Genomic DNA, 115,343 nt, shown 5'->3' with positions numbered 1-115,343 from the left:
TGGTTGCAACAATAGAAGAAATTGCAATAGGAAACAATGGTCAAGCCCAAACAATCAGTGAGGTAAACACTACTTTATTAGAGGTTGTCGAACTGATGGAAAATATAACGAGAGATGCTTCTATAGGTGCTGACAAAGCGGCAGCTTCCATTGATTCCATTGTAGAGGGGCAGAACACGGTAGAATTGCAGGGGAATAAAATGGATGAAAACATTTCGGTATCAGCAGAAGCAACATCATCCATCAATGAATTGAGCATGATGATTGGTCAAGTCGGAAACTTTGTAGCCGTCATTACAAATATTGCAGAGCAAACAAACCTGCTGGCGCTAAATGCAGCAATTGAAGCGGCGAGAGCAGGAGAAGCAGGTAGAGGGTTTGGGGTAGTAGCCGATGAAATTAGAAAATTAGCGGAGGAATCATCCAGAGCTGCAAAGGAAATCACTGGCATCATTCATGACACGACAGAAAAAACGAATCAAGCAGTTTCACATATCAACAAAGCGCATAATCTAATTGACGAACAAAAGGATGCTTTAAAGATAACAGAGGAAGCATTCCATAAAATTAAACATACGTATGACGGAATTGTGCACAACTTTAAACAGACTGCAGCTCACATGAATGCAATTAACGGAAAATCACGGATAATTTCCGAGCAAATTCAGCAAATGACAGAAACGGCAGAGGATTTCGCGGCAAATACGGAGGAAATATCTGCTTCAGGCCAAGAACAGCTTGCATCAACAGAAAACATTGCAGCTTCCTCTAAAGAATTGCAAGTACTGGCAGAGGAATTGGATACAGAAGTGAATAAGTTTAAAGTAAAGAGAGAAAACCAATAGTAGGAGAAGAGCGGCTTAACAGCTGTTCTTTTTTTCTTCTAAAGCGGTTATTTACAAAAAATAACCATTAGTAAAAAAGTTACTTCCATCATGTATTTCCAATCAGCAAAATGATTATGATAGTTTGCCATATGCCTGATCAATTATATCTGGGAATTAAATGTAAAATTCCTTTTGTTATCAAGCATTATATTACCAAGAATGAGCAAATGCTTATTTGGGAAAAATACTTCGCGAAGCGAAGTTATTGTAATTGACATGAAATTCTAACAGGATTATTATTGTTATGATAAATAACTAAGGTAATAAAAAGTAACTCGTTAACCATTTATGGTTTTAGATATGGAGGTTTAAGTAATGGAATCAATGACATTTGTGTTATTTGGTGCGACAGGAGATCTTGCGAAAAGAAAAATATATCCTGCTCTTTATAATTTATATTTAGATAAAAAAATGCCGCAGGCCATCTCCGTTTTTGGATTAGGAAGAAAAGAGTTTACAGACGCTACTTTCCAAGAGCATGTGAGAAAATCAATTGAAACTTTTTCGAGAAGAAAAGCGGAGAATGACGAGCAATTGGAGGCATTTATTGCAAGCTTCCGTTACAGCATTCTAGATGCAACAAAAATAGAGGATTACGAAACCCTTTTGAAAAAGGTGGAAAAGCGGGAAGCTGAATTGAACATACCTCAAAATCGCATGTTCTATCTGTCAGTTGGTCCAGAGTTTTTTGATCTCATTGCCTTAAATCTGAAGGAAAGCGGTTTGGGTACAACAGCAGGTTGGAAAAAGCTGCTTATTGAGAAGCCATTTGGTCATGATTTAGCTTCAGCCAGAGAGCTTAACGAGAGACTGAGCAAAGCATTTACAGAGGAAGAAATTTACCGCATTGACCATTACTTAGGAAAACCAATGGTCCAAAATCTAGAAGCATTAGAGTTTGCCAATCCTGTATTGCAAGCATTATGGAATAATAAGCATATTGCAAATGTGCAAATTACAGCAAGCGAAATGGTCGGAGTAGAAGAAAGAGCCGGCTATTATGATCATGTTGGCGCACTTCGTGATATGGTCCAAAACCATCTGCTGCAAATGCTGATGATGACTGCTATGCAAACACCTGAAAAAGTAGGTCAGGACCAAATACGTGAACAAAAACGAAAAGTAATGGAAGCACTTCGTCCAGTTAACGGGCAAGATATTCACGAAAATATTATTAGAGGACAATACAGCAGTGGCGAAGTAAACGGTCAAGCTTCAGTTGGGTATCGTGATGAGCCAAATATTAAAGAAAATTCAAGCACAGACACATTTATAGCAGCAAGAATTTGGATTGACAATGATTTATGGGAAGGTGTCCCATTCTATATTAGAACAGGGAAAAAGATGAAAGAAAAATCTACTCGGATTGTCATCGAATTCAAAGATACACTGAAAGAAATTTATGAAGAGAAAAAGGAGCAGATTGTGCCTAATCTCTTAATAATAGAAATCAGTCCGAATGAAAACATTAAATTGCTGTTAAACAGTAAAAGCCCATTTGAAAATGGAAAAATAGAACAAGTGGAAATTGATCTTACACATGCCCAAAAGGATGTTCCAGAAGCATATGAGCGTTTAATATTCGATGCTTTCAAAGGTGATTCTACGTTCTTTGCTCATTGGAATGAAGTGGAATTGTCTTGGGAATGGGTGCAACCAGTGTTAGATGCATTTGAACAAGGCGATGCTCCATTGCATTTCTACCCAGCAGGCTCTAACGGACCTGAAGCGTCAGATGAGCTGCTTGCAGCAAATGGGTTCAAGTGGTGGCTTGATAGTAAACCGGCAGCAAAAGAAAGCTTAGTTTCCATCGGATAACACATATCAGCAGTGATTTGGAACATGCTATAAACAGCGTCATAATAAAATTGTTCGTTTAGTTTCCATTATTTCCAAAAGGAATATGGATAAAAATAAATGTTTTTTCTCAGTTAATCAGGAGGGGTTTAAGTATGAAAGTTGGTTTAATTGGTTTAGGAAAAATGGGTTTAAATTTAGGAAAGAATCTATTGGATAATAAACATCAAGTGTCAGCATTTGATTTAAATCCTGCTGCTGTTTCAGAAATGAAGGAATATGGAGCAGATGGAACTACAAGCTTAACAGAGCTTGTGCAATCATTGGAAACACCAAGAGTACTTTGGATTATGGTGCCTCATAATGTCGTAGATTCTGTTATTGGCGAGATGGCACCATTACTTGCTAAGGGCGATATTGTAATTGAAGCAGGTAATTCCCATTATAAAGAATCAATCCGCAGATATAATGAGCTGCAGGAATTCGGTGTTCACTTTATGGATGTTGGAACGTCTGGAGGAATGGCTGGTGCACGAAATGGTGCATGCTATATGATTGGCGGTGACCAGGCTGCATGGGATGTTGTAGAACCAATTTTCCGTGATACAGCTGTTGAAAATGGCTACTTTTATGCAGGTGCAGCAGGCAGCGGTCACTTCTTGAAAATGGTTCATAACGGAATAGAGTATGGTATGATGGCGGCAATCGGTGAAGGATTTGAGGTTCTCGAGAAAAGTGAATTCGATTACGATTATGAAAAGGTCGCAAAAGTATGGAACAATGGCTCTGTTATCCGTTCATGGCTGATGGAGCTAACAGAGAATGCCTTCTCTAAAGATGCTAATTTAGATGAAATTAAAGGAATTATGCATTCATCAGGTGAAGGGAAATGGACAGTGGAAACAGCTCTGGACTTGCAGGCTGCAACACCAGTTATCGCCATGAGTTTATTGATGCGCTATCGCTCTCTTGAAAATGATACATTTACAGGCAAAGTTGTAGCGGCACTCCGCAATGAGTTCGGCGGTCATGCTGTTGAAAAGAAATAAAGTGTAAGGAATTTACCCTCAAGCGCATGCTTGAGGGTTTTTTCTTTTTATAGAGACTTAACAAAGCAGGTTTTAAGTATATCTCAGTAATTGGGTTTATAATAATAAAAGCAAATAAAGTAGGAGTGGGGGAACAGGGAAGATTGAAATTAAGTGTATTGGATCAATCCGTTATTAGCAGTGGTTCGACAGCTTATACTGCTTTAAAAAATACAGCCGCATTGGCACAAATAACAGAACAATTAGGGTATGAAAGATTTTGGGTTGCAGAACATCATAATGCAAACGGAATTGCAGGAACGTCTCCAGAGGTGTTGATATCACATATCGCAGCAAAGACGAAGCATATTAAGGTTGGCTCCGGCGGGGTGCTTTTACCACAATACAGTCCTTATAAAGTAGCGGAAAATTTTAAAGTGCTAGAAGCTTTATATCCTAATCGTATTGATTTAGGGATTGGCAGGTCTCCTGGAGGATCACCTGAAACAAGGCTTGCCTTGACAGATGGTCTTCGGAAAAGCTTAAACGAATTCCCTCGGCAGGTGCAGGATTTACAAAAATATATTATCGGTAATGACAAAGGGAAAAATGCTGTAACAGCATATCCTGTCCACGAAAGCTTGCCTGAAATATGGATGCTCGGCGTGTCACATAGAGGCGCGAGACTTGCCGCAGAGCTAGGCATTGCGTTCACTTTTGGCCATTTTATTGCACCGCTAAATGGGAAAAGGGCGATGGACTATTATTATAAGCATTTTCAGCCCTCTGTTTATCCGAACAAGCCGAAAGCCAATATCTGCATCTTTGTAATATGTGCGGAAACAACTGAAAAGGCTGAGTTTTTGGCTACAAGCCTTGATTTATGGCTGTTAGCCCTCGGAAAAGGAGAAGCAAATGCAGAAATAATAAGCCCTGATCAGGCCAGCCGCAAAGTGCTGTCACAAGAAGATAAAAAAGCTATTAAAGAAAACAGACGGAGAATGGTTATTGGCACAAAGGAGTTAATCAGGGAAGAGCTTTCGCGGCTTAGCAAGCTTTATGGCACAGATGAATTTATGGTTTTAACGAATGTTTATGATTTTGAAGATAAGGTAAGATCATATAAGCTATTGGCGGAAATAGATTTTTAATGAAGAAAGAAAAACCTGAAAGAAAATATTTTTCAGGTTTTTCTTTTATTGGAGACAAAAAAGTTGACATTATTTTCAAGCATGTTATAATAATCTCGAATTAAAGATATGTTGATTTGAGATATTTAGTAGTATGTTAAATAATTATTGTCGTTAATCCTATTTAAGATAACGAAAAAACACTTGGAGGGAATAAAAAAATGAGTACTTTTTTTGAAGCAATTAAAAACCGCCGTTCACACTATGCAATCAGCAAAGAACAAGTAGTATCTGATGAAAAAATTCAAGAAATTATTAACGAGGCAGTGCTTCACACTCCATCTTCATTCAATTCTCAGAGCACAAGAGTTGTTGTCCTTCTAAATGACAAGCATGATAAAGTATGGGATATCACTGCAGCAGAATTGAAAAAGATTGTTCCAGCAGAAAACTTTGCATCAACAGAAGAAAAGCTTAACAGCTTTAAAGCTGGATATGGAACAGTATTATTCTTTGAAGACCAAGAGGTTGTAGAAGGATTGCAAAAAGCATTTGAATTGTATGCAGATAACTTCCCAGTTTGGGCAAACCAAACAAATGCTATGCACCAATTAGTAATTTGGACTGCTCTTGAAGAAGTAGGCTTCGGTGCATCATTACAGCATTACAATCCATTAATTGACGAGGCAGTTGCAGCTGAATGGGACATTCCATCAACATGGAAGCTAATTGCTCAAATGCCATTCGGTAAACCAACAGCACAACCTGGAGAAAAAGAATTTAAACCATTAGAAGATCGTGTGAGATTCTACAAATAAGAAAAGAAGAAGTGGCTGTGACATAAGTATGTGAACCAGCGTAAAGACCGAACTACTTAATCAACGATCAACTATTGATTAAATAGTTCGGTTTTTTGTTTTTAGTTTAAATACAAAAAATTAGAATCTTTAGTGGAATGGAGCGGAGGCCACTCGACTACTAAGGGAAATAGAGGAAAGGATGAGACCCCGCAGGCGAAGACGAGGAGGCTCCATTCCTCCCCGCGGAAAGCGAGTGGGTGCAGCGCAATGAAACGAACTAACTTTAACTCAACATTCTATTTAGACACATCCTTCATTTTTTAAATTTAATTGTAATTCTATTATTCGTGTTTAGAAAGCTTATTTTTTGTTTTGTCCCAGCCTCTTTTTAGTCCCAAGTAGAAATTGGGTGATGGATAAAAAATGAAGTCCAATCCTCGTCAGATTTACAGTAAATGGTACCGCCAATCTTATCGATAATTTGCTTGCACACAAATAAGCCAATGCCTGTCCCAAGCTCTTTTGTCGTATAAAAAGGTTCAAAGATTGTTTTTGTGTTTTCTTCCTCAATCATTGGCCCGTTATTGGAAATAACAAAGACTATTTCGTCTGTGCTTTTTCTAGAGCTTATCTTTAAATCTCTGCCATTAGGCATTTGCTTTAAAGCATCAATAGAATTCATAATCAGATTCAAGAGAACCTGTTTTAATTCATCCTTAAACGTATAGAGGAAAAGAGGCTTCTCTGTTTCAATAGTAAGGTTAATTTTATTATCGACTGTGCTTGCATAGCAAAGCTGCTTGAGATTTTCAAAAAGCAAATCAATCGCGACGTTTTCTTTGCCCTTTTTTACGATCTCTGTTTTAGAAGTATGAAGAAACTGGGTAATCCTGAAATTCAATTCGTTTAGTTCATGCTGAATAATGTCCAAGTATTTCAAATCAGGATACTCATCACGCAAGATTTTATTAAATCCGATTATAGCGGTTAATGGATTTCTGAATTCATGCACAAAACTGGAGGAGATTTGTCCGAGTACTGCCAGTTTGTCCATATGGTTGTCATTGATATACTGTGTTTTCGTATGCAATTCCCGATTCTTTAATTGCGTGTATCTTTTAACGGCATGATAACAGAAAGTATCAAAAAGGGTGTTCAGACTGTTAACAAAAGATTCTAGTTCCTGTGCGGGAAGATTTGCTTGAAAACAATATTTAATGAGGATGCTTCTGCCTGCATTCACATTGTAGATGAAATCGCCGATATTTATATCGGCCTCAAGCCGCTCTTTCCCGACTTTATAAGCGAACTCCTGTAGCTCTGTATTGGAATATTCGCCTTCTAGCACCTTTATAAGAAGACCATACATGGTCACTGCATTTTTTTTGATTTCCTCCTTATGTGGATCGTTAGATTCGATGACGGATATATCGATCCATTCATCGATGAATGAAGACTGGTGTTCCTTCAGAAATAACATAAGTTTATTTTGTTGGTCGTTTATAAGCAAAACAAACCCTCACTTTGCATTTTTTTTCAGTTATGATTGATATGTATGTAACTTATTCGACAAAGTGATTTAAAAACCTTTTTGAATTCATCTTTTGAAATTTTAATTATTGGCAGTTTTAAATGCGAGTTTTTCTGGAATAGTAAAGACACATGCTTTTTTATAGGAATATTGATGCATAATATTCTTGCAATAGAAAACGTTATCATCTATAATAGGTTTAGTAAGGATTGTTACTGTTCGGCAGGCAAAACCTGAATCAACTAAACTTATGGAGCAAAAATGTTCTATCTATGAGTTTATTTGGTTCGGGTTTTTTTATGATAAAAATTCGAAGGAAAAGTGATTAGGATGAAAATTATAAAAGTGTTTAATAATAATGTCGCTTTGACTAAAGACCTTAATTCCATAGAGATGGTAGTGATGGGCAAGGGGCTCGCATTCCAGAAAAAGGTCGGAGACGAAATTGACGAAGAGAAGGTCCAAAAGATGTTTGTATCTCCTTCGGAAAACTTCGCGGCCAAGCTTTCCGAGCTATTGAATGAGATTCCGTATGAGATTATGTCACTGTCAAAGGATATTATTGAGCTTGCAGAGAAGGAATTGCGCACAGAGCTGAATGATTCCCTATATTTATCTCTATCGGACCATATTCACTTTGCCATTACGAGAATAAAAAATGATATACCAATCAAAAATGCACTGATGTGGGAAGTAAAGAAGTTCTATAAGGCTGAATATCAGGTTGCCCGCCTTGCTTTAGGTTTGATTAAGGAAAGAACAGGTGTTGAACTTCCAGAAGATGAGGTTGCATCGATTGCTCTGCATATTTTCAATGCTAGACAAGATCATACTGGCATGGAAGAAACAGTAACAATGACAAATATCGTTAAAGATGTGACGAATATTGTTAAGTATCATTATGGCATTGACTTTAATGAAGAATCAGTCAATTACAGCCGGTTTATCACACATCTGCGTTATTTTGCTTATCGTATGCTTCGCGGTGAAATAAATGATGATCAAAACGATGCTCTTTATAACCAGGTGAAGAGACAATATGGCGAAGCTTATAAATGTACAATAAAGGTTGCCGACTACTTGGAAAAGGAATATTCCATGAAGATGACGAAGGATGAGCTTGCCTACTTTATGATTCATATCCACCGCGTTTCAATAAGAGAGAAACGGATGAAATAACCCAGCAAAAAACCACTGTTTAAGAAACAGTGGTTTTTTTGTCAGCCTTGTTGATTTAATTTTGAATCGGTAATTTTTTCCTTTGTCATACTCAAGATGAACACGAAGGACAGCAGAAGTGGAATGAAGGTCCACAGGAATGTTGTGCTGATGGAATCTGACAGCACGTCGGTAATTTGTTTCAGAATATCTGCAGGGATATGAGCCCGTGCTTCTGGTGACAGGATGCTTCCGCTTTCCGCTCCGCCTTCTGGCATCGTTGCTGGAAGATTATCTGTAAAGCTGTTTCGTTGGATTACTCCAAACACTGTTATTCCCAATGTCATTCCAAGGGAACGAAGGAAGTTACTTGTTGAACTGGCAATTCCTCGCTGCTGTGGCAATGCTTTTTGCAGAGATGCCATCCCCAGAACAGAGAAGGAAGGCCCAACACCAAGCCCAATCACCATCATATAAATCGTGATAGACCATCTTGGTGTGCTTGCATCAAGTGTGCTTAACAGGAAGGTTCCGATTGCCATAATAATTCCGGAAGTCATCATTATAGACTTATAGCTGAATTTATTTGCAAATGCTCCTCCAAGTGCTGCTGCAACACTTGATGTAACCATCATCGGCAGCAAAAGCAATCCTGAATTGGTAGCAGTCCCGCCGGTCACTCCTTGGATATAAAGCGGAATGTAAATAGTTGACACCATGAACACACCGCCGTAAAACATCCCCGTCAAGACGCTTGTTGTGTAAAGTCGCTCTTTGAACAAGTTAAATGGCAGAATAGGGTCTTTTGCCCGTTTTTCCACAAGCAGAAAAACGATGAAGCAAACAACAGACAGAATAAATAAGGAAATAATCTGCCATGACTGCCACGGATAAGTTTCTCCTCCTAATTCTAATCCAAACATTAACGAAATAGAAAAACCTAACAAAAATACAAACCCAAACCAATCAATGATTTGTTTTGTATGTGTTTTTGATTCTTTATAAAAAATAACAATTAATGCTAGTGCGATAATTCCAATTGGAATATTAATAAAGAAAATCCAACGCCAATCAAATTGTTCTGTAATGAAAGATCCTAATAATGGACCTGCAATACTCGATAAACCGAAGACAGCACCGAAAATACCACTCATTTTCCCGCGGACTTCACGAGGGACTACATCCCAGATGATTGTGAATGCAATTGGCATTAAGGCGCTTCCGCCAATACCTTGAATAGCTCTGAAAATACAAAGCTGTATCATTGTATTTGCCATACCGCAAAGAATAGAACCAGCTAAAAATAGTAAAATTCCAAAAACAAAAAATTTCTTTCTGCCATACATATCCGATAATTTACCGAATATCGGCATACCTGCCATCTCTGCCACTAAATACGCGGAAGTAACCCAAACATATTTATCCATACCGCCTAAGTCGCCGATAATGGAGCCCATGCTTGTTGCTACAATTGTGTTGTCTAGAGATGCAACAAATATCCCAAGCATTAAGGCAATCATAACAGGAACTAATCTTGTCTGTTTAGAAGACATACATTATAACCCTCATTTCTTAATTTAACAGTGTTAAATAACCAATATGCAGTTTAACACGGTTAAATACGTTAGTAAAGAATTATAGCCACAAATAATATACAATATAAGTGTAAAGAGGTGACTTCATGCAGAAGAAAAATGTCAGCAAAGAAGCAATAATAAATGCGGCGCTTGAAATACTCCGCGAACAAGGTTTAGCACATGTGACGATGAGAAACGTAGCAGCAAGGCTGAAAATAAAAGCTCCTGCTTTGTATTGGTATATAAAAAACAAACAGGAATTATTGGAGCTGCTCGGAGAATACATAGCATGCCAATTTACATTCCCGAAAGAATGTAGCAGCTGGGAGGAAGAAGTAGAGTTATTTTCCCTTGAGCTGAGGAGAGTATTACTGTCAGTCCCTGATGGAGCTGAAATTATGATGGTTACACTACCTGTTACAAAACAAAGATTACTGTTAATTAACAGGACATTTGCGATTTTTCATCGGTCAGGCTTACGAGAAGACAAAATATTTCAGGCAGTTAACTTTATCAATACTTATGTGACTTCCTATGTATTAGACGAACAAAAGCAGCAAAGAATGCTTGAAGAAATTGGCTTTGAAGCAGTACAAGACAAATTCTCCGAAGCAATTGCAGCCCTTTCTAAAGCAGAAGCCCCTTATATATACCACCATTTCCTTTCACCAAATGAAGGACTAAAATCAAGTAATGACTTCCTTTCCGGCTTAAAGGTAATTATAAAAGGACTGCAGCAGCTACATTAAGACAGAAAAAGATGCCAATAAAGCATCTTTTTTTTGTATCATTTTCAAAGATTGAAAATGACTTTATTTTATAATTTAAATGTATAGACAAATAAGAACAAATGATTATAATAATAAATGTAAGCGGTTTTTGAAAACGATTTAATAAAATTTAACATATAAAAAGGTAAAGGAGCATGAATGATATGAAAAAGATATTACTAGCTTGCAGTGCAGGAATGTCTACTAGTTTACTAGTTACCAAGATGGAAGAGCATGCAAAAACAATCGGCGTAGAAGCAAAAATATGGGCTGTCGGCCAGGATAAGGCTAAGCAAGATATGGCAGAAGCAGACGTTGTTCTAATTGGTCCGCAAATGAGCTTTTTGAAGGGAGAACTTCAAAAGGCGGCAGATCAATACGGAATTAAAGTGGATGTTATCGATATGATGGCATATGGTTTGGCGGATGGTCAAAAAGCCTATGAACAAGCAGTTGCTTTGATGGGTGATAAATAATGGAAAAGATTGATGTTAATACATTAACAGCAGAACAAATCAACTTTATGCTTATTCTTCACAGTGGCAATGCGAGAAGCAAAATCATCGAGGCGCTTCGGGAGTATCGTGCAGGTAAACCGGAGGTGGCAGATGAACTGCTTGTACAAGCAGAGGCAGATTTAAGTGTTGCCCATGAGATCCATTTTAAATTGGTTCAGCAAGAGGCATCAGGCAACAAGGTGGAATTCGCACTTCTTCTTATGCATGCAGAAGACCATTTAATGTCAACGCTTTCCATGAAGGAGCTTGTGAAAGAGCTGCTTGAAATCTTTAAAGAAAAAAACCTATAAAATAGCTGTATATCCAAAAGGGGGAGAATCCTGTGTTTGAAAAATTAAGCCAATTTTTGGTGCCAATAGCAGGGAAACTGAACAACAACCGTTATTTGACTGTCCTGCGTGACGCCTTTATGCTGTCATTTCCATTAACGATTTTCGGCTCTATCTTTGTCGTACTGACAAATCTGCCATTCCTAAAGAAATTTATGAGTGCAGAGTCAATTGCATCATTCCAATCATTGTTTGGGATAGCCAACTCGGCAACAATGGGCATCATGTCTATCTTTGTTGTATTCGGTATCGGTTATTATCTGTCTAAAAGCTATAATGTGGAGGCTGTCTTTGGCGGTGCAATCGCACTTGTTTCTTTCTTATTACTAACGCCATTTGTTGTTCAGCCAGAGACAGGTGAAGCTATCTCAGGTGTCATTCCTGTCGATCGTCTTGGGGCAAAAGGGATGTTCCTTGGCATGATCACTGCCTTTATCGCAGGGGAAATTTACCGCACGATTGTCCAAAAGAATATCACGATCAAAATGCCGCCAGGAGTTCCGCCGGCAGTAGCAAAATCATTCGCAGCATTAATTCCAGCTGTGCTTACATTGACATTCTTCCTGCTTGTGAACGTTCTTGTAACAGCAGCATTTGATACAAACTTGCATGATGTCATTTATAAAGCAATTCAAGCACCATTAGTAGGCTTGGGCAGTGGCATCATTCCAACACTTATTGCAGTATTCTTTATCCAAATTCTTTGGTTCTTTGGTCTTCATGGTCAAATTATCATCAACTCTGTTATGGACCCGATTTGGAATACACTGCAAGTAGAAAACTTAACAGCATATACGAGCGGACAAGAAATACCACATATTATCTCAAAACCGTTCATGGAGATATATACTGTCGGCATGGGTGGAACAGGTATGACACTTGCTGTCGTGTTCGCAATCCTGCTGTTCATGAAGAGTAAGCAAATGAAGCAAGTAGCGAAGCTTGGCCTTGGCCCTGGTATCTTTAACGTCAATGAGCCAATCATCTTTGGTTTACCGATTGTTATGAACCCATTAATTATTGTACCTTGGATTATTTCACCAATGATTGTAACGCTAGTAACGTATTTCGCCATGTCAACAGGAATTGTACCACCTCCTACTGGTGTTACCGTTCCATGGACAGTACCATTCTTCATCAACGGTATTATGGCTACTAACTCCTTCGCTGGAGGATTAATGCAGCTTGTGAATATGGCAATCGTATTTGCAATCTGGTTCCCATTCCTGAAAGTTATTGACCGTGTCAATGTGAAGAAGGAAGAAGAGGAAATGAAAAAAGCATCTTAATAAAAGCAGCTAAATAATACATGAATGGAAGGGAGGAAGCAGAGTATTGGCTTTAGCGTCAGCAAAAGCTCAATATGCCTGCTTTTTCCTATAACAAAGGAATTCATCTTAGAGTATGTCTTTGAAAGGGGAAAGAAAAAATGTCAGTAAATAATGAAGTGAAATATAATTTTCCAGATAATTTTTGGTGGGGATCTGCCGCATCAGCAACTCAAACGGAAGGTGCAGCAAATGTTGATGGAAAAGGACAAAATATTTGGGATTACTGGTATGAACAGCAGCCAGAGCGCTTTTTTGATGGAGTTGGTCCACAAGATACATCGCAATTTTATGTGAAATATAAAGAAGATATTAAGCTGATGAAGGAAATTGGTCATAACTCCTTCCGCATGTCTATTTCGTGGTCAAGACTGTTTCCTGAGGGCAAAGGAGAGATTAACCCGAAGGCAGTGGAATTCTACAATAATGTTATTAATGAATTCATTGAAAATGGAGTAGAGCCATTTGTTGGTCTTTTCCACTTCGATATGCCGATGGAGCTTCAGAAAATCGGTGGATGGGCCAACAGGGAAGTCGTTGATGCGTATGTAAATTATACAAGCATATGCTTTGAGCTGTTTGGTGACCGTGTGAAGAAATGGTTTACACATAATGAACCAATCGTACCAGTGGAAGGCGGCTATCTGTACGATTTCCATTATCCGAATGAGGTTGATTTCAAGAAGGCTGTCCAAGTCGGATACCATACAATCCTTGCAAGTGCAAAAGCGATTCAAGCATATAAAAACCAAGGACAGGATGGGAAAATTGGAATCGTCCTTAATTTGACGCCATCTTATCCACGCAGTCAAAATCCTGCTGATGTAAAAGCTTCCGTGTTGGCAGATGCCTTTTTTAACAGATCATTTTTAGATCCTTCTGTTAAAGGAGAATTTCCGCAGGAGCTTGTTGCAATCCTGAAGGAGGAGGGCTTCATGCCGGAAATTGCGGATGGAGATTTGGAAATCATCCGTAATAATACAGTTGATATTCTTGGTGTTAACTATTATCAGCCAAGAAGGGTAAAGGCGAAAGAGCATCTTCCTAATCCAGAGGCTCCATTTATGCCAGATCGCTATTTTGATAACTATGTGATGCCTGGCAGAAAAATGAATCCGCACCGTGGCTGGGAAATTTACGAAAAAGGCATATATGATATTTTAATCAATTTAAAAGATAACTATGGAAATATTGAATGCTTCATTTCTGAAAATGGAATGGGAGTTGAAGGCGAAGAAAAATTCCGTGATGAAACAGGCATCATTCAAGATGATTACCGAATTGAGTTTATTTCCGATCATCTTAAATGGGTTCATCAAGCAATTGCGGAAGGCTCTAATGTAAAAGGCTATCATTTATGGACGTTCATGGATAACTGGTCTTGGACAAATGCGTACAAAAATAGATATGGCTTCGTATCTGTAAACCTTAATAAAGACGGTGAACGCACAGTTAAAAAGAGCGGACAATGGTTTAAAGCAGTTGCAGAGAATAACGGATTTTAAAAGAGAGAAAAAAGTGATTTCAATCGAAATCACTTTTTTTTTTGCAATCAAGGAAGTTCTCTTTCTATCATTGACGGTTAACTTCACAGAGGTTTATAATTAAGTTATCGTTTAAGTAATACAAAATGATAACGCATACATAAACTAAGCGGAGGAATGCTGATATGAAGTTTGATATGCCTTTGTCTGATTTACAGCGATATAAAGGAATCAACCCGAAGCCAGATGATTTTGATGCCTATTGGGCAGCAGGGCTAAAAGAATTACAAGCGCAATCGTTGTTTTATGAGCTAATCCCAGCTTCTTTTCAAAGTAAGGCTGCTGAATGCTTTCATTTGTATTTTACAGGTGTCGGTGGAGCAAGAATACATGGCCAGTTAGTTCGACCAAAAGGGCAAACAAGACCTGGACCTGGGCTGCTATGGTTTCATGGCTATCATGTGAATAGCGGCGATTGGATGGACAAAATAGGCTATGCGGCAGAAGGCTACACAATTTTGGCCATGGACTGCCGCGGCCAAGGTGGTCTGTCAGAGGATAATCTCCAAGTAAAAGGAACAACATTAAAAGGCCATATTATTAGGGGGATAGAAGAGGCTCCAGAAAAGCTCTATTATCGAAATGTATATTTAGATACAGTTCAAGCTGCAAGAATTCTCTGCTCGATGGAGAATGTAGATGAAACTAGAGTAGGAGCTTATGGTGCATCACAAGGTGGGGCGCTGGCGATTGCTTGTGCCAGTTTAGAGCCGCGAATCAAGAAAACAGCTGCTGTTTATCCATTTCTATCAGACTTTAAAAGAGCATGGGAGCTCGATATTAGCAATTCAGCTTATGAAGAAATTCATTATTACTTTAAGTTTATTGATCCAAACCATGAACAAGAGGAAGCGGTTTTCCAAAAGCTAGGCTATATAGATATACAGCATTTGGCAGACAGGATAAAAGCAGATGTATTGTGGGCAGTTGGTATGGAGGATGCAATTTGCCCGCCTTCTACCCAATTTGCTGCCTACAATAAAATTCAATCAGACAAAAATATGCTGATTTATTATGAGTATGGTCATGAATATATAAGGACATTAGGCGACAAAGTCCATGATTTTTTTGCAGACCTGCTTGAAGAGTAAATATGGATGCTTTTTTAAAAGTGGCCGTTATAGTATAGTAATCCCATGAGCTAAGAAACAGAATTATTTCATATCGGAGGAATTTTTGTGAGAAGCAATGTTACGATGCGTGACATCGCCAATAAACTTGGTGTCAGCAGTGTGACTGTCTCCAAAGCGCTTAATGATAAAGATGGGGTCAGTGAAGAATTAAAAGAGAAAATAAAATTATTGGCTGAAGAAATGGGCTATCGCTTCAATACACATGCAAAGTCGATTAAGGATGGCCTTTCTTATAATCTTGGAATCGTTATCCCAGAAAGGTTTACAGGTACAACGCAATCCTTTTATCTGCAATTTTATCAAATGCTGACAAAAATCCTTGATGGCTACCACTACTCAGGAATTCTGTACATTTTAGGGCAGGAGGATGAAGACCAGCTTATTCTGCCGCGGATTTATAATGAGAAAAAGGTGGATGGCTTCATTATTTTAGGTCAGATTGGCAATGAATATGTGAAAGAAATTCAGAAAATTGACAGTCCTGTTATTTTCTTAGATTTTTATACAGACCAGAACGAAATTGACTCTGTTTTAACAGACAACTTTTTTGGCGGCTATGAAATTACTAATTATCTGGTGGAAAATGGCCATAAAAAAATTGCCTATGTCGGCAACATCTATGCGACGAGCAGTATACAGGACAGGTTTCTAGGATACTACAAATCACTTTTGGAGCATCGAATCGAGCTGAGGCAGGACTATATTATTTATGACCGTGATGAACGAGGCAAATATATAGACATCGTTTTTCCTGATGATATGCCAACAGCCTTTGTTTGTAATAATGATGAGATTGCTTACAACCTCATTAACAATCTTCAGAAGAATGGCTACCAAGTACCAGAGGATTGCTCAGTAGTTGGGTTCGATAATTCTATTTTTGCGGCTTTAACAGAGCCGCTGCTGACGACTGTTGAAGTGAATATTAAGGAAATGTCCAAGGCTGCTGTGAAGATTATTATGGAAAAGCTTCATAATCCTAATGAAAAATACGGCAGAACACTTATTAACGGAAAAATCATTCATCGGAATTCCGTGAAGAAGCTCAGCTGAAAGAACGAAAGCACCAGTTATTCACTGGTGCTTTTTCCTATGCCTCCACAGATTCGGCTTTCTGGCACTGCAGATAATGGTACAGTGCGCCGATGAGATTGGCATCATTCTTGTATTGGCATTGTTCGATAACTGGTCTAACCTTTGCAGCCATCACCGATTCCAGCAGAATATCGAGTTTTTTGTAGATTTGTTCAATTAAATCCTCCCGATTGCTGATGGCTCCGCCAATAATGATTTTTTCCGGATCGTACACATACTGGATATTATAAATGCCTTGTGCAAGACGGAGATAAAATGCATCAATTTCCTCCAAGCAAATAGTATCTCCTTCCTCGGCAGCCTGAAAGATTTTTTTTCCGTTCAGCTCCTTTGGATCAATGCCTTTTCTTTTGGCGACTTTTTTGACTAAAGCGCCTGTTGCAGCAAGCTGGCTCCATGTTTGAAAGGCGGGCTTGCCGTCTTCCTCTACTACTTGCATCACCATATAGCCAATTTCGCCGCCATGAAGATTGGCTCCTTTATGAATGCGGCGATCCTTGATGACAGCTCCGCCGATTCCTGTGCCGATGATAGTGAACAGCACATTTTCATTTGTTTTGGCAGCACCCTTCCATACCTCACCTAAAGCGGCGCAATTTGCGTCATTTTCCAGCTCAACAGGAAGATTTGTCGCAGTACCGAAAATTTCCTTGAAGTTTGGTCCATGAATAAAGGGCAGTGCACTTGAACCGCCAATAATACCTGTTTCACTTTCCACTCCGCCTGGGCAGCTGAAGGCAATTCCTGCAACTTGATGTTTTATTTTGTTTTCCAATACGGTTTGTACAATGCTTTCTTGGAATATAGTAAACTCGGTTTCGGAAACGGGCAGCTCACCCTTTTCGATGAAATCGCCATTTTCTGTCATGACAGCGAACTTTATCATGCTGCCTCCTACGTCAAACACCATATAATTCTTCATGTGTTGACCTCCTTTTATTGTAAGAATTCAAATTTTTAGGCTTCTGTCACGATAAACAGCCGAGACGAATAATCTCCAGCTCTTTCCCGCTGCCAATACTCCGAGGCACGGTCTGTATAATCCTCTGAAAGCAGTATGCCTATATTCATCAGTTCATCGCCGTAATGCTTTGTGTCTTTGCCTTCAATTGCATATCGTTTATCGGGATCTAAGCCTGTCAGCTTAATGCGGTTATAACGCTCATTCGGCTTTGCGAGAACTTTATAATATCCAACTATCGCTTTTTTCTTATCACGAGCTACAACCATCCAGGATACTTCGTTTGAGTCAAATGGTGACAACAGGCGATAGAATGTCCCTTTCTGGATGAAGTCCCTATGCTCCTTCATGAAGGCAGTCTGCAGCATTACTTTTTCCTGCTCCTCCTTTGTCAGCTTCGTAATATCGAGCTCATATCCGAATGTTCCAAAGTAAGCGACATTTGCTCGTGTTTCCATCGGTGTTATCCTTTCCACCTGATGGTTAGGCACTGTGGAAACATGGCTGCCAATAGAGGAAAGCGGGTAGACAAGACTTGTTCCGTATTGAATTTTCAAGCGCTCAACTGCGTCAGTATTATCGCTTGCCCATGCTTGCGGAGCATAATAAAGCATGCCAGGATCAAAGCGGGCACCTCCGCCAGCGCATGATTCAAACAGCATTTCCGGATATTTTGCCAACAGCTTCTCGTATAAGCTGTAAACACCAAGTATATAACGGTGACTCAACTCACCTTGTTGATCAATTGGAAGGCTTGAAGAATAGGTTTCTGTCATGTATCTGTTCATATCCCATTTAATATAGCTGATGTTAGAATCCTCGATGATAGTATCCATGAGCTGAAAAATATGCTCGACGACTTCCTTTCTGCTGAAATCGAGAATGAACTGATTTCGCCCGTGTGAAGGCGTGCGATTTGGTGTAGCGATTATCCAGTCAGGATGCTCCTTAAAAAGGGCTGTATCCTTACATACCATTTCAGGTTCAAACCATAAACCAAATTTCATGCCAATCTTGTTGATTTTTTCTGCCAATCCTTTAATCCCATTTGGAAGCTTTGCTTCATTAGCGAACCAGTCGCCGAGAGAAGAGGTGTCATCATTCCTGTTCCCGAACCAGCCATCATCGAGGACAAACAGCTCAATACCAAGACTTTGTGCCGTTTTTGCAATGGAGAGGATTTTTTCCTCATTGAAATTAAAATAGGTCGCTTCCCAATTGTTAATAAGAATGGGTCTCGCTCTGTCGCGCCAATAGCCTCTTGCCAGCCGCTCCCGATATAATTCATGAAATGTTTGACTCATTCCATTCAAGCCCTCATGTGTGTATACCATAATGCATTCAGGTGTTTGAAACACCTCACCAGGCTTGAGCTTCCATCTGAATTGAAACGGGTTAATTCCCATCATTACACGAGAGACGCCATATGTATCTACCTCTGCTTGTGCAAGAAAATTGCCGCTGTATACAAGACTGAAGCCATACACCTCTCCAGTATGTTCTGTTCCGTTATAGCGCCTTAATGCTAAAAAAGGGTTATGGGCATGACTGCTTGCACCCCTTGAGCTGTATACAGATTGGATGCCTTTTGTTAAAGGCTGTACCTCCATATGTGCTTCCCGTGCCCATGCACCTGCAAGATGAATCATTTCAAATTGATCATCAGGTAAATCGACAGATGCACTCATGGCATTATCCAGAAAGAACGGAGAGTCAGATTCATTGATAAATCTGGCGTTTCTGCAAATGACATTACGGTCACGAAAGATGGTGTAGCTGAGTACAAGCGTTGCACGGAGAACTTCATCTGTTAGTGTTATTTCCAGTGTATCAGCTTCTTCCGATTGCTCTGTATATACGGCAGGGAGATTATCGAGTGCAGGTTTGCCCTTTAACAGCTTGTAGTCTTTGTACTGGAAATTTGTTATGGTGCTGCCAATTTTGTCGGTAATCATATGTGCTGGCTGTCTGTAATCTGTAGTTCCAAAGCTTGGGTATTCCTGCTTAATATGCTCAAGGGAAGACGTATGGTCATGCTCAAACAGATTGCAGGAGGGTCTTATTTCTCTTTCAATTAAGTGCGTAAACGATTCACGATGTGTTAGTTTTTTGCCGTAATAAAGATGTTCCAGCTGGTTTGATTTCTCTAAGACTCTAAAAATATAGCTGACGTTATTGTTGCATAAATGGAATTCCTTTGTTTCTTGATTTACATAGATTGTCATCAGTAAGTACACCTCACTCTATTATATGAAAACCCTTACAAGATTATATATTTGATTTTAACAATTATAAATAGGGATGACAATAAGTATTTAAATTAAATTAAGTAATCGGTAATCTTTAAAAATGTAAATGTAACTTAATGAATAGGAGTATATTTTATTCAGTAATTATAGACTTTTATAGATTGGGTAATATTGAGTGCTTTTATTTAGTACGAGGGTTATCTAGACTATTTTAAGTAATTTTATATTTTGTTACTTAAAATAAATTAAAAAAATTAAGTAAAATACTTTAAAAAATTATTGAAAAATTCAAGTACAGCAGTTAATATGAAATTGTAGTTGAAAAGGCTTACATAACTTTATTTGTAAGTTAAAACAGAAGTAATATACATGATGGATTTAAATAAGCAGAAATCAAATGTGTGGAAGGGAGCGTGAAGGAAGCAGGTTACATAGCAATAAATGATTTTATCAAATGGAAGGTGACGCAAATGAATAAATCGAGGACTTTATTGTTTTACTTATTTATTTTGCCTTGGCTGATTGGCTTTGTTGTCTTTACTGCAGGTCCAATGGTGTACTCTTTATATATGTCCTTCACAGACTATTCAGGGCTGGGAGCAGCAAATTGGGTTGGATTAGAAAATTATAAAAAGCTGTTCACAGAAGATCCACTGTTTTGGCAGTCATTATGGAACACCTTCTTTTATACGATTGTTGGAGTTCCTCTTGGTCTCGTTGTTGGATACATGCTTGCTGTATTGCTGAACACAAAGGTACGATTTATGGGCTTGTTCCGCACAATCTTTTACTTACCTTCGCTTGTACCGACAGTTGCCAGCTCACTTCTTTGGATTTTAATTTTTCAGCCGGATTTTGGAATTGCCAATAGTATTCTCTCCTTCTTTCATTTGCCGACATCAAATTGGCTTTTAAGTGAAGGCATGGTTAAGCCTACTTTGATTATTATGAGCCTTTGGGGAGCAGGTGGCGGAATGGTTATCTATCTGGCAGGACTCCAGAGTGTACCAGCGTCCCTTTATGAAGCAGCTGAACTGGATGGTGCGGGGAAGTTCCATAAGTTCTGGAATATCACCATTCCGATGACTTCAAATGTTATTTTCTTTAACCTCATTATGGGACTAATCGGTTCCTTTCAGATTTTCACACAGGCATATGTTGTCAGCAGCGGTAATGGCGGACCGAATTATAAGTCGCTGTTTTATGTATTTTACTTATACCAGGATGCCTTTAAATTCTTTAAAATGGGCTATGCATCAGCGCTTGCCTGGATCTTGTTCATCATCATTCTTATTTTCACACTGATTCAGTTTAAAGTGTTTGGGAAAAAAGTGTATTACGAATACGATGAGTAAGGAGAGGAGGAGTCAATTATGGAAGTATCACCTGTTAAGACGGCAGCTTCTGTTAAGGCGAAAAAACCTCGCAGTTTAAAGAAAGGCAGAAGATTAGAAAAGGGATTCACTTACTTTTTGCTGATTGCTCTTTCCATTCTGTTTTTATTTCCTTTTCTATGGCTGATTGGAACATCTGTTAAGCCTGAAAATGAAGCGATGGCATTCCCGCCTACTTTACTGCCGAAGAATTGGGATTTGGCTAACTATAAGGAAGTCTTTACGCTTGTGGATTTTGGGCAGTATTATTTGAACTCTGTGATTGTTACTGTTTGTGTAGTGATTGGCACAGTCGTTTCTTCTACTCTTGTTGCATATGGGTTTGCGCGAATTAAAGGAAAAGGAAGGAATTTCTGGTTTGTGCTTTTGCTTGGCACCATGATGCTGCCGCCTCAAGTCACAATGATTCCTGTCTATATGATCTTTTCTAAACTAGGGTGGGTTAACACCTTCCTGCCGTTAATTGTTCCTTCTTTCTTTGGTAGCGCTTACTTCATCTTTTTATTAAGACAATTCTTCAAAACAATACCGAAGGAGCTGGAGGAAAGTGCCTATTTAGATGGCTGTGGAGCATTCGGTATCTTTTGGAGAATTATTATTCCGTTATCAGTTCCTTCTATTATTACAGTGGCTTTGTTGAGTTTTATGTGGACATGGAATGATTTTCTTAATCCATTAATCTACTTAAATGATGATTCCAAATATACGCTCGCATTAGGAATTCTGCAGTTTAAGGGTGCTTTGTTAATCCAGTGGGGTCCGATGATGGCAGCAAGTGTATTTATCATCTTACCACTTATCATTATCTTTTTTGTTGGCCAAAAGTACTTCGTCCAAGGAATTGCTACAACAGGCGGAAAGGGTTAATTGCGTTGGTTTCACTTAGATGAATGGCATTGCCGTTTATCTGTTTATCCATACACAAACATTACCTGGGGGGTAAAAGCATGAGGAAGAAAAAAGGGTTAGGTGGTTTGCTGTTCACTGTTGTATTGGCACTATCTTTGATTTTGACAGGCTGTTCTGGCTCAGATTCTGAGTCCGCAAGCGGCGAATCAGGAGATGTGACGCTGCGCATTCTTGTTTGGAACAATAATCCAGAAGGCACGAAGCTGGAAGGTGATATTTTCAAGGAGTTTGAAAAGGAGAATCCTGGAATTAAAGTGAAGCAAGTATATGCACCATATGATAAGTTCAATGATAAATTCTTGACGATGTCTGCTGGTGGGGATCAGCCAGATTTAGTATGGCTGCAGCCGTCTGCATTCGGTCAATTTGTCAGCAAGGGCGTATTGATGGACCTGTCTGATAAAGAAATCAAGGAAGATGAATATATGCCAAATGTGCTTTCACTTGGGCAAGTGGATGGAAAGCAATATGCGCTTATTCGTGATGCTTCAGCCTTTATGCTTGGATACAACAAGGATATGTTCGATGCTGCAGGTGTTGAATATCCAAAGGATGACTGGACATGGGCTGACTTTCTTGCAGCAGCACAAAAGCTGACAGTAGAGAAAAACGGCAAAACAGTCCAATTCGGAATGGAAAACTTTTATACTAATGAACTGCTTGTAGAAAATGGCGGAGGATTTGTCAGTCAGGATGGCAAAGAAGTAATTATTGACTCACCTGAATCAATTGAAGCCATTAAATTTGGTGCAGACCTGATTAATAAATACCATGTACAGCCAACTACTGCTCAAAGTCAAGGGCTATCGAATATGTTCCTTGCAGGTCAAGCAGCGATGAAAATGATGGGTCCATGGGATTGGTCTGATACAGCGAAGAATGCAACCTTCAAATGGGATGTTGTGCCATTGCCTGCAGGAAAAGCAGGAAACGTAGCAGCAGCATCTTATCTTCCAATTGGAATTGGAAGCGGAACAAAGCATCCTGATGAGGCTTATAAGCTTCTGCAATTCCTGTCTACTGGGAAGGGTCAAGACCTGCAAGTAGATACTATTTCAGCGGTCCCTGTAGTAAAAAGGAATGAAGATAAAATTGAAACAATGGCAAATGCACCTGAAAACGCAAAAGCATTGTCTACAATTCTTGCAGAAGGAAGAACCGTTATGAATGCTCCTTATATCCCGGAATATGCAGAGATAGTGAGCAAAATCCAGCCTGTTATTGACAATATCAATCTTAATGGCAGCAAGGATGCAGAAAAACAGTTAAAAGAAGTAGCAGACCAAATTCGCAAGGAATTTGGCTTGAAATAGCAATCAATAGGCTGTCTGAAAAATGCATGGACTATATGGTTTTTTACCATTTGGTCGGCCTGGTTTCAGGCAGCCTTTTTTTATTAGGGGGTATTACTATGAATAAAAGCCGTTTTATAGACAGTAAATTCTTTTCCTTTATGGACATTTCATACCGTCTTGTCAGGGCAAGTCTATTATTCTGGCTGTATTTAGGAAAGGGATTTTTTATTGGCGGGCTTGTTTATTCAGCCTGTACGCTGATTGAGGTTATTGATGAAATTTTCGCAGGGAATGGCACATCTGTGCGCAAGCTGTTTCAAGAAATCAGCCCAAAATATACGAAGAAAAAAAGGCTGTCTGCCATCATTATTTGTATCTTTATTTATATCGGAACTTTTATCATCCTGCCTTTTCCTGCAACAATTAATCCTTATATCACATCTGTCATTAAATTTGTGTGCATTTATGCCTTTATGCTGGCCATTATCTTTTTTACGTATATGGTTTGGAATTTAGTACATCTTGATTTACCGGCAAAAAGGACAGCAATGGTCAGTCTGTTTCTCCTAGCTAAGCAGATTTTTCGGTCGTTCCTGATGCTCGCAGCCATTCTTGTTGTTTTTCAGTTAATCAAGCTTAACTTCCTATTTTTCGTATTTTTTGCACCTGCCATTTACGGCGCATGTGTCAGATTTATTTTTACGTTCAAAACCAAGAAACAGAAGGAAGAGGCAGCAGTATAAAGCTGTATTATTTCTGGAGCAATCGGTCTATTAAAAAAATGATAGATTTTATGAACAGGACATACATAGAAAGGAACTAATGCTAATAAGATTATTCGGTAGCATAATCTTAGATAATCGAAAAGTATATGGAAGGAGAGTAAAGTGACGAAAGTAAGCAAAAGAATACAGCAATGGAAGGGAGTCGGCTAGATGCATAGTCTGCGATGGATATGGGGGTTCTTACATACTTATCGTGCAAGAATAGCAATTGGCCTGTTTTGTGCAGTTATTGTATCTGCTTTAAATGTGCTTAATCCGTATTTGGCTGGGAGGATGGTTGATGATGTCATGTACGGCAAGCAGATGAATCTGCTGTGGCCGATACTTGGAATCATGATTGCAGGTACATTTTTACGAACAATCATCCGCTATACGTATCAAATGATTTTTGAAAATGTATCCCAGAATGTCATTTACAACATTAGAGAGCAGCTATATGACCGTTTGCACAGGCTGGATTTCAGCTTTTATGATCGCACAAAAACAGGAGATATTATGGCAAGGATGACAGGAGATATGGAGGCTGTCAGACATTTTACGGCATGGACGATCTACATGATTTTTGAAAACGCAACCATCATGCTGTTTGCGATTGGCTTCATGTTTTATATTCATCCTCCATTGGCGCTGACATTATTGATTGTAACACCAATCATTGGTTTTTTCGCTTTCCGCCTTACAAAGGATGTGCGGCCAACCTTTACAGAAATCCGTAACCAATTTGCGAAATTAAACTCTGTCGTTCAGGAAAACATTAGTGGAAACCGTGTTGTTAAAGCATTTGCAAAAGAGGATTATGAAATCGCGAAGTTTTCGATTGCTAATGAAGGCTTTAAAGAAAAGAATTTAAAGTCGTCAAAGATTTGGGAAAAATATTTGCCGATTTTGGACTCTCTTGCAGGTGTGCTGACAGTGCTGATGATTTTTGCAGGAGGAGTTATGGTTATAAATGGTTCACTTACATTTGGAGAACTAGTTATGTTTAATTCCTTCATATGGGCACTTAGCAACCCGATGAAAATGGCCGGATGGCTTTTAAATGATGTGCAGCGTTTTATTGCATCAGCAGAAAAAGTCGAGGATCTTCTTAAGACAGTCCCGAAAATTGCCAGCCACGATAATGTTGTACCGATAGGTGAATATAAAGGGATTGTGGAGTTTGACAAGGTTTCCTTCAGCTATGGAGAAGAGCCTGTGTTAAAGGATATTAGCTTTAAAGTGAAGCCGGGGCAGACGCTGGCGATTATTGGTCCAACAGGTGCCGGAAAATCAACCTTAGTCAATTTACTTAGCCGGTTTTATGACACCACAAGCGGAGAGGTAAGAATTGATGGAAGAAATGTGAAGGACTGGGAGCTGCAGGAGCTTCGTAAAGGAATGGCGATGGTCATGCAGGATATCTTCCTGTTTTCGGATACAATCGAGGGCAATATAGCCTATGGTAATCCTCATACCTCCATTGATTCCATTAAGTTTGCTGCAAAAATGGCGGATGCGCATGATTTTATTAGTGATTTACCAGAGGGCTATGAAACGATTGTTGGGGAAAGAGGTGTCGGCCTTTCTGGAGGGCAAAGGCAGCGGATCGCCCTTGCAAGAGCCATATTGAAAGACCCGTCGATTTTGATTTTGGATGATACGACCTCAAGTCTTGATATGGAAACAGAGAATCGTATTCAAAAGACGCTGAAATCTATTCAAAAGAACAAAACGTCCTTTATTATTGCCCACAGAATTTCCTCTGTTAAGGATGCAGACCAAATTCTTGTGATGAATAATGGAGCGATAATCGAGCGGGGCACACATGAGGACCTGCTGCGGAAGAAAGGTTATTACTTTAATGTTTATAAGAATCAATATGGAAACTTTGAAGAAAAGCACAGGGATGAGGATGTGATTTAATGGCACGAAATAAGTTCGATGTTGATGAGGATTTAGAGACGCCATTTAGTTTTATTCATCTTAAGCGCTTGTTTGGTTATGTTAAGCCGTACAAGAAAAAAATCATGCTGACGATACTCATCATGCTTGTCGCAAGCGGAGCAAATCTGATTGGACCCTATCTTATTAAACAAGCGATTGACAAGGAAATACCAGCTGGCAATGTTGGTGGGCTTTCACTGCTTGCAGGCATCTATTTGGGTGCTCTCATTATAACGGGGATTTGTATGAAATACCGGATTAGAATGATGGCTGAAATTGGTCAAAATGTCATAAAGACAATTCGAAAGGACTTGTTTACACATATTCAATCATTGTCCTTTTCCTTTTATGACAACCGCCCACATGGAAAAATTTTAGTGCGGGTCGTTAATTATGTGAACTCACTTAGTGATTTGCTGTCAAATGGGCTTATCAACTTGATTACAGATATATTCAGCTTAACTGTCATCATTGGATTCATGTTTGCCATAGATGTACGTTTGGCGATTTATGCCATGATTGGATTCCCGCTTTTAGCGATTGTTATCTTTTTTATTAAAAATGCGCAGCGTAAGGCATGGCAGGACTTGAGTAATAAACAGTCCAATATGAATGCATATATACATGAAAGCATCAATGGCATGAAGGTAACACAAGCATTTGCGAGGGAAGAAGAAAACAAGAAAATTTTTGAGGATGTGTCAAAGGGCTATAAAAAATCATGGTTAAAAGCAGTCTATATCCAGTTTCTTCTTTGGCCATCCATTGAAAATATTTCTGTTCTGACCGTTTCCTTTATATATGTGGCCGGAATTTCAATGATTGGGCAAGGCGTGACAGTTGGTGCTTTAGTAGCCTTTGTCGGTTATATATGGATGTTTTGGACACCAATTTCCAATATCGGCAACTTCTATAATGCGATTATAAATGCGATGGCTTATCTCGAGCGAATTTTTGAAATGATGGATGAAAAGCCGACAGTGCTCGATAATCCGCGAGGAAAAGCACTGCACGATATTAAAGGAAAGGTAGAGTTTGACCATGTGGAGTTTGGTTATGAAGCTGGCGAAAAAGTATTAAAAAATATTCATTTCACTGCAGAACCAGGAGAAACAATAGCTCTTGTTGGTGCAACTGGGTCTGGCAAAACGTCAATTGTTAACTTGATCAGCCGTTTTTATGACTTGAATGGCGGCAAAATAAAGATGGATGGGGTTGATATAAAGACAGTCACGATTCCCTCACTTAGAAGACAGATGGGTATTATGCTCCAAGATCCGTTTATCTTTTCAGGAACAATTATGGATAATATTCGTTATGGCCGCCTTGATGCGAGTGATGAGGAAGTGGTTGAAGCAGCAAAAGCAGTTCAGGCCCATTCCTTTATTATGACATTACAGGATGGCTATGAAACAGAAGTGAATGAAAGAGGAACAAGGCTTTCAGCAGGACAAAGACAGCTCATTTCCTTTGCTAGAGCACTCTTGGCAGATCCAAGAATTTTGGTTTTAGATGAAGCGACATCATCAATCGATACAGAAACAGAGCTGGCCCTTCAAAAAGGCTTAAGTACTTTGCTTGCAGGAAGGACGTCCTTTATCATCGCACACCGTCTGTCCACCATTCAAAGCGCCTCAAGGATTTTATTTATTGAAAAAGGCGAAATTGCTGAAGAGGGGTCCCATGATGAGCTGATGACAAGGAAAGGTCAATATTGGAATTTATATACATCTCAGCATTCATCATTGGAAGTAAGTTGACGATTTTTGTCGTTAAAAGTATAATCTAATTTTTATAAAGTATAGACATTTAAACGCTAGCCTTTATAATATAATTGTAAGCGTTTCTAATTAGGAGATTAAAACTTGGGAGAAGCTGCTGAAAATGAATTTAGCAGTTTCTCTACTAGCTGTGCGCATGACTAAAAAAATCTAATAGGTTGGGTGATTAGAAATGAAGTACAGAAGACTAGGAAACTCTGGCTTGAAAGTAAGCGAAATCGGATTGGGCAGCTGGCTCACATATGGAAGTGCAGTCGAAAAGGAGAAATCTATTTCCTGTATCCATAGGGCATATGATCTTGGCATCAACTTCTTTGATACAGCAAATGCTTATAATAAAGGCGCTGCTGAAACCGTCCTGAAAGAAGCACTGCAAGATTATACCCGTTCCAGTTATGTGCTTGCAACAAAGGTCTTCTTTCCGATGGGAGCTGGACCAAATGACAGAGGGCTGTCCAGAAAGCATATTATTGAACAATGCGAAGCAAGTCTGAAGAGATTAGGTGTAGACTATATCGATTTGTATCAATTTCATCGCTATGATCATGAAACGCCTGTGGAGGAAAGCTTAAGAGCATTAGATGATTTAATTGCACAAGGAAAAGTTCTCTATGGCGGTGTCAGTGAATGGTCGGCTGCTCAGCTGACAGATGCTGTACATATTGCTAAAGAGAAAAATTTAAGGCCGCTTATCTCTAATCAGCCAATCTATAATATGATGGTCCGTTATATAGAAAAGGAAGTAATCCCTGTCAGTGAAAAGGAAGGAATTGGCCAGGTTGTGTTTTCACCTCTTGCCCAAGGAATATTAACAGGGAAATACAAACCGAATGAGCAGATTCCTGCCAAAAGTCGTGCTGCAAATGATGACACAAATAAATGGATTACTAGTTATTTAAATGATGAAGTGCTAACAAGGGTTCAAAGGCTGTCTGATATTGCCAGTGGATTGGAAGTGGAGCTATCACAGCTTGCATTAGCTTGGGTGCTTCGTCAGCCGAATGTCAGCTCCGCGATTATTGGGGCAAGCAGGCCAGAACAAGTCGAAGAAAATGTGAAAGCATCTGGATTGGAAATTCCGGCTTCTGCATTGGATGAAGTGGAAGCAGTGCTGAAGGAAATAAATGATTTTGTGCCAATTTGGTAGATTAACAGTGATTATCTAAAAATAAAAATAGAGGAGAGATTAATATGACGAAAACATCTGTTATTCCAGAAGGTTTTTTATGGGGTGGTGCAGTGACAAGCTTCCAGACAGAAGGTGCATGGGACGAGGGCGGCAAAGGCCCTTCGATTGTTGATGCAAGACCTGTTAAGGAAGGGCAGTCTGATTGGAAGACAGCAGTTGACTTCTACCATCGCTATAAGGAAGATATTGCTCTCTTTAAGGAAATGGGCTTTAACGCATATCGTACAAGCATTTCCTGGTCAAGAATTTTCCCTGATGGCGAAGGGGAGCCGAATGAGGAGGGCTTGCAGTTTTATGATGACTTATTTGATGAAATGCTTGCTAACGGCATCCAGCCTGTCATCACTCTGTATCATTTTGATCTTCCGCTTCAGCTTGCCAAAAAATACAACGGATTCGCATCACGGAAGGTTGTTGACTTGTTTGACAAATATGCACGCACAGTTTTTGCCCGTTATGGGGAAAAGGTCAAATATTGGCTTACATTTAATGAACAAAATCTCGTTTTAACAAATCTACAATATTGGGGCGTCTCAACTGACGAAGCGGACAATGAAGAGGCATTGCGATATCAAGTAACACATAATTCCTTTATTGCACATGCAAAAGCAGTTAAAGCACTGCATGAACTTGTGCCAGGTGGACAAATGGCAGGAATGGTCACATATATGACAACATATCCGAACAGCTGTCTTCCAGAAGACGTAATTGCTAACATGAAAGCAAAGGAACTGCTTGTTGATTTCTATCTTGATGTGTTTGCAAACGGTGAATATCCAAGCTATGTGACTAGCAATTTGCAACGCAAAGGAATCATGCCGCATTTCGAAGAAGGCGATGCAGAGCTTCTTAAAGAAAATACCGTCGATTATATTAGCATCAGCTATTATCAAAGCCAGACGGTCAGCAGTGAAAAGGTTAAAGAAGATGCAATTATTTCCGGCATCACACCTAACCCGAATCTAAAGGCAAATGAATGGGGCTGGGCAATCGATCCAATCGGCCTAAGAGTTAGTCTTAAGGATATGTATGCTAGATACCGACTGCCTATCTTTATCACAGAAAATGGAATTGGTGTAAGAGAAGAACTGAACGAAAACAATACAGTAGAAGATGATTACCGCATCGACTACTTAAGAAATCATATTAACCAGGTTAAGCTTGCAATGGAAGAAGGCGTTGAAGTATTCGGTTACTTAACATGGGGATCAACAGATTTAATCAGCTCAGGCGGACAATTCGAAAAGCGCTATGGCTTTATCTATGTTAATAGAGGTGAGTCAGACTTAAGAGACCTAAAACGCTATAAAAAGAAAAGCTTTAACTGGTACAAACAAGTCATCGCAACAAACGGCGAAAATCTTGAAGAATCTGAAACCGTTACATTACCATAACAAAGTTGACGAATGGCTGGAGGAATAGTTGGACAGTAATAAGGAAGGATAAAATTTACTGTAATTTTAGCTAGTACTATCTAAAAAGGAATGTTGATCAACTCTGAAGCGGCTCGCACCGGAGTGCGGCATCCTCCAGTCCACATAATAGAAACTGATTCGTTTGTCTACAGTCTAAGATGGCCATTTAGTGGCCATCTTTTTAAAAAAACACTGGGATAGCTAACATTTTCATACCAATAAATTTATAATATAACTATCTATTTTTTAAGGTGGTTCCATCATGAACAAGTACGAAGCAATCTCAGCAGAAATGAAAAAGAGAATTAAAGAGTCCCACTATGCATTTGATCAGCCAATTCCAGATGAAATATCACTCTCAAAAGAATTCTCCTGCAGCAGGATGACAATGAAAAGAGCACTTGACACATTAGTCTTGGAAGGCCTTCTATACCGGAAAAGAGGACACGGTACATTCATTGTTAAATCAGCCATACAGGACAGCAGAGTTAATGTATTGAGCAATGAAGTAACAGGCCTGTCCAGACTGATGGAAGGACAGCAAGTATCAAGCAAGGTAATTAAGTTTGAAGTAGGCTTTCCATCAGAAGATGTTGCGGAACATCTCGCTATCGACTCGAAAACACCAGTTTACTACTTAATCCGTTTAAGGCTTGTCAACGATGAGCCATACGTAATGGAAATAACCTATATGCCGACAACCATTATTACTGGGATTACTGATGAAGTACTGGACGGATCTATTTATGAACATATCACGAAAAGATTAGGTCTCACAATTGCTGGCTCACATCGGAAAATAAGAGCATGTAAATCAAATGAACTGGACCAAGCCCATTTAGTGTGTTTGGCAGACGACCCGATTCTGGAAGTGGAGCATGTAGGATTCTTAAATAATGGTGTTCCATTTGAATATTCCTTTTCGAGACACCGCTATGATAAGTTTGAGGTAACAACAGTAAACATAAAACGCTAAATGAACATTTTTTTTGCTACAAAGGCTCTGGATGCTTCCGAGCTTTTTTTGTTTTTTTTTTTGAAAATACCTATTTACATTAACGTTGCGTAAACGTTTAAGATGAACATGTCAGGAGGGAAAAACAGTGGAATACACGATTCGAAAATTAAGCCAAACGGCTGGAGTTAGTACAAGAACATTAAGGTATTACGATGAAATCGGTCTGCTTAAGCCGGCAAGAGTCAATTCATCTGGCTATCGGTTATATGGAAGCAAAGAGGTGGAATTGCTGCAGCAAATATTGTTTTATCGTGAACTGGACGTTAGTCTCGAGGAAATTAAAAAAATTATTTCTGCGCCCTCCTTTGATGTGAAGGGGGCATTAGAGGAGCATCGGGCAAAACTCCTGGCAAAACGAAATCGTTTAGACATGCTGATTGAGAATGTCGATAAAACGATAGAAAATACGGATGGGAGAACAATGATGAGCGATAAAGAAAGATTTGAAGGCTTTAAGAAAAGCATGGTAGAGGAAAACGAAAGACAATACGGGGAAGAACTGCGCCAAAAGTATGACAAGGAGACAATTGACCAGTCTAATCAGAAAGTGCTGCAGATGACAGAAGCGGACTATAATGAAGTAGAAAGGCTTGGGCAAGAAGTGCTAGAAAATTTGAAGGAAGCAATGAAAACAGGTGATCCAGGGAGTACCGCTGCTCAAAAAACAGCAGAACTCCATAAGCGTTGGCTCGGGTACTATTGGAATTCTTACAGCAAGGAAGCACATGCAGGTCTTGCTAGAATGTACGTTGACGATGAGCGTTTTGCTGTCTATTACGATAAAGTGGAACAAGGTGGCGCTGTTTTCTTAAGAGATGCTATTCTTAGCTATACAGGCATGGAGTTATAGCGTTAAGTGAATAAACCCAAGAAAAAAAGACCAGAGTGATGACAAGGCCGTCCATCTGGTCTTTTTATGTTTCCTCTTTTGTTAAATAAGAAGCCAGGCTCAACCAATTATCTTCAACAAGCTTAGTAAGCTCCTGCTGCTTCCCATTACGGATGCTATCAATAATTTCATTATGCTGACGGATGGAGGAAAGTCCATCAAGCTTATTGAATTTAAGCAGCTCCAGTCTCCGTATTTTCGGCAGGAGACGCTCCAAGGACATCTCGATTTCCGGATTATTGGAGGCATGCAGTAGCACGGCGTGAAATTGATCGTCTTTTTTGATTGCTTCATACTTATTCTCATCTAAAATTGCTTTTTCGAATTCTTGATTAATGCCAACAAGCTCATCACAGTGTGCCTCTGTTAAGAAGGGCATGGCAAGCCTTGCTGCAAGTGCATTTAAAGATGCCACGACTGTAAAAGCATGCTTCGCCTGCTCAATGTCAATGAGGCTCACCTTCGTTTCTGAACCAGGAGAAGATATGACTAATCCCTCATCCTCCAATCTTTTCAATGCTTCTCTTACTGGTGTCCTGCTTACCCCAAATTGTTCAGCAAGGAGCTTGTCACTGATCTTTTCACCAGGGGCAAGTTCAAGGTGGATAACGGCTTGCTTTAGCTGTTGATATACTTGATCTCTTAACGAAATTCGGCTGATTTGAGAAATGTTTTTCATAGCAATAATATATCATATTCTTTGAGTTAGAACATAATAGGACTGGGTACTTAGTGGAAATCAGTGCAAATTCGTTTACAAATATACCTCGCGGGGGTATAATATACATATAAAGGGGATAGGGAGGGCTTTTATTGGAGTCAGAGACTAATAAGTCCATGCAAGAGGAAGCTTGCCATACACATGTGCGTAAAAGTCATCATTCAGATACAGTCAAAAAGAATTTGACGACAAGACTAAACAGGATTGAAGGACAAATCCGCGGAATTAAAGGATTAATTGATAAGGACACTTACTGTGATGATGTAATCACACAAATTGCTGCCACTCAATCAGCATTAAACAGTGTCGCAAAAATACTGCTTGAGGGACATCTTAAAACCTGTATAGTTGATCGTATTCAAGAAGGGGATACAGAAGCTGTGGACGAGGTATTAGTCACCATTCAAAAGTTAATGAAAAAATAGGAGGAAGCAATCATGGAAAAAACTACATTAAAAGTTGCTGGAATGTCATGCGGCCATTGTGTTAAAGCTGTTGAAGGAAGCGTTGGAGAATTAAAAGGCGTTTCTGCTGTTAAAGTAAATTTGGAGCAAGGACAAGTGGATGTTGAATTTAACGATAAAGAAGTTAGCTTGGCGACGATTAAGGAAACAATCGATGACCAAGGCTATGACGTCCAATAAGGCATTTTTAACTGATCGTTTCTTTAGTATATAGATGTGCTTTTTAAGAAGCACATTTTATTTTCCTTTTAAATATACCCCTCATAGGTATAAGGAGTGAGTAAAATGAGCAAAGAAGCATTAACAGCAGAAAAGTCGAAAACATTAAAGGAGCAGCAATATCAAATCACTGGGATGACATGTGCTGCTTGTGCTAATCGAATTGAAAAGGGCTTGGCAAGGCTGGCTGGTGTGGAAGAGGCAAATGTGAACTTAGCGCTAGAAAAAGCAGTTGTCCGATTTAATGCAGAAACAATTACAGCAAACGATATTCAACAGAAGGTTGAAAACCTCGGCTATGGCGTTGTGGAGGAAAAAGCAGTGCTTGCTATCAGCGGTATGACATGTGCTGCTTGTGCTACAAGAATTGAAAAAGGCTTAAATAAGCTGGAAGGAGTCCATGAGGCAGCGGTAAACCTTGCCTTAGAAAAGGGGACTATCTCCTATAATCCTGCCGTAACAGGCACTGCTGACATGATAGCAAAAATCAAGAAGCTGGGATACAGTGCAAATCTGCAAACAGACGAAAATGAAAAGGAAGTTCTTGATTATCGAGAGCAAGCAAGAAAAAAACAGCAGCTTAAATTCACAATTTCCCTGCTGCTGTCATTACCATTACTATGGGCAATGGCCGGTCACTTTCAATTTACTTCGTTTTTGTATGTACCAGAGGCATTTATGAATCCATGGGTACAATTATTGCTCGCGACACCTGTTCAATTTATTATTGGTTTTCAATTTTATGAAGGAGCTTATAAAGCATTAAAGAATTTTAGTGCAAATATGGATGTCCTTGTAGCATTAGGAACATCCGCTGCCTATTTTTACAGTGTATATTTAACTTTCAAAAGTTTAGGTGGGCATGGTCATATAGATGGACTATATTTTGAAACAAGCTCTGTATTGATAACGTTAATTCTTTTGGGAAAACTATTCGAAGCAAGAGCAAAAGGAAAATCGTCAGAGGCAATTAAAAAGCTGATGGGACTTCAGCCGAAAACAGCAATCGTTGAAAGAGAAAATAACGAGGCTGAAATTTCCCTTGAAGAAGTGGTAATCGGCGATATCATTCATGTTAAGCCAGGTGAACGGATTCCAGTAGACGGGGAAATAATATCTGGTCAAACAGCAGTAGATGAATCCATGCTGACAGGAGAGAGCATTCCGGTAGACAAAAACCTTGGAGATGCAGTGTTTGGCGCTACGATAAATAAGCAGGGATTCATTAAAATACGAGCAGGAAAGGTCGGCAAGGATACAGCATTGGCGCAAATCATAAAGGCTGTGGAAGCGGCTCAAGGCTCAAAAGCCCCAATACAGCGACTTGCGGATAGGATCTCAGGCATTTTCGTGCCGATTGTTGTTGGTATTGCTGTATTGACGTTTATTACATGGTATTTTTTCATCAGTCCTGGAGATTTTGCTGCAAGTCTTGAAAAGCTAATAGCGGTGCTTGTCATTGCGTGTCCGTGTGCATTAGGGCTTGCAACACCTACCTCTATAATGGCTGGATCTGGAAGAGCAGCAGAGTTCGGTATTTTATTTAAAGGTGGAGAGCATCTGGAAAACACCCATCGGATTGATACAATTCTTTTGGACAAAACAGGAACAATCACAAATGGTATGCCTGTATTGACAGATGTTTTATCTGTAATTGATCGAAACACATTCCTAGCTTACGTTGCTTCTGCTGAGAAGCAGTCCGAACATCCACTTGCAGCAGCAATCGTGGAAGGCTCAATAGCTGAGAATATACAGCTCGAATCAGCAGAGAAATTTGAAGCAATTCCTGGCTATGGAATAAAAGCAATCGTCAAAGGCGAAACAGTTCTTGTCGGAACAAGAAGGTTGATGGAACTGCATCAAATTGATACAGGCTATCACCTGCAGGATATGGAGGATTTGGAGAAGCAGGGAAAAACGGCGATGCTTGTAAGTATTGCTAACAAATATGCAGGGATTATTGCTGTTGCAGATACGATTAAAGATACCTCTAAGCAAGCAATGAAACGGCTGCATGAGCTTGGACTCGAAACAGTAATGATTACTGGAGATAATTTGGCAACAGCCAGGGCTATTGCAGATCAAGCCGGTATAGACCGAGTAATTGCTGAAGTTCTTCCAGAGCAAAAAGCAGAGGAAGTCAAAAAGCTTCAGCAGCAAGGCAAAAAAGTCGCAATGGTGGGGGATGGCATCAATGATGCTCCTGCACTTGCACTAGCTGACATTGGGATGGCAATAGGCACAGGCACAGATGTTGCAATGGAGGCGGCTGATGTTACTTTAATCAGAGGTGATTTAAATAGTATTGCGGACAGCATTCTTATGAGCAGGAAAACAATCCGTAATATAAAGCAAAATTTATTTTGGGCATTTGCCTACAATGTTCTTGGCATCCCGATTGCAGCAGCGGGACTGCTGGCACCTTGGCTTGCAGGTGCTGCAATGGCGTTTAGCTCTGTATCCGTTGTTCTTAATGCATTGCGTTTACAGAAGATGAAACTGTAGTGAATTTGCTTGTATTTGTTCATAATATGGCCTGCTTTATCTCATACTAACACTGCACGACAAATTATTAGTATGGGAGGAAAAAACATGGCGAAGGACAAAAAGACAGAAACTAACAACCAATGGGCTTCTGCTAATGCAGAGGTTACAGGCAAAAAACAAGAAAAAACAGCAACAGATAACCAATGGACGTCCGCTAACAAAAAATCAATAGAATAGCAAAAAAAGAATGCAAGGGCTGTGTTAGCCATTGCATTCTTTTTTTTGCTTATTGCTGTTGTAATGCAGTTAATCTTTCGATATCATCTGGATCACCGAAAATACGGGAACCTGTATCAAGCTGATCAATTGCTTGCATATCTTCATCTGTCAAAGCAAAGTCGAACAGATTTGCATTTTCAATGATGCGGTGCTCATGAATAGATTTTGGAATAATAATTGTATCTCTTTGAAGATGCCATCTCAACATTACTTGAGCAGTAGTTTTACCGTATTTTTCACCGATAGTCTGCAATGTTGGATTTTCAAAAAGATTCTCTCTTCCTTGAGCCATTGGTGCCCAAGCTTCATGAGCAATCCCATGCTGTTCCATATATTCACGTAATTCTTTTTGGTGGAATAAAGGATGTGTTTCAATCTGATTCAGCATTGGTGTAATTCTTGCTGTTTCCTTCAGCTTTTCTAAATGATGGATTTGGAAGTTGCATACACCGATTGCCTTCACAAGACCTTCTTCATATAAATCCTCCATTGCCCGCCATGTTTCTGCATAGTTTGGAGCAGCCCAGTGAATAAGGTATAAATCAAGATAATCAAGCTGCATTTCCTCCAAGGAACGATGTAGCGCCTGTTTTGTCTCTTCGTAGCCAAAGTCGCTCACCCAAACTTTCGTTGTGATGAATAACTCCTCACGAGGTACATCAACAGCCTTAAGAGCATTGCCAACAAAGCTTTCGTTTTCATAGCGTGTTGCTGTGTCAATGGAACGATAACCGTTTTTTATGGCAGCCTTTACCGCATTTTCACACTCAGCCGGATCCTTAACAAGAAAGACACCTAAGCCTAAATAAGGAATTTCAATACCATTGCGAAGTTTCTTTGTACTACCTAATGTTAATGACAATCTTCTCAGCTCCTCTAAGGTTTTATATTTCTTCCAGAAAAGGATTAAAGCCCTTTCATATGTAGACATACTTAAAGAGTAAAGCTTGTACCATTTTTTTTCAATGAATATGTTTTAAGTTGACGATGAAAAAAATGTCTATGGCTCAAAAAAGGGACTATTATGCTAACAATTGCTTAGACAGCTAAAAAGCCCTCAACAAAAAATGTTAAGGGCGAAAGCTTGAATTATTATTTAACTTCTTCAGGAACAGCTAAACCAAGTCCTTCTGCAATGCGAGTTCCGTATTCAGGATCTGCTTTGTAGAAATGGCCGATTTGGCGAAGCTTAATTTCTTCTAATGCAACTGGCTTCATTGCACCAACGATGTTTTCTACCAATCTAGCACGCTCTTCTTCAGAGAGTAGACGGTATAGGTCACCAGCTTGTGTGTAGTGATCATTGTGATCATATGCAACACTGTCAGCTACGCCTGAAACTGCGAATGCAGAGGTTTTGTCTTCAGGAGATTCCTTTGGACCACTGAAGCTGTTTGGCTCGTAATAAACAGAGCCTCCGCCATTGCCGTCAAAGCGCATTTGTCCATCACGTTGATAGTTGTTCACAGGGCTTTGTGGACGGTTGATTGGGAGTGCATTGTGGTTAACACCAACACGGTAGCGATGTGCATCAGCATATGCAAACAGACGGCCTTGAAGCATTTTGTCTGGAGATGCTTCCACACCAGGTACGAATGTTCCAGGTGAGAATGTTGCTTGCTCCACTTCAGCAAAGTAGTTCTCAGGGTTGCGGTTAAGCACCATACGGCCAACCTCGATTAATGGATAGTCTTTTTGAGACCATACTTTTGTTACATCAAATGGATCGAAGCGGTATGTGTTAGCATCTTCAACAGGCATAATTTGAACATACAATGTCCATGCAGGGAAGTCACCAGCTTCAATTGCATTAAATAAGTCTTCTGTATGATAATCTGGATTTTCACCAGCTAATTTTGCTGCAGTATCAACAGCCAGGTTCTTCACGCCTTGCTCTGTTTTAAAGTGATATTTCACCCAAACTGCTTCGCCTTCTTTGTTTACCCATTTAAATGTGTGGCTTCCGAAACCATGCATATGGCGAAGTGTTGCAGGGATACCACGGTCAGACATTAAGATTGATACTTGGTGCAGAGATTCAGGAGAATGAGACCAGAAATCCCAAACTGCTGTAGGGTTTTTCAAATGTGTTTTTGGATCCCTTTTTTGTGTATGGATAAAGTCAGGGAACTTGATTGCATCGCGAATAAAGAATACAGGAGTATTATTACCAACGATATCGTAGTTTCCTTCCTCTGTATAAAACTTAACAGCGAAACCGCGCGGGTCACGAACTGTATCAGCAGAACCTAGCTCACCTGCAACTGTTGAGAAACGGATGAACATTGGCGTTCTTTTGCCTACTTCATTAAGGAAGTTTGCTTTTGTATATTTAGACAAGTCATTTGTTACCTCGAAGTAACCGTGTGCTCCAGCACCTTTTGCATGAACAACGCGCTCAGGAACACGTTCTCTGTTAAAATGAGCTAATTTTTCAAGTAAATGTACATCTTGAATTAGAGTAGGACCACGATCTCCAGCAGTCATAGAGTTTTGGTTGTCTCCTACTGGAGAGCCCCAACTAGTTGTTAATTTGTTGTTTGACATGCAATCACCTCATAATTTATTTGTTCTTTATCTTATGTACTTTATAATATCATCTATAATTAAAAAATCAATACTATTTTATAATTATTATAAATAACTTTTTTAAATGGTTAATAGAATAAAAGGCCATATCCTTTATAAAAGAGTAGAGGAAAGGCTTCCATGGGAGTATCACGGAATAATTTCTTTCTAGTAAAGGAGAAAATTACATAATGAATGAGAAATAGGCTGTTTATTTAATACTCTTCCAACAACCATCCTATGCATGATAGTGGTAGAATATTCGCAAGATTAAACTAGGATTAGCCATATAATTATTTTATAATGAGTAATAGAATTGGACGGAACATCTAAAACTGTCACGATTAATATAGGGGGCTTCACCTTGGAAAACAAACGAGTACCATTAAGGGAAAAGAGCATCGTGTTTATTGGCTTTATGGGCGTTGGTAAAACGAGTATTGGAAAGCTTGTTGCTAAAAGGCTATATCGCGATTTTCTAGACGTGGATCATGTAATTGAAGAAGAGTACGGCATGCCTGTTTCAAAGATTTTTGAGCAGGTTGGAGAAAAGGCTTTTCGTGAAAAGGAAAAGGAAGTAGTAACAGAGCTGAGTGCAAGAAAGCTTCTTGTGCTGTCACTAGGCGGAGGCTCCTTTTTACAGGAGGAAATAAAAAATGCTTGTCTTGAAAATTGTATTGTCATTCATTTAGATCTCTCTTGGGAATCATGGAAGGATAGAATCAGCTTAATTATTGACAGCAGACCTGTCTTGAAGGGGAAATCGCTTGAGGATATGGAAGAGCTGTATCATAAAAGAAAAGAAATTTATGCAGACCATCATTCAAAGGTTGATACAGATAGCAAAGATATGGAAGAGGTTGCAGACTATATTGTGGATTCCTTAAAATATGCATGGGATTTATACGAGCCAAGATAAGTAATAAAGGTCACAACAGAAAAATAGGGGTGCTTAAATGGTTCAGCCATTAATAATAAGAGATATTGCAATAGGAGAGGGAATTCCGAAAATATGTGCTTCCTTAATTGGAGAGACAGCAAGCCAGTTGAAGGAAGAAGCACATGTTTTGATTACGGAAAGCGTCGATGTAATCGAATGGCGTGTCGATTTTTTTGAAAAAGCGGATGATAAAAGTGAAGTGCTTCAAACATTAGCAAGTATCAGAAGCTGGATTGGCAATATTCCTCTTGTCTTCACATTTAGAAGCAAGAAGGAAGGCGGAGAGAAAGAGCTTGAAAGGGAAGCGTATATCGCCCTTAATAAGGCAGCAGCGATGTCAGGCTATGCTGATATTATTGATGTGGAGCTTTTTAACAGAGAAGCAGATGTGAAAGAGCTTGTTGAGTTTGCACATGCCCATAAGGCTGCTGTTATTGTGTCTAATCATGATTTTGATAAAACACCGGCAAAGGAAGAAATCATTTCTCGGCTCCGTAAAGCGCAGGAACTTGGCGGAGACCTTCCGAAGATTGCGCTCATGCCACAAAGTATGGCAGATGTGATTACATTGCTGGATGCAGTCCAAACGATGAAGGAGCAATATGCAGACAGACCAATTATTGCCATGTCAATGGGAGGACAAGGCTCTGTCAGCCGCATTGCCGGCGAAGCCTTTGGCTCTGCGCTGACATTTGGTGCGGCAAAAAAAGCCTCTGCTCCTGGCCAAATACCAATTAAAAACTTGAAAACAGTATTAACGATATTACATGAGAGCTTATGAAAAACAAAAGGAGATCCAAGCAGGATTCTCCTTTTTACTATACAAAAAAAGGAGCAAAGCAGATGGAAAAAGACATGCAGCTGAACGAGGTAGAGCAGATGCTGACAGATTGCAGGCTGTTCTTTGAGACAAATCAAACTTTAGACTATCAATTTCGAGTGGTGCAGCTGAAAAAACTGCGTAAGGCAATTCAAGAGAATGAAGAAAACCTCATGAATGCATTGCAAACTGACTTAGGGAAGCATCCTTTTGAGTCATATGCAACGGAAATTGGATTTATCTTGCAAAGCATTACATATACGCTTAAAAATCTCTCTAAATGGATGAAGGTAAAAAAGGTACGGTCGCCTTTGGCGCTATATCCAGCTAAAAGCTTTATCCGTCATGAGCCATACGGAACAGTTTTGATAATTGGACCTTTTAACTATCCGCTTCAGCTTTTGATTGAACCATTAATCGGTGCAATCGCCGCTGGAAACTGTGCTGTCTTAAAGCCTTCTGAGCTTGTGCCAGAAACATCAAAAGCAGTAGCTTCGATGATTTCAGCTACATTTGAACCAGCATTTGTGCGCGCGGTAGAGGGAGGAGTCGAAACGAATAAGGCGCTGCTCCAAGGAAGGTTTGACAATATCTTTTTTACAGGAAGCCCTGCTGTAGGAAAGCTTGTCATGAAGGCAGCCGCAGAAAATCTAATCCCTGTTACCCTGGAATTAGGCGGGAAAAGTCCAGCATTTGTCGATGAATCAGCAGATATTCAACTTGCAGCGAGCAGAATTGTCTGGGGGAAAACAGTCAATGCTGGCCAAACATGTGTGGCACCAGATTATGTTGTTGTACATGAAAGCATAAAAGAAAAGCTGATTGAAGAAATGAAAGCAGCAATAGGCCGTTTTTATGGAGAGTCAGTCGAAAAAAGCGAGTATTTTGGAAGAATCGTAAATGATAGGCATTTTGCAAGACTTGTAAAAATTATCGAAGCAGAGGAAGGAAATATTCTGTATGGCGGGAAAAGCAAGACAGACCAGCGCTTTTTGGAGCCTGCTTTAATTCAGGCAGATTGGGATGGACCTTCCATGGAGGATGAGATTTTCGGTCCAATTCTGCCGATTATTGGATATACTGACAAACAGGATGTAGTAAAAAAAGTGACTAAAATGACTAAGCCCTTAGCGATGTATATTTTTACAGCCTCTAAGGAAATGGAAGAATATTGGCTTAAATCTATTTCATCAGGCGGAGTTAGCATCAATGATACCCTTACCCATTTGGCTAATCCAGCGCTTCCATTTGGCGGCATTGGCACATCTGGGATGGGCTCTTATCATGGGATTTACAGCTTTGCTGCTTTTTCTCATAAAAGGAGTGTACTGAAAAGGGGGAAAGGGTTAAAAATTACAGAGCTTTTTCCTCCGTATACAGACAAGAAGCTTGCGCTTGTTCGTAGATTCCTGAAATGATTTATTTTATTAAGACTATGATAAGATAAAGAAAAATGACTAGTAAGAAGGGATTTCATTTGGAAGACAATTTATTAGCAGAAGCCTCCATGTTCATTCAGTTATGCTACACAGAATGGGATAAAGCAGACCAAGTAGAATCTAGGTTGGCCGAAATTAAGGAACAAATTGCAAGGTCTGGGACGTATGAGCATACATATGAGGAGCTGGCTTATGGAGCGATGCTAGCATGGAGAAACAGCAATCGCTGTATCGGCAGATTGTTTTGGAAAAATCTCCATGTCATCGACAAAAGGACTATTGCAACAGAGGAAGAAATAGGAAAATCCTTATTAGAGCATATTGAATATGCGACAAACGGCGGTAAGATAAGACCGACAATAACAGTTTTTCCGCAAGAGAGTGACGAAAATTCTGTCCAGATTCTGAATCATCAATTGCTTCGCTATGCTGGCTATAAAACAGAGTTCGGTATTCTTGGAGATCCTGATTCTCTGGCGTTTACTGAATATTGTCAGACGTTAGGATGGAAGGGGAAAGGTACGAACTTTGATGTCCTGCCGCTCGTTGTGCAAATTAATCAAAATGATCCCGTGCTTTTTAATATACCGGAGGAATTGATTTTAGAGGTGCCGATTCGTCATCCTGAATATGAATGGTTTAAGGATTTGGAGCTGAAATGGTATGCTGTTCCGATTATCTCGAGTATGAGGCTAGAAATTGGCGGTGTTTCCTATACAGCAGCTCCGTTTAACGGGTGGTATATGGGAACTGAAATCGGGGCAAGAAATCTTGCAGACGAGAATCGTTATAACTTGCTTCCTGCAATTGGCGAAGCATTGGGTCTGCAAACAAACAAAGCATCTTCATTGTGGAAGGACAAAGCGCTTGTTGAGCTCAATATTGCTGTATTGGAATCCTTCCGAAATGCTGGTGTAACAATCGTTGACCACCATACGGCGGCACAGCAGTTCAAAATTTTCGAAGGAAAGGAGCAGGAAGCAGGCAGGGAAGTAACAGGGAATTGGGCATGGCTAATTCCGCCGTTGTCTCCTGCAGCAACCCATATCTTTCATCAGCGATATAACAATGATATTAAGAAGCCGAATTTTTTTAAACGTAAAAGCAATTAATGGATTTTGTCAGTCTTCTCCTACAAATTCAGTCACACCGAATGTCTGGTTATAATCATAGCCATTAAAATAAATGTCTAAATCGTGGAAATAACGGTGGAGGCTGCGCATTGCATCCCGATTATCAGCTGCTGCCACAAGCTTGGCAGCTTCTTTAATATGTTCTAAATCAGAGGCAATGTTACTGTCATCAATTACAATATTCTCTGCTTGGGACAAAATGCTTTCAGCAGCTTCCTGCTGTTTTGCATAATCAGTTGTTTCTAATCTGCCCCACCCTAATGTATCATTATAGAAGTCATGCCACTTCGAGATGAAATCATGCCCGCTTGAACCATCTGCTAAAGTGACAATGCTTTTGTCGACAGGTTCATTCACAGCCTCTGTACTCATTTCCTCAGAATCAGAATCAGAATCAGATTTTGTAGCTGCAGCACTGACTGCAGGCTTGTCATTGTCTGTATTTAAGGATTTATCCTTTTCCAAGAATATGAGGGTAGCGAAAACAACAGAGGCAGTAAGCCCCCCTACTCCAACGATTATTCCAATAAGCCAAAATATCATTTTCTTCCATTGCAATATTCTCAACCCCTCTAAAGTGGTGTCATTTGTGTCTAAGTTTACCATTCGCTAATAGGTTGGAAATTCCTTCATAAAAAGGAAAAAATCCTTATGTTGCATTGTCTGTCATTTTCATTACGAAGCAGGTAATTGCTGTATAGAAAAGGTTTGGCTTGGAAATAGTAAAGAAAAAGGAGAGCTAAGAAAAGGAGTGTTAGCTTGTCTGTTGAAGAAGGGAATATGCCAATCTTTATCAAAAATCAGCTGAAGGCAGATTTGCAATTACTTATGGCAAATATCCAGGGCTTATATGAGTCTATCGCTGAGAAAGATTGCTGTGTTTTAAATGATTTTGAGAAAATGAACAAGCAGTTTAAAGGCATTCATAGCTTTGCAGCATCTTATTACTTACAATCCTACCTTGAACCATTTACAGACTATATGGAAATGCTCACGGTTTCTGCCCAGCATTTTTCGGAAAAGCGGCACGGTGCTCTGATTGCCATTAAAAGACAGGATAGCCTTGAGACATTCGTTCACTCAGGTGTCCCGCTGCATGCCCAATTGTCATCTAACCTGCTTGAAGCAATTTTTTATCCAGGAAATCCGCTCCATGATGGGGGAGTTCTTATCGATAAAGATATGGTTGTTTCCGCTGCTAATATTTTTCCAACCTCTAAGTTTTATAATGGCAAGGAAAAGCTTGGCACAAGACACAGAGCAGCTATCGGCATAACGGAACAATCAGATGCTTTAGTCATCGTTGTTTCAGAGGAAACAGGGAGAATATCTTTTTCCATTGATGGACAGCTTTTTCCAGTTCAAACAAGTGCCCTTATGTAACATACTAATACATTATTATGGAAAGCTTGAATAACAGAATTCAAGCTTTTTTTGTTGTTATAAATCTGTTTTCATAAGTAAAAGCAGAACAATAAAGAACAAAACTAGTGTAATGGAAAATAAGAGGAGATTGCTCCTTTTCGTTAACTTGATTGGAGTTCGTCCTTCAAGGGGAACAGTGTGCTTGCCAATGTAGGTGAATGTTCGTGCATAAATCCAATAAAGACTGTAAGAATCCCAATAGTCCCAGCCATTTCGAAAGCGGATAAATCCAAGATGCTCTAAGATAATTTCCAAACTGAAGGTCCATGAAATAAACACAAAATAGAAACGAAAAGTATCCTTAGTCGGTTCGAAACGAATTAAAAAAGCAATAAAAAGACCAAAATTAATAACCACTGCTGGCAGAATAAACACCACTGGAAGTGCATAACGATAAAACCCGTTGTAATAAAAGAACAGACAGAGCAGGATGGAAAGGGCAAAATGAATAAGCAAGGTTGTTTGGTAAAAAGGGAACCTTCTTCGCAGTATGGCAATGTTTCCTGCCAAGCCTAATAAAATAGCCGCAATTAATATATACCAATTAATATTCACGATTCACTCTCCTTCATAAACAGGAAGATTCCCTATAGTTTTTGCAAAAGAAGGAGAAATATGTCTATAAAGTATTCCTGCCAAGCAGATTGTTATCCAATAAGAGAAAAAACGAATATAATTTAATTGTATGAAAGCGTTTTAAAAATAAAGGGGGAGCAAGTCGAAATGGCATTAATTAAATGTGATTTTTTTTCTGAAAGCCTGCAATTAAGTACTTCTATGACAGTAATTCTGCCACAGCAAACAAACTTGCAAATTGGGATGAAGAACAATGCTAGTGGAGAAAAGCATCAAACACTTTATCTGCTGCATGGTCTAAGTGATGATCATACAATTTGGACAAGAAGAACATCCATTGAAAGATATGCTGCTCCTTTAGGCTTAGCAGTTGTTATGCCCCAGGTTGACAGGAGCTTCTATACAAATATGGCATATGGCAACAAATATTGGACCTTCCTGACAGAGGAATTGCCAAGTGTCGCAAGATCCTTTTTCCCATTATCGTCAAAAAGAGAGGATAACTTTGTTGCAGGGCTTTCAATGGGGGGATATGGAGCATTTAAATGGGCTTTGAATAAACCAGATGATTTTATTGCGGCAGCAAGTCTATCTGGAGCAATGGATGTGGAAACACTTAAGGATAGAGCAGAAGGAGATCTCTTCAGACTCATCTTTGGCGATGAAAGTATTTTAGGGACAGAGCATGACTTATTTTCCCTTATAAATAAAGTGGAAAATCGTCAGGTGAAGCCTTCTCTTTACCAATGCTGTGGAACAGAGGATTTCCTTTTTGAGGATAATAAGCGCTTTAAACAGGCTTGTGAACAGACTGCCATTGATTATACGTATGAGTTTAGCCAAGGTGTACACGAATGGGGTTACTGGGACAGGAAGATTCAAGATGTACTTGAATGGCTGCCAATAAGAAGGCAATAGTAAGTGCTGGGAGGGTTTTCACCAGCATTTACTAGGATGATATTTCTGTTTGAATCGCCGCAACTATACTGCTGAGGTCAAAGGGAACAGTTTCTTTAAAGCGTTCGGAAACAGCAGCGGTTTTTGCAAGTACCTCCATGCTTTCAAGAGGGTGTTTTCCGACTGCACTTTCCGCTGACAGCATAACCGCATTTGTACCGTCTTGAACCGCTTGAAAAACATCGGTTACTTCTGCCCTTGTAGGTACAGCGTTTTCTGTCATTGATTGGAGCATTTGGGTAGCAGTCACTACAAATTTTTCTCTGTTTGCACATTCGGCAAGCATCGCTTTTTGCAGCATAGGAATCCAGTAGAAAGGTAGTTCTACCCCTAAGTCGCCCCTTGCAAGCATAATCGCATCCGCTTCTTCACAAATATCAGTAAATGCTGTGACTGCCTCCAAAGTCTCAATCTTTGCCATCAGCTTTGGCGGCGTATTGGTGAAATGGCTGATATATTCTTTAATATGCTGTAAATGGACAGCCTGCCGAATAAAGGAGCATGCAATAATATCAACATGATGCTTCAAAAGAAACTCAATATCACTTTTATCCTTTTCTGTTATGGCAGGCAAGGATAATGAGGTGCCAGGCACATTGACGCCTTTTCTAGAAGCAATCATTCCCCCTGCTTTTACAATGGTTTTGGCAATGCTTTCGTCTGTCTCGACAACACTCAGTTCTACCTCACCATCATTAATAAGCACCCTGCTGCCAACCTTTATATCCTTGATAAGTCCTTTATAGTCAACACTTGCATGAGATTCGTCCCCAACAATTTCTTCGATAGTGAGTGAGAAACTGTCTCCCTCTTTCAATACAGCTTTGTCTGCTTTTATTTTTCCTAAGCGGATCTTTGGTCCTTGCAAATCTCCTAATATGCGGACATTGCTTCCTGTTGTCATGCCTATTTCTCGAACCGTTTCTATGACCGCGAGATGATCTGCTTGGGTGCCATGCGACATATTCAAGCGGACAATCGTCATTCCCTTTTCAATAAGCCCTTGGAGAATTTCACGATTATTACTTGCAGGCCCGATAGTACAAACTTTATCGATCATAAAGGTCTCCTTTATAAAGTTATTACAGATAGTATAACCCGCTGGAAAAATCTAATCCCTTTGTCGAAAAAATTCATTTCTCAGGTAGTTTTCTCTCTAAATACGTAAGTGTGAAAAGTGTTTTTTTACAACAGTGTAAGAAAATCAAAAAAATGGGCGAAACTGCATGATATAATGATACTTACTATTGCTTTTACAGAAGGAGGAGAAGGCTTGGCTAATAAAACGCACGGATTATTGAATGGCTGGACGCTTCTAGCAGATAAATCCTATAAGCTGTTCGCAAATCAAAATTCCTATGTCCTGCTGGATGAAGAAAATGATGTAGCGATGCAATTTACTGTTACAGACCAAGAGTTTGAAGTGCACTCATCTAATTGGAACCTACATTTTAAGATGATTCCAGCATTTAAGACAGTCAAAATTTTGAATATACCCACTGAAGATTAATTAACAGCTGTATAGAAGTGTTAAGCTAGCCGGAAATAAAATTAGGCTAGTTTTTTTATTGTTTGAATAAATGGAAGGTATCATTATATTAATAAAAAAACCTCCTTTGTTATTATGTATTTATGTATAGCTTGACAAACAAATAATGACAAAAAACGCAAAAACTATTTTCGTGATATATAGGTGTTTCATAGGTTATACCATGCTAGATTACTAGGAATAATTAATCATTTTAATCAAAATTATACAAATTATCTAATATTTTTACAGAATTCTAGTGAGAATTTTACAATACTACGATATCTTTAATTGGTAAGACAATTTTCGACCAAGGAGGATATAAATGAAGGGGAAACGTAGTCTTAGAATTTTGTCAATATTGCTAATTTTCACTTTGGTTCTACCCAGCTTCTTAGGAAATTTTACCCCAAGTGTTTTTGCTGCTAGCCAAACGGCTGATGACTTATTTATTTCTGAATACATAGAAGGCAGCTCAAACAATAAAGCGCTCGAAATCTTCAATGGAACAGGCAGTGATGTAGATCTTGCCAACTACAGTCTGGTACTTTACGCAAATGGCAAGACAGACCCTAATACAACATTAAAGCTTGAAGGAAAGCTTGCAGATGGTGATGTGTATGTTATTGCACATAGCTCTGCCAGCGCTGCAGTAAAGGAAAAGGCTGATATTTTACATGGTGTTGTCAACTTTAATGGCGACGATGTAGTGGAGCTGAAGAAAAATGATGCAGTTATCGACGTGTTCGGAACTGTCGGTGTGCAGGAGAAATGGGGAGATGGTGCTGCTGAAAACCATACTCTGATCCGTAAAAGCTCTGTAACAAAAGGGAGCGTTGGAAGTGAATTTGATCCAGCGGTAGAATGGGATATCTATGATATTGACTACTTTGCTGACCTTGGCAAGCACGCTTTTGGAGATGCTGATAATGAAGGTGAAGCTCCAGGAGAAGATGAAGAGGTAACTCCTGCTCCTGCTGATGTTATGTCCATTTCAGATGCACGTACAAAAACAGGACAAGTTGTAACAGTGGAAGGCGTTGTAACTGCTGATAATGACAGCATCGGCGGCGGCAAGCTGTCAACTTACATCCAGGATGAGTCTGCAGGCATTAACTTGTTTGCAAGCAATGCTGGCACATTCCCTGCTTTAAAAGAGGGACAAAAAGTTAAAGTAACAGGAAAAGTAACAGAGTATAATAAATTGCTAGAAATAGTACCTAATGCTGATGGAATTGAAATCGTTTCAGAAGGAAACGCTGTACCAGCGCCAATTGAATTCTCATTGGTAAATATGAATGATGCTAGCCTTGCTGAGCAAAAGGAAGGCCAGTTAGTTAAGTTTAAAGGATACGTACAATCCATTCCTGCGACTCCAGCTGGAGGAGGCTATAATGTTTCCGTTATTGATGAGAACTTTAATGGAACAACATTAAGGGTGATGGAAGGAACACAAGCTATATCTGCGATTGAAGCAGGGAAATGGTATGAGTTTACAGGTGTATTAAGCCAGTATAATACCTATCAGGTATTGCCAAGAAAGGCATCTGATGTGCAATTGCTTGCTAGTCAGCCTGAAGCTCCAACCTCTGCAGGAGAATATGAATCTACTGTTAGCAGTGTAGTAGATGGAGATACTATTCACCTTTCAACACCAGTACTTGGTGCAACAAAAGTGCGTTACGTTAATATTGATACACCAGAAACTTACCACACTCCAAAAAATGAAGCTGATGAAAGCCAATTGGAGCATGGTCAAGCAGCGAAATCTTATTTGAATACACTGCTGCAGCCAGGAGATAAAGTAATCGTTAAAGTCGGAGATGAGGCAACAGATGATTATGGAAGACTGCTTGCTCAAATTATCCGTAAAAGTGACAACTTAAATACAAACCTAGAAATGGTGAAACAAGGATATGCGACTACTTATTTCATTTGGCCGGTAGGCGATGAAGCGGAGTATAATCAATATCAATCCGCTGCTAAAGAAGCAATTGATAATGAAAAGGGCATTTGGAATCCGGAAAATCCGTTAGCAGAATTGCCTTTTGAATTTAGAGCAAGAGAGCAAGGCAAAGGATTATTAAGATATGTCGGAAATTCTGACAGTAAGGAATATGTAGAGCCTGCTAAATTTGCAGAAGTTCCTGTCGAAAAACGAATCTTCTTTGCAAGTGCAGAAGAAGCAGAAAAAAATGGCTATAAAGCTAAAAACCCAAGCAACAATGAAAATATTAAACTACAGCTTTTAAGTGTTAATGATTTGCATGGCAAAATTAGCGAGGAATATGCAGATGGATCAAACACAATTGGCAGAATTGATTATTTAGCCACGTATCTACGTGAGAGAGAAGCTGAAAACCCAAATACACTGCTTGTACATGCTGGTGATATGGTAGGTGGAAGTCCACCTGTGTCTGCATTGCTGCAGGATGAGCCAACAGTTGAAATTATGGAATCACTAGGGTTTGACGTTGGGACTGTCGGTAACCATGAGTTTGACGAAGGTGTAGACGAAATGCTTCGCCTCATTAATGGTGGAGAGCATCCTAATGGAACGGAAAACTATGATGGCATTAATTTCCCAATGGTAGCGGCAAATGTGGAATACAAGGATACAGGCAAGCTAGTGCTAGACCCTTACACTATTAAAGAAGTAGAAGGTGTTAAAGTCGGCTTTATCGGTGTTGCAACTACTGCTACACCAAATATGATTATCAGTAAAGGTAATGAAAACCTTCGTTTCACAGATGAAACAGCAGCAATCAACAAATATGTACCTGAGCTTCAAAGCCAAGGTGTGGAAGCAATCATCGTCCTTGCACACGTACCTGGTAACCAATCAGGCGAAGGTGCAACAGGTGATATTGCTAATATCGCTAATAACGTAAACGATGCAGTCGATGTTATTTTTGCTGCACATAATCATGTGAAGATCGACGCAGTTGTCGACAATAAGCTGATTGTTCAAGCAGGTGAGTATGGCAAAGCATTCGCAGATGTTGAACTGGAAATCGATCCAGTGTCAGGCGATATTGTGAAAAAATCTGCTGATATCGTTGATGTAGTGCAGGAGGGTGTTACACCAGATGCAGAGGTTGCTGCAATCCTGAACAAGTATTCGGAGCAAGTTGGTCCGAAGCTTAATGAAGTGATTGGCAACGCTGCTACATCAATGGAAGGCGGCTATGCAACAAAAGGAGCTGTTGGCGATAATGCGCTAGGAAACTTGATTGCAGATGGCATGCTAACGGCAATGGACAGTGACTTTGCATTGATGAATGGCGGCGGAATTCGTGATGATTTAAATGCAGGTGATATTACTTGGAACGAGCTATTCAATATTCAGCCATTTGGCAATACATTAGTCAAGCTAGATATAAGCGGTGCTGACTTAAGAGGAATTTTGAACAGTCAATTCAGCAGCTATGGTCCTGATGTCAGTATTGGCGGCTTCTCCTATACATGGGACAGCAAACAAGGCTCATTCGGTAAAGTGGTTGATATCTTCTTGCCTAATGGAGATAAAATCGATCCAGCTGGCAGCTATACAATTACAGTAAATAACTATATGTACCCACATAGCAGTGATAAATACTTGCTTGCAAAGCTTGGTGAAAACCCTGTTCAAGGTGGAGAAGACCTGCAAGCAACTGTCGACTATGTGAAAAGCTTTAATGGACCGATTTCCTATAATACAGGAAGAATTTCAGAAGTGAATGCAACTGATGGTCCAAAAGGCAATATTGCAGCACAGCTTTTAGGTGTAAATGACCTTCACGGTAAAATAGATGTGACAGGTACAGTAGATGGTGTTAATTATGGTTACGCATCTTACTTGGCAACATATTTAAAGCAGCATGAAGCAGAAAATGAAAACACATTACTTGTACATGCAGGTGATATGATTGGCGGAAGCTCACCAGTATCTGCACTGCTGCAAGACGAACCGACAGTTGAGATAATGGAAGCATTAGGCTTTGATGTTGGTACTGTTGGAAACCATGAGTTTGACGAAGGTGTGGACGAGATGCTTCGCATGATTAATGGCGGCGAGCATCCGAACGGCACTGCAGGCTATGACGGCATGAACTTCCCAACAATTGCAGCGAATGTGGAATATAAGGACACAGGCAAGCTAGTGCTTGATCCATATACAATTAAAGATGTGGGTGGCGTGAAAGTCGGCTTTATCGGTGTGGCAAATATTGATACACCAAGTCAAATTATCGCAAAAGGAAATGAAAATGTTCGTTTCACAGATGAGTCAGAAGCGATCAATAAATATGTACCTGAGCTTCAAAAGCAAGGAATTGAAGCAATTGTAGTTGTTTCTCATGTTCCTGGTAATCAGGATGCAAACAGTGGAGAAATCACAGGAACTATCGCTGATATTGCGAACAAAGTAGATGATGCAGTCGATGTTATCTTTGCAGCTCATAATCATGTGAAGATAAACGGTTTAGTTGATAATAAACTGATTGTTCAAGCATGGGAATACGGCAAAGCATTTTCTGATATTGATTTGGAAATCGATCCGGTTTCAAAGGATATCGTAAAAAAATCTGCAGAAATAGTAGATGTGAAGCAAGAGGGAGTTACACCAGACGCTGAGGTGCAAGCAATTCTTGATAAATATCAAGACATAGTTGGTCCTAAGCTGAAGGAGGTTGTTGGAGTAGCAGCAACAGATATCCTTGGTGGTTATGCTTCTAAAGGTGAAGTTGGTGACAATGCGCTTGGAAACTTAATTGCTGACGGCATGGTTGCAGCAATGGACAGTGATTTCGCGTTAATGAACGGCGGTGGAATTCGCGATGACTTGCTACAAGGTGATATCACTTGGGAGGAATTGTTTAATATCCAGCCATTCGGTAATACGCTAGTGAAATTAGAACTGACAGGTGCTGAATTAAAGGATGTGCTCAATACCCAATTCAGTTCATACGGACCAGACGTCAGTATTTCAGGCTTTAAGTATACATGGGATTCATCACTTGGTGAATTTGGAGAAGTAGTTGATTTATTGCTGCCTGACGGCTCAAAATTAGACTTGTCTAAAACATATACAGTTGTTGTAAATAACTATATGTACCCGCATACTACGGACAAATACCGTTTAAATGAATTCGGGGAAAATCCTGTTCAAGGACCAGATGACCTGCAAGCGACAGTTGATTTCGTCAAATCATTTACAAACCCGATTTCTTATACGGCAGAAAAGCGAATTTCTGAAATAACAGATGAAGATACAGAAGTACCAGGTGAAAATCCAGAAACGCCAGGTGAAAATCCAGAAACACCAGGTGAAGATACAGAAACACCAGGTGAAGATACAGAAACACCAGGTGAAGATACAGAAACACCGGGTGAAGACACAGAAACACCAGGTGAAGATACAGAAACACCGGGTGAAGATACAGAAACACCAGGTGAAGATACAGAGACACCAGGTGAAGATACAGAAACACCAGGTGAAGACACAGAAACACCAGGTGAAGACACAGAAACACCGGGTGAAGATACAGAAACACCAGGTGAAGATACAGAAACACCGGGTGAAGATACAGAAACACCAAATAAAGATACAAATCCATCACCTGTGCTGCCAAATACAGCAACAATGGACTATAATTATCTTCTGATTGGGTGTATGATGCTAGTAGTAGGAAGTATTGTACTATTTGTAAAAAGAAGAAAGGCGTAAGCTGATAATGAAAAAATTGAAATGGTTTGCCCTCCTGCTCATAGCAGGAGGAGCGGTTTTTCTCGGATTGGGAGCTTGGAATATAGCTGAAACAAAGGTAAAAACAGAGCAATCATTATCAAAGGCAGAAGCTGTGGTTAAGGAGAAAAAGGACGATTGGGTGGACGAGGAGCAGGACAATCGGTTCGTACCTCCTACAGGGGAATCCGTCGGCATTTTGGAAATACCAAAAATCGAAGGGACTTTACCGATTGTAGAAGGAACAGATCCTGATGATCTGGAAAAAGGTGTCGGCCACTTCAAGGGCAGCTATTATCCGAACGAAAATGGCCAAATTGTCTTATCAGGACATCGTGATACGGTGTTCAGAAGGGCTGGCGAATTAGAGCTTGGTGATGAGCTGAGAGTTGTGCTTCCATATGGCAGCTTCTCCTATGAAATTACCTCAACAAAAATTGTCGAGGCAGATGATCAGACTATCATCACCTTGGATAATACAAAAGAGGAGCTTGTCTTGACCACTTGCTATCCTTTCAGCTATGTTGGCAATGCGCCGCAGCGCTACATTATTTATGCGAAAAAAGTGTGAAAAGAAAAACGCAAACTCGTGCGAGCTTGCGTTTTTTCTTATGGATTAGTTGACCACATTCCAGAGGTTTTAATAAATACACGAGAGTTAAGCTTTAATTGTGCCACCATGTATTCAGCCAAATCTTCCGGCTGCATTACTTTTTCCGGATTTCCGTCTGTCAGGTTTGTTTCAATAGCAAGATCCGTAGCTACTGTGCTTGGTGTTAATGCAGTTACACGGATATTATGTTTGCGAACCTCCATCATTAACGATTCAGTCAAGCCTAATACGGCGAATTTAGATGCACTGTACGCACTTGTTACAGGTGCACCTTTTTGTCCTGCTGTTGAGGAAATATTGATAATATCTCCAGCTTTTCTTTCAATCATTCCTGGTAATACTGCTCTTGTTACATAGTAAGTACCCATCAGATTAACCTTTATGATGTTTTCCCATTCATCTGCAGAAAGGTCAAGGAAGCCTCCAAACTTTGCAATACCAGCATTATTGATTAATATATCTATTTGCTTTAATTCAAGACTGATACTCTCAACAGCAGCAATTACCGACTTGTTGTCAGACACATCAGCTGTTGCGATTGAAACAGAAACACCGTATTGCTTCACTTCTGCGGCAACCTTTTCTAAATTCTCTTTCGTTACACCGATCAATCCTAAGTTAACGCCTTCTTGTGCAAGAGCAATAGCTGTTGCACGGCCGATACCTCTGCCAGCACCTGTAATTAATGCTGTTTTTCCTTTAAGTGATTGCATATTTCTTCTCCTTTTTTCCGTAATATCAGCAAAGTAAAGCTGCCTAAATAAAGCCAAAGCCAATATACTATATAATGGAACCATTATACAATCAATTGGCTTTGGCATATAAGGCAGCCTTTATTTTTTATTCCAAATTTGCATGCTTCCCATACATTGTATTGGAATCTAAATTTCTTACTTCCATGTATTTTAAGATAACACTATCCAGTGTAAGCAGCATAAGCTGTTCAAATAATGAGCCCATCGGCTGAATTGTTTGGAAATCACTGTTGGTTTTATCCTTAGGTGAGCCAGGCAGCTTGATTGCTGAATCTGCAAGCCTTCCAATTGTAGATTCAGGGAAAATAGTGACAGCAATTACTTTGCCGCCAATACTTTTTGCCTTTTCTGCAATGGAGATAAGACCTTTTGTTTCACCAGAACCAGTGCCGATAATCAATAAGTCTTCCTTTTCGAAGTTAGCTGTTACCGTTTCGCCGACAACATATGCATCAATTCCCATATGCATCATTCGCATTGCAAATGATTTTAGCATAAAACCAGAACGGCCGGCCCCTGCAACAAAGACTTTTTTCGCTGACAGAATGGCTTCAACAAGGTTTTCAGTCTGCTCGTTTGATATAAGCAAAGAGCCTTCCTTTAACTCATTTAAGACTGTTTCCAAGTATTCCGTTGTGTTCATGGTAATTACCCTTGAACGATTAATTCTTTGAACTTAGCAGCAGTTTCACTTAAGTTATCTTGGCCAGTGATTCCGCCACCAACAATAACTAAATCAGGCTGTGCAGCAATAACCTCTGGAAGTGTATCTAGCTTAATTCCACCTGCAACAGCAGTTTTTGCGTTTTTCACAACGCTTTTGATTGCTTTTAAATCTTCGAAAGAGTTTTTGCCGACTGCTTGTAAATCATAGCCAGTGTGCACGCAAATATAGTCTACACCGAACTCATCCAATTCAATTGCGCGTGCTTTAATATCTTTCACTGCAATCATGTCTACAAGAATTTGCTTGTTTTGCTTTTTCGCTTCTGCGACAGCACCCTTAATGGATTCATCCTCAGCAACTGCAAGAATTGTTACAATATCTGCACCTGCAGCAGCAGCTTGGCTTACTTCATAGCCAGCAGCGTCCATAATTTTTAAGTCAGCAAGAACTGTTACGTTCGGGAATGCTTCCTTTAATTCCTTAACAGCACGAAGGCCCTCATTGATAACGACAGGTGTTCCAATTTCAACCACATCAACATGTTCTGCTACTTGAGATACTACTTCAATTGCTTGCGGGATATTAACTAAATCTAATGCCAATTGTAATTTCATTATTAACACTCCTTTTATTTAGGGCTTTTTATTATTAACCTAATTAAGCCGACTTAATTCCTATTTCTTGTACAATGTCGATTATACGGCTTATAATCTTAATACGTAAGTACGCACTTTTTTTTTATATAGTGCCTAAAAGTATACTAAGTATGGAAAAAGGAATGGAGGAGTGTCTATGAGCCGCATGGAGGACAAAGTCTTTAATTGTGAGAAAGAGCTGACGTTAGGTATTATCGGCGGAAAATGGAAGATGCTGATTTTATGGCATCTTGGCAAAGAGGGAACGAAAAGATTTGGTGAATTGAAGGCATTAATGCCAGGAATTACCCAAAGAATGCTCGTGAACCAGCTTCGCGAACTAGAGGAAGATCTTATCGTCAAAAGAGTCGTTTATCCAGTTGTACCGCCAAAGGTCGAATATTCCCTTACAAAAGAAGGGGAAAGCTTAATGCCTATCCTCGACAGCATGTACAATTGGGGCAAAAATTATATCGAAACCGTTCTGGACAGTCCGCCTGAAATCAGGGAAATAAATACAAATTAATTGATATAAAGAAAGGGTGCATCCATTTGATGCACCCTTCGTTATTTACGCTTTGTCACGACAGCAATCGTACAGCGGGAAATGCAAATGAGTTTGCCTTCCTCATCTTCTAATTTAATTTCATAGACCATGCTGCTTTTTCCTTGGTGTGTCACAGTGGCGATTGCTGTTACAATGCCGTCTTTTTTTGAACGGATATGATTTGCGTTAATTTCCTGACCGAAGACAGCTTGTGTTTCTAAATCGACAAGGCTCGCTGCACCTAAGCTTGCGACCGTTTCTGCTAATGCGACAGATGCGCCCCCATGCAAATACCCAAAAGGCTGTCTTGTTCTTTCATCAACAGGCATTGTTGCAATACATGTGCCATCTTCCCTTACTTCTGTTATTTCAATTCCTAATCTTTCCATAAGTGTGTTTTCATTAGTGAATTTCATATGTATTAGCCACCTTCATTTTGAGGTTATTATAGCATAGTCTTAATAGATTGAGAAAAAATAGGAGAAACAAAAGAAACTGATTGACATAAAAACAAAGAGAAAGTTAAAATGTTTAATAGTTAAGTAATTGAACTATTATTGGAGGTGAACGTAATCAGCAGCAAAAAAATTAAAGACGTTGTCGATAGATATGTAGATATCAATTTCTCTGTCAACCGGAAATTGGATAATCTCATCAGAATGGAAATTGGGGATGTTCTCACATGTGAACAGCATTATACAATGCGTCATATAGACCAAGTAAAGGTTTGTACATCATCTGAACTAGCAGCAGTTTTCGGTGTCAATAAAAGCGCCATCACATCTATCATCAACAGACTTTTTGAAAAAGAATGGATTGAGCGCACAAGGGATGAAAAAGACCGAAGAGTTATTTATCTAACATTAACGGACAAAGGCAATGCCATTTTTACGAAAATGGAAGAGCGGATTCATCGTTTAGTGGAAAGTCTTATCAATAAATTTGATGATCAGGAAATTTCAAGATTTTTGGCAACGTTTGAAAAGCTGGACAAATTAATAGAAGAAAATAAAGATACGAAAACGGAGGCTGAAGAGTGAATAGCATTCTCAAAGGAAAATGGATTGTTCTTGTTCTGTGGATTGTTGCCATAGTTGGTCTGTTTATGATTGCTCCTAATATGGGAGACCTAGTCAGAGAAAAAGGCCAGGTAAGTGTACCAGATACTTTCTCCTCTTCCAAGGCAAGCGAGATTATGGATGAAATCCAAAGTCAGGAGAATCAAGGCGATCAATCGTCAGTCGCCCTTGTTTTTCATAGCAGCAAGAAGCTAACTGCAGAGGAAAAAACAGAAGCTGAAAAGGCAGTAAAGAAGCTGGATGCAGATAAAGAGAAGCTCGGCATTACAGAAATACTTTCCTCCTTTACAGATGAAAGCCTTAAGGACCAGCTCGTTTCCGATGACGGCAAAACAATCCTTGTCTCGTTGAAGGTAAGCTGGAATGACAGAGAAGCGAAAGAGGTCAGTGAAGCTTTATATGCTGAATTAGACGATTTTAAAGTAGATCATTATTATACGAGCAATTGGATGATTGATCAGGATTTAACATCAAGCTCTGAAGAAGGCTTAAAAAAGACGGAAGGGATAACAGTCGTGTTTATCCTTGCTGTTCTGTTAATCGTGTTCCGTTCTGTCATAGCACCGTTTATCCCGCTTGTGACAGTAGGCTTGAGCTACTTAGCGTCACAATCAATTGTATCCATTCTTGTAGATAAATTTGATTTCCCTATTTCCAACTACTCGCAAATTTTCCTTGTTGCCGTGCTGTTTGGTATAGGTACAGATTATTGCATTTTATTATTGAGCAGATTTAAAGAAGAAATGATGCACCGCGAAAGTGTTGCAGAAGCTATTGTTGAAACATACCGCAATGCTGGCCGAACAGTGTTCTTCAGCGGTGTAGCAGTTATGGTCGGCTTTGCTGCAATTGGATTTTCACAATTTAAGCTGTATCAATCTGCGTCTGCTGTTGCTGTTGGGGTCGCATTATTATTAGTTGCCTTATTCACTGTAGTTCCAGCAATCATGGTACTGCTTGGGACAAAAATCTTTTGGCCATCAAAAGGCAGTGCAGAGCATGGAGACAGCAAAATTTGGGCAATTGCAGGAAGGTTCTCCTTAAAACGACCGCTTATCGCCCTTGTAATTGTTGCGGCAATCACCGTTCCTTTCCTTGTTACATATGACGGAACATTGTCATTTAACTCATTGGATGAAATCGGCGATGATGCACCATCCATCAAAGCATTCAATGCAATTGCAGACAGCTTTGGTCCAGGTGAATCAATGACAACAACCATTACAATCAAAAATGATGAAGAAATGGACTCTATTGAGTATTTAGGTTTAGCAGAAAACATCAGTAAAGAATTAGAGAAGGTAAACCTCGTTAAAAATGTTCGTTCTGTCACAAGACCAACTGGAGAACCAATTGAAGATCTGTATATTTCCAAGCAGGCAGAATCCTTGGAAGAAGGTCTCGGTGAAGGAAAAGACGGCATTGATCAAATAAGCGAAGGCTTGCACGAAGCAGGAGATCAGCTGTCTAAGTCAGGACCGCAGCTAAGCGGTGCTACAAGCGGTATTAATGATTTGATTAAGGGAACGGATGAAATAAAAACCAACTTAGGTACAATACAGACGAACCTTGCGAAAATTGAGGATGGCATCCGTCAAGGCACTGCAGGTTCTGATGATATTAAGGCAGGATTGGAGGCAACGAAGACTGGAGCGGAACAATTGCTTGCAGGACAACAGCAGCTTCTGACTGGATATAAGGATGTTGGGACGAACCTAGAAACTATCCTTGCAAGCTATGGTGGAATCAGTGGTAAATTAAGAGAACTTTCAGATGACTTAGATGAAGTAAATGATAATACATTTACAGAATTGGAAGACAAATATAAAGGTATTACCGAAGATTCTAACTATAGTAAGATTAGAACTGCAGCTATACAGGCACAGAAGACAGTTCCGGTGGTATTAAGCGGAATAACTGAAATAAATGGTCATTTATCAGATCTGCAAGAAGGAGTAACTGATTCTTATAGCAAGTTTGAAAAAGCTATGAGCGGTCAGCCGAGTTTAACAACAGGCCTAGAACAGCTAATCGCAGCCATCGAAAAACAACAAGCCGGCTTAAACCAGCTAGCTGACGGCCAAGGCCAAATTGTCGACAATATGCCGAGGCTCGTAGGTGGTCTAATAAGCATTAATGACGGACAAAAGCAGCTGCTTGATGGATTTGGGGATATTAATGGACAGCTTGGTGATTTGACTAAAGGCTTGAATCAAAGTGCTGATGGGCTTGACCAAGTGTCAGATGGCTTGAATTCAGCAACAGATTATCTGTCAGGATTATCAAAAAATGACCAAAATCAATTTTATTTGCCACAGGAAGTACTAGAAAGTGATGACTTCAAAGGGGCATTAGATACTTATTTATCTAAAGATAATAAAATAATGACAATGGACGTAGTCTTTTCAGCAAATCCTTATTCTAATGAAGCAATTGACCAAGTTGACGACATCAAGGATACAGTGGAAAAGGCAACAGCAGGAACAAAATTAGAAAACGCGGAAGTAGCAGTTGGCGGCATTACGAGCACAAATGCGGACTTACGTGCAATGTCTAATGAGGATTATTCCAAAACGGTGTTGTGGATGCTTGTCGGTATCGGAATTGTCCTTATCTTCTTATTCCGTTCCATCATCATGCCAGTATATATTATCGGTTCTCTTATTCTCACATTCTATACAGCAATGGGAATCAATGAAGCCATCTATGTGAATCTGTTAGGATATACGGGTATCAGCTGGGCTGTTCCGTTCTTCGGATTTGTTATTCTTGTTGCGCTTGGAGTAGATTACAGCATCTTCTTGATGGATCGTTTTAATGAATACAGAGATTTATCTATCGGGGAAGCGATGCTTGAAGCGATGAAGAAAATGGGAACTGTTATCATTTCAGCAGCAGTCATTTTAGGAGGAACATTTGCGGCGATGATGCCATCAGGTATGCTTTCACTGCTGCAAATAGCAAGCATTGTATTAGTTGGCTTGTTCCTTTATGCATTAATTATTCTCCCGCTATTCATACCAGTAATGGTTAAGAATTTTGGTGAAGCAAACTGGTGGCCATTTAAAAGGCCTAATAAAGAATAAAAAGAAAACGGGAATCATTCGATTCCCGTTCTTTTTATTAAGAAGCTGCTTTATTATTTTGATTAAGCTTACTGTTTCTATAACCGTATGTGATGTAAATAACTAAACCGATTGTCAGCCATACAGCAAAACCTTTCCATGTAAATGAGCTTAATTGAAGCATTAAGTATACACAGAAAATAACAGCTAAGCCTGGGATAATCGGAACCAATGGTGTTCTGAAGCCTCTCTTTAAATCAGGCTGTTTGACTCTTAATACGATAACACCTAATGATACTGCTGAGAATGCGAATAATGTTCCGATATTTGTCAGCTCTGCTAGTTGATTTAGCGGGACAAGCCCTGCGAATATAGCAACTAATGCAGAAGTAACCCATGTACTGACAATTGGTACTTGGCTCTTTGGGCTTACCTTTTGCAAAGGTTTCGGTAAAAGGCCGTCTTTGCTGATTGCATAAAACAGACGAGTTTGACCGAACATCATCACCATTAAAACAGTTGTTATCCCGATGATTGCACCAAGTGAGATAAGACCAGCAGCCCAGTTTTGATTGATGAAGCTTAAAGCAAATGCTACTGGGTCTTTAACATCAAGTTGTGCGTAAGGTACGATCCCAGTCAAAATTAACGATACGATAATATAAAGAATTGTACAAATACCTAATGCAGTGATAATACCGATTGGCAAGTTACGCTGCGGATTCTTTACCTCTTCAGCAGCTGTGGAAACAGCATCAAAGCCGAAGTAAGCGAACACAACGACTGCTGCACCAGTTGCAACACCCTGGAAGCCGTATGGTGTAAACGGTGTCCAGTTTTCCGGTTTTACGTACCAAATACCAACAGCAATAAACAATAGAACAACAGCGAGTTTGATAATAACCATAATGATGTTCATCTTGGAGGATTCTTTAATGCCTCTAGTTAAAACAAGTGTAATGATAAAAACAATCACAATGGCAGGAATATCAATATAAGTACCTGCTGAAGGATTATAAGCGCTTGTCATAAAGGTCGGCAGATGTATGCCAAAACCTGAAAGTAAGCCTTGGAAGTAACCTGACCAACCGCTGGCAACGGCGGCAGATGCGAGTCCGTATTCCAGCACTAAGTCCCAGCCGAGTATCCATGCGATTACTTCTCCAAAAGCTACATAACTGTATGTGTAAGCACTTCCTGATTCAGGTATCATGGATGCGAACTCGGAATAGCATAATGCTGCAAATGTACAAGCAAGTCCGGCGATGATAAATGAAAGAATAAGTGCAGGTCCAGCATATTTTGCTGCTGCAACACCTGTCAGAACGAATATGCCTGTTCCGACAATTGCTCCGACACCAAGCATTGTTAAATCGAAAGCGCCTAATACACGATTTAATGAGGTGGCCGAGCTAGTGGCGACAGCTTTTTTACGAAAAATGTTCATTGAAACCTCCTGATGTCGAAATATATCGAATTTTATCTAAAGGTGAAACTTTTGTCCAGTTTACTAAGATTTTAAAAAACTGTAAAGAAGAAATTTTCTAAAAATAAAAAAATGTTTCTTGGAATGGTTATTATGGCGGCATTCCACAAAAGCAAATCCATAATTTACTAGTTAATAGGAAGAAAGGACAAATGTTGAATGAGGGTAATCCTGTTTTAAGTGATAACAATCCTTCAATCTAAATTAAAATTCACTTGTTATTTTGCTCAACTAAATTGATAATAAAGATAATAGGGTTATTATGAAAAAAAATTCAGGGCTGGTATGGAAGAAACTTCTTTGGATATCATCGTAACCTTCGTTAGATCGTTTAATTTATTGGTGTCAGGAGTCCTTTTTATGGGTGAGTACAAAAATATTTTTGCTAACAAGGATGTAAAAAGATTTTTTATTCTTGTTTTGTTTGCAGCCGTTCTTTATGCAGTAAGCAGCATGATTAATTTAATTTTATTTACATTCATCTTTGCTTTTTTGATGGATCGGATTGTGCAAGTATTCTCCAAAAGACTTCCGATTAAGCGGAGCATCATTGTCATCGCCTTATATATTATTGTTATAGGAGCGCTTGTTTATGGAATTTCTGCTTACTTGCCTGTCTTTATTTATGAGATACAACAATTAGTGCGTAATATTATCCGTTTTTATATGAGGCCGAATGATAATCCGGTTATCAATTATATAATGGATACAATTAGCCGATATCAGGTATTCAGCTATTTAGAGCAAGGCTTTTCCTTTGTACTTGGTTATTTTAAAAACATAGGAAAACTTGGTCTGCAGGTCTTTTTGGCGATTATTTTAAGCCTTTTCTACCTATTAGAGAAAGAACGGCTTCAAAATTTCTCTCATAAGTTCAGTGAAAGTAAGATTGCGCCGCTCTATTTAGAATTGCAATACTTTGGACGGAAGTTTGCGGGCACTTTCGGTAAGGTAATTGAGGCACAGTTTATCATTGCTTTAGTAAACTGCGGCTTAACGACAATCTCTTTATACTTTTTAGGTTTTCCGCAGCTATTTGGAATTGCGATGATGATTTTCCTTTTAGGCTTGATTCCTGTTGCAGGTGTCATCATTTCGTTGATTCCATTATGTATCATTGCTTTTTCAATTGGTGGTATTGCGAAGGTAGTTACAGTCATCATTATCGTTATGGTTGTGCATGCTATCGAGGCGTATATACTTAATCCGAAGCTGATGTCATCTAAAACAGACTTACCAGTATTCTTTACATTTATTGTGCTGATTTTTTCAGAGCATTTTTTTGGTGTATGGGGACTGATTGTCGGAATTCCAATTTTTATTTTCCTATTGGATATTTTAGAGGTAGGAGATAAAAAGCAAAAGTAAGAAAAGGACAGGTGCGATTTTTGCACTTGTTTTTTTTATTTGTTCATACCTGTCATCTTTCGCTGGTACTCGACAAGATATGAATCAAGTAGCTGGCTGATCCTAATTGTATTGGGACTTGAGAATCCCTCATTTGATGCTGTTTTAACCAATTCGCTTCTTAACTGATCTATCATTCGCAGCAATTCCTTGATATCTTCGTTTTCCCTTGAAAGGTTTGGCATTTTGGCAGGCTCCTTGGATTTGAACTTACTTTTTGCATGTTACCAAAATAAGGGGGAAATAAAAAGTATTTTTCTGCCTGTATGACGTGAAATGAAGGAAATTAGTTCTTTTATACTGATTAGAGGCATTTGTTCAAAAAAAAGAAAGCTTAATAGCTTTCTTTTAAAAGAATACAATAATGATAATAACTGCAACTACTATCCGATAAATGGCGAATGGCACCAATTTAATTCTGTTTATTAATTGCAGGAAGAACTTGATTGAGATCAAGGCAAATATAAAAGCAGCGATAAAGCCTGCGATAAAAAACGGCAAGGCATCTGTAGTAATGTATTCCCAGTTTTTCAATAATGATAAGAAGCTTGCTCCTGCCATGATTGGCACTGCCATAATGAAGGTAAAGTCAGCTGCAGCACGATGGCTTAATCCCAGCAGCACTCCGCCTGAAATCGTTGAGCCAGAACGAGAAAAACCAGGCCATAATGCAATACATTGGAACAGGCCAATTAAAAATGCCTGCTTATTAGTAATTTGGTCGACTGTTTCAACAGTCGGCTTTTTTCTTTTTTGGGTGAAATCTGCGATTATCATTAATATTGCTCCAGCGATAAGTGCATAAACGACTGTCTCAATTCCAAAAAGCTTTGAATCAATATAATCTTCGAAAAGGAAACCAAGAATAGCTGCAGGTAATAAACCAATAATAACCTGTACAAGGCTTAATTTTGGTCCAACGATTTTCTTGCCGTTAATATCCTTTTTCAGGCCAAGCAAATTCATAAAACGGTCCCAGAAAAGAATAACAACAGCCAAGATTGAACCTAATTGGATGACAACCTTAAAGGTATTGGCTACCGCAGGGTTAAACAATTCCTCTGATTTAAGCAGCAAATCATCCACGATAATCATATGGCCAGTGGAGGAAACAGGCGCAAACTCTGTAAGCCCTTCTACTATCCCCAAGATGATGGCAACTACTATTTCCCATAAAACGTCCAAACTATCCACTCCTAATGCTTTATATGTATTTTAGTTTCTTTGGTTTCGTGTGCATGTCCTAAACTATCATAACAAATTTACCAGAAAAGAAACACTCCCATTTATTTGGGTAGCTATCACTTTTTTTATAGGATTTAGGAACTATTGTAACGTACCAATATAATGACGAGAAAAAACCTAAAAGGGTTTCACTTTAACTCCTTTTTACAATAAAATGAGAAGATATGAATAGATTAGAGGTAATGATGATGACATTGGAACATCAAGGCGCAATATCTGTCGGAGATGCATTTATAGACTATCTATCGATCGATGAGAACAACGATAAATATGATAAACGGCTTGGAGGAGCATCTGTGAATGCAGCTGTTCATTTAAGCAGGTATAAAATGGAAAGCTATTATGTCACAAAGCTAGGGTACGGCCAAGACAGTCAGTTTGTGAAAGAAGAATTAACGAAGGAGTCTGTTAAGCTTGATTATAGTGTATATACGCAAGCAAAAAAGCTTCCTTGTGTTTATATCCATTTAGATCGAAATGGCGACAGGACTTTTCATGCTTACATGAATGAAACACCTGATGATGTGCTTACCATCGAGGATATTCAAGAGGATGCTTTTGTGAACAGGCAGCTGTTCTACTTTGGATCAGGAACTTTGTTTCATGAAAAAGCTAGGGAGGCAACTGTCAAAGCTCTGGAAGCGGCTAAAAAACACGGTGCATTAATTAGCTTTGATGCAAATATCCGCTTAAAAAGATGGGAAAGGGAAGAGGATTGCAGAAGCACGATTATGTCTTTGGTACTTAATGCTGATATTATCAAGCTTTCCGAAGAAGAGCTACTTTTCTTAATGGAAGAAACCAGTCTGGAAGCTGCGCTTGAGAAGGCAACCAAAATTCCCGTTCCCCTTATCTATGTAACAGTAGGCAAAGAAGGAGCATATGTTATTTTTCAAGGACAAACAGAATTTATTAGCGGCAAAGTGGTAGACGCAATCGACACAACAGGTGCTGGTGATGCTTATATGGCAGCAGTCCTGTATTGTATCCATATGTATGGTTTTCCTGCAACCGTCAAGGCAGCAGTTGATTATGGTTATAACGGGAATATAATGGGGGCATTAGTTGCAACAAAAGCAGGTTCACTTCCTGATATCGGCAACTATTGTCATATTGTAGACGAGTTATTTATAAAGCCAGACAAAATGAAAACAGTGAAATCCAGCTTTAAATAAAGCTGGATTTTTTTATGTAATGTTTTATATCATCGAATGTTAAATATTCTGGATTATTAGTCAGAAAATTCAGTATAATAATAGGTGCAGATGATGAAGTTATTTCTTAGTTGGAGGGAAAAAAGTTGACGAATATTTTATTATCTTTAAGTGATGGCTTTATAGAGGAAAAAAGAAAGCTGGAAAAGAAATTAACAAGTCTTGGGGCAACAGTCACAAGTATTACGACAAAGAAGGAGAGCATATCTGGCTATCTTCATGATGCCGAAATAATTGTGACAGGTGTAGAAAATATGGATAGAAAGACGATAGAAGCTGCACCAAATCTTAAATATATTTCTAAGTTCGGTACTGGGATTGATAATATTGATTTAGATGCAGCAGCAGAAAGCGGCATTATTGTGACGAATACTCCGGGTCAAAATGCATCGTCTGTTGCAGATTTGACCTTCGGGTTAATGTTGTCCATTGCCAGAAATTTACCCACTTCCAATGACCTTGTTAAAAACGGTGGATGGAAGCTTCATATAGGAAATGAAATAGAAGGAAAGCGGCTAGGAATAATTGGCTTTGGAGAAATCGGGAAAAAAGTAGCGAAGAGGGCGACTGGTTTTGATATGGATATTGTCGCATTTGCAAATTATAAGGACGAAGCGGAAGCACAAAGGCTAGGGGTACAATTTGTCAGTCTTGAAGAGCTGTTAAGCACAGCGGACTATATTGTGATTAGCACAAATCTCAAAAAAGCAACCTACCATTTGATAAACGAAGAACGGCTTGCTTTAATGAAGAATTCTGCGTATTTAATCAATATTTCAAGAGGAGATCTAATAGATGAAAAGGCACTTATCCGCAGTTTAAAGGCGGAGCAGATCAAAGGAGCAGCATTAGATGTGTTTAGCAGTGAGCCGCCAGACCTAGAATTGGCTCAGCTTAACAATGTTGTCTGCACTAGTCATATCGGCGGAGCGACAGAGGAATGCTCGAACAGAATCGGGAATGCTATTTTGCATAACATTAGAAATTACTTACAAAGTGAGGAATTACAACATATAGTTACAAAAAATGACTAAAATGAATATTTTTTATAGATAATTTATTCAGAAAAATTTATTTTTTTGCTATAATGAACCTAGGTATTTTGATTTATAAGAATATTTTTATAAATAGACCAAAAGGAGTAGTTTTAATGAAAAGCAAAATAAGTAAATTTTTCAAAAGGAAAGAGGGTGGAAGTAAAAAAGCAGATTCTAAGAGAAAATGGACGATGAAGGCTAAAAAAGTAAAAACGAACAGAAAGAAAAAGAAGTTTATTTCTATTCGAAAAAAACTTATATTGTCCTTCCTTACTATTCTTCTGATTCCAAGCTTAATCATTTCTGTCGTGTCTTATATGATAGCAAAAGAAAAAATTGAGCAAAACTTGATTATCTCCTCACATGAAAGTGTCAAGTTTATCCACAATGAGATTGCTACCATAACAACAAAAAAAGAGCAGGATGCTACTTTCTTGGCAAATGCAATCAGTGGATCGATGCTTAATGGTGATAGGGATGAAATAAGAAGAATATTCACCCAGTACTTAGGGCAAAACCAAGATGTTCTCAATGTTTATTACGTGAGGGAAGACGGCGAAGTATACAGAAATGCAAACCAAGAAGTGCCTGCTGGGATGGATGCCTTAAATCAAAGCTGGTATAAGGAAGCCCTTGATTCATATGGAAATGTGGTAATGCTTCAGCCACGAGAGGATGAGCAGACTAGAAACTCTATTGTTACATTTTCAAAGGTTACATATGACAAAAAAGGCGTTATTGCCATTGATTTAAAGATTAGTTCATTAACAGATATGGTTAGAGGCTCAAAGATTGGCGAACAGGGTTATATGATTCTTCTTGATGCCCAAGGAAACTATATCTATCAGCCTAACTCAAAAGCTGATTCAAAATCGGATGACAACGCCAAATGGGTCCAGGATTTATATAAAGAAAATTCAGGCGAAGTATCTTATATCCAGGATGGGGAGGAAAAGCTTGCTATCTATGAGTCTGATTCAAAAACAGGCTGGAAAATAGCTGGCATCATGAATCAATCTGAAATTAGCAACGCATCTTCTACTATATTTTCCACGACAGGCATTGTACTGATTGCTGCACTTATTATTGGCGGAGCACTTATCTTCTATATTATTCGCTCGATAATTATGCCTTTAAAACTATTAGCTAAGAGTGCGGAACGAATTTCGGATGGTGATTTAACAGAGGATATTACAATGGAAGCAAGTGACGAGATTGGTTTGCTTGCCAAGAGCTTTGCTAGTATGCAGCATACTTTACGCGAGGTTGTGACAAATCTAACCAATTCTATGGAGCAGGTAACAGCTTCATCTGAACGGTTAGTAGCAAGTGCCGGACAAACGACAGCTGCTTCTAATCAGGTGACAACATCTGTTCAGCAAATTGCTAATGATGCTGAAAACATAACTACAAGTATTGGTCAAACATCCACTTCCATTGAGGATGTGCTTCAGGGAGTGATTAAAATAGCAGATAAGTCGACTGCTGTTGCTGCCCTTTCGAAGGATACACATCATTTGGCAGAAGAAGGCGGAGCATTTGTAGAGAAGAACTTAAAGCAAATGAAGTTTATCCATCATTCTATTACTCAATCAAATGAGGTCATCGGAGCATTAAACAACCGTTCTAAGGAAATTGGCAAAATCATTCAAGTCATTGGGTCTATTGCAGATCAAACTAATTTGCTGGCATTGAATGCTGCAATAGAATCAGCCAGAGCTGGAGAGCATGGCAAAGGATTTTCTGTTGTCGCAAATGAGGTGCGCAAGCTTGCCGAACAATCGCAAGAATCTGCGAAGCTTATCTCGTCTCTGATTGCAGACATTCAAAAAGATACAGATCAATCTGTCGTGATAATGGGCGAGGTATCCAAAAATGCAGAAGATGGGCTATCTATTTCAGAAGCAACCTCAGATAAGTTTGCCCAAATTATTAAAAGCACTAGTGACATGGGCCCGCAGATGGAGGATGTATCAGGAGCTGCACAGCAAATGTCTGCAGGCTTACAAGAGGTGTCTTCAGCTGCCAGTGATATTGCCACAATTGCTGTCGGAAATGCGGCAGGTGCAGAAGAGGTGGCAGCAGCTTCAGAAGAGCAGCTTGCCAGCATGGAAGAAATTAATGCTTCAGCAAAAGCATTAACTTTAATGGCCGAAGAACTGCTTGTGATTGTGAATAAATTTAAAGTGTAATACAAGCAACCCGCCGAATAGGCGGGTTATTTTTTTATGCGTTTCTCTAAATTGACAAACGAAAATACACTTCCATATAATTAGGTAGCCTACCTAATTATTAAAGGAGGGAATAGTTTGGAAGAGCTGCCACATAGATTGCTGCATGCAATCAGACAATTTCAGAAGTTAAGCCATACAGGTCATACAATGCATGGATTAAAACGAAGCGAAATTATGATGCTTATGGCCATAAAAAAAGGGAATCAAGGGAAGGAAAAGCATATTACCGTGACCGATTTGAGTACCGCCTTAAAGATTACCTCACCATCTGTCACACAAGTTATCAATGTATTAGAAAATTCCGGCTATGTTGAAAGGGTTAATGATCAACAGGACAGGCGAATTATGAGAATTGTATTAACAGATAAAGGAAACGATATTACTACGCAGATTTTTCAAAGGATGGAAGAAAAGTATAGTAATTTAGTTGATTTCTTAGGGGAAGAAAAAAGCAACAGTCTAATTGAATTATTAGATGAGGTTTACAGTTTCTTTTCAAAGGAAGCCAACAGAAAAGAGTAAATGAATCTAGCGAAGAATAAACTGGAGGATAATTGATGAAGAAGCTGCTGCTAGGATTAAAACCATATAAGATAGGGGTTGCCATCATATTGCTTTTGACGTTGTTCCGTGTTTTAGCGGAACTGTATTTGCCGACACTCATGGCAGATATAGTCGATTACGGTATCGTCCAGAATGATATTCAATACATGCTTGAAATAGGCGGATGGATGATTGGTGTCGCAGCGTTTGGGACAATATGTGCTTGCATCTCAAGCTTCTATTCCTCAAAGGTAGGATCATCTTTTGCAAAAGACTTAAGACAAAAGATGTTTTACAAGGTAGAGAGCTTTGGCGTAGAGGAAGCCAATCGAGTTGGCATTTCCTCTTTAATTAACAGAACAACGAATGACATCAACCAAGTACAGCAAGTGACGATGATGATATTAAGAATGGTCGTGCTTGCACCGATGATGTGCATTGGCGGAATTGTCATGGCTGTATCAAAAAATGCGAAATTATCCTTAATATTTGTAGTTGCCATTCCAGTGCTTGCACTAATTATTTATCTTGTCATCAAAAAAGGTATCCCTTTGTTTAAGGTAATGCAAGGAAAGCTTGATAACTTGAATGGAGTACTTCGAGAGAATTTAACTGGTGTTCGTGTTATCCGCTCCTTCAATAAGGAAGAATTTGAAAAGGAGCGTTTTCTTCGTGCGAACGAGGATTTGACTTCCACAGCATTAAGGGTAAACAAAATCATGGCAGTTACGATGCCGATTATGATGATTGTTCTTAACCTATCGACTGTCGCTATCATTTGGTTTGGCGGCATTCAAGTGGACAAAGGCAATATGCAAGTTGGTGATATTATGGCATTTGTACAATATGGAATGCAAATAATGTTTTCACTTATGATGGTCAGCATGATTTTTGTGATGATGCCAAGAGCATCCGCTTCAGCAGACCGTATTAATGAAATCCTCGATATTTTACCAACAATGACGGACAAGGTGTCTGACGGTGAAATGCTTAACAAAGGGGAAATTGAGTTCCGCAATGTAAGCTTTTCTTATCCTTTAGCAGAAAAGCCTGTGCTCGAAGGTCTCTCGTTTCGGTTGCAGCCTGGAAAAACAACCGCAATCATTGGCGGGACAGGCTCAGGGAAATCTACTGTTCTCCATTTAATATCAAGATTTTATGATGTTAATAATGGCGAAATCCTTGTTGATGGAAAAAACATAACAGAATACGCTCAAAGTGACCTTCGTCATGCGATAGGCTATGTACCGCAAAAAGCAGTTTTGTTTTCAGGTACTATTGCAGATAACATCCGTTATGGGAAGGAAGATGCTACAGAGAGTGAGATTCTTGAGGCACTAGAAACCTCCCAATCGAAGGAATTCGTCGATCAGCTTGAATTGGGGATTGAGTCGCAAATCTCACAAGGTGGTACAAATTTGTCTGGAGGGCAAAAGCAACGTTTGTCCATCGCAAGAGCTCTTGTAAGAAAGCCGCGAATTTACTTGTTTGATGATAGTTTTTCCGCACTTGATTATCGAACAGATGCGAATTTACGGAAAGCATTAAAGAAAGACATTACGGATGCCAATGTCATTATCGTTGCCCAAAGAGTCAGCACTATTAAAGATGCAGATACAATAATCGTGTTGGATGAAGGGAAAATCGCGGGCATTGGTACACATGAGCAATTGCTCATCAGTTGCAGCGTATACCAAGAAATTGTGAAGTCACAAGGCGTTGTGGAGGAGACAGTATGAGTGAACAACACCAAAGCAAAAATTCACCGATACCTTCGAGGGGCCACGGGGGACCGCGCCATATGCCTGTCCAAAAAGCAAGGGATGCAAAAGGCACGCTGAAGCGTCTTGCCAAATACCTTGGTGCCTATAAGCTGCAGCTATTATTTGTTATTATAGCTGCGATTCTTAGCACTGTCTTTTCTATATTTAGCCCGAAGATTTTAGCTAAGGCAATTGATAAAATCTTTAACGGGCTGATGGCTAAAATGAACGGTGTACCAGGTGCTGTCATTGACTTTGAAGCAATTGGGCAAATCTTATTATGGCTTATTGTTCTTTACATTGTTAGCTCCTTATTTATGTATATACAGCAGATTATTATGGTCAATATTTCGCAGAAGACAATATTTCAGCTGCGCCAAGAGGTACATGAAAAGCTGGAAAGACTGCCGCTCAAGTATTTTGACAGAACACCACATGGTGAAACATTAAGTAGGGCTATTAATGATATTGATAATATCAACAATACGATGCAACAAAGTGTCACACAATTAATTACATCTGTGATTACATTTGTCGGAGTTATCATTATGATGCTTACTATTAGTCCTGTTCTTGCATTAGTTTGCTTTTTGACCATTCCTTTGAGCATCTTTGCAACAGTGAAAATTGCCAAACGCTCACAGGTTCAGTTCAGAAGTCAGCAGGCAACATTAGGAGCATTGAATGGCCATATTGAGGAAATGTTCACAGGACATCAAATCGTAAAAGCATTTGGTCATGAAAAGAAAGCAATTGAAAAATTTGACGGCATTAATGATAAATTATTTGAATCAAGCTGGAAATCTCAATTTATATCAGGTCTGATCATGCCATTGATGCAATTTATCAATAATATTGGCTATGTTTTTGTAGTAGTGATAGGGGCAATTTATGCTTCAGCAGGAAGAATTACTGTCGGAGACGTCCAAGCCTTCATCCAATATGCAAGACAATTCTCGCAGCCGATTCAACAGCTCTCCAATATCTCTAATGTCATCCAATCAACCATTGCCTCTGCTGAGAGGGTGTTTGATCTATTGGATGAAGAGGAGGAAGCGAAAAATTCGGATGAGCAGAATGTCATTGACCATCCCTCTGGTGCCGTACAATTCGATTCTGTTTATTTCAGCTATAAAGAGGATGAGGAGCTTATTAAAGATTTAAACATTCAAATTAAGCCAGGACAGAAAGTAGCAATTGTAGGACCAACTGGCGCCGGAAAAACAACCCTAATCAACTTATTAATGCGGTTTTATGATCTAAATCGAGGCTCTATTAAAATTGACGATGTCGATATTTCCACAATGGAGCGAGGTCATTTACGCAGCATGTTTGGCATGGTGCTTCAGGATACTTGGTTATTCAAAGGAACAATCCGGGACAATATAGCTTATGGCAAGCAGGGTGCAACAGATGAGGAAGTGAGCAAGGCAGCTGCGCTGGCAAACGCCGAACACTTTATCCGAACATTGCCTGATGGCTATGAAACAGTTATTAACGAAGATGGTTCTAATATATCTCAAGGCCAAAAGCAATTACTTACTATTGCCAGAGCACTATTAGCAAATCCCGCTTTGCTAATTCTTGATGAAGCAACAAGCAGTGTCGACACAAGGACAGAAGCACAAATACAAGAGGCAATGGCAGAGCTTATGAAAAATCGCACGAGCTTTGTTATCGCACATAGGCTTTCCACCATTAAAGATGCAGATGTCATCCTAGTCATGAAAAACGGTCAAGTTATCGAACAAGGAAACCATGAAGAGCTGCTGCAACAAAATGGATTTTACGCAGACTTATATAACAGCCAATTTTCAGAAGTAACAGCTTAAAATTTGGCAGAAAAAACCGAGCTATGATTCGAAATTCTCTTAAAGGAGAATTTCGACATAACTCGGTTTTTTATTTTAATTACTAGCAATAATTTATCCGAAAAACTGTAAGATTTTAGTGGGGGAAGCAGAGGAGTCGATTATTAAGGGAAACAGAGACGATTTAGAAGGCGAGGATGCTCAATCTATGCCTGCGGAAAGCGAGTGGTCGCCGCGCAATGGAACGAACTAATTTTAAAGGCATACCCAAAACCATAAGTGTATATATTTCATAGTAATTCTAAGCCTATAGTCTGAGAAAAGATAATGCTAAAGTTTGTTCACCAAAACGGCAAACGTCTATATGATGAAAAGAGGGAAAAGCTTCCTATACTGAAATTTATCCTTATACAGTAATCACTAATGTGAATGGACTATTTTTTCATAAATGGAAACCTTTTGCATTGTTAAATCGTTATACAATAAAATGTATTTTTGGTGGAGGTTAAGAATGGATGAGCAGACTGTTTATTTAATACTAAGTGATACTGGCACCTTGTTCACAAGATGCATTAAGCTTTTTACAAAAAAACCGCATAACCATGCCTCTATTTCTTTTGACTCCCAGTTAGTGGAAGTTTACAGTTTTGGACGAAAGAAGCCGAATAATCCGTTTATTGGCGGATTTGTTAAAGAAAATATTAGAGATGAATTCTTCAAAAACGCATGCTGTGCCATCTATAGCATACGTGTTACGAAAGAGCAGCATGACAAGATGAAAGACATTATTAATCAGATTGAAAAAGAAAAGCATTGCTATCGCTACAACTTAATTGGTTTGTTTTTTATTATATTTAATATACCTTTTCCCCGCAAAAATGCTTTTTTCTGTTCACAATTTGTCGCTTCTGTTTTACATGAAGGCGGAGCTTTATATGGGAATAAGCATCCATCCTTGGTTACACCGTATGATTTGCTGGATGATTACAAAATGGAACATATATATGAAGGGAAACTGCAGCATTATTATTTAAAACCAGCATCTTCCTTTTAAATACATTAATAGCACTTATACCTATATTATCCCTAACCATCCAATGATGGTTTTTTTTATTTTTATTTTTTTTAAAAAGATGGTTATCAGAAAAGCTTTTGGTGAAAATATAGAAAGAAAGTAAATAACTTTTGACAAATAACTTCTCGATATAATATGATAACTTTTGTCTTACAAGACATATCGGAATTAGGAGGATTTTTCGCATGAAGAAATTCAGTTTACTGCTATGCTTATTATTAAGTTTAACAATAGCATTGGCTGCTTGTGGCAGCAATGCAGATAAAGACGATTCAAGTTCAAATGCTGGTAACAGCAGTAAGGATTTGCTCGAAAAAATAAAAAGTGATGGAAAAATTGTTGTTGGTACAGAAGGTACATATGCTCCATTCACTTTTCATGATGAAAAAACAGGTGATTTAACAGGGTTTGACGTTGAAATTGCCCAAGAAGTAGGCAAGCGTCTTGGTGTCGATGTAGAATTTAAAGAAACACAATGGGATGCAATCTTTGCAGGGCTTGATGCAAAACGTTTTGACATGATCGCAAACCAAGTAGGTATCAATGATGAGAGAAAAGAGAAATATCTATTCTCTGATCCATATATCTCCTCTACAGCAGTTTTAGTAACAAAGTCTGATTCAGACATTAAAAGCTTTGAGGATCTTAAAGGCAAGAAATCAGCTCAGTCACTAACAAGCAACTATGCGAAAACAGCAGAGTCTTACGGTGCTGAACTTGTCGGTATTGATGGCTTTAACCAAGCGGTTGAATTGCTGAACTCTGGCCGTGTTGATGCAACAGTCAATGATAAACTGTCCTTCTTAGATTATAAAAAGCAAAAGCCTGACGCAGATATCGTTATTGCAGATACAGCAGATGATGTGGCACAAAGTGGTTTAATGTTTAGAAAAGACAGCGAATCATTAGTAACTGAGGTTAATAAAGCACTTACAGATATGATCGATGATGGCACATACAAAAAAATATCTGAGAAATGGTTCGGGGAAGATGTTCTTAAATAATATCTTTACAGATCCTGAGCAGCTTCAACGTTATACGGATATAGCAACAAGTTCCCTTCTGCCTTTGCTGAAGGGGGCCTTTTTGTATTCGTTGCCTTTAGCCATTGTGTCATTCATCATCGGTCTTGTGCTCGCGGTGCTAACCGCCCTTGCGCGTTTATCTAGCGTAAAGATTTTTCAAATCATTGCCCGTGTATATGTGTCCATTATTAGAGGTACACCGTTATTAGTACAACTTTTTATTATCTTTTACGGTCTTCCTAATTTAAGTGAGAATCTCACAATAGACCCAGTTCCGGCAGCTATCATTGGATTTTCTTTGAATGTCGGCGCATATGCATCAGAAATTGTCCGTGCATCGATTTCGAGCATTTCAAAGGGACAATGGGAGGCAGGCTATTCTATTGGAATGACATACGGACAGAACTTAAAAAGAATTATTCTGCCACAAGCAGCTCGTGTTTCACTGCCGCCATTATCAAACACATTCATCAGCTTGATAAAGGATACCTCCCTTGCGGCACTTATCCTTGTTACGGAAATGTTCCGAAAAGCGCAGGAGATTGCAAGTACTAACTATGAGTTTTTACTGCTGTATTCAGAAGTGGCTTTGCTATATTGGCTGATTTGTTTTCCGCTATCAATTGTCCAGCAAAGGCTCGAGGATCGCTTCAGCAGGCATTTGCTTAAATAGACACCATAATTGCAGAAAGGAGGATGCCAAATGATTAAAATTACAGGCTTATCCAAAAGCTTTGGAGAGCTGGAGGTTTTAAAGGACATTAGTTTAGATGTAGAAAAAGGGAAAGTGATTGTTGTGATTGGACCATCGGGTTCAGGGAAAACAACAATGCTTCGCTGTTTAAACCTCCTTGAAACACCATCTGGGGGAACGATTGCTATTAGTAATAAAAGCATTGATTTCTCTCAGAGGGTTTCCAAAAAAGAAGTAACAGAATTTCGTAAGCTGACAGGTATGGTATTCCAAGGCTATAACCTGTTCCCTCATAAGACAGCATTACAAAATGTAATGGAGGGACCAGTCATTGTCAAAAAAGAAGATAAGGAAAAGGCACGGAAAAAGGCAGAACAGCTTCTCGCTAAGGTTGGCTTGGCAGATAAGCTCGACTTTTACCCTTATCAGCTTTCAGGAGGACAGCAGCAGCGTGTTGGTATTGCGCGAGCGCTTGCGATGGAGCCTGAAGTAATGCTTTTTGATGAGCCAACATCAGCACTAGACCCAGAGCTTGTCGGTGAAGTATTGAAAGTAATGAAGGATCTTGCAAGAGAAGGAATGACGATGATTGTTGTTACACATGAGATGAAGTTTGCCAGAGAAGTAGCAGACGAGGTCTTATTTATGGATGGCGGCTATATCGTAGAAAAGGCAACTCCTGAAGAATTTTTCTCTAATCCGAAGGAAGACAGAACAAAAAGATTTCTGCAGTTGCTTCAATAAAAAAAAGAGATATTCGGCTAAAAAATCCTTAGGGGGGATGATTGCCTAATATCTCTTTAACAAAAGGGGGAATTACACTTTGTAATATCATTGTGGTCTCCCTTTTTGATTTTTATACATCCATTCTAAAATAAATTTATTCGCCACGTATTTTTTGATGAATAACTTCATCCTCCAGCAAATTAATGAAGGAAAGCACAATGCCAGCAATTAGAGCGGCAATCGTATACACGGAAATATCTGTTATGATATAGAACAAAAGTGTGCTGATAAACGTCCAAACCATACAAAACTGGACACTTGACAGCTTTTTGAGTTTTTCCAAGTGAAGCCCCTCCTAACAGCGACCAACAATATTCAAGCTTTTCACCCCATACAGTATATGGCGAGACCATTCTCTTTAGAAGACAGATATGGACATGCATCATTTTTTTTATTAGGGGCTTGCCCTTTTTTAGAATAAAACAGGATAAGCCCTCACTTTTCCTCTGAAAAAGCATATCTAATAAGTATAAGGAATAGCTTGTATCATCTTTTCCGAAAGAGTTACAGCGCTTTTCTTTATACCGTAACCCCATAACCTCCTCTCACTTTTGAGCATTATGTGCATGCACATAATGCTCCTTTTTTTTGTTTAACTAGTAAGAAAGTTCTAATAAATAGCTAAATAAATCAAATGAGATGACCGATAAAATAAATATATGCTATATTGTACCTATGAGTATTAGGTATTATATCCTATAAAATAAAAAGTTAGGGCGGTTTAAAATGAAAAAGAAAAATCTGTTTCATAGTTTACGGACAAAAATAGCTTTCATTATTGTTTTAGCTACAATGATAAGCACGCCTATATCCATACAATTGAATGATATGCTTAGGAATGCAGGAATCTTCGCACCAGAATTAGGGATGGTCATAAATACGGTCATCAACCTCGTGTTTACAACCTTAATTGCGTCTTTATTCACACGCAGAATTATTATCAAGCCAATTAAAAATCTGCTTGCCGCAACGAAGGAGATTCGAACAGGAAATCTTGACATTGACCTTCAAAAGAAATCAAATGATGAAATTGGTCAATTAACTGACGAGTTTGTGTTAATGAAAGATTCGATTAAAACGATGGTAGATAAAGTAAATGAAACTGCTGGAATAGTTAATTCATCTGCAGAAACACTTACAGCTAATACAGTAGAAACAAGTCATGTATCAGAGCAGATTTCTTCGGCAATACAAAGTGTTGCTGTTGGTTCTGAAGAACAAACAAAGGGTATGGAAAGTGTCGCAGACGCTGTCTCTGTAGTAAATAGTGAAATAATGGATATTGCCAAAAATACAGAAGAGATGGTTCAAGCATCGAATGACACAGTTATTAAGGCGAAAGAAGGACAAGAGGTTGTTGAAAGCACTGTTAAACAAATGAGTCTTATCCAAAATTCAGTCAAAGAATCAAACCAAACAATTGAGCTTCTGCAGGAGCGCTCACAAGAGATTGGTCAATTCTTAAATGTAATCACAGAAATTGCTGATCAGACTAACCTGTTGGCTCTTAATGCAGCTATTGAAGCAGCAAGAGCAGGAGAAGCTGGGAAAGGATTTGCTGTTGTTGCAGAGGAAGTCAGAAAGCTTGCTGAACAATCTAATCAATCAGCTAAACAGATTGCAGTACTCGTTAATGAAATTCAAAAAGATACGTTAACCTCTGTTAAAACGATGAGAAGAGTAACAGATGAAGTGAAAGACGGCATAAATATAACAAACAATACGAAGGAAAAATTCAACGTCATTTCTAGCAGTATGGAGAATATGAGTGATCAGATGAAAAACATCCTCGCTGCAGCGAAAAACATCAATGCCAGTATTGTTGAAGTGGCCGGATCCGTTGATCAAGTCACAACCATTGCAAAAGAAAACAGCCAAAATTCCATGAATGTATCAGCTTCTTCCCAAGAACAATTAGCAGCAATCGAAGAAATAACAGTATCCACACAATCCCTTGCACAAATCGCAGACGACCTAGTGGAAGTAGTAAAGATATATCATAAGTAAGAATGGGGCGTAACTATCCAGACCAAAATTAATAGGCTGGGACAAGTTGTTAAGGCCAAGCTAAAACTGAGCTATTTAATCGATTGCAGAATTATCGATTAATAGTTCAGTTTTTTTTGTGTTTTAGTCTATGCAAAAAACAAAAACCATAGTGGAATGGAGCGGAGCCTACTCGACTCCTGCGGGAAATAGAGGAAAGGATGAGACCCCGCAGGCGAAGCCGAGGAAGCTCCATTCCTCCCTGCAATGGATGGAACATGATATTTTAAGGGAGACTTAAGCTAGGAAGGATATATTATACATCTACAAGCGGAATGAAGATTTTTCTTCCATTAAATTTTAAAAATACAAAGTGGAATAATCTGGAGGATTACATTAAAATTTCATTAAATCCCTTGTCGAAAGTTGTTATTTCCTGCAATTACAAATATAATGAAGAATTGTATAAACTATTATGTAGGTTACTCTTTTTTTTACCATTTAACTTAAGTTTTCACATATTCGAGGAGCAATGAGAAATGACCCCAAACAGGAATACATCAAAAATAGACTTTACACTTGTACTTATATTAATGCTGTTAAGCTTGGCGAGTCTTGTTGCCATTTATAGTGCCAATTCGAGTTTTGTCATTAAACAAGTTGTCTTTTATGTAATTGGAACGGCAATTATAGCGGGAATTATGCAATTGGATTCAGATCAGCTAAAAAAACTGTCCTGGTATTTATATGGATTTGGACTTGTGCTCCTTTTGCTGTTAATTGTCGCACCTTCTAGTATTGCTCGTGAAATCAATGGTGCGAAAAGCTGGTTTACACTGCCCGGCTTCTCTTTACAGCCTTCTGAGTTTGTTAAAGTCTTTTTAATCTTAACCTTATCTAAGATTATTGTGGACCATCAGGAAAAGCATATCTCAAAGACTACCCAGAGCGATTTCTTATTGCTGCTGAAAATCGGCGGGATTACATTTGTACCATTGCTGCTTGTTATGCAGCAGCCTGATTTAGGTACATCACTTGTACTTATTGCCATAATGGTCGGGATGATTTTTATATCAGGTATCTCTTGGAAAATAATAACTCCTATATTTGGCGGCGGAATAACACTAGCCACTGGAGTATTATATATGGTAATTTGGCATCCAGAGTGGCTGAAGAAATATTTAGGTGTGCAGGAATACCAATTTGGAAGAATTTATTCATGGTTAGACCCATATAACTATCAAAGCTCTACTGGTTATCATTTGACACAATCCTTACTTGCGATAGGATCAGGACAGACGACAGGAAAAGGGATTGGCACAAGTGAAGTTGTTCTGCCAGAAAATCACACAGACTTTATCTTCAGTGTTGTCGGAGAGGAATTTGGATTTATTGGTGCGAGTGTTATCATAAGTTTATTTTTCCTTCTGATCTATCACATAACCAAAGTCGCACTTGAAACGAAAAACTCCTTTTACACATGTATTTGTGTTGGTGTTATTAGTATGATTACCTTCCATGTATTCCAAAATATTGGTATGACTGTTGGAGTATTACCGATAACAGGTATCCCATTGCCATTTATAAGCTATGGAGGAAGCTCCTTGCTTGGAAATATGTTGGCAATTGGACTTATCTTCTCCATCCGCTTCCATTATAAAAAGTATATGTTCTCAAGTGATGAATAAAATTGGCAACAAAAAAGATGTCCTTTTCTTAGGACATCTTTTTTTCTAGTACTGGCTCAGGGTCTATTATTTTTTTATGAGGGGGAAAAATAATAGGTGAGACCACTAGTGCGGTTTAATCAATATTGATAATCATTATCAATTGATTTAAATTTATAATAAAATATAATGAACTTAATGTCAAATGAAAAAAGAGGAGGATACAAGTTTGGATAAAGAATTTCTCGAACAGTTTGATTCATTAGTGACAAAATATACAGAGCTGTTGCTTGGGGCAGATCAGGAGCATCTAAAAAAGGAAGTGGAGATTTGGATGCTTTACAATCATATGGCAAAATCGATGCCAAGTTTAGTTAAGCATTGGAATGGCCAATTTCCTGAAGCAAAGCAGCAAATTGTAGGCATGATTAGTGAAATAAAAAAATTAAATGATTTTCAAAAACAAAAAACAAAATAAATCATATGATGCTAGTAGGAGGACAACTATTCCGTTGTCCTTGCTACTAGCTTTTTTAAATTTATTGCAAGCCGCCGTTTCCGTTAGGAAACTGTGACTCATACCCTTTAAACTGTTGAAAGGATTGCTGCAATTTTTGCTGATCTGCTGATTCGAGCTTATACCAGCCTTCACGAAACATAAGATCATACAGCTCTCTCTGCATGTTTTGTGTTTCGGTAAAGATGCTGAGCAAATCCTGATACAGTACTTCATTGCTTGCTTCATTAAGGGCTGTTGAATAAGAAGCAGTCATGTATTTTTCTGTTGCCAGTAGATCATTAATGAAATCTCTATCGTTCATTTGTGGAGTTTTCGCTACTTGTTTTTCCGGATTTTGAACTTTTTGCTGATTCATTCTTTACCTCCGTTCACTGCTGCTGCAGTCCTGACGTTTGAGTTTGATTTGTGTCATTCAAGTGAGCCAGTATTTTCTCATAATGCTTCTGGTGCATTTGAGCACATTTTTCTGCTTGCCGTTTAATATTGGCATCTTGAATATTTTGAGCAAAAAAATGAGCCTTTTTTATGGCGAGAAGATTCCAAGAAAGCATATCTGTCAAATACAAGGAGTCTTTGACTGTAACCATTACAGGCGGTTGCATCATTATTCCTTGGCTTTGGTTCATATTGTTAATTGATTGCTGTTGCATTAATGTACCTCCATTTCCTAATAAAAAATATGAAAAAATGCCAATCCTTATTTTTTATACTGGTTGTTTTGGCTATTCCTTTTGCCGCCGCCATCACTTTCCACTGTCGGTCCAGCATCTCCCTTTACACTTGCAGCACTAACTCCACCTTTAGAAGGATTTTTTTTCATCTTGGCCATAATACTCACCCCCTCATACCTTTTTAGGATTGCCTATTTAGACGGTTTTAAAGATTAAACTTTTTCTTTTCGGCAAATGGGATTAAAATCCGCATATGTTTATTGAGAAGTTCATAATTGTTTTTTATTGTAAAAGAGAAGGCATTCAACCTTGCTTTTACTTGTATATTAAAGAAGGAGGAAGACGGAATGTACAGTATAAAGAAAGCAGCTGTTATTGGTTCAGGGGTCATGGGATCGGCTATTGCTGCACATTTGGCAAATGTGGGTATTGCAACATTGCTTCTTGATAAAATACCCACAAGCCTCTCGGAAGAGGAGCAATCAAAAGGCCTAACCCTCTCTGACAAAGAAGTTCGCAACAGGTTTGCCGCACAGGCGCTTCAAAGGATAAAAATAAGCAAGCCGAGCATGCTCACTGCAGGTAGTCATATGAAAATGCTGGAAATAGGCAATACCGAAGATGATTTGGAAAGGTTGAAGGAAGCAGATTGGATTATTGAGGTTATTACAGAGGAAATAACTGCGAAAAAGGCACTGTTTCAAAAAGTAGATGAAGTAAGACGACAGGGGTCCATTATCAGCAGCAATACATCAGGAATATCCATTACACAGATGAAAGAAGGGCTGTCAGATGATTTTCAAGCCCATTTTTTAGGTACTCATTTCTTTAATCCGCCACGATATATATCATTGCTTGAATTCATTCCTACAAACAAAACCTCAAGTGAAGTTGTTTCCTTTATGAAATCATTTGCTGAAACCATCTTAGGAAGGGTAGTGGTAGAAGCCAAGGATACTCCTAACTTTATTGCTAACCGGATCGGCGCACATGCTTTTCTTACTTCATTGGAAGCTATGGTCCAGATGGATATGACAATCAGTGAAGTAGATCAGCTGACAGGACCACTTATTGGCAGAACAAAGAGTGCTACCTTCCAAACGTTAGATATGGTTGGATTAGATACATTTTTTCATACTGTTAAAAATGTTCATAATCGAACAAAGGATAATCTGGAAAAGGAGCAGTATAAGATTCCAGCATTCCTGCTAGAAATGCTCAATGAAAACCTGTTAGGAAGGAAAACAAAGCAAGGGTTCTATAAGAAGACAAAGGGAAAAGTACTAGTCCTTAATTATCACACGATGCAATATGAAGAAGAAGAACTAAAGCCAAAAAGAAGCGAGAAGCGTAAAAAGCTGAAGGAGCTTATTTATAATAACAGTGCAGAAGGAAACTTTTTATGGAAAAGTGTTATGCCATATTTGCTTTATTCTGGTGAACACGCAAGAGAGATTGCAGACAATATCTCTCAAATAGATTTAGCAATCAAGACAGGGTTTAACTGGAAAAGTGGACCGTTTGAAACATGGGATGAAATAGGGCTGACTGAATCACTTGAAAAGCTGAAGCAGGAGAATCAGAAACTGCCTGAATGGATTGAGCAAATGATCGAGGATGGCTTTACTAGCTTTTATAAAAGGATAGATGGAAAACAATTCTATTATCATAATGGCAAGTATGTACCAATTCCGCTTACGAGCGATCAATATCGATTAGAGTATAAAAAGCAAAATGGCGGCATACTTGCTTCAAATAAAGCGGCAAGTATTGTTGACATGGAAGATGATGTGCTCCTTTTTGAAATGCATAGTCCAAATAATGTCATCGGCATGGATATGATTAAGATGCTGAACAAAGCAGTGGATATTGTGGAAAATACGGACAGAATGAAAGGTCTTGTGATAGGAAGCAGCGGCAAAAACTTCAGTGCAGGAGCAAATTTGGCGATGATGCTCCTTGAAGCACAGAATAAGGATTATATCGAGCTACAGGTAGTGGTGAAGGAGTTTCAAGATGTTCTGAAGCGCATCAAGTATTGCAAAAAACCAGTCGTCGCAGCAAGCCATCGTAAAACATTAGGCGGCGGTGCAGAAATCTGTCTTGCAGCTGCGAAGATTCATGCCTCCATCGAAACATATATTGGCCTAGTCGAGACGAGTGCAGGACTCATCCCAGGCGGTGGTGGAACGAAGGAGCTGTACTTAAATGTGCTGGCAGAGCAGGAAAACCCAAATGTTGTTGCAGCAGCAGCGCAGGCCTTTCAAGCAATATTGACGAGCAATGTGTCCACATCAGCAGAAGAGGGCAAGGCAACAAGCTTTCTAAAGAGCAGCGATACGATAACATTTAACAGCCTGAATGTTATGGAAGAGGCTAAATATGCCGTAATTGACATATTCGATAATGGTTATGAGCCCAGAACAGAAACGAAAATACCCGTCGCAGGCAAACAAGGCTATCAATTTCTAATGGGTCTTGTGAAAGAATTTGCAGTCAAAGGTGCAATAACAAAACATGGTGAAGTTATTGCAGAGAAGCTTGCATACGTTATAACTGGCGGAGATGTAGAGGTCCATACGGAAGTGGAGGAAGATTATTTATTGAAATTGGAAAGACAGGCGTTTATTGACCTTTTGAGGGAAAAAGAGACGATAAAAAGAATGTTGCATGTGTTAACTGCGGGTAAGCCCCTGCCATTATAGACAGAAGATGAAGGAGTGGAGAAATGATGATTAAAGGCGGAAGTTTTTTGCTTGAAGATTCAAGCTGGAAAGATGTATACACACCAGAGGATTTTTCAGAGGAGCATGAGCTTATTGGAGAAATGACAAATGACTTCGTACGTAATTCCGTTATGCCTCATTTGGACAGCATGGAAAAACACGACTTTAAAAAGGTGCTTGAGCTGATGAAGCAGGCAGGAGAACTTGGTCTGCTTAGTGCTGATGTGCCAGAAATGTTTGGAGGAGCTGGGCTTGATAAAATAAGCTCTGCCATTATTTCTGAAAAAATGTCCATCGCTGGAGGCTTTTCGATAACACATGGAGCACATGTCGGAATTGGTTCACTGCCAATCATCCTGTTTGGTAATGTGGAGCAGAAGCAAAAGTACTTGCCTGCATTAGCTACAGGAGAAAAGATTGCATCCTATTGCCTAACAGAGCCTACAGCAGGATCTGATGCACTAGGGATAAAAACAACAGCAACATTAAATGACGAAGGAACTCATTATATATTGAAGGGGCAAAAACAGTGGATTACTAATGCCGGCATCGCAGATATTTTCACTGTTTATGCTAAGATCGATGGCAAGGAATATTCTGCCTTTATTGTTGAACGTGAATTTCCAGGTGTATCAATCGGCAAGGAAGAGAAAAAACTTGGTATTAAAAGCTCCTCCACTTGTTCTGTAATATTGGATAATGTGCTTGTACCAAAAGAAAACCTACTTGGAGAAAAAGGGAAAGGACATCTCATTGCCCTAAATGTTTTAAATATGGGCAGGTTTAAATTAGGTATGGGAGCAATTGGCGCAAGCAAGGAAGCATTGAAGGTGACTGTGCCATATATAAAAAATCGCAAGCAATTTCAAACACCAATTTCTGAATTTCCACTGACAAAAGCAAAAGTAGCCACATTGGCGTCATTGCTGTATGCATCCGAAAGCTCTGTGTATCGGACAGCAGGATTATTATCAGACGCCCTTGACCCGTTGGAGGGAACAGAGGGTTGGAAAATTCCTGCCAAACTTGTTAATGAATATAGTATGGAATGCAGCTTGAATAAAATATTTTCATCTGAGGCATTAGACAAGATAGTCGATGAATGTTTACAGCTTCATGGAGGCAATGGCTTTATGGAGGACTACGCGATTTCAAGAATGTATCGCGATTCAAGGATTAACCGCATTTTCGAAGGCACAAATGAAATTAACCTATTGGCCGTACCAGGAAATTATTTAAGAAAAGCGATGAAGGGTGATGTCCCGTTATTTGCTGCAGCAAAGGCTATTGAGCGCGAAATGATTACCTTTATTCCGAGTGAGCCTGATGGGAGCATCCTTTCTCAGGAAAAATTGTTTGTGAGAAACGGCAAAAAGATAGTGCTTATACTACTAGGTTTATTAGCGAAAAAGTATACAACGGAAATAGAGCAGCAGCAAGAGGCACTCAGCTCCATTGCAACAATCATATCCCATGTGTTTGCAATGGAATCATGTATTCTGCGTACGGAAAAAGCAATTGCAACAACGAATTCAGAAGAAAAACAAAAGCTGTTATATACAGAAATTTATTGTCAGGAGGCATTTCAAATCATTAATACCGAAGCCCAAGATACACTAGCATACATGGAATCTGGAGATGACTTGCGCCTTGCTCTATCAGTGCTCAAAAAGTATACAAGATTTTTACCAAAGCCATTGATTGCATTAAAAAGGGAAGCTGCTGAAAAAGTGATTGCGGCAGATGAGTATATTGTATAAATTAAGGCTACTAAAATAAGCTTTACTTACAACCTGAATGATTATGTGTAATTTTAATAATTCGCATAGTCATTCAGGTTCTTTCCTTGTTTTTTTTTGTTAAGAGTTACGTATAACCAGATTATCAATTATTCGTCTTTCGAAGGTTTTCAATAATGTCTTTATATTCTAATCAATATATTTAGAAAATGAATGTTATGAATTTATCTTGATATATGATAATATTCAATTATAAATTTAAAAAATACATAAGTAAGGTGATCGTATGGAACTTACATTTTATTGGTATCCAAAATGCAGCACTTGCCGAAATGCAAAAAAATGGCTGGATGAAAATGGGGTAGGTTACAAAGAAGTACATATCGTGGAAAATCCTCCTTCACGCTCTACGCTTGAAGACCTATATAAACATAGCGGCTTAGAATTAAAGAAATTCTTTAATACTAGCGGCCAGCGTTATCGCGATCTTGGCTTGAAGGATAAGATGAAAGATATGTCGGATTCAGAGCTTCTCGATATACTTGCTTCTGATGGCATGCTGATTAAACGTCCTTTCACTACAGATGGAAAAAAGGTTACGTTAGGGTTTAAGGAAGAGGATTTTAAACAAAGCTGGACATAATAGTGCCGCTTGAAGGATATTAATCTATTTGGAGGGATAAGCATTGAGTACACCGAAAGATTTGCGCTATTCAGAAGAACATGAATGGGTAAAAGTTGAAGGAGAAAATGTACGAGTTGGGATTACACATTTTGCTCAATCAGAATTAGGAGACATCGTATTTGTTGAACTTCCAGAGGTTGGAGATGAAGTAAAAGCGGACGAGCCTTTCGGCAGTGTAGAATCTGTCAAAACAGTTTCTGAACTATATGCACCAATCAGCGGCAAAGTAGTAGAAGTAAACGAAGATCTAAGTGATAATCCTGAATATGTAAATGAATCTCCATATGAAAAAGCTTGGATGATTGTTGTTGAACCAACTAATCTTGCAGATGTTGAGCAATTGATGACAGTTGAACAATATGAAGAAATGACAAACGAAAACTGATTTAAGATGAAGCGCCGGCATTTGCATTTCGGCGCTTCTTTGTGTATAAATGCCGATAACTTTAACTACTAAAGGCAATATGTTAAAGTATTACATAATAAAACCTCCTCAAACTGGGGAGAATATGCTGCAAAAATAATATTCATCAGGTGATATAATGGATAAAATTATTATTGTAGAAGGTACATCAGATAAGCGAAAAGTAAAGGATATTGTCAGAGAGCCAGTGGGAATTATTTGTACAAACGGAACAATCGGTATTGCGAAATTAGATGATCTTATTGAAGATTTATTTGAAAAGGATGTATATATACTCGTGGATGCAGATACATCCGGGGAGAAAATAAGAAAGCTGTTCAGGAAGGAATTGCCTGAGGCAGAGCATATTTTTATTAATAAAATGTATCGTGAAGTCGCAGCAGCACCAGATCAGCATATTGCGTCTGTTTTGCTGCAGGCTAATATTGATATTCACCCTAAATTTTTGGATATGAGGATGAACTAGGTATGGTTGAATGGACAGAAAAGGGGCTGCAGACTGCCTTAAAAGATAAAGGACAATTTTTCCTTTATTTATACACACCGATGTGTGGCACTTGTATGGTAGCAAGCAAAATGCTCACTGTTGTGGAAACAATGAACAATGACTTTTCTATAGGAAAAATGGATCTGAATTATGCGCCTGACTTAGCAGAAGCGTACAAAATAGAAAGTGTTCCATGTTTATTAATTTTTAATGATGGAGACCTAAAAGAAAAAGTATACCGCTTTGAGTCTGTACCGCATTTGTTGGAAAAGATGTCTATATAGTTCTTTATCATTCGACAGAAATATTCATATTTCCTGGGAAATGATGAAACATGTCAAAAAGTATTTTCTTAAACGTAAAGGGATACAAGCAAGCAGGCAGAATACCTATCTATATGAAAATATAGAGGGTGTGGATAAATGCAGCAGATGTTCGATCAGCTTGTAAATAACTTAAATACAAATCACGTTATTAAGCCGCTATTAAGAAAAGAAGCTTTTATCCTAGAATTAGATTGTGAGGGAAAGGCATTTTACTTAGAGCTAAGGAATGGTGTCTTCTCTGTTTTAACAACAACAGAGGAAAAGAATATATGCTTGAAGGGTGAACGGGGAGTGCTGCAGGACGTATTGCATGGAAAAGTTCTCCTACGCCAGGCGAAAAAGAAACGGACAGTAGAAGTACATTCCTCCTTAAGAAAGTTATTGCTGTTAGAATCGATTCTTCATTTAGTCAATGTAAATGAACCGGCAGTTTGCAAGCGGTGCTCCTAAAAAAATACCTCTTATTAAAAAGGGGTATTTTTTTATATTACTATAATTTATTAGAATTGTAGGAATTTTCATTTCGTTTATATGATAACTCTTTATTGTCAGTAATAATGGGGAATACAGAAAAAAACCTAGTTTATATTATTGTCAGAAAATATGACAGCTATTTTATGAATAATTCAGAAAAAATACTATATTGGGAACTTAAAAAAAATGATTGACACTTCCTGTTTACACATGGTACATTACGACTATCAAATTTAACAACGTACTTATTATAACTATATATTCTATACTCTTATCGAGAGAGGTGGAGGGATGTGCCCTATGAAGCCCGGCAACCGTCGTAATTTGACATGGTGCCAATTCACACAAAGCGTTTGCTTTGATAGATGAGAGGAAGGTTGAATGATAATGCCTTTCTGCTCATTTTATACAAGCGGGAAGGCTTTTTTTATGGCAAAAAGTATGGAATGGACTAATTCGTAAAACAATACTTACGATAATAAGTAGTAGGATCATTTGATAAGACAGTAAAGTAGGTGATTAGTCATGATTAATATCCAAAAGGTTAAAAAAATATATCCTTCTAAACGAGGTAAAGTTACAGCAGTCGACAGCGTCAACCTTACGATAGATAAAGGCGAAATTTTTGGAGTCATCGGATACAGCGGTGCAGGAAAAAGTACGTTGATACGTATGCTCAATGGTCTTGAAATTCCTTCAGAGGGAACCGTTTCTGTAGCAGGCTACGAGGTTTCGAAAATAAAAGGGCGCAAGCTTAGACAGGCACGTCAGGAAATCAGCATGATTTTCCAGCATTTTAATTTGCTGTGGTCAAGAACGGTTAAACAAAATATTAGCTTTCCACTTGAAATAGCTGGTGTTGGTAAAGCGGAGCGTGATAAGAAGGTTCTTGAGCTAATCAAGCTTGTTGGGCTTGAAGGAAGAGAAGATGCCTATCCATCACAGCTAAGCGGTGGTCAAAAACAGCGTGTCGGTATTGCAAGAGCGCTAGCGAGCGACCCTAAAGTGTTACTTTGTGATGAAGCAACATCTGCTCTTGATCCACAAACGACTGATGCTATTTTAGATTTGCTTGTAGACATCAATAAACGCTTAGGGCTTACTATTGTTCTGATTACACATGAAATGCATGTTATCCGCAAAATTTGTCATCGCGTTGCAGTGATGGAAGGCGGCCGAGTCGTGGAAACAGGTCCTGTAATTGATGTTTTCAAACAGCCGGAGCAAGACATTACAAAAAGGTTTGTACAGCAAGTTATTGAGCCTGATGAGGCGAAAGATACGATTGAGCATCTAGTTGCGAATTATAAAACAGGCAAAATCATCATGCTTGGGTTTGTCGGTGAAAGTGCAGAAAAACCGATTATTACGCAGTTGATTCGCTCATTTGATATAACAGTGAACATCATTCAAGGTAAGATTTCACCAACCCAAAACGGTTCATACGGAACACTGTATGTCCATTTGGATGGTAAAGGGGAAGAAGTTGACAAAGCAATTCAATTTCTTCAATCACAAGAAATCAGCGTGGAGGTGATTGAAGGATGACACAATTATTTCCGAATGTAGATTGGGAAAAAATGTGGGCAGCTACTGGAGAAACACTTTATATGACAGGCTATTCCATTGTTGTCACATTTGTATTAGGTTTAATATTAGGAATTACGCTGTTTCTAACAGCAAAAGGGAATATGTGGAGCAATGTGGTCATCAATAAGATCATCAGTGCTATCGTTAATATTTTCCGGTCTATTCCTTTCATTATATTAATTGTTCTGCTTATACCATTCACAAAGCTGCTTGTCGGCAGCATGATTGGTGCAGAAGCTGCATTACCAGCCTTGATAATCGGTGCAGCACCGTTTTATGCAAGACTAGTGGAAATTGGTTTGAGAGAAGTGGACAAAGGCGTAATTGAAGCAGCCAAGTCCATGGGAGCAAAACCGATGACAATTATACTTAAGGTACTAATACCCGAATCTTTACCAGCATTAGTATCTGGTATTACCGTTACTGCAATCGCCCTTGTTGGTTCAACAGCAATGGCAGGAGTTATTGGGGCAGGAGGATTAGGAAACCTAGCATATTTGGAAGGCTTCCAGCGCAACAGATCTGATGTCACATTAATGGCAACTATTATTGTTCTTGTTATCGTTTTTATTATCCAATTTATTGGAGACTTTATCACATCGAAGATTGACAAAAGATAATAGCATGATCATGATTTTCTTTCACAAGCTTGTGTGAGACAAATCATTCCATGATAAAAAACAAAAAAAAGAGGGGTAATTAGCATGAAGAAATTATTGTCTTTACTATTCGCTGTAACATTATTGTTGGCTTTAGCTGCTTGCGGTGCTTCTAAGGATGAAGATTCATCATCAGACAGCAGTGATACAAAGAAATTGGTTGTTGGAGCATCAAATGTTCCCCATGCTGAAATTTTAGAAAAAGCAAAACCAATCTTAGCTGAAAAAGGCATTGACTTAGAAATTAAAGTATTCCAAGACTATATCCTTCCGAATAAATCGTTAGAATCTAAAGAATTGGATGCGAACTATTTCCAACACATTCCTTACCTTGAGCAACAAATTAAAGAAAATGGTTATGATTTTGTAAATGCTGGTGCCATTCACATTGAACCAATGGCTGTTTACTCTAAAAAATACAAAAGCTTAAGCGATCTTCCAGATGGTGCAACAGTTATTTTCTCTAACTCAGTAGCAGAACAAGGACGTGTACTTTCTTTATTGGAAAAAGGCGGCTTAATCAAGCTTAAAGATGGCGTTGAAAAAGTAGATGCTACAATTGATGACATTGCTGAAAACCCAAAGAATATCAAGTTTAAACCAGATTATGAGCCATCCCTATTGCCTCAAATCTATAACAACGACGAAGGTGATGCTGTTGTTATCAATGCTAACTATGCATTAGATGCAGGCTTAAACCCAGTTGATGATTCTATTGAAATTGAAGGCAGTGAGTCTCCATATGCAAACATCATCACAGTTCGCAAAGGTGACGAAAACAAAGAAGAAATCAAAACACTTGTTGAGGTTCTTCATTCTAAAGAAATCCAAGATTTCATTAAAGAAGAATATAAAGGTGCAGTTATCCCTGTAACAGAATAATACCCGAACGAAACGCTTTAGGCCTTTGCCTAGAGCGTTTTTTTTTTAGGAATAAGAATGCCTGCAAATATCAATACTAAGTTTGCAATTCAATACTGTGATAATGCCGTATAAATGACTTTTATAAGTTAATTTTTTTGAAAAATGGAGGAATTATTGATGGATATGCAAACACATGGTTCAATTGGGAATGCGATTCACAACTATAAAGAAGGCATGGGGACTTTTACAAAAAAAATGCCTGAGCTTGCTGAATTATTTAACGCTTATACAGAAAAATGCTTTCAAGAAGGGCATTTATCTCAAAAGGAAAAGCAGCTTATCGCCCTTGGAATAAGTCTTTATTCTCAAGATGAGTACTGTATTATCTATCATGTTAAAGGCTGTATTGACCAAGGAGCAACAGAAGCGGAGATTCTTGAGGCAATCGGTGTCACTGCCGCTTTTGGTGGTGGAGCTGTAATGAGTCAGGCTGTTACGTTAGTTCAAGAAGCAATGACAGAATTTACATCTATCCAGCAATAATTTAGATGCAAAAGTAAGGAGCCGGGTTTAGAGTGTATCTCCCGGCTCCTTCTTCGTGATTTTTTAGAGATATATAATAAGGAAGTAAAATGTCTTTTGCCTAAAAGCAGAACGTTTCCGGTTGGTATGAAATTCCACCAATATCCTACAAGAAAATCAAATAATCGGGATATTTTTAAAAATAAACAATATTTGTTATTATTATGTATAACGTACAAATAAGTTTAAGGCATCAAAGGTTGCCATTAGATTTTATTTGTTATAAGATTAGAATGATAATAAATTGATAATGAAGTTTCGACAATTTTGTGAACAAAACTTCTTTTACTGTGGAGGTATTAAATAATGGGTCAATCTAAATTAGTAATTAATGACTTACATGTAGCAATTGATGAGAAAGAAATTATCAAGGGTTTAAACCTTGAAGTTAAAGGCGGAGAAATCCATGCTATCATGGGACCAAATGGTACTGGTAAATCAACTCTTTCTTCTGCAATCATGGGACATCCTAAGTATGAAGTAACAAGCGGAAGTGTTTCTCTTGATGACGAGGATGTATTGGAAATGGAAGTAGACGAGCGTGCCCGTGCTGGCCTTTTCTTGGCAATGCAATACCCAAGTGAAATCAGCGGTGTCACAAATGCTGACTTCTTGCGTTCTGCACTTAACAGCAGACTAGGTGAAGGCAATGAAATTTCATTGATGAAATTTATCCGTAAAATGGACAGCAACATGGAATTCTTGGAAATGGATCCAGATATGGCACAAAGATACTTGAATGAAGGTTTCTCTGGCGGTGAAAAGAAACGTAATGAGATTCTTCAATTGATGATGCTTGAGCCGAAAATTGCTATCTTAGATGAAATCGATTCTGGTTTGGATATCGATGCATTGAAAGTCGTTTCTAAAGGTATCAACCAAATGCGCGGCGAAGACTTCGGTTGCCTAATTATTACACATTACCAAAGACTATTGAACTACATTACACCTGATTTCGTCCATGTCATGATGCAAGGTCGCATTGTTAAGTCTGGCGGACCAGAACTAGCAGCACGCCTTGAAGCAGAAGGTTATGATTGGATTAAGCAAGAGCTTGGAATTGAAGACGAAACAGTTGGACAAGAAGCGTAATAGTTAGGAGGACCCTACCAATGACAACGGAAATTAAATTACCATTTGATCAGGAATATATCACTTCCTTTTCAAAAGATATGGGTGAACCAGCTTGGTTAACAGATTTGCGTGTGAAAGCATTAGAATTGGCTGAAGACCTGCCAATGCCAAAGCCTGACAAAACAAACATCAAGAACTGGAACTTCACTCAAATAGATAAACATATCGTGAGCAGTGAGGATTTCGACAGTGTAAATGATTTGCCTGAAGAGGCAAAAGCATTGATCGACCTGGAAAACAATAAGACTCTTTATATACAACGCAACAACCGCCCTACTTTTATTGCTGTTTCTAACGAGCTAAAGGAAAAAGGTGTGATTTTCACAGACATTTTCACAGCAGCAAGAGAGCACGGCGACCTTTTGCAAAAATATTTCATGAAGGATGCTGTAAAGGTTGATGAGCACAAATTAACAGCATTACATGCAGCATTGCTGAATGGTGGAGTATTCCTTTACATTCCGAAAAATGTTGAAGTAGAAGAGCCGATTCAATCAATCTTCCTTCATGATGACGAGGAAACAAACTTGTTTAACCATGTATTGGTTGTGGCAGAAGATAATAGCTCTGTTGTTTATGTGGAAAACTATCTGTCTGTTGCAGAACCGAAGGAAGCAGTTTTCAACATTGTTACAGAGGTTATAGCGAATGCAAATGCTAGAGTACAATATGGTGCTGTTGACAACTTGGCTGCTGGTGTTACAACATATGTAAACAGACGTGGTGTTGCTAACCGTGATGCTAAAATTGAATGGGCATTAGGCTTCATGAATGATGGCAACACAATCAGTGAAAATACAACAAACCTTATGGGCGACGGTTCATTTGGTGATACGAAATCTGTTGTTGTTGGACGTGGAGAGCAAAAACAAAACTTCACAACACAGGTCGTACACTTCGGGAAAGCTTCTGAAGGCTATATCTTGAAGCATGGTGTTATGAAGGACAGCGCATCATCCATCTTCAATGGTATTGGTAAAATTGAGCATGGAGCTACAAAAGCGAATGCTGAACAAGAATCACGCGTACTTATGTTAAGTGAAAAAGCACGCGGAGATGCTAACCCAATCCTTCTTATTGACGAAGATGATGTAACAGCAGGACATGCTGCATCTGTCGGCAGAGTAGATCCACTTCAGCTTTACTATTTGATGAGCCGCGGTATTCCAAAGCATGAAGCAGAAAGACTTGTTATTCATGGCTTCTTGGCTCCTGTAGTGGAACAGCTTCCAATTGAAGGGGTTAAAAAGCAATTGGTTGAGGTAATCGAAAGGAAAGTAAAATAATGAATATCAAAGATGTTCGTCCATACTTCCCAATCCTGAATCAAGAAGTCAACGGTCATCCTTTGGTATATTTAGATAGTGCTGCTACGTCACAAAAGCCAGTGCAAGTTATTGAAGCATTGGAAAAGTACTATAGAGAATACAACTCTAATGTCCATCGTGGTGTTCATACACTTGGAACAAGAGCTACTGATGGTTATGAAGGCGCAAGAGAAAAAGTCAAAAACTTTATCAATGCTAATTCTACGGAAGAGATTATTTTTACTAGAGGTACAACGACTGCACTTAATACAGTTGCCCAAAGCTATGCGATGGCTAATCTAAAGGAGGGAGACGAAATTGTCATCTCTCCGATGGAGCACCACAGCAATATTATTCCTTGGCAGCAAGTGGCAAAAAGAACAGGTGCTGTTCTGAAGTACTTGCCTCTTCAAGCGGATGGCACCATTAGTTTGGCAGATGTGGAGGAAACGATCACGGACTCAACGAAGCTTGTATCTGTGACGTATGTTTCCAATGTGCTTGGTGTTATTAACCCTGTAAAGGAAATTGGTGCAATTGCCCACAAAGCTGGTGCAGTGCTCGTAGTAGATGCTGCTCAGGCAGCTCCACACTTAAAGGTAGACGTACAGGATATTGACTGTGATTTCCTAGGCTTTTCTGGTCATAAGATGTGCGGTCCAACAGGGATCGGTGTTTTATATGGCAAAAAGCAGTTGCTTGAGAACATGGAACCAATCGAATTCGGCGGTGAGATGATTGATTTTGTAGGACTGTATGAATCTACATGGAAGGAGCTTCCATGGAGGTTTGAAGCAGGTACACCAATCATAGCCGGAGCAATTGGACTAGGAGCAGCAATTGACTTTTTAGAAGAGATTGGCCTAGATACGATTACAGAGCATGAGCATAAGCTTGCTGCATATGCGATGGAAAAAATGTCTACAGTCGATGGTCTGACAATTTATGGTCCGAAAAGTGCCGAGAACAGAGCTGGTGTTATCACATTTAATATCGAGGATGTTCATCCTCATGATGTGGCAACAGTGCTTGACGCTGAAGGTATTGCTGTGAGGGCAGGCCATCACTGTGCACAGCCATTGATGAAATGGCTGAACGTTTCTGCAACTGCGAGGGCAAGCTTCTACCTCTATAATTCCGAAGATGATGTTGATAAATTTGTTGACGGAATTGTTAAAACAAAGGAGTATTTCAGCGATGTCTTTTAATAATTTAGATACACTTTACAGAAGTGTCATTATGGATCATTATAAAAATCCCCGCAATAAAGGGGTTTTAGAAGGCAGTCTGACTGTAAACATGAATAATCCGACCTGCGGTGACCGCATTCTGCTGACATTGCAAGTAGAGGATGGCATTGTAAAAGACGCAAAATTTGATGGGGAAGGCTGCTCCATCAGTATGTCTTCCGCATCCATGATGACACAGGCGATCAAAGGGAAAAAGGTAGAGGAAGCATTCGGGCTATCAAAAACCTTTTCTGATATGATGCAAGGCAAGGATTATAGTGAAGATATAGATTTAGGGGATATTGAAGCACTTCAAGGTGTTTGCAAATTCCCTGCGAGAATTAAATGTGCAACACTAGCATGGAAGGCAATGGAAAAGGGCTTTAATGAGGGTCTAAACTAATTAAAGATCCCTTTTCTTCTTATCCAAGGTAAGCAGGCTGCATATAGAATGGAGGAAAACGAAATGGCAAAAAAAGCACCCGATATTGGGGATTATAAATATGGATTCTCAGACAAAGACGTTTCTATCTTTCGTTCTAAGCGTGGTTTAACGAAAGAAATCGTCGAAGAAATTTCAAAAATGAAGGAAGAGCCGCAATGGATGCTTGACTTCCGCTTAAAGTCTCTTGAGCATTTTTACAATATGCCAATGCCACAATGGGGCGGAGATTTGGCTTCATTGAACTTTGATGAAATCACTTACTACGTAAAACCATCTGAAAAAACAGAACGTTCTTGGGATGAAGTACCAGAAGAAATCAAGCAAACTTTCGATAAGCTTGGTATTCCAGAAGCGGAACAAAAGTATCTTGCAGGTGTTTCTGCTCAGTACGAATCTGAGGTTGTTTATCACAATATGCAAGAAGACTTGGAGAATATGGGTATTGTCTTCAAGGACACAGACTCAGCATTAAAAGAAAACGAAGATGTTTTCCGTGAGCACTGGGCGACTGTAATCCCACCTACTGATAACAAGTTTGCTGCATTAAACTCAGCAGTTTGGTCTGGTGGTTCCTTCATCTATGTACCAAAAGGAATCAAAGTGGATACGCCGCTACAAGCGTACTTCCGTATTAACTCAGAAAATATGGGTCAGTTCGAAAGAACATTGATCATCGTTGATGAAGGGGCACATGTTCATTATGTTGAGGGCTGTACAGCTCCTGTTTATACAACAAACTCCCTTCATAGTGCAGTAGTTGAAATTATCATCAAAAAAGATGCTTATTGCCGCTATACTACAATTCAAAATTGGGCTAACAACGTATACAACCTTGTTACAAAAAGAGCTGTATGTGATGCAAATGCTACAATGGAATGGATTGACGGTAATATCGGAAGTAAATTAACGATGAAATATCCTGCTGTTATCTTAAAAGGTGAAGGCGCAAGAGGAATGACATTGTCTATCGCTCTTGCAGGTAAAGGTCAGCACCAAGATGCTGGTGCGAAAATGATTCACTTAGCTCCAAACACTTCTTCTACAATTGTTTCGAAATCTATTTCGAAGCAAGGCGGGAAAGTAACGTACCGCGGTATTGTTCACTTTGGCCGTAAAGCAGACGGTGCACGTGCTAATATTGAGTGTGACACATTAATAATGGATAATAAATCTACATCAGATACTATCCCTTACAATGAAATATTAAACGATAATATTTCACTTGAGCATGAGGCGAAGGTTTCTAAAGTTTCAGAAGAGCAATTATTCTACTTGATGAGCAGAGGTATTTCAGAAGAGGAAGCTACTGAAATGATCGTAATGGGCTTCATTGAGCCATTTACTAAAGAGCTGCCAATGGAATATGCTGTTGAGATGAACCGCCTAATCAAGTTTGAAATGGAAGGTTCTATCGGTTAATGTCAAAAAAATTCGTATCTAATATAGATACGAATTTTTTTTATAAAAGATTAAGTTCCTCCTGACGGTTATGTTAAGATATTGATATTGAATATATTAAAAAGGTATTATTAAAAAAACAAAACGGCTAATAGGCCATTAGGTATAGGAAGTTTTGCCGTTTTCGTCCATAATGTTATATAGAGGTGGTCATTTGATTCATATAGGCTTAACTGGTTGGGGCGATCATGATACTTTATATGGTTCCCATGTTTCTTCGCGAAATAAGCTGCAGGAATATGCAAGCTACTTCCCAGCGGTCGAAGTGGACTCCTCTTTTTATGCAATACAACCAGTAAAGAATGCGGAAAGATGGACAGGAAATACGCCAGATTCTTTCCAATTTGTCGTTAAGGCATATCAGGGGATGACAGGTCATCAAAGGGGAGAGCTTCCATTCGCAACAAAGGAAGAAATGTTTGATGCGTTCCTAGAATCTATCTCACCATATGAAGCAGCAAATAAGTTAAGTATGGTGCTTTTTCAGTTTCCTCCATGGTTTGATTGTACGAGAGCAAATGTGGATTATTTGAGGGAATGTAAGGCTAAGATGAAGGATATTCCTTGTGCATTAGAATTTCGACATCAATCATGGTTTAACAATCAATTTAAGGAAAAAACACTTTCATTTATGAAAAAAGAAAACTGGATACACAGTATTTGTGATGAGCCACAGGCAATGCCTGGTTCCATTCCAGCGATTTTGGAGCCTGTTCAAAAGGATAAGGTTCTTATCCGTTTTCATGGCAGAAATTATTATGGATGGACACAAAAAAACAATCCAAACTGGAGAGAGGTTCGTTATCTTTACAGATATAATCAGAAGGAATTGGAGGATTGGGCAGAGAATATTAAACGTTTGCACGAACAGTGTAAAAATGTCTATGTTCTATTCAACAATAATTCTGGAGGAGACGCTGCAGATAATGCGATGCAGTTAATGAAGATACTAGGCATCGAATACGAAAATCTTGCTCCAAGACAGTTGGATTTGTTTTAGCAATTTTGTGATCAAGAATCAATTTACGACAGGCAGGCGAACTAAATGGAAAACATCCATATATATCATACTAATGATTTGCACAGTCATTTTGAAAACTGGCCTAGAATTACAGAGCTTTTCAGAAAAAGAAAACAATGGCATACAGATGCAGGCGATGCGGTCTTCTTGTTTGATATCGGTGATCATTTGGATTTATCACATCCATATACGGAAGCTACACAGGGAAGAGGCAATGCATCTTTGTTAGAGACAGAGCAGTTCGATGCGGTCACAATAGGTAATAATGAGGGTATTACACTTCCCTTTGATGCACTGGATCATTTATATGATCATGCAACCTATGATGTCATTGTCGCAAATCTTTTTTATGCCAATGGAGCAAGGCCAGATTGGTGCATTCCTCATAAAATATATGTTACTGATCAAGGTACACGGATTGGTGTCATCGGTTTAACTGCCTATTTCCATACATTATATGAACTGCTTGGCTGGAAGCTGTCTGTTCCTTTTCAAGCATTAAGAGAACAGCTCGCCCTGCTGCAAGGCAAAACAGATATCATTGTCGTATTGTCACATTTAGGTATCAATGACGACGAGCAGATGGCTGAAATCTTTCCTGAGATTGATATTATTTTGGGGGCACACACCCACCATATTCTGCATCAAGGCAAGCTAATTAAAAACAGTTTGCTAGCTGCTGCAGGGAAATACGGCCAATACGCCGGACATATTGAAATACAATATGACCCAGCGACAAAAAAGGTTTTGGATAAAAGGGCCGAAGTGTATGATACAAATAAACTTCCTTTAGCAAATAACGAAGAGGAATATATTGAAAATCTATATTTGGAAGGAAAAAAAGCACTTTCTGAGGAAGTACTCTCTTTAAATAAGCCACTCCCTAAACAAGAAATTGCACAACTATTATGTGATGCTGTCCTTACATGGTGCAATGCAGATGTATCTATTCTTAATGAAGGCTTAATCCTTGATGATCTGAACAAAGGATCGGTAAGCTTTTATGACTTATTAAGTATTTGCCCACATCCGATTAATCCTTGCACGGTTATATTGACAGGGGCAGAGCTAAAGGAAGTCCTTACAGATATGAAGCGGGAATCTTGGGAGACACTTCCAGTGAAAGGGCTCGGATTTCGAGGAACATTAATGGGTAAAATGATTTCTAAAGGAGTTCAAACCGAAGTGGAAGGCCAAATTACATCCTATCGGATAAATGGCCAAAAACTTAATCCTAAAACAAGATACACGGTGGCTATCCCTGACATGTTTACATTTGGTGATTTTTTTCCTTCCATATACCGTGCAACAGAAAAACAATATTTTCTGCCTGAATTTATGAGGAATATATTGGCAGAAGCCTTAAAAAGGACCTGATAGGTTTCGAAAATTATCTATCTGCCAATACACGCCTTTTTCCTTACTGAATAGTATATAAGGAAAAGAGAGGGGTGATTGTCATGGTAGAAGTATATCCTATTGTGATTGAGGAGCAGACATTTATCGCTGTAAGCGTTCAGTTGCCCAAAACAAATCTGCTTGTTGTTAAGAATGATAAAGGATATATAATGTGTGGAGCGTTGGATGTAGGATTATTAAATGAAAAGTTGAAAGATCGAAAAGTGATTGCTGGGAGAGCCGTTGGAGTGAAGACAATCGAACAGCTGCTGGAAGCCCCACTAGAATCAGTAACATATGAAGCTGAAAATCTCGGCATTCATAAAGGGATAATTGGTAAAGATGCTTTATTAAAGATGGTGTAACGTTTTTTTGCAGCAAGTCTTGGCCAAGTGTGTGGCTGAAAAAGGATGGGAATAGCTTTTCCCTCCTTTTTATGATGTTAAGTATTAACGCACATAAAAAATATTTGTCATTTTTTTAAATCATGTTGAATTAGGAGCTAGTATGGAATGAAATTAGTTGGAACAAAATACCTTGCAGAAGGAGCAATATTAGCTAAACCAATACATAATGAGCGGGGCAATATTCTCGTTAACAGTGGCGTAAAGCTTGATAAGCAGTTAATACAGCGTTTGCTGCAACTTGGTATTGCCTATTTATACATAGAAGATAAATTGACAGACGACATTTTTCCTGTTTCCGTCATCTCTGATAAGTTGAAGAGAGAAGCAATGAAAACAATCGAAGCAAGCTTCCAGGAGATTAAGAATTCTAAAAGCACAGACAGATCCTTTATTATGGAAAAATCAGCACCTGCCTTTAAAGCGCTGATTGAAAAAGTTCTCGAGGAGCTTAAAGGGCATCAGGAGCTATTTTCCATAATGAGCGATGTATTTCTTTATGATAATTATATTTTCTCACATAGTTTGAATGTTACCCTTTATTCCTTAGCATTAGGTTTAGAATTGAAGCTTCCTAGAAAACAGCTGGAGGACCTGGGACTTGGAGCAATCCTGCATGATGTCGGCAAGATGGATATTCCCTTGGAGATACTGCTAAAACCGGGGAAATTAACCTTTGAAGAATTTACTGAAATAAAAAAGCATGCAAATGCAGGCTTTGATATACTGCGAAAGGTCCATAATATGCCTTTAATTGTGGCACATTGTGCTTATCAGCATCATGAAAGATTAAATGGATCTGGTTACCCAAGAGGAATTAACGGGGAAGAGATTCATCTTTTCGGCAGGATAATCGCTGTTGCAGATGTTTTTGATGCCATTACCTCTAATCGTGTATATAGGCAGGCCATGCTCCCGCATGAGGCCCTTGAGATTCTTTATACAGGGATAGATACACTATTTGATGCGAAAATTGTCGAAGCATTTCGAAATGCAATCATTCTTTATCCTAACGGTGTGAGTGTGATATTAAGCAGTGGTGAAAAGGGCATTGTTTCCAAACAAAATAAAGGATTCAATGAACGTCCAGTTGTCCGTATTATGGAAAGGGACGGAGAAAAAATAAACCCTTATGACCTTGATCTTAAGGAAAACCTTGCCATCATGATTGTTGAATGTGAAGCAATCGGCTAGTTGAATAGATATAGTCAAATCATAACAAATAGGTTTAGCCTTCTACATGTCCCTCTTTCAGCATATACATTAGCTTGGAAGGAGGGATATTTTTTTGCGGAAATTTTATTTTCGGCAAAGGATGCCAAAGAAAAAACCGTTGACTTTTCAGCAGGTTCTTTTGATTACAGCTGTGTTTTTTATCTTATCCACCCTATTGAGTTTTTGGATTATCAATAATGGCTTAAAGCCAACACTTTCCTATTATGCACAATCACAAACAAAAAAACTGGCAACATTAGTTATTAATGATGCACTTAAGGATGAGACGGAAGAGGAAGATAATAATCTAATGATAGATGGCAATAATTTTGTATTTAATACGGCACAGGTGGTAAAAAAACAGCAGGAAATTACCAGCTTAGTCCAGGAAAACATCACTAGAATGGAAAAGGGAGAAATACCTGCTGGAGCCGAGTTGTCAGATATTGAATTAGATAAGAACTTGACGGCACAGGGGAAAGGAATTGTGTATAATGTTCCAATTGGCCAAGCAACAAATAATGCTTTGCTTGGAAATCTCGGTCCAGATGTTCCTATAAAATTTAATGTTGTAGGCAGTGTGAAATCAGATTTAAAGACAGAGATGGAAAATGTGGGCATCAACTATGTAGTGGTAAAAGCTTTTGTGGAAATAAAAGTGGACATACAAATTATTATTCCCTTTGCTACAAAGCTTACGACTGTTAAACAGGATATACTTATAGCAATGGCAGGGTTTGAGGGAGATGTACCTGAGTTTTATAATGGGAGTGGCAGCAGCAGTGTTCCTGCGCTCCAATTGCCGACAGATAATAAATAATGATATTGCTCACCCCAAATTTGGGATGAGCAGTGTCGTTATTTTTTTGATTTCATCCTGATTTTTTCTTGTCTTTCCCACAGCTTCAAATGAGAGTATGGATCATATGACCATTCTGTAAAGCCATTATCTTTATACATTCCATAATGTAAATGCGGCGGGAATTTACCAGAAGTTCCTGGAGGACCATAGCCTGAGGAGCCAACTCCACCAATTAGCATTCCGGGTTCAACAATCATCCCATTATGCACATCCTTTGCAAAACCGCTTAAATGAGCAAAATAATGATAGTTATTATTAATGTCCCGAATACCAATCCTCCATCCGCCATATCTATTCCAGCCCTTCATTTCGATAATTCCATAGGAAGTGGCTCTTACTGGAACACTGTAATCGGCAAAGATATCAGTACCTTCATGAATTCGTTTGCCTCCCCAGCCTCTCGCATCTCCCCATGTGCTTCGATAGCTGTGATTGCTCCGCAGCGGAACAGGAAATGCATGCTCATCAAGATTAAGACGGCCGAAATGCCTGTATATGGCAGCTTTACCCATAATGATACTTACTGTTTTATCTCGCTTGTAGTAATCCCAAAGCCCAATCCGGAAATTATCTTCATCCACACCATACCGCAAGATATAGTTGGCAAAGGTAAAAAGCACATCCTCATCACTTAAAGAATCGGCTTTTCCATCACCATTTCCATCGATCCCGAATCCTCCAAAGAAAGCGATGCTTTTTGGATCTGTATCATCTTTATCTGGATTTATGATGCCAGCCCATTTTTCTTTAGGGAAGTAAATTCCTGTTAAGCCAGCCGCTTTAGGAAGGTCCTTTCGTGAAGATCGTATATTCCGTTCATATTGGTCAACTGCAGCAATATAGTACCATGGAAGTTGTGTTACTGCCTCGATCTTTTCATATAATTCCATCCTTTTGTAATATGTATCATCTGCAGAGGATTTACTTTCCGCAGCATGAGATACAATATTAGGTGCCAAGAATGCAAACAGGACGGCTAATAATATTTTTCGCATCAATTTACCTCCTTCCTAAAAGCTAGTCGTTATATTTTGTGTGGATTAACAAAATAAATGAATATCAATAAATGGTAATAATAAAACTACAGCTTGTAGCAGTGTTTTGGTTATGTTAAAGTGACATTGGAACAAATGCAAGGCTATATTTTGTGTTATAAGATACATCTAAACCATTGAGGCAGGTGTTGTAGTATAGCCCTTTTTAAGTTCTAAGCGGTGTTATAATTTCAAATAGGAAAAGCATCCTGCCCTACATACAGTTTTCTTTTTTTCAAGGCAATTGGAAATTGGCAAAAGAAGATTTGAGGAAATGAGTTTCATTATGAATCCAGGAGATGAATTGTAAATGGCAGAAAGAAAAGATGAATACCAACGCAAACCTGAATGGCTGAAAATTAAACTTAACACGAACGAAAACTACACTGGCCTTAAAAAAATGATGAGAGAGAAAAAGCTGCATACAGTGTGTGAGGAAGCAAGATGTCCAAATATTCACGAATGCTGGGCTGTCAGAAGAACAGCCACCTTCATGATATTAGGTGATACTTGTACAAGAGCTTGCCGCTTCTGTGCAGTTAAGACTGGCATGCCGACAGAACTAGATTGGCAAGAGCCGGAACGAGTGGCAGACTCAGTTGTTACGATGAACTTAAAGCATGTGGTTATCACAGCTGTTGCCAGAGATGATTTAAAGGATGGCGGTGCCGCTGTATTTGCTGAAACAGTTAGGGCAATCCGCAGAAAAAATCCATTCACTAGCATTGAGGTTCTTCCATCCGATATGGGTGGAGTGGAAGAAAACTTACGTGAATTAATGGATGCAAAGCCTGATATTTTAAACCATAATATTGAAACAGTGGAGCGTTTGACGCCAAGAGTGCGTGCACGCGCTAAATATGACAGATCTCTGGAATTTTTGAGAAGAGCAAAAGAAATGTATCCAGAGATTCCGACTAAATCAAGCTTGATGATAGGTTTAGGGGAAACAAAAGAAGAAATTATTCAAACGATGGATGACTTAAGAGCTAACAATGTTGACATTATGACTATAGGTCAATACTTACAGCCAACTGCTAAGCATCTTAAAGTACAAAAGTATTATCATCCAGATGAATTTAAAGAATTTAAGAAAATTGCGTTAAGCAAGGGCTTCAGTCATTGTGAAGCTGGTCCGCTTGTTCGCTCATCCTACCATGCGGATGAACAGGTAAGTGAAGCGAAGAAGAACCAAATGCTTGGATCGCAGAAAAAAGAAGCGTAATAAACGATAGAGAGTAAACAAGGTTGACTGCATTGCAGCCCTGTTTACTCTCTATTTTTTTACTTAATAATCAAGTTGTTTTTCATTCAGCAGAAACCCTTTATCCGTTATTTAGTAAATAATTATTTCAGTTTTTGCTTATCAGCACTATGTAAATTATCTGTTATCAGGTTATAATGAAATGGTGAGAGATAGTACCAATTGGGTGTTGGTCTCAGGGTCTAAATAGGACTTATTTAGGAGTACATATAATAGACATACAAGTATACATATGATGAAAGAAGTTCAAAAAAGTGGGGTGAAGGTTTTGGTTTGCATTAATAATCACTGTTATGAACTCATTGAAGAGCGAAAGGAAGGCTTTAATGAGGAGGCATTTAAAGGCAGATTCAGCGATATTCTAACAAAGTACGACTATATTGTCGGGGATTGGGGCTACGGACAGCTCAGACTTAGAGGGTTTTTCGATGACCAAAATCAGAAATCCAGCTTTGATACGAAAATTAGTACGTTGACGGAATATTTATATGAATATTGCAATTTTGGTTGCCCGTATTTTGTCGTTAAGAAAATAAAAAAACATTGATACGAGAAGAGTGCTGATGGACTTAGCACCGCTTCTTAATACAGATGGGAAACGCTTTCCAGCTGACGGGGCAAGTATTAGCCTATGGGAAGCCGTTTTTACTTTGTCTTTTTGCTATTACTTACAGGTTGCTGTATGAGAGGAAATGAAGCGATGGTCCATGTTGATGTTAAAAAAATAAAAAGCTTGAAGAGCTGGGGGAAAATCATCTTTCCTGCCAGTAAATTAAAATATTATCCTCCCCAATTCATATTGCGGGATCCTGTGCAGCAAAACGTGAAGGCATCCTTTCAGAAAGGCAATGAAGTCGCAGTAATTGTCTTTTCCATTAAAAACATGGCCATCATGAAAAGGGGGATGGACACGACAGTCCTGAAAGATGTCTGGAAGGAAATGAAAAAGACGTTTCAATCTGTTGTCACAAAAGAGCTGCCTTCAGAACAGATTGTTGCAGTCCGCGATTACCATCAAGACGGAATTGCCCTATTTTTGAGCATTGATCACAAGGTGGATTATATCCCGAATATGGACTCAACCATTCAGTTGATATTGGAAAAACTGAAGGAAGAAGAAAAGCATAATCAGCTATTAGTAAGACCGATTTTAAGTACAGGCTATATGTTTATTGACAAACAGATAGATATATTACCGGATGCTATTTATCTTGCCTACCAACAGGCGTTGGCTATGGCCCAAAAAGGTTTTAAATCTGAATTCAATGAAATGACGATTGCTTTAGGTAAAATCGTAGCAAATAAGGATATTCGTTTATTGGCACAGCCGATAATGGATGTAGAGACAAATGCAGTTAAAGCATGTGAAATGCTGACACGAGGACCGCTCGGCACTTCGCTGGAAAATCCGCTGCAATTATTTTCTGTTGCGAGGCAAACAAATCATCTCTATGATTTGGAAATGATTGTGCTCGAAAAGACGCTGGAACAAATTAAATTGACTACTTGGAAGTATGATATCTTTATTAACTTTACACCGCCTACAATAGGCAACCAGCATTTTGTAAAAGACTTAAAGAAGCTCATGAACAAATATAAAGGCATCTCCCCAAGCAGAATCACAATTGAAGTGACAGAACGAGATTCAATTGAAGGGCTGGTATACTTTATTTCTAACTTGAAGCTTTTGCGTCAAATAGGATTTCGAGTGGCAGTGGATGATACAGGTGCAGGGTATGCAAGCTTAAACTCCATCAGTGAAATTATGCCTGATATTATTAAAATAGACCGTTCTGTTATTCAGAATATTGATAAGAACTCTGTAAAGGAGTCCATGCTTAAAGGCTTGCTGCTCATCGCAAAAGAGGTAGGATCTGTAGTGGTGGCAGAGGGGATTGAAAGTGCGGAAGAGGCACTTGTCTTATCAAGAAACAAGGTGGATTTAGCACAAGGATATTTTTATGCACGGCCGACAAGCTTAAGTAATAACCTGCAAACACTTGCTTAAAGTTGTACATGCATATACAAAGGAACTAATGAGGAGGCATTCAAATGTATTTTGTGGATCGTGATAAGATCGGGCAGCAATTGGAATATCTGCAGCAATTAGTTCAGCTTTTTAAAGAGACGGAAGCTTTTGATAGTCCACTGGAAAAACTGGGACTGGAAAGACTTGCACATATGATGATTGAAGCAATGCTTGATGTTGGTAACAGTATGATTGATGGATTCATTATGAGAGATCCGGGTAGCTATGAGGATATTATGGATATACTTACAGATGAACGGGTGCTTATTCCTACAGATGCGAGTTCGATAAAAGAGCTGCTTGTTTTAAGGAAAACACTTGTGCATGATTATACGAGCATTCACCATGATTGGTTGAGGGAGGCTGTAGCAAAAGAGCTTCCTGCTGTTGAATCATTTTCCACATCTGTGAAAAAATACTTAATTGATGAGCTTGGCCCTGTCACTGCCTTCAAAAATTAAAGCCGCATATGCTAGAAAGGACTTTATTTGATGAAAAACTATAAAGGTTACTTAATTGATCTTGATGGAACGATGTATAAAGGCACAGAGGTCATTGAAGAGGCTGCTGCTTTTGTCAAACGCTTAATCAAGCTTGAGATCCCATATTTATATGTAACGAATAATTCAACAAAAACACCAGAGCAGGTTGCTCAAAAGCTGCGGGATTTTGGTATCCCTGCAAAAAAAGAAGAAGTATTCACCTCTGCTATGGCGGCGGCTGGTTATATTTATGAACAAAACAAAGATGCAAGTGTTTATATGATTGGGGAAGAGGGCTTGCGTTATGCTCTTCATGAAAAAGGTATACATATAATTACTGATAGTGAGGGTGCTGATTTTGTAGTTGCAGGCATGGACCAGCAAATCACTTATGAAAAGCTGGCACAGGCATGTCTAGCAGTCCGTTCAGGAGCAAAATACATTATTACAAATGGTGATACAGCATTGCCGACCGAAAGAGGTCTACTTCCAGGGAATGGGGCACTTACTTCTGTTATTACTGTATCTACCCAGACTACGCCTCTTAATATGGGGAAACCGGAAGCAATTATTGTGGAGCAGGCATTGAAGCTGCTTGGAATAGGAAAAGAAGATGCCATTATGGTAGGCGATAATTATCATACAGATATAATGGCTGGGTTAAATGCGGGTATGGATACATTGCTAGTTCACTCTGGTGTAACAACTTTAGAGCATTTAGCGACATACGAGAATAAACCGACATATTCTGTTAATAGTCTGTCAGAGTGGGAATAGAAAAACACAAAAGGAAGAGATGCCTGCATTGCATCTCTTCCTTTTGTGTTTCGTTTATTTTTCACCTCTGACACTATGTGCCAGTCTGCTTGATGCCGCAGCAGCAATTGCACCAACAATATCATCTAAAAATGTATGGCAGCTACCTGATGATTTATCATTAAGCTTTTTTAGAATACCTGGTTTTAATTTGTCTACATATCCATAATTAGTAAAGCCAATGGAGCCATAAACATTCACAATGGAAAAGCTAAGGACTTCATCAACGCCATACAGACTTTCATCACTTTCAATAATGCCTTGAAGTGGTGCTTCGAGCATTTTCTTTTCTGCAAGCACATCTAGCTGAATCCCTGTTAGCAGAGCATTTTGAACCTCTCTTTTTGACAATACTCGCTCCACATTATGAATACACTCTGACATTTCTAAATCCTCATGGTACTTTTCCTGCAATAAGTAGACCAGTTCTGCAATATCTTCTATTGTCACTCCACGTTCATGTAGCCATTTTCTAGCTGTTTTTTCTGTAGTATCTGACATATTATCACCTTTTCTTTCTCGTATTCACTATGTATACACAGTGTGGTTTTTATCATGCCAGTAGTGGCTTACGCTAATTTTAGGCAGGCTGTGATAATTGCTGTATATCCTTTAGTATATGTAGGACTTCTATAAAGGTATGTGTGATTTTAACATGAAAATTTTTTTAAAGGATGGTCTTTGTTAAATAAAAATACAAGATTGTCAGCTACTGACATATATTTTCATATAGGCTCATTGTTGATGGGGCATTTACCCGGAGGAGGGATAGAATGATTCGGAAAATCTTATACAGCCATTATGGTGTAGAGGTAACAGACGAATTGCGGTTTGGACATTATGAAGCATGCAGAAAGGATGATAATTTATACACTTTAATACCAGTGGATAATAAAGAGGAAGAAGAAATTCAAGAGCTGCAGGAGCTTGTGCACCATATGACAAGCTTAGGAGATCATCGTGTAAGCACATTTTTAGAATCAAAGGAAGGGAATATAAGGGAGGAAGTGGATGGGCAGGCATACTGTGTTTTGCTGAATGAACACCTCCAGCCATTGCAGTCAAAGCAATTGGGCAGAAAGCTTGGGAAATTTCATTATCGAGGCAGGTCTGTCCAGTTTGGAGTCCAGAAGATTTCCAGAATGGGACAGTGGAAAGGGATGTGGGAGCAGCGAATCGATCAAATGGAGACGTATTGGAACACAAAGATGTATCAGGAGCCCGAAAGTGAATTCGATAAGCTTTTTCTTGAAGCATTTCCTTACTACATGGGGATTGCTGAAAATGCAATTCAATATCTTGTTGATACAGAGCTTGATGACGAAACCTCTCCGATAGACAGTGGGACAGTTTGTCATAATCGATTTATGAAGTCCACATGGAATGGCGAATACTATGTGAAGAATCCGTTTGATTGGGTGTTCGACCATTGTGGCAGGGATTTAGCAGAATGGACAAGAGAACGGTATTTTATCAATATAAAGACATACCACCGCGATGTCAGGAGTTTTTTTACTGATTATCAAAGTGTTACACCATTGAGCTCCTTTTCCTGGAGGCTCATTTATGCAAGGCTGCTGTTTCCCCTTCATTTCGTGGAATGCGTGGAAAATTATTACTCCAGTTCCAGCGAGGCAGAAAGGCATTTCTTAGAGGATCAACTCAAGAAGTATTTGAACCAATCAAAGGATGCGGAGGAATTTCTGCGAGTCTTCTATGAAATGGTGGAAGCACCTGTGAAAAAGACAAAAATCCCCACATTAAGCTGGCTTTATTGAGCAAGGCAGTTCCTCATCCATTATCAGCAACTTCCCGGCATCATTCACCATGAATGATGCCGGGAATCCTTTCCAAAATAGTTGCCCTTTTTCTAGTGAATTACTTTATAATAGAAAAAACAGTAAAATGACAAAAGTAAGAGTTGAATAAATTTTCAAAGAATATATAATTCACCTCTTGTAAAAAAACAGAACAAACACTATAATGTCTACTATACGAAGACAGTTGTATGTTTATGGAGAACATCTTAGGGGGAATGGCAAAGTGGAGACAATATCAATAGGACTGCTTGGACTGGGCACTGTAGGTACAGGTGTTGTGAAAATTATTGAGAACCATCAAGATAAAATCATGCACCAGATTGGCTGTCCAGTAAAAGTAAAAAAGATACTTGTGAAAAATATAGATAAAGACCGGGATGTTTCAATTGCAACTGACATGTTAACAACAAATCCAGATGAAATTTTGAATGATCCAGAAATAGATGTAATTATTGAAGTAATGGGCGGTGTCGAAGAGACAAAGAAAAAATTACTTCACGCTCTAGAAAATCGCAAACACGTTGTTACAGCCAACAAGGATTTGATGGCCGTCCACGGTGCGAAGCTTTTGCAGGTAGCTTCAGATAATAACTGTGACCTTTTCTACGAGGCCAGCGTTGCAGGTGGCATTCCTATCATTAGAGGTCTTGTAGATGGACTTGCATCAGATCACATTACAAAAATGATGGGAATTGTGAATGGCACAACGAATTTCATTCTTACAAAAATGACCAAGCAGGGCAAAGCATATGAAGAGGTATTAGAAGAGGCGCAAAGGCTTGGATTTGCGGAAAGCGATCCGACATCAGATGTAGAAGGCTTAGATGCAGCACGCAAAATGACGATATTGGCAACTTTAGGATTTTCCATGAATATCAGCCTTGAGGATGTGAAGGTAGAAGGAATTACAAAGGTGACAGAGGAAGATATCCAATATGGTAAGCAGCTTGGATATACGATGAAGCTAATTGGTTTTGCTCATCGACAGGATGAAAAGGTGGAAGTGAGCGTACAGCCGGCCTTCTTAATTGACAGCCATCCACTGGCAGCAGTCAATAATGAATTTAATGCTGTTTATGTTTATGGAGAGGCAGTTGGTGAAACAATGTTTTACGGTCCTGGCGCGGGCAGTATGCCAACAGCTACAGCTGTCGTTTCTGACTTGGTTAATGTTCTTAAGAACATGAGACTTGGTGTAAATGGGAAAACGGCAACTTCACCGCAGTTTAAGAAAAACTTGAAGAAACCAGACGAAATGTACTCCAAATACTTCCTTCGTCTGCAAGTAGAGGATGCAGTTGGCGTATTTGCTGAAATTACATCCATATTTTCTGAAAATGGTGTTAGCTTTGAGAAAATACTGCAATTGCCTGTTAAGGAAAAGGGCATGGCAGAAATAGTTTTAATTACACACCACGCATCCTTGTTAAACTATGAAAATATATTAATCCAATTAAGAGACTTATCATCTGTCCGAACAGTAAAAAGCTCTTACCGTGTAGAAGGGGGAACTAAGTAATGAGATGGAATGGCCTGCTTGAAGAATATAAAGAATATTTACCAGTAAACGAAAATACACCAAAATTGACATTAAATGAGGGGAATACGCCTTTAATAAAGCTAGAACACCTGTCTCAAGAATGGGGAGTAGAGCTGTATGTAAAAACAGAGGGAACGAATCCAACTGGCTCCTTTAAGGACAGAGGAATGGTTATGGCTGTCGCAAAGGCGAAGGAGGAAGGCAATTCCACTGTTATTTGTGCTTCTACAGGTAACACATCCGCTGCCGCAGCTGCATATGCAACACGTGCCGGCATGCGCTGTATCGTCGTCATCCCGGAAGGGAAAATCGCGATGGGTAAATTAGCGCAAGCTGTTATGTATGGTGCAGAGATCATCTCTATTGAAGGGAACTTTGATCAGGCGTTGCAGATGGTGCGCAAAATAAGTGAAACAGAGCCTGTTGCTCTTGTGAATTCTGTTAATCCATACAGACTGGAAGGCCAAAAGACAGCTGCATTTGAGGTATGCGACCAACTTGGAAGCGCGCCTGATATTTTGGCAATCCCTGTTGGAAATGCCGGCAATATCAGCGCATACTGGAAAGGCTTTAAGGAATATAATGAAGTAAAACAAACAGGACTTCCAAAAATCCATGGATTTGAAGCAGCTGGCGCAGCTGCGATTGTTCATAACCGCGTGTTTGAAAATCCAGAAACAATTGCAACAGCTATTCGTATCGGTAACCCTGCAAGCTGGAAGCTGGCTGTACAAGCCCAGCAGGAATCAGAAGGCATTATTGATGAAGTGACAGATGAAGAAATTATTGCAGCATATCGCTTGATTGCGGCGAAGGAAGGTGTGTTTGCAGAACCAGGTTCATGTGCATCGATCGCTGGAGTTTACAAGCATCTGCAAAGCGGAAAAATCGCTAAAGGAAGCAAGATAGTAGCAGTCTTGACAGGTAATGGCTTAAAAGATCCAAACACAGCAATTGATGTAAGTCCGCTTAAGCCGGTCGTTCTTCCAAATGATGAAAAAGCAGTTGCAGCTCATATTAAGGGAGTCGTTCATATATGATGGAGAGCGAAATGCTCCAAATTAAGGTTCCGGCAAGCACAGCAAATCTAGGACCGGGATTTGACAGCATTGGTTTGTCTTTAAGCCTTTATTTGGAGTTACAAGCTTCTCCTGCAGAAAAATGGGAGGTTATTCCTCTTTCAGAAGAGCTGAAGGCATTTCCTGCAGACGAAAGCAACTTCATCATTGCAACAGCCTTACAAGTGGCAAAGCAATACAACAAGGAATTGCCACCATGCAGAGTAACAGTTGCGAGTGAGATTCCTTTGGCAAGAGGGCTTGGTTCTAGTGCATCAGCAATTGTCGCAGCAATCGAACTTGCAGATGCATTAGGTGAGCTCTGTTTAACTAAAGAGGAGAAATTCATTATTGCCACTAATATGGAGGGCCATCCAGATAATGTTGGAGCAAGTATTTTTGGCGGACTCGTGGTCGGCTGTCAGCTTGGTGAGGAGGCAGATGTTGAGGTAATCCATTCTGTGGATCTGGAACTGCTGGCGATTATTCCTAATGAAGAGCTTCTTACGAAAGCAGCAAGGGATGTTCTGCCAGCAGCGATGCCTTTTGCTGAAGCAGTTGCAGCAGGGGCAGTATCAAACCTGCTTGTTGCTGCATTGCTGACAGGTAACGATAAACTTGCAGGAAAGATGATGTCTCTTGATAAATACCATCAGCCGTACCGAAAGCAGCTTGTGCCACACTTGGAGCTGATTGAAAAAGAGGCTCCTCTTTTAGGAGCTTATGGTGTCGCATTAAGCGGAGCAGGTCCGACAGTTCTTTGTTTCATTGAAAAGGGAAAAACGGAGGCAGTAAAAGCTGGATTGCAGAAGCTTCTGCCAGGCATGAGCCTTCTTCCTGTTGAGATGGACAAGGAAGGTGCAGTTGTGAAAGGAAAATCCTACACGAGTATATAAAAAGGGCAGCCGAGATGGCTGCCCTTTGTATTTCTTAGCTGTTAATATAATTAGAATACTTGCTCCACTTCATATACGCCTGGAACTTCTTCCAAAAGCGCACGCTCAATACCAGCTTTTAGTGTGATTGTCGAACTTGGGCAGCTTCCGCAAGCTCCTAGCAAACGAAGTTTAACGATACCGTCTTCTACATCTACCAATTCACAATCCCCACCATCTCTTAGAAGGAATGGGCGTAATTTATCTAATACTTCCTGTACTTGTTCTTTCATTTCTAATTCTGCCATTCATATCGACTCCTTTCCTATAATTTATTATAATCACATTAAAGAGAAAAATCTATTCTAGAAACACGAAAACATTAAACAATCAATTCCATTTTGCATTGTCTCTTTAAAGAGCGTAAATGTCAACACTGCAAAGCAGAAAACAAGCAGGAAAGAGAGGAAGATTAATGAAAAAAGAGCTCGAAGTCAGCATATACGGAGCGGAGCAAATCTGTGCCAGCTGTGTAAATCTCCCTTCTTCAAAGGATACGTATGAGTGGCTGCAGGCTGCCATAAGCAGAAAATTCCCTGATCAAAGCTTTAAAATTCATTATTATGATATTTTCCAAGCAAATTACGATGAAGAAAAAAATGCATTTTGCCATAGAGTCATTGAAGAGGATTTATTTTATCCAGTTGTAGTAATTGAGAATGAAATAATTGGTGAAGGAAATCCAAAACTAAAGCGTATCTATCAGGAATTTGAGAAGTATGGCTATTTTAGCTCCCAGTAATTTAAAGCGGGGAGGAGTCAAGAAAATAGCTTGTATGGCCAGGTTGAATTGTTGAGAACATTCCCTTCATTTTGGGTGCCAAAGCAGCAAAAAACCTGAACTATTGCGCTGGAAGTTAACGGAATAGTTCAGGTATAGTTTAGTCCAAAATAATAATGTCTTTCGCCTCGGCATAATTATTATTTTGTCCATTTTTTATAGACAGAGTGTATTAGCTTTTTTTTTTATTTTTGTTCTTCCATAAAATACTATGCTTTAGAATTCTTGGGATTCGACCAGTTAAGGCAGTGTTAGCAACAAACCCAAAACCGTGTTTTTTCCCAAGCGAGCCTAATACTCCCTTTAATTTAAT

The 115,343-nt window shown here is 39.0% G+C and carries 109 protein-coding genes and 1 riboswitch (2 of these 110 cut by a window edge); of the genes, 84 read left to right on the top strand and 25 right to left on the bottom strand.

The genetic code is table 11. From position 1 onward, the window contains the following. The 5 genes from EM808_RS10190 to EM808_RS10170 all read left to right on the top strand — a co-directional run. Positions 1-845, top strand: partial view of a methyl-accepting chemotaxis protein gene (locus EM808_RS10190; protein WP_182104258.1) — the 3' portion only. 496 nt of this gene lie to the left of the window's left edge; only the last 845 of its 1,341 coding nucleotides appear in the window; its start codon lies off the left edge, out of view; it ends in the stop codon at positions 843-845. Between the two features lie 357 nt (positions 846-1,202). Then, positions 1,203-2,705, top strand: coding sequence for a glucose-6-phosphate dehydrogenase (gene zwf / locus EM808_RS10185; protein ID WP_127738106.1), 1,503 nt, complete (start codon positions 1,203-1,205; stop codon positions 2,703-2,705). 134 nt (positions 2,706-2,839) lie between these two features. Further along, positions 2,840-3,733: a phosphogluconate dehydrogenase (NAD(+)-dependent, decarboxylating) gene (gnd, locus tag EM808_RS10180; RefSeq protein WP_127738105.1), complete on the top strand. Its 894-nt coding sequence runs from the start codon at positions 2,840-2,842 to the stop codon at positions 3,731-3,733. 143 nt (positions 3,734-3,876) lie between these two features. Then, a complete protein-coding gene (locus tag EM808_RS10175; RefSeq protein WP_127738104.1) occupies positions 3,877-4,863 on the top strand; it encodes an LLM class flavin-dependent oxidoreductase in 987 nt (328 codons plus the stop codon). Between the two features lie 200 nt (positions 4,864-5,063). Further along, positions 5,064-5,660, top strand: a complete 597-nt coding sequence (locus tag EM808_RS10170; protein WP_127738103.1) for a nitroreductase family protein — start codon at positions 5,064-5,066, stop codon at positions 5,658-5,660. Between the two features lie 370 nt (positions 5,661-6,030). Here the strand turns inward: EM808_RS10170 and EM808_RS10165 are convergent, their stop codons facing one another. Then, positions 6,031-7,152, bottom strand: coding sequence for a histidine kinase N-terminal domain-containing protein (locus tag EM808_RS10165; RefSeq protein WP_127738102.1), 1,122 nt, complete (start codon positions 7,150-7,152; stop codon positions 6,031-6,033). 351 nt (positions 7,153-7,503) lie between these two features. Here EM808_RS10165 and licT point away from each other — a divergent pair, with 351 nt between their 5' ends. Beyond that, positions 7,504-8,352, top strand: coding sequence for a BglG family transcription antiterminator LicT (licT, locus tag EM808_RS10160; RefSeq protein ID WP_127738101.1), 849 nt, complete (start codon positions 7,504-7,506; stop codon positions 8,350-8,352). A gap of 41 nt (positions 8,353-8,393) precedes the next feature. Here the strand turns inward: licT and EM808_RS10155 are convergent, their stop codons facing one another. After that, positions 8,394-9,884 carry an MDR family MFS transporter gene (locus EM808_RS10155; RefSeq protein WP_127738100.1) on the bottom strand — a complete coding sequence of 497 codons (1,491 nt, stop codon included), beginning with the start codon at positions 9,882-9,884 and terminating at the stop codon, positions 8,394-8,396. A 128-nt stretch (positions 9,885-10,012) separates the two neighbouring features. Between EM808_RS10155 and EM808_RS10150 the strand changes: the two genes are divergently transcribed. From EM808_RS10150 to EM808_RS10120, 7 genes are all read left to right on the top strand, one after another. Then, complete coding sequence (locus tag EM808_RS10150; RefSeq protein ID WP_127738099.1) at positions 10,013-10,657, top strand: TetR/AcrR family transcriptional regulator C-terminal domain-containing protein; 645 nt, start codon at positions 10,013-10,015, stop codon at positions 10,655-10,657. Positions 10,658-10,842: 185 nt separating this feature from the next. After that, positions 10,843-11,154, top strand: coding sequence for a PTS sugar transporter subunit IIB (locus EM808_RS10145; protein WP_127738098.1), 312 nt, complete (start codon positions 10,843-10,845; stop codon positions 11,152-11,154). Continuing rightward, on the top strand, positions 11,154-11,486 hold the full coding sequence (locus EM808_RS10140; RefSeq protein WP_127738097.1) for a PTS lactose/cellobiose transporter subunit IIA: 333 nt from the start codon (positions 11,154-11,156) through the stop codon (positions 11,484-11,486). The genes EM808_RS10145 and EM808_RS10140 overlap by 1 nt, the downstream gene beginning before the upstream one ends. A gap of 32 nt (positions 11,487-11,518) precedes the next feature. Next, positions 11,519-12,814 (top strand): PTS cellobiose transporter subunit IIC, encoded by a 1,296-nt coding sequence (gene celB / locus EM808_RS10135; protein ID WP_127738096.1) that lies wholly within the window; start codon positions 11,519-11,521, stop codon positions 12,812-12,814. 140 nt (positions 12,815-12,954) lie between these two features. Beyond that, positions 12,955-14,358, top strand: a complete 1,404-nt coding sequence (locus EM808_RS10130) for a glycoside hydrolase family 1 protein (RefSeq protein ID WP_127738095.1) — start codon at positions 12,955-12,957, stop codon at positions 14,356-14,358. A 164-nt stretch (positions 14,359-14,522) separates the two neighbouring features. Beyond that, a complete protein-coding gene (locus tag EM808_RS10125) occupies positions 14,523-15,488 on the top strand; it encodes an acetylxylan esterase (protein WP_127738094.1) in 966 nt (321 codons plus the stop codon). A gap of 87 nt (positions 15,489-15,575) precedes the next feature. Next, complete coding sequence (locus EM808_RS10120) at positions 15,576-16,583, top strand: LacI family DNA-binding transcriptional regulator (RefSeq protein ID WP_127738093.1); 1,008 nt, start codon at positions 15,576-15,578, stop codon at positions 16,581-16,583. A gap of 37 nt (positions 16,584-16,620) precedes the next feature. On the opposite strand, the gene EM808_RS10115 is transcribed toward EM808_RS10120, so the two are convergent. Together EM808_RS10115 and EM808_RS10110 are read right to left on the bottom strand one after the other, a co-directional pair. Next, positions 16,621-17,547, bottom strand: coding sequence for an ROK family protein (locus EM808_RS10115; protein WP_127738092.1), 927 nt, complete (start codon positions 17,545-17,547; stop codon positions 16,621-16,623). 35 nt (positions 17,548-17,582) lie between these two features. After that, positions 17,583-19,811 (bottom strand): alpha-galactosidase, encoded by a 2,229-nt coding sequence (locus EM808_RS10110; protein WP_127738091.1) that lies wholly within the window; start codon positions 19,809-19,811, stop codon positions 17,583-17,585. Between the two features lie 494 nt (positions 19,812-20,305). Here EM808_RS10110 and EM808_RS10105 point away from each other — a divergent pair, with 494 nt between their 5' ends. The 10 genes from EM808_RS10105 (at position 20,306) to EM808_RS10060 (ending at position 32,394) form a co-directional block, all read left to right on the top strand. Further along, complete coding sequence (locus tag EM808_RS10105) at positions 20,306-21,190, top strand: carbohydrate ABC transporter permease (RefSeq protein WP_127738090.1); 885 nt, start codon at positions 20,306-20,308, stop codon at positions 21,188-21,190. 18 nt (positions 21,191-21,208) lie between these two features. Further along, entirely contained in the window at positions 21,209-22,096 is an 888-nt protein-coding gene (locus tag EM808_RS10100; protein WP_127738089.1) for a carbohydrate ABC transporter permease, read from the top strand. Between the two features lie 80 nt (positions 22,097-22,176). Beyond that, a complete protein-coding gene (locus tag EM808_RS10095; RefSeq protein ID WP_164849621.1) occupies positions 22,177-23,451 on the top strand; it encodes an ABC transporter substrate-binding protein in 1,275 nt (424 codons plus the stop codon). A gap of 98 nt (positions 23,452-23,549) precedes the next feature. Next, positions 23,550-24,176 carry a hypothetical protein gene (locus EM808_RS10090; RefSeq protein ID WP_127738087.1) on the top strand — a complete coding sequence of 209 codons (627 nt, stop codon included), beginning with the start codon at positions 23,550-23,552 and terminating at the stop codon, positions 24,174-24,176. 192 nt (positions 24,177-24,368) lie between these two features. Continuing rightward, on the top strand, positions 24,369-26,120 hold the full coding sequence (locus EM808_RS10085; protein WP_127738086.1) for an ABC transporter ATP-binding protein: 1,752 nt from the start codon (positions 24,369-24,371) through the stop codon (positions 26,118-26,120). After that, positions 26,120-27,901, top strand: coding sequence for an ABC transporter ATP-binding protein (locus EM808_RS10080; RefSeq protein WP_127738085.1), 1,782 nt, complete (start codon positions 26,120-26,122; stop codon positions 27,899-27,901). Before EM808_RS10085 ends, EM808_RS10080 begins: the two co-directional genes overlap by 1 nt. Positions 27,902-28,094: 193 nt before the next feature. Continuing rightward, a complete protein-coding gene (locus EM808_RS10075) occupies positions 28,095-29,069 on the top strand; it encodes an aldo/keto reductase family protein (RefSeq protein WP_127738084.1) in 975 nt (324 codons plus the stop codon). A 38-nt stretch (positions 29,070-29,107) separates the two neighbouring features. Beyond that, positions 29,108-30,505, top strand: coding sequence for a glycoside hydrolase family 1 protein (locus tag EM808_RS10070; protein ID WP_285095250.1), 1,398 nt, complete (start codon positions 29,108-29,110; stop codon positions 30,503-30,505). A gap of 283 nt (positions 30,506-30,788) precedes the next feature. Continuing rightward, positions 30,789-31,502, top strand: a complete 714-nt coding sequence (locus EM808_RS10065) for a GntR family transcriptional regulator (protein ID WP_127738082.1) — start codon at positions 30,789-30,791, stop codon at positions 31,500-31,502. 127 nt (positions 31,503-31,629) lie between these two features. After that, entirely contained in the window at positions 31,630-32,394 is a 765-nt protein-coding gene (locus EM808_RS10060) for a MerR family transcriptional regulator (protein WP_127738081.1), read from the top strand. 64 nt (positions 32,395-32,458) lie between these two features. On the opposite strand, the gene EM808_RS10055 is transcribed toward EM808_RS10060, so the two are convergent. Further along, on the bottom strand, positions 32,459-33,112 hold the full coding sequence (locus EM808_RS10055) for a GntR family transcriptional regulator (protein ID WP_127738080.1): 654 nt from the start codon (positions 33,110-33,112) through the stop codon (positions 32,459-32,461). Between the two features lie 158 nt (positions 33,113-33,270). Between EM808_RS10055 and EM808_RS10050 the strand changes: the two genes are divergently transcribed. From EM808_RS10050 to EM808_RS29495, 4 genes are all read left to right on the top strand, one after another. Continuing rightward, the gene (locus EM808_RS10050; RefSeq protein ID WP_127738348.1) at positions 33,271-33,579 is read left to right on the top strand and encodes a metal-sensitive transcriptional regulator; all 309 of its coding nucleotides are present in this window, start codon (positions 33,271-33,273) and stop codon (positions 33,577-33,579) included. Between the two features lie 12 nt (positions 33,580-33,591). Next, positions 33,592-33,798: a copper chaperone CopZ gene (copZ, locus tag EM808_RS10045; RefSeq protein ID WP_127738079.1), complete on the top strand. Its 207-nt coding sequence runs from the start codon at positions 33,592-33,594 to the stop codon at positions 33,796-33,798. A 105-nt stretch (positions 33,799-33,903) separates the two neighbouring features. Next, complete coding sequence (locus EM808_RS10040) at positions 33,904-36,345, top strand: heavy metal translocating P-type ATPase (protein WP_127738078.1); 2,442 nt, start codon at positions 33,904-33,906, stop codon at positions 36,343-36,345. A gap of 87 nt (positions 36,346-36,432) precedes the next feature. Then, positions 36,433-36,564 (top strand): hypothetical protein, encoded by a 132-nt coding sequence (locus EM808_RS29495; protein WP_263642186.1) that lies wholly within the window; start codon positions 36,433-36,435, stop codon positions 36,562-36,564. Between the two features lie 49 nt (positions 36,565-36,613). Here EM808_RS29495 and EM808_RS10035 read toward each other — a convergent pair whose 3' ends face one another. Both EM808_RS10035 and katA read right to left on the bottom strand, forming a co-directional pair. Beyond that, positions 36,614-37,468, bottom strand: a complete 855-nt coding sequence (locus EM808_RS10035) for an aldo/keto reductase (RefSeq protein WP_127738077.1) — start codon at positions 37,466-37,468, stop codon at positions 36,614-36,616. 230 nt (positions 37,469-37,698) lie between these two features. After that, positions 37,699-39,153 carry a catalase KatA gene (gene katA, locus EM808_RS10030; protein ID WP_127738076.1) on the bottom strand — a complete coding sequence of 485 codons (1,455 nt, stop codon included), beginning with the start codon at positions 39,151-39,153 and terminating at the stop codon, positions 37,699-37,701. 439 nt (positions 39,154-39,592) lie between these two features. Between katA and EM808_RS10025 the strand changes: the two genes are divergently transcribed. The 4 genes from EM808_RS10025 to EM808_RS10010 all read left to right on the top strand — a co-directional run bounded on the left by EM808_RS10025 (position 39,593) and on the right by EM808_RS10010 (position 43,485). After that, complete coding sequence (locus EM808_RS10025; RefSeq protein WP_396898672.1) at positions 39,593-40,093, top strand: shikimate kinase; 501 nt, start codon at positions 39,593-39,595, stop codon at positions 40,091-40,093. 37 nt (positions 40,094-40,130) lie between these two features. Then, positions 40,131-40,895, top strand: a complete 765-nt coding sequence (gene aroD, locus EM808_RS10020) for a type I 3-dehydroquinate dehydratase (RefSeq protein WP_127738074.1) — start codon at positions 40,131-40,133, stop codon at positions 40,893-40,895. A gap of 62 nt (positions 40,896-40,957) precedes the next feature. Then, positions 40,958-42,352 carry an aldehyde dehydrogenase gene (locus EM808_RS10015; RefSeq protein ID WP_127738073.1) on the top strand — a complete coding sequence of 465 codons (1,395 nt, stop codon included), beginning with the start codon at positions 40,958-40,960 and terminating at the stop codon, positions 42,350-42,352. Positions 42,353-42,411: 59 nt separating this feature from the next. After that, the gene (locus tag EM808_RS10010) at positions 42,412-43,485 is read left to right on the top strand and encodes a nitric oxide synthase oxygenase (protein ID WP_412973741.1); all 1,074 of its coding nucleotides are present in this window, start codon (positions 42,412-42,414) and stop codon (positions 43,483-43,485) included. A 9-nt stretch (positions 43,486-43,494) separates the two neighbouring features. Here EM808_RS10010 and EM808_RS10005 read toward each other — a convergent pair whose 3' ends face one another. Further along, positions 43,495-44,064 carry a hypothetical protein gene (locus EM808_RS10005; protein ID WP_127738071.1) on the bottom strand — a complete coding sequence of 190 codons (570 nt, stop codon included), beginning with the start codon at positions 44,062-44,064 and terminating at the stop codon, positions 43,495-43,497. Between the two features lie 201 nt (positions 44,065-44,265). Here EM808_RS10005 and cdaS point away from each other — a divergent pair, with 201 nt between their 5' ends. After that, entirely contained in the window at positions 44,266-44,889 is a 624-nt protein-coding gene (gene cdaS / locus EM808_RS10000) for a sporulation-specific diadenylate cyclase CdaS (RefSeq protein WP_225314798.1), read from the top strand. 57 nt (positions 44,890-44,946) lie between these two features. Here cdaS and EM808_RS09995 read toward each other — a convergent pair whose 3' ends face one another. Next, positions 44,947-45,486, bottom strand: coding sequence for a hypothetical protein (locus EM808_RS09995; RefSeq protein ID WP_127738070.1), 540 nt, complete (start codon positions 45,484-45,486; stop codon positions 44,947-44,949). Between the two features lie 168 nt (positions 45,487-45,654). On the opposite strand from EM808_RS09995, the gene EM808_RS09990 reads away from it, so the two are divergent. Then, positions 45,655-46,425: an alpha/beta hydrolase gene (locus EM808_RS09990; RefSeq protein WP_127738069.1), complete on the top strand. Its 771-nt coding sequence runs from the start codon at positions 45,655-45,657 to the stop codon at positions 46,423-46,425. Between the two features lie 31 nt (positions 46,426-46,456). Here EM808_RS09990 and pyk read toward each other — a convergent pair whose 3' ends face one another. Next, positions 46,457-47,524 carry a pyruvate kinase gene (pyk, locus tag EM808_RS09985; RefSeq protein WP_127738068.1) on the bottom strand — a complete coding sequence of 356 codons (1,068 nt, stop codon included), beginning with the start codon at positions 47,522-47,524 and terminating at the stop codon, positions 46,457-46,459. Positions 47,525-47,737: 213 nt separating this feature from the next. Between pyk and EM808_RS09980 the strand changes: the two genes are divergently transcribed. The 3 genes from EM808_RS09980 to EM808_RS09970 all read left to right on the top strand — a co-directional run bounded on the left by EM808_RS09980 (position 47,738) and on the right by EM808_RS09970 (position 54,288). Then, positions 47,738-47,974 carry a hypothetical protein gene (locus EM808_RS09980; protein WP_127738067.1) on the top strand — a complete coding sequence of 79 codons (237 nt, stop codon included), beginning with the start codon at positions 47,738-47,740 and terminating at the stop codon, positions 47,972-47,974. A 343-nt stretch (positions 47,975-48,317) separates the two neighbouring features. Further along, on the top strand, positions 48,318-53,699 hold the full coding sequence (locus EM808_RS09975; RefSeq protein ID WP_127738066.1) for a 5'-nucleotidase C-terminal domain-containing protein: 5,382 nt from the start codon (positions 48,318-48,320) through the stop codon (positions 53,697-53,699). Positions 53,700-53,706: 7 nt separating this feature from the next. Further along, a complete protein-coding gene (locus EM808_RS09970) occupies positions 53,707-54,288 on the top strand; it encodes a class D sortase (protein WP_127738065.1) in 582 nt (193 codons plus the stop codon). A 38-nt stretch (positions 54,289-54,326) separates the two neighbouring features. Here the strand turns inward: EM808_RS09970 and EM808_RS09965 are convergent, their stop codons facing one another. From EM808_RS09965 to hxlA, 3 genes are all read right to left on the bottom strand, one after another. Next, a complete protein-coding gene (locus tag EM808_RS09965) occupies positions 54,327-55,043 on the bottom strand; it encodes a 3-ketoacyl-ACP reductase (protein WP_127738064.1) in 717 nt (238 codons plus the stop codon). A 127-nt stretch (positions 55,044-55,170) separates the two neighbouring features. Next, positions 55,171-55,728: a 6-phospho-3-hexuloisomerase gene (gene hxlB / locus EM808_RS09960; RefSeq protein ID WP_127738063.1), complete on the bottom strand. Its 558-nt coding sequence runs from the start codon at positions 55,726-55,728 to the stop codon at positions 55,171-55,173. A gap of 5 nt (positions 55,729-55,733) precedes the next feature. Continuing rightward, positions 55,734-56,366: a 3-hexulose-6-phosphate synthase gene (gene hxlA, locus EM808_RS09955; protein ID WP_127738062.1), complete on the bottom strand. Its 633-nt coding sequence runs from the start codon at positions 56,364-56,366 to the stop codon at positions 55,734-55,736. A gap of 178 nt (positions 56,367-56,544) precedes the next feature. On the opposite strand from hxlA, the gene EM808_RS09950 reads away from it, so the two are divergent. Beyond that, entirely contained in the window at positions 56,545-56,913 is a 369-nt protein-coding gene (locus EM808_RS09950; RefSeq protein WP_127738061.1) for a winged helix-turn-helix transcriptional regulator, read from the top strand. Between the two features lie 41 nt (positions 56,914-56,954). On the opposite strand, the gene EM808_RS09945 is transcribed toward EM808_RS09950, so the two are convergent. Continuing rightward, a complete protein-coding gene (locus EM808_RS09945; protein WP_127738060.1) occupies positions 56,955-57,350 on the bottom strand; it encodes a hotdog fold thioesterase in 396 nt (131 codons plus the stop codon). Between the two features lie 147 nt (positions 57,351-57,497). Here EM808_RS09945 and EM808_RS09940 point away from each other — a divergent pair, with 147 nt between their 5' ends. Continuing rightward, positions 57,498-57,974: a MarR family winged helix-turn-helix transcriptional regulator gene (locus EM808_RS09940; RefSeq protein WP_328590374.1), complete on the top strand. Its 477-nt coding sequence runs from the start codon at positions 57,498-57,500 to the stop codon at positions 57,972-57,974. After that, on the top strand, positions 57,971-61,099 hold the full coding sequence (locus tag EM808_RS09935) for an MMPL family transporter (RefSeq protein WP_127738059.1): 3,129 nt from the start codon (positions 57,971-57,973) through the stop codon (positions 61,097-61,099). Before EM808_RS09940 ends, EM808_RS09935 begins: the two co-directional genes overlap by 4 nt. 37 nt (positions 61,100-61,136) lie before the next feature. Here EM808_RS09935 and EM808_RS09930 read toward each other — a convergent pair whose 3' ends face one another. Next, positions 61,137-62,525: an amino acid permease gene (locus EM808_RS09930; protein ID WP_127738058.1), complete on the bottom strand. Its 1,389-nt coding sequence runs from the start codon at positions 62,523-62,525 to the stop codon at positions 61,137-61,139. Positions 62,526-62,924: 399 nt separating this feature from the next. On the opposite strand from EM808_RS09930, the gene EM808_RS09925 reads away from it, so the two are divergent. Beyond that, positions 62,925-63,932, top strand: a complete 1,008-nt coding sequence (locus tag EM808_RS09925; RefSeq protein WP_127738057.1) for an AI-2E family transporter — start codon at positions 62,925-62,927, stop codon at positions 63,930-63,932. A gap of 35 nt (positions 63,933-63,967) precedes the next feature. On the opposite strand, the gene EM808_RS09920 is transcribed toward EM808_RS09925, so the two are convergent. Both EM808_RS09920 and EM808_RS09915 read right to left on the bottom strand, forming a co-directional pair. Next, on the bottom strand, positions 63,968-64,156 hold the full coding sequence (locus EM808_RS09920) for an aspartyl-phosphate phosphatase Spo0E family protein (RefSeq protein WP_127738056.1): 189 nt from the start codon (positions 64,154-64,156) through the stop codon (positions 63,968-63,970). Between the two features lie 163 nt (positions 64,157-64,319). After that, positions 64,320-65,156 (bottom strand): undecaprenyl-diphosphate phosphatase, encoded by an 837-nt coding sequence (locus EM808_RS09915; protein WP_127738055.1) that lies wholly within the window; start codon positions 65,154-65,156, stop codon positions 64,320-64,322. A gap of 224 nt (positions 65,157-65,380) precedes the next feature. Between EM808_RS09915 and EM808_RS09910 the strand changes: the two genes are divergently transcribed. From EM808_RS09910 to EM808_RS09865, 10 genes are all read left to right on the top strand, one after another. Next, positions 65,381-66,391 (top strand): carbohydrate kinase family protein, encoded by a 1,011-nt coding sequence (locus EM808_RS09910; RefSeq protein ID WP_127738054.1) that lies wholly within the window; start codon positions 65,381-65,383, stop codon positions 66,389-66,391. 125 nt (positions 66,392-66,516) lie between these two features. Next, entirely contained in the window at positions 66,517-67,464 is a 948-nt protein-coding gene (locus EM808_RS09905; protein ID WP_164849620.1) for a phosphoglycerate dehydrogenase, read from the top strand. Between the two features lie 116 nt (positions 67,465-67,580). Next, the gene (locus tag EM808_RS09900; RefSeq protein WP_164849619.1) at positions 67,581-69,659 is read left to right on the top strand and encodes a methyl-accepting chemotaxis protein; all 2,079 of its coding nucleotides are present in this window, start codon (positions 67,581-67,583) and stop codon (positions 69,657-69,659) included. A 117-nt stretch (positions 69,660-69,776) separates the two neighbouring features. Next, on the top strand, positions 69,777-70,223 hold the full coding sequence (locus tag EM808_RS09895; protein ID WP_127738051.1) for a MarR family winged helix-turn-helix transcriptional regulator: 447 nt from the start codon (positions 69,777-69,779) through the stop codon (positions 70,221-70,223). A gap of 35 nt (positions 70,224-70,258) precedes the next feature. Continuing rightward, positions 70,259-71,983 (top strand): ABC transporter ATP-binding protein, encoded by a 1,725-nt coding sequence (locus EM808_RS09890; protein ID WP_127738050.1) that lies wholly within the window; start codon positions 70,259-70,261, stop codon positions 71,981-71,983. Further along, positions 71,980-73,839 (top strand): ABC transporter ATP-binding protein, encoded by a 1,860-nt coding sequence (locus tag EM808_RS09885; RefSeq protein WP_127738049.1) that lies wholly within the window; start codon positions 71,980-71,982, stop codon positions 73,837-73,839. The genes EM808_RS09890 and EM808_RS09885 overlap by 4 nt, the downstream gene beginning before the upstream one ends. Positions 73,840-74,329: 490 nt before the next feature. Beyond that, on the top strand, positions 74,330-74,872 hold the full coding sequence (locus tag EM808_RS09880; RefSeq protein WP_127738048.1) for a C40 family peptidase: 543 nt from the start codon (positions 74,330-74,332) through the stop codon (positions 74,870-74,872). 206 nt (positions 74,873-75,078) lie between these two features. After that, entirely contained in the window at positions 75,079-75,897 is an 819-nt protein-coding gene (locus tag EM808_RS09875) for an amino acid ABC transporter substrate-binding protein (protein ID WP_127738047.1), read from the top strand. Next, entirely contained in the window at positions 75,884-76,591 is a 708-nt protein-coding gene (locus tag EM808_RS09870) for an amino acid ABC transporter permease (RefSeq protein WP_127738046.1), read from the top strand. Before EM808_RS09875 ends, EM808_RS09870 begins: the two co-directional genes overlap by 14 nt. A 30-nt stretch (positions 76,592-76,621) precedes the next feature. Then, positions 76,622-77,356 (top strand): amino acid ABC transporter ATP-binding protein, encoded by a 735-nt coding sequence (locus EM808_RS09865; protein ID WP_127738045.1) that lies wholly within the window; start codon positions 76,622-76,624, stop codon positions 77,354-77,356. 136 nt (positions 77,357-77,492) lie between these two features. On the opposite strand, the gene EM808_RS09860 is transcribed toward EM808_RS09865, so the two are convergent. After that, positions 77,493-77,681, bottom strand: coding sequence for a hypothetical protein (locus EM808_RS09860; RefSeq protein ID WP_127738044.1), 189 nt, complete (start codon positions 77,679-77,681; stop codon positions 77,493-77,495). A 443-nt stretch (positions 77,682-78,124) separates the two neighbouring features. On the opposite strand from EM808_RS09860, the gene EM808_RS09855 reads away from it, so the two are divergent. From EM808_RS09855 to EM808_RS09845, 3 genes are all read left to right on the top strand, one after another. Further along, positions 78,125-79,405, top strand: a complete 1,281-nt coding sequence (locus EM808_RS09855) for a methyl-accepting chemotaxis protein (protein ID WP_127738043.1) — start codon at positions 78,125-78,127, stop codon at positions 79,403-79,405. Positions 79,406-79,923: 518 nt separating this feature from the next. Beyond that, entirely contained in the window at positions 79,924-81,072 is a 1,149-nt protein-coding gene (rodA, locus tag EM808_RS09850) for a rod shape-determining protein RodA (protein WP_127738042.1), read from the top strand. A gap of 208 nt (positions 81,073-81,280) precedes the next feature. Continuing rightward, positions 81,281-81,529 carry a DUF2573 family protein gene (locus EM808_RS09845; protein WP_127738041.1) on the top strand — a complete coding sequence of 83 codons (249 nt, stop codon included), beginning with the start codon at positions 81,281-81,283 and terminating at the stop codon, positions 81,527-81,529. Between the two features lie 61 nt (positions 81,530-81,590). On the opposite strand, the gene EM808_RS09840 is transcribed toward EM808_RS09845, so the two are convergent. Genes EM808_RS09840 through EM808_RS09830 form a run of 3 tightly spaced genes read right to left on the bottom strand, consistent with a single transcriptional unit; the run spans position 81,591 to position 82,400 of the window. Further along, complete coding sequence (locus EM808_RS09840) at positions 81,591-81,926, bottom strand: spore coat protein (RefSeq protein WP_127738040.1); 336 nt, start codon at positions 81,924-81,926, stop codon at positions 81,591-81,593. Positions 81,927-81,939: 13 nt separating this feature from the next. Continuing rightward, entirely contained in the window at positions 81,940-82,221 is a 282-nt protein-coding gene (locus tag EM808_RS09835; RefSeq protein WP_127738039.1) for a hypothetical protein, read from the bottom strand. 47 nt (positions 82,222-82,268) lie between these two features. Then, complete coding sequence (locus EM808_RS09830; RefSeq protein WP_127738038.1) at positions 82,269-82,400, bottom strand: YuzL family protein; 132 nt, start codon at positions 82,398-82,400, stop codon at positions 82,269-82,271. 189 nt (positions 82,401-82,589) lie between these two features. Here EM808_RS09830 and EM808_RS09825 point away from each other — a divergent pair, with 189 nt between their 5' ends. The 21 genes from EM808_RS09825 to yunB all read left to right on the top strand — a co-directional run bounded on the left by EM808_RS09825 (position 82,590) and on the right by yunB (position 103,229). Beyond that, the gene (locus EM808_RS09825) at positions 82,590-84,947 is read left to right on the top strand and encodes a 3-hydroxyacyl-CoA dehydrogenase/enoyl-CoA hydratase family protein (protein WP_127738037.1); all 2,358 of its coding nucleotides are present in this window, start codon (positions 82,590-82,592) and stop codon (positions 84,945-84,947) included. Between the two features lie 26 nt (positions 84,948-84,973). After that, positions 84,974-86,728, top strand: coding sequence for an acyl-CoA dehydrogenase family protein (locus EM808_RS09820; protein WP_127738345.1), 1,755 nt, complete (start codon positions 84,974-84,976; stop codon positions 86,726-86,728). A gap of 265 nt (positions 86,729-86,993) precedes the next feature. Further along, positions 86,994-87,350, top strand: a complete 357-nt coding sequence (locus tag EM808_RS09815) for an arsenate reductase family protein (protein WP_127738036.1) — start codon at positions 86,994-86,996, stop codon at positions 87,348-87,350. A 43-nt stretch (positions 87,351-87,393) separates the two neighbouring features. Then, a complete protein-coding gene (gene gcvH / locus EM808_RS09810; protein WP_127738035.1) occupies positions 87,394-87,777 on the top strand; it encodes a glycine cleavage system protein GcvH in 384 nt (127 codons plus the stop codon). Between the two features lie 157 nt (positions 87,778-87,934). Continuing rightward, the gene (locus EM808_RS09805; RefSeq protein ID WP_127738034.1) at positions 87,935-88,282 is read left to right on the top strand and encodes a toprim domain-containing protein; all 348 of its coding nucleotides are present in this window, start codon (positions 87,935-87,937) and stop codon (positions 88,280-88,282) included. A gap of 2 nt (positions 88,283-88,284) precedes the next feature. Beyond that, positions 88,285-88,587, top strand: a complete 303-nt coding sequence (locus EM808_RS09800) for a thioredoxin family protein (RefSeq protein ID WP_127738033.1) — start codon at positions 88,285-88,287, stop codon at positions 88,585-88,587. 138 nt (positions 88,588-88,725) lie between these two features. Then, positions 88,726-89,079: a hypothetical protein gene (locus EM808_RS09795; protein WP_127738032.1), complete on the top strand. Its 354-nt coding sequence runs from the start codon at positions 88,726-88,728 to the stop codon at positions 89,077-89,079. Positions 89,080-89,371: 292 nt separating this feature from the next. Further along, a riboswitch (SAM riboswitch) is annotated at positions 89,372-89,475 on the top strand. Between the two features lie 153 nt (positions 89,476-89,628). Next, positions 89,629-90,651, top strand: a complete 1,023-nt coding sequence (locus tag EM808_RS09790; protein ID WP_127738031.1) for a methionine ABC transporter ATP-binding protein — start codon at positions 89,629-89,631, stop codon at positions 90,649-90,651. After that, complete coding sequence (locus EM808_RS09785) at positions 90,648-91,313, top strand: methionine ABC transporter permease (RefSeq protein WP_127738030.1); 666 nt, start codon at positions 90,648-90,650, stop codon at positions 91,311-91,313. The genes EM808_RS09790 and EM808_RS09785 overlap by 4 nt, the downstream gene beginning before the upstream one ends. Positions 91,314-91,397: 84 nt before the next feature. After that, positions 91,398-92,234, top strand: coding sequence for a methionine ABC transporter substrate-binding lipoprotein MetQ (gene metQ, locus EM808_RS09780; protein WP_127738029.1), 837 nt, complete (start codon positions 91,398-91,400; stop codon positions 92,232-92,234). 159 nt (positions 92,235-92,393) lie between these two features. Then, a complete protein-coding gene (locus EM808_RS09775) occupies positions 92,394-92,759 on the top strand; it encodes a carboxymuconolactone decarboxylase family protein (protein WP_127738028.1) in 366 nt (121 codons plus the stop codon). 345 nt (positions 92,760-93,104) lie between these two features. After that, positions 93,105-93,890 carry a Fe-S cluster assembly ATPase SufC gene (gene sufC / locus EM808_RS09770; protein ID WP_127738027.1) on the top strand — a complete coding sequence of 262 codons (786 nt, stop codon included), beginning with the start codon at positions 93,105-93,107 and terminating at the stop codon, positions 93,888-93,890. A 20-nt stretch (positions 93,891-93,910) separates the two neighbouring features. After that, positions 93,911-95,218 carry a Fe-S cluster assembly protein SufD gene (sufD, locus tag EM808_RS09765; RefSeq protein ID WP_127738026.1) on the top strand — a complete coding sequence of 436 codons (1,308 nt, stop codon included), beginning with the start codon at positions 93,911-93,913 and terminating at the stop codon, positions 95,216-95,218. Next, positions 95,218-96,447 carry a cysteine desulfurase gene (locus EM808_RS09760; RefSeq protein WP_127738025.1) on the top strand — a complete coding sequence of 410 codons (1,230 nt, stop codon included), beginning with the start codon at positions 95,218-95,220 and terminating at the stop codon, positions 96,445-96,447. Before sufD ends, EM808_RS09760 begins: the two co-directional genes overlap by 1 nt. Then, complete coding sequence (gene sufU / locus EM808_RS09755; protein ID WP_127738024.1) at positions 96,437-96,871, top strand: Fe-S cluster assembly sulfur transfer protein SufU; 435 nt, start codon at positions 96,437-96,439, stop codon at positions 96,869-96,871. Before EM808_RS09760 ends, sufU begins: the two co-directional genes overlap by 11 nt. 63 nt (positions 96,872-96,934) lie before the next feature. Further along, positions 96,935-98,332: a Fe-S cluster assembly protein SufB gene (gene sufB, locus EM808_RS09750; RefSeq protein WP_127738023.1), complete on the top strand. Its 1,398-nt coding sequence runs from the start codon at positions 96,935-96,937 to the stop codon at positions 98,330-98,332. Positions 98,333-98,525: 193 nt separating this feature from the next. Beyond that, positions 98,526-99,371, top strand: a complete 846-nt coding sequence (locus EM808_RS09745; RefSeq protein WP_127738022.1) for a DUF72 domain-containing protein — start codon at positions 98,526-98,528, stop codon at positions 99,369-99,371. A 45-nt stretch (positions 99,372-99,416) separates the two neighbouring features. Then, a complete protein-coding gene (locus tag EM808_RS09740) occupies positions 99,417-100,769 on the top strand; it encodes a bifunctional metallophosphatase/5'-nucleotidase (protein ID WP_127738021.1) in 1,353 nt (450 codons plus the stop codon). An 83-nt stretch (positions 100,770-100,852) separates the two neighbouring features. Next, positions 100,853-101,155: a YunC family protein gene (locus EM808_RS09735; protein ID WP_127738020.1), complete on the top strand. Its 303-nt coding sequence runs from the start codon at positions 100,853-100,855 to the stop codon at positions 101,153-101,155. Between the two features lie 147 nt (positions 101,156-101,302). Further along, on the top strand, positions 101,303-102,388 hold the full coding sequence (locus tag EM808_RS09730; RefSeq protein WP_127738019.1) for an HD-GYP domain-containing protein: 1,086 nt from the start codon (positions 101,303-101,305) through the stop codon (positions 102,386-102,388). 94 nt (positions 102,389-102,482) lie between these two features. Then, positions 102,483-103,229 carry a sporulation protein YunB gene (gene yunB, locus EM808_RS09725; protein WP_127738018.1) on the top strand — a complete coding sequence of 249 codons (747 nt, stop codon included), beginning with the start codon at positions 102,483-102,485 and terminating at the stop codon, positions 103,227-103,229. Between the two features lie 38 nt (positions 103,230-103,267). Here the strand turns inward: yunB and EM808_RS09720 are convergent, their stop codons facing one another. Then, the gene (locus tag EM808_RS09720; protein ID WP_127738017.1) at positions 103,268-104,266 is read right to left on the bottom strand and encodes a M23 family metallopeptidase; all 999 of its coding nucleotides are present in this window, start codon (positions 104,264-104,266) and stop codon (positions 103,268-103,270) included. A 349-nt stretch (positions 104,267-104,615) separates the two neighbouring features. Between EM808_RS09720 and lipA the strand changes: the two genes are divergently transcribed. The 5 genes from lipA (at position 104,616) to EM808_RS09695 (ending at position 108,857) form a co-directional block, all read left to right on the top strand. After that, entirely contained in the window at positions 104,616-105,530 is a 915-nt protein-coding gene (lipA, locus tag EM808_RS09715; RefSeq protein WP_127738016.1) for a lipoyl synthase, read from the top strand. Between the two features lie 307 nt (positions 105,531-105,837). Then, positions 105,838-106,116, top strand: coding sequence for a YutD family protein (locus tag EM808_RS09710; protein ID WP_127738344.1), 279 nt, complete (start codon positions 105,838-105,840; stop codon positions 106,114-106,116). 135 nt (positions 106,117-106,251) lie between these two features. Then, the gene (locus EM808_RS09705; RefSeq protein WP_225314796.1) at positions 106,252-107,577 is read left to right on the top strand and encodes an EAL domain-containing protein; all 1,326 of its coding nucleotides are present in this window, start codon (positions 106,252-106,254) and stop codon (positions 107,575-107,577) included. A 44-nt stretch (positions 107,578-107,621) separates the two neighbouring features. After that, complete coding sequence (locus EM808_RS09700) at positions 107,622-108,059, top strand: DUF86 domain-containing protein (RefSeq protein ID WP_127738015.1); 438 nt, start codon at positions 107,622-107,624, stop codon at positions 108,057-108,059. A 30-nt stretch (positions 108,060-108,089) separates the two neighbouring features. Continuing rightward, a complete protein-coding gene (locus EM808_RS09695; protein WP_127738014.1) occupies positions 108,090-108,857 on the top strand; it encodes a TIGR01457 family HAD-type hydrolase in 768 nt (255 codons plus the stop codon). Between the two features lie 54 nt (positions 108,858-108,911). Here EM808_RS09695 and EM808_RS09690 read toward each other — a convergent pair whose 3' ends face one another. Then, a complete protein-coding gene (locus EM808_RS09690) occupies positions 108,912-109,397 on the bottom strand; it encodes a phosphatidylglycerophosphatase A family protein (protein WP_127738013.1) in 486 nt (161 codons plus the stop codon). 272 nt (positions 109,398-109,669) lie between these two features. Between EM808_RS09690 and yutH the strand changes: the two genes are divergently transcribed. From yutH to thrB, 4 genes are all read left to right on the top strand, one after another. Next, positions 109,670-110,674, top strand: coding sequence for a spore coat putative kinase YutH (yutH, locus tag EM808_RS09685; RefSeq protein ID WP_127738012.1), 1,005 nt, complete (start codon positions 109,670-109,672; stop codon positions 110,672-110,674). A gap of 265 nt (positions 110,675-110,939) precedes the next feature. Further along, complete coding sequence (locus EM808_RS09680; protein ID WP_127738011.1) at positions 110,940-112,235, top strand: homoserine dehydrogenase; 1,296 nt, start codon at positions 110,940-110,942, stop codon at positions 112,233-112,235. Beyond that, on the top strand, positions 112,235-113,296 hold the full coding sequence (thrC, locus tag EM808_RS09675; protein ID WP_127738010.1) for a threonine synthase: 1,062 nt from the start codon (positions 112,235-112,237) through the stop codon (positions 113,294-113,296). The genes EM808_RS09680 and thrC overlap by 1 nt, the downstream gene beginning before the upstream one ends. After that, entirely contained in the window at positions 113,293-114,210 is a 918-nt protein-coding gene (gene thrB / locus EM808_RS09670) for a homoserine kinase (protein ID WP_127738009.1), read from the top strand. The genes thrC and thrB overlap by 4 nt, the downstream gene beginning before the upstream one ends. 50 nt (positions 114,211-114,260) lie before the next feature. Here the strand turns inward: thrB and EM808_RS09665 are convergent, their stop codons facing one another. Beyond that, a complete protein-coding gene (locus EM808_RS09665; protein WP_127738008.1) occupies positions 114,261-114,497 on the bottom strand; it encodes a NifU family protein in 237 nt (78 codons plus the stop codon). 167 nt (positions 114,498-114,664) lie between these two features. Here EM808_RS09665 and EM808_RS09660 point away from each other — a divergent pair, with 167 nt between their 5' ends. After that, positions 114,665-114,991, top strand: a complete 327-nt coding sequence (locus EM808_RS09660; protein WP_127738342.1) for a YuzD family protein — start codon at positions 114,665-114,667, stop codon at positions 114,989-114,991. Positions 114,992-115,202: 211 nt separating this feature from the next. Here the strand turns inward: EM808_RS09660 and EM808_RS09655 are convergent, their stop codons facing one another. Continuing rightward, positions 115,203-115,343, bottom strand: the end of a protein-coding gene (locus EM808_RS09655) for an NAD(P)/FAD-dependent oxidoreductase (protein ID WP_127738007.1). Its footprint extends 924 nt past the window's final position; 141 of the gene's 1,065 nt are visible here — the last part of the coding sequence; its start codon lies beyond the right edge, outside the window — the gene reads right to left on this strand; it ends in the stop codon at positions 115,203-115,205.

This window comes from Niallia taxi, assembly GCF_004005475.1.
Taxonomy (GTDB): domain Bacteria; phylum Bacillota; class Bacilli; order Bacillales; family Cytobacillaceae; genus Niallia; species Niallia taxi.
The sequence above is the reverse complement of the archived record's forward strand: the minus strand, read 5'-3'. Positions and strand labels throughout refer to the sequence as shown.

Coding starts and splice junctions, on each gene's coding strand:
- EM808_RS09900 (WP_164849619.1), top strand. CDS start 67,581: ATGAAAAGCAAAATAAGTAAATTTTTCAAAAGGAAAGAGGGTGGAAGT.
- EM808_RS09855 (WP_127738043.1), top strand. CDS start 78,125: ATGAAAAAGAAAAATCTGTTTCATAGTTTACGGACAAAAATAGCTTTC.
- katA (WP_127738076.1), bottom strand. CDS start 39,153: ATGTCAAACAACAAATTAACAACTAGTTGGGGCTCTCCAGTAGGAGAC.
- EM808_RS09865 (WP_127738045.1), top strand. CDS start 76,622: ATGATTAAAATTACAGGCTTATCCAAAAGCTTTGGAGAGCTGGAGGTT.
- EM808_RS09730 (WP_127738019.1), top strand. CDS start 101,303: ATGAAATTAGTTGGAACAAAATACCTTGCAGAAGGAGCAATATTAGCT.
- EM808_RS29495 (WP_263642186.1), top strand. CDS start 36,433: ATGGCGAAGGACAAAAAGACAGAAACTAACAACCAATGGGCTTCTGCT.
- EM808_RS09885 (WP_127738049.1), top strand. CDS start 71,980: ATGAGTGAACAACACCAAAGCAAAAATTCACCGATACCTTCGAGGGGC.
- EM808_RS10130 (WP_127738095.1), top strand. CDS start 12,955: ATGTCAGTAAATAATGAAGTGAAATATAATTTTCCAGATAATTTTTGG.
- EM808_RS09840 (WP_127738040.1), bottom strand. CDS start 81,926: ATGAATCAGCAAAAAGTTCAAAATCCGGAAAAACAAGTAGCGAAAACT.
- EM808_RS09825 (WP_127738037.1), top strand. CDS start 82,590: ATGTACAGTATAAAGAAAGCAGCTGTTATTGGTTCAGGGGTCATGGGA.
- thrB (WP_127738009.1), top strand. CDS start 113,293: ATGATGGAGAGCGAAATGCTCCAAATTAAGGTTCCGGCAAGCACAGCA.
- gnd (WP_127738105.1), top strand. CDS start 2,840: ATGAAAGTTGGTTTAATTGGTTTAGGAAAAATGGGTTTAAATTTAGGA.
- EM808_RS10015 (WP_127738073.1), top strand. CDS start 40,958: ATGGAAAAAGACATGCAGCTGAACGAGGTAGAGCAGATGCTGACAGAT.
- EM808_RS10040 (WP_127738078.1), top strand. CDS start 33,904: ATGAGCAAAGAAGCATTAACAGCAGAAAAGTCGAAAACATTAAAGGAG.
- lipA (WP_127738016.1), top strand. CDS start 104,616: ATGGCAGAAAGAAAAGATGAATACCAACGCAAACCTGAATGGCTGAAA.
- copZ (WP_127738079.1), top strand. CDS start 33,592: ATGGAAAAAACTACATTAAAAGTTGCTGGAATGTCATGCGGCCATTGT.
- EM808_RS09700 (WP_127738015.1), top strand. CDS start 107,622: ATGTATTTTGTGGATCGTGATAAGATCGGGCAGCAATTGGAATATCTG.
- EM808_RS09740 (WP_127738021.1), top strand. CDS start 99,417: ATGGAAAACATCCATATATATCATACTAATGATTTGCACAGTCATTTT.
- metQ (WP_127738029.1), top strand. CDS start 91,398: ATGAAGAAATTATTGTCTTTACTATTCGCTGTAACATTATTGTTGGCT.
- aroD (WP_127738074.1), top strand. CDS start 40,131: ATGGTTCAGCCATTAATAATAAGAGATATTGCAATAGGAGAGGGAATT.
- EM808_RS09815 (WP_127738036.1), top strand. CDS start 86,994: ATGGAACTTACATTTTATTGGTATCCAAAATGCAGCACTTGCCGAAAT.
- EM808_RS10155 (WP_127738100.1), bottom strand. CDS start 9,884: ATGTCTTCTAAACAGACAAGATTAGTTCCTGTTATGATTGCCTTAATG.
- EM808_RS10055 (WP_127738080.1), bottom strand. CDS start 33,112: ATGAAAAACATTTCTCAAATCAGCCGAATTTCGTTAAGAGATCAAGTA.
- EM808_RS09760 (WP_127738025.1), top strand. CDS start 95,218: ATGAATATCAAAGATGTTCGTCCATACTTCCCAATCCTGAATCAAGAA.
- EM808_RS09990 (WP_127738069.1), top strand. CDS start 45,655: ATGGCATTAATTAAATGTGATTTTTTTTCTGAAAGCCTGCAATTAAGT.
- EM808_RS09720 (WP_127738017.1), bottom strand. CDS start 104,266: ATGCGAAAAATATTATTAGCCGTCCTGTTTGCATTCTTGGCACCTAAT.
- EM808_RS09800 (WP_127738033.1), top strand. CDS start 88,285: ATGGTTGAATGGACAGAAAAGGGGCTGCAGACTGCCTTAAAAGATAAA.
- EM808_RS09790 (WP_127738031.1), top strand. CDS start 89,629: ATGATTAATATCCAAAAGGTTAAAAAAATATATCCTTCTAAACGAGGT.
- EM808_RS10090 (WP_127738087.1), top strand. CDS start 23,550: ATGAATAAAAGCCGTTTTATAGACAGTAAATTCTTTTCCTTTATGGAC.
- EM808_RS09665 (WP_127738008.1), bottom strand. CDS start 114,497: ATGGCAGAATTAGAAATGAAAGAACAAGTACAGGAAGTATTAGATAAA.
- EM808_RS10075 (WP_127738084.1), top strand. CDS start 28,095: ATGAAGTACAGAAGACTAGGAAACTCTGGCTTGAAAGTAAGCGAAATC.
- EM808_RS09835 (WP_127738039.1), bottom strand. CDS start 82,221: ATGCAACAGCAATCAATTAACAATATGAACCAAAGCCAAGGAATAATG.
- EM808_RS10065 (WP_127738082.1), top strand. CDS start 30,789: ATGAACAAGTACGAAGCAATCTCAGCAGAAATGAAAAAGAGAATTAAA.
- EM808_RS09975 (WP_127738066.1), top strand. CDS start 48,318: ATGAAGGGGAAACGTAGTCTTAGAATTTTGTCAATATTGCTAATTTTC.
- EM808_RS09925 (WP_127738057.1), top strand. CDS start 62,925: ATGGGTGAGTACAAAAATATTTTTGCTAACAAGGATGTAAAAAGATTT.
- EM808_RS10115 (WP_127738092.1), bottom strand. CDS start 17,547: ATGAAGAATTATATGGTGTTTGACGTAGGAGGCAGCATGATAAAGTTC.
- EM808_RS09775 (WP_127738028.1), top strand. CDS start 92,394: ATGGATATGCAAACACATGGTTCAATTGGGAATGCGATTCACAACTAT.
- EM808_RS10150 (WP_127738099.1), top strand. CDS start 10,013: ATGCAGAAGAAAAATGTCAGCAAAGAAGCAATAATAAATGCGGCGCTT.
- sufB (WP_127738023.1), top strand. CDS start 96,935: ATGGCAAAAAAAGCACCCGATATTGGGGATTATAAATATGGATTCTCA.
- EM808_RS09735 (WP_127738020.1), top strand. CDS start 100,853: ATGGTAGAAGTATATCCTATTGTGATTGAGGAGCAGACATTTATCGCT.
- EM808_RS09870 (WP_127738046.1), top strand. CDS start 75,884: ATGTTCTTAAATAATATCTTTACAGATCCTGAGCAGCTTCAACGTTAT.
- EM808_RS09875 (WP_127738047.1), top strand. CDS start 75,079: ATGAAGAAATTCAGTTTACTGCTATGCTTATTATTAAGTTTAACAATA.
- EM808_RS09920 (WP_127738056.1), bottom strand. CDS start 64,156: ATGCCAAACCTTTCAAGGGAAAACGAAGATATCAAGGAATTGCTGCGA.
- EM808_RS10125 (WP_127738094.1), top strand. CDS start 14,523: ATGAAGTTTGATATGCCTTTGTCTGATTTACAGCGATATAAAGGAATC.
- licT (WP_127738101.1), top strand. CDS start 7,504: ATGAAAATTATAAAAGTGTTTAATAATAATGTCGCTTTGACTAAAGAC.
- EM808_RS10095 (WP_164849621.1), top strand. CDS start 22,177: ATGAGGAAGAAAAAAGGGTTAGGTGGTTTGCTGTTCACTGTTGTATTG.
- EM808_RS09890 (WP_127738050.1), top strand. CDS start 70,259: ATGAAGAAGCTGCTGCTAGGATTAAAACCATATAAGATAGGGGTTGCC.
- rodA (WP_127738042.1), top strand. CDS start 79,924: ATGACCCCAAACAGGAATACATCAAAAATAGACTTTACACTTGTACTT.
- EM808_RS09705 (WP_225314796.1), top strand. CDS start 106,252: ATGAGAGGAAATGAAGCGATGGTCCATGTTGATGTTAAAAAAATAAAA.
- EM808_RS09830 (WP_127738038.1), bottom strand. CDS start 82,400: ATGGCCAAGATGAAAAAAAATCCTTCTAAAGGTGGAGTTAGTGCTGCA.
- EM808_RS09950 (WP_127738061.1), top strand. CDS start 56,545: ATGAGCCGCATGGAGGACAAAGTCTTTAATTGTGAGAAAGAGCTGACG.
- EM808_RS10080 (WP_127738085.1), top strand. CDS start 26,120: ATGGCACGAAATAAGTTCGATGTTGATGAGGATTTAGAGACGCCATTT.
- thrC (WP_127738010.1), top strand. CDS start 112,235: ATGAGATGGAATGGCCTGCTTGAAGAATATAAAGAATATTTACCAGTA.
- EM808_RS09660 (WP_127738342.1), top strand. CDS start 114,665: ATGAAAAAAGAGCTCGAAGTCAGCATATACGGAGCGGAGCAAATCTGT.
- sufD (WP_127738026.1), top strand. CDS start 93,911: ATGACAACGGAAATTAAATTACCATTTGATCAGGAATATATCACTTCC.
- EM808_RS10085 (WP_127738086.1), top strand. CDS start 24,369: ATGCATAGTCTGCGATGGATATGGGGGTTCTTACATACTTATCGTGCA.
- sufC (WP_127738027.1), top strand. CDS start 93,105: ATGGGTCAATCTAAATTAGTAATTAATGACTTACATGTAGCAATTGAT.
- EM808_RS09695 (WP_127738014.1), top strand. CDS start 108,090: ATGAAAAACTATAAAGGTTACTTAATTGATCTTGATGGAACGATGTAT.
- sufU (WP_127738024.1), top strand. CDS start 96,437: ATGTCTTTTAATAATTTAGATACACTTTACAGAAGTGTCATTATGGAT.
- EM808_RS10050 (WP_127738348.1), top strand. CDS start 33,271: ATGCAAGAGGAAGCTTGCCATACACATGTGCGTAAAAGTCATCATTCA.
- EM808_RS10100 (WP_127738089.1), top strand. CDS start 21,209: ATGGAAGTATCACCTGTTAAGACGGCAGCTTCTGTTAAGGCGAAAAAA.
- EM808_RS09820 (WP_127738345.1), top strand. CDS start 84,974: ATGATTAAAGGCGGAAGTTTTTTGCTTGAAGATTCAAGCTGGAAAGAT.
- EM808_RS10025 (WP_396898672.1), top strand. CDS start 39,593: ATGGGCGTTGGTAAAACGAGTATTGGAAAGCTTGTTGCTAAAAGGCTA.
- zwf (WP_127738106.1), top strand. CDS start 1,203: ATGGAATCAATGACATTTGTGTTATTTGGTGCGACAGGAGATCTTGCG.
- EM808_RS09690 (WP_127738013.1), bottom strand. CDS start 109,397: ATGTCAGATACTACAGAAAAAACAGCTAGAAAATGGCTACATGAACGT.
- EM808_RS09910 (WP_127738054.1), top strand. CDS start 65,381: ATGAATAGATTAGAGGTAATGATGATGACATTGGAACATCAAGGCGCA.
- EM808_RS09930 (WP_127738058.1), bottom strand. CDS start 62,525: ATGAACATTTTTCGTAAAAAAGCTGTCGCCACTAGCTCGGCCACCTCA.
- EM808_RS10110 (WP_127738091.1), bottom strand. CDS start 19,811: ATGACAATCTATGTAAATCAAGAAACAAAGGAATTCCATTTATGCAAC.
- EM808_RS10170 (WP_127738103.1), top strand. CDS start 5,064: ATGAGTACTTTTTTTGAAGCAATTAAAAACCGCCGTTCACACTATGCA.
- hxlB (WP_127738063.1), bottom strand. CDS start 55,728: ATGAACACAACGGAATACTTGGAAACAGTCTTAAATGAGTTAAAGGAA.
- EM808_RS09965 (WP_127738064.1), bottom strand. CDS start 55,043: ATGCAATCACTTAAAGGAAAAACAGCATTAATTACAGGTGCTGGCAGA.
- EM808_RS09880 (WP_127738048.1), top strand. CDS start 74,330: ATGGATGAGCAGACTGTTTATTTAATACTAAGTGATACTGGCACCTTG.
- EM808_RS10140 (WP_127738097.1), top strand. CDS start 11,154: ATGGAAAAGATTGATGTTAATACATTAACAGCAGAACAAATCAACTTT.
- yutH (WP_127738012.1), top strand. CDS start 109,670: ATGATTCGGAAAATCTTATACAGCCATTATGGTGTAGAGGTAACAGAC.
- pyk (WP_127738068.1), bottom strand. CDS start 47,524: ATGATCGATAAAGTTTGTACTATCGGGCCTGCAAGTAATAATCGTGAA.
- EM808_RS09805 (WP_127738034.1), top strand. CDS start 87,935: ATGGATAAAATTATTATTGTAGAAGGTACATCAGATAAGCGAAAAGTA.
- EM808_RS09945 (WP_127738060.1), bottom strand. CDS start 57,350: ATGAAATTCACTAATGAAAACACACTTATGGAAAGATTAGGAATTGAA.
- hxlA (WP_127738062.1), bottom strand. CDS start 56,366: ATGAAATTACAATTGGCATTAGATTTAGTTAATATCCCGCAAGCAATT.
- EM808_RS10105 (WP_127738090.1), top strand. CDS start 20,306: ATGAATAAATCGAGGACTTTATTGTTTTACTTATTTATTTTGCCTTGG.
- EM808_RS09795 (WP_127738032.1), top strand. CDS start 88,726: ATGCAGCAGATGTTCGATCAGCTTGTAAATAACTTAAATACAAATCAC.
- EM808_RS09785 (WP_127738030.1), top strand. CDS start 90,648: ATGACACAATTATTTCCGAATGTAGATTGGGAAAAAATGTGGGCAGCT.
- EM808_RS09970 (WP_127738065.1), top strand. CDS start 53,707: ATGAAAAAATTGAAATGGTTTGCCCTCCTGCTCATAGCAGGAGGAGCG.
- EM808_RS10145 (WP_127738098.1), top strand. CDS start 10,843: ATGAAAAAGATATTACTAGCTTGCAGTGCAGGAATGTCTACTAGTTTA.